Below are 113,489 nucleotides of genomic sequence, written 5' to 3'. Positions count from 1 at the left end.
GTGTCGAGCGTCTCGGTGCGGGCGATGTCCTCCTTGTCGCGCTCCAGCAGGTCCGCGACGCGGTGCAGCACGGCGGCGCGGTGCTCGGGACCGGCGTGCGGCCAGTCACCGTGGTCGAAGGCGTTCCTGGCCTTCTCGATCGCGGCGATCGCCTGGTCGCGGGTTTGGTCCTCGACCTCGGTGAGAACACTCTGGTCATAGGGGTTGATGATCTGCCGCACCGGCGACACTGGGCCTCCCTGTTCGTCTGTCCACGAAGGACATCGGGGTGTAGCCGGTCGCCGGTGGCGGTAAACCGTGACGACCGTCTCCTACTTCAGGTTCCTGCGGAGCCTGGTGAAAAGTCGTGCGTTGCTCATGGCGATGATGCCGACGACGTCCTCCGGGTTCTCGTCGTCTCGATAGGTCGCCACGAACTTCCTGTCCTCGATGGACCCATCTTCGACGCGAACGTCACGCGTCGCTCGCCCGATGAACTGGATTCGCACGCCGTACTGGTCCGACCAGACGTAACCGCCGTTGGTGTGGGTGGCGACCGTCTCGCCCGCGAGCAGGTTGCGGGTGGCGACCTGTGCCTGTTCGGTCGCGCTCGTCCAGTGCTCGGCGCGGTGTCCCGCGCAGTTCGCGACGTCGCCGACCGCGACGATGTTCTTCACGTTCGTGACGCCGCCCGCGTCGCACAGCACGCCGTTGTCGAGGCGGACCGGTCCGCCGGCGAGCCAGTCCGTCGCCGGACGCGTGCCGATGCCCGCGACGACGACGTCAGCGTTGACTTGACGACCGTCCGCGAGGTTGATTCCGCCGTCAACGTTGACTGAATCAACGTTGATTCCGGTAATCAACGTTGATCCGTGGTCGCCGTGCAGATGTCCACATGCAGCACCCATCTCGGCGCCGAGAACACGCGTGAGAGGCGTGCGGAGCGCCTCGACGACGGTGACGTCCTTGCCGAGAGCGCGCGCACTGGAGGCGATCTCGGCGCCGATGAACCCGGCGCCGATGACACCGACGTGCTGCGCGGAGCCGAACGCCTCGCGCAACTTGACCGCGTCGTCCAGCGTGCGCAGGACGTGCGTGCCGGGGATCGTGCGCGGCAGGCCACCCGTCGCGATGACGATGCCGTCGGCCTCGATCGTCGAGTCGTCGCCGAGCGAGACCTCGCCGGTGGAGAGCAGACCCGTGGCCCGCACCCCGAGACGCCACTCGGCGTCGAGCGCGTCGAGGTCCTCCTGGTCGGCGAGCGGCACCGCCTCGACCTTGCCGAGCAGGAAGTCCTTCGAGAGAGGAGGCCTGTCATAGGGGAGATGAACCTCGTCGCCGACCACGACGAGCCGTCCGTCGAACCCCTGCTGGCGCAGAGCCTGCGCCGACCTCAGACCGGCCAGTGATGCGCCGATGATCGCGATCGTCCTCACGCCACGTCCTCGTTCACTTCGACTTCGACATAGACCTCTCCATCTTCAACGAAAACCGGATAGGTCCTCACCGATCGTTTGGCGGGCAGACAGGTCGGCTCGCCGGTGCGAAGGTCGAAGCTCGCGGCGTGCAGCGGGCATTCGACGAAGCAGCCCTCCAGCCAGCCCTCGCTGAGCGAGGCGTCCTGGTGGGTGCAGGTGTCGTCGATGGCGTAGAGGGCGCCGTCGGCGTTGAAGACCGCTATCGGCGCGTGAGGACCGACGATGCGAACCGCCTCCCCTGGGGGCAGGTCCACGAGAGCGCAGGCGCGGATCATCGTCGGCCTCCGTTGCGTAACACGGCACACGTTCCGAATGACGCAACACAATGTGAGGCCCGGACGACCCGCCGTCAAGAGTCCGACAGCCTGTTTTGCCTGTCGATTACTGTTGCGCGATGAGCAACTCCGACTCGGCAGCTCAGGTGCAGTCCGTCGACAGGGCCATCAGCGTGCTCGAACTCCTCGCCCAGGGCGAGGCGGGCATCACCGAGATCGCCGGTGAGCTGGGCGTGCACAAGTCCACGGTGTCCAGACTCGTCTCCGTCCTGGAGTCGCGCGGCCTGGTCGAGCAGCTCGGCGAGAGGGGCAAGTACGCCATCGGCTTCGGGGTCGTCCGCCTCGCCGGCGCCGCCACCGGCCGCATGGACCTCACGAAACTCGGCCAGCCCGTCTGCCAGACCCTCGCGGACTCGTTCGGCGAGACCGTGAACATCGCCGTGCACGACGCTGGAGTCGCCATCAACATCACGCAGGCCCGCGGCTCGGCGGCCGTCTCCGCCGTGAACTGGATCGGCCAGCGCACACCCCTGCACGCCACCTCGTCCGGCAAAGTCCTGCTCGCGTACCTGCCGCAGGACGAGCGCGCGCGACTCGTGTCGATGCCGCTCGACGCCTACACCGAGAACACGGTCGTGGAGTCCGCACGGCTGCTGTCGGAGCTGGAGGAGGTCGCGTCGAAGGGGTACGCGGCGTGCTTCGAGGAGCTCGAACTCGGGCTGCACGCGGTGGCCGTGCCGGTGCGCGGGCACCGCGGCGAGGTCGTGGCGGCGATGAGCGCGTCCGGGCCGTCGTACCGGCTGTCCCGGGAGCGGGTGCGGGAGATCGTGCCGACGATGTCGTCGGCGGCCGCGGACCTGTCGGCGCAGCTCGGCTACTTCGCGGGGTAGCGGCTCAGCGCTCGTCGGCGACCGGTTCGGGGTGGTCGCCGCCGAGCGCTTCCAGCACCGCGTCGCCGTTGGCCCTCGCCCAGTCCGACAGCGCTCTGATCGGGTCGATGAGCGACGCCCCCAGCGGCGTGAGCTCGTACTCGACGCGGGGCGGTGCCTCGGCGTAGGCGTGGCGGCGGATGAGGCCGTGCGTCACCAGCCTGCGCAACGTCTGGGTGAGCACCTTGCGGGAGATGCCGCCGATCAGCTCGACCAGCTCGCCGTGGCGCACCGGGCCCCGGCTGAGACCGGAGAGCACGACGACCGCCCACTTGTCGGCGATCAACTCGACCGTCAGGCGTGCCGGGCAGTCGGCGAGGAAGGGCACGTCAGGGCCGAACCCGCTCATGACCTCGAAGGGTACTCGCGGGTTCCTGTCGGATTCCTAGCTTGGGGTTCGTTCTCGCTCCACAGCCAAGGAGAGTCATGCGAGTCATCACCCAGCACGCGCTCGGCGGTCCCGAGGTGCTCACCGTCGTGGACGCGCCCGAGCCCCGCCCACTGCCGACCGAGGTCCTCGTCCGCGTCCGGGCCATCGGCCTGAACCCGCTGGAGGCACGGCTGCGGGCCGGGGAGTTCCCGCTGATCGGCCGGCCGCCGTTCGTCCTCGGCTGGGACGTCAGCGGCGTGGTCGAGGACGCGCCGCAGACGTGGCGGTTCAGGCCCGGCGACGAGGTCTTCGGGATGCCGCTGTTCCCGCGCGCGGCGAACGCGTACGCCGAGTTCGTCGCGGCGCCGGCGTTGCACCTCGTGCGCAAGCCCGCGTCGCTCTCGCACGTCGAGGCGGCGGCTTTGCCGGTCGTCGGTTTGACGGCGTGGCAGGGGCTCGTCGACCTCGCCGGTGTCGGTGAGGGTGATCGGGTGCTGGTCCACGGCGGGGGTGGCGGGGTCGGCCACGTCGCGATCCAGATCGCGAAGGCCCTGGGCGCATACGTGATCACGACCGCGAGCAGGGGCAAACGGGAGTTCGTCGAGGGGTTCGGGCCCGACGAGGTGGTCGACCACACGGCGGTCGACTTCGCCGAGGTGGTTCGCGACGTCGACGTCGTCCTCGACACGATCGGCGGTGAGACCGTCGAACGCTCGCTCGCGGTGCTCCGTCCCGGCGGCCACCTGGTGACGGCGACCGCCGAGGACGACCCGGACCTCATCACCCGGTACGAGGCGGCCGGGATGCGCTTCAGCGGTGTCGCGGTCGACCCCGATCCGGTGGCGCTGCGCGGTCTCGTCGACCTCGTCGAGAAGGGCGAGCTCCGCGTTCACGTGCAGCAGACGTTCCCGTTCGACCGCGTCGCCGACGCACATCGGGTGCTCGACGGTGGCCATCTCCGGGGCAAGCTCGTCCTCACCGTCTGAGCGCGCGGTGAACCTGCCCTTTTGCCCGGTTTCGCGGACCGGCAAGCCACGATCGCGCGAACGGCGGTATTGACAGCCGGACCCTCTAGCCGGATTTTGTTGCTGATAGCGGAACGAGTTCTGTTACTCGCAACTGCGGCGAAGGGTGTCCTGATGCCTGGTGCAGTGCCTCGCGTGGTGCTCGTGGGGGCGGGGATCGTCGGGTGCGCGCTGGCCGACGAGCTCACCGAACGGGGCTTCACCGACGTCACGGTCCTCGACCAGGCAGCCGGTCTCGCGGTCGGGGGATCCAGCTCGCACGCCCCCGGCCTGGTCTTCCAGACCAACCCGTGCCGCAGCATGACGCAGTTCGCCCGCTACACCGTCGAGAAGTACACGGCGCTCGGCTGCTTCGACCAGGTCGGCGGCCTCGAGATCGCGACCACCCCCGAAAGGCTCGCGGACCTCTCCCGCCGGCACGGCTGGGCCACGTCGTGGGGCGTCGAGAGCCGGTTGGTCGACGCGGACGAGGTCGCGCGCCTGCACCCGTTGCTGGACCGGGAGCAGCTGCTCGGCGGGTTCCTCATCCCGAGCGACGGGCTTGCGAAGCCGGTGCTGGCGGCCGAGGTCCAGGCGCGGCGGGCGGCCGAACGCGGTGCGCGGTTCGTGTTCGGGCAGAAGGTCGTCGCGGTCGAGACCAGTGATGACCGCGTGACCGGGGTGCGGACCGAGACGGACGTGTTCGCGGCCGACGTCGTCGTCTCGTGCGCCGGGATGTGGGGGCCGGTGCTGGGCGAGATGGTCGGGCTGACCGTGCCGCTCGTGCCCATGGCGCACCAGTACGCGTTCAGCGGCGACCTGGACGTCGACGCGGACGCGTTGGCACGCCGGCCGATCCTGCGGCACCAGGAAGCCGACCTGTACTTCCGCTCGCACGGCCAGGCGCTCGGCATCGGCGCGTACGGGCACAAGCCCATGCCGATCGCGGCGAAGGACATCACCGGCTCGGAGTTGCCGTTCACCGAGGAGGACTTCAAGTCGTCCTGGGAGTCGGCGGTCGAACTGGTCCCGGCGCTCGCGGAGGCCGGGGTCGCGAGCGGGTTCAACGGGCTGTTCTCGTTCACCAGTGACGGGATGCCGTTGCTGGGCGAGCACCCGGGGCTGCGCGGGTTCTGGGTCGCGGAGGCCGTGTGGATCACGCACTCCGCGGGCGTGGCGCGCTCGGTGGCCGAGTGGATCGTCGACGGGCAGCCGGAGCTGGACCTGCACTCGAGCGACCTCAACCGGTTCGAGCAGGTGCAGCTCGCGCCGGACTACGTGCTGGAACGCAGCTGCCAGAACTTCGTCGAGGTCTACGACCTGCTGCACCCGTTGCAGCCCATGGAAAGCCCGCGTCCGCTCCGCACGAGCCCGTTCTACACCAGGCAGCAGGAGCTCGGCGCGTTCTTCCTGGAGGCGTCCGGCTGGGAGCGGCCGCACTGGTACGAGGCCAACGCCGGGTTGCCCGAGGTCGCCGAGGTCCCGCACCGCGACGAGTGGGCGAGCCGGTACTGGTCGCCCATCTGCGGGGCCGAGGCGCTCGTGACGCGCAAGCGGGTCGCGTTGTTCGACATGACCCCGTTGAAGCGGCTCGAGGTCAGCGGGCCGGGCGCGCTGGAGTTCCTGCAGCACATGACGACCAACAACCTCCAGCGCAAGCCGGGCGCGGTCGTCTACACGCTGCTGCTCGACGAGCAGGGCGGGGTGCGCAGCGACCTCACGGTCGCGCGCCTCGACGCCACGACGTTCCAGGTCGGCGCGAACGGCAACCTCGACCTCGACTGGCTCACCCGGCACGCTCCCGCCGACGTGTTCATCAAGGACATCACGGCCGGCACGTGCTGCATCGGCCTGTGGGGTCCTCTCGCCCGCGACCTGATCAACGACCTCCCGCACACCATGGACACGCAGAAGGGGTACTTCACCGCGCAACGGGCGTTCATCAAGAACGTCCCGGTGACCGCGCTGCGACTGTCCTATGTGGGCGAACTCGGCTGGGAGCTCTACACCACCGCGGACCTGGGCGCGAAGCTGTGGGACACGCTGTGGGAGGCCGGGCGGCGGCACGGTGTCATCGCGGCCGGGCGCGGCGCGTTCACCAGCCTGCGCCTGGAGAAGGGCTACCGGTCGTGGGGCACGGACATGACCGCGGAGCACGACCCGTTCGAGGCGGGCCTGGGGTTCGCGGTGCGGCAGGACAAGGAGTTCCTCGGCAAGGGGTCGCTGCACAACCTCACCTCGACCAAGAAGCTCACCTGCCTGACGATCGACGACCCGCACAGCGTCGTGCTGGGCAGTGAACCCGTGTTTCACCAAGGCGAACCGGTCGGGTACGTGACGAGCGCCGCCTACGGGTACACCACGGGCCTCAACATCGCGTACGCCTGGCTGCCCAGCGAGATCGACGACGAGGTGGAGATCGAGTACTTCGGGCGGAAGGTCACCGCGCGCCCAGCGGCGGAGCCGCTCTTCGACCCCGAGATGAAGCGACTCCGCGGATGACCCACGACGTCATCGTGATCGGGCTCGGCGGCATGGGCAGCGCCGCCGCCTACCGCCTCGCCGAACGCGGTCTGCGCGTGCTCGGACTCGAGAAGTTCACGCCCGTGCACGCGCGGGGGTCGAGCCACGGCGGGTCGCGCATCACGCGGCAGGCCTACTTCGAGGACCCGGCGTACGTGCCGTTGCTGCTCCGGGCGCACGAGATGTGGGACCAGGTCGAGCGGGACAGCGGCGAACGGATCTTCCACCGCGTCGGCGGCGTCATCGTCGGCGCGCCGGACTCCGAGGCGATCAGGGGCAGCCGGGCCAGCGCCGAGCAGTGGGGGATCCGGCACGAACTGCTGGACGCGAACGAGATCCGCGCCCGCTTCCCGCGGCTGAACCCCGCGCCGGACGAGATCGCGCTCCACGAGGAGGGCGCGGGGTACGTGGTGCCGGAGAACGCCGTGCGGGCGCATCTCGCGCTCGCCGAGCGGGCAGGCGCCGAACTGCGCTTCGAAGAACCGGTGACGCACTGGGAGCCGGGCAGGGTCATGACGACCCGCGGAACCTACGAGGCCGGGCACGTCGTCGTGTGCCCGGGACCGTGGGCGCCGGAGTTGCTGGGACACCTGGGAATCCCGTTTGAGATCGAACGTGCCGTCCAGTTCTACTTCACCCCGCGCGAGGACCTCCGCGACCACCCGGTCTACATCTGGGACCGCGCGGACGGCACGCGGTTCTACGGCTTCCCCGAGATCGACGGCGCCGTGAAGGTCGCGTTCCACCACGGCGGTCAGCCCTGCACGGCCGACACCGTCGACCGCACCGTGCACGCCCACGAGGTCGAGGCGATGGCGAACGCCACCGGGCCACCGATGCCCGGTGTGGCGGGAACGTTCCAGCGCGCCGCGACCTGCCTCTACACCAACACCGCGGACCGGCACTTCGTCATCGCGCGCGAGGGCGGCGTGACCGTGGCGTGCGGCTTCTCGGGGCACGGCTTCAAGTTCGTGCCCGTCGTCGGCGAGATCCTCGCCGACCTCACGATCGACGGGGCCACGCGGCACCCGATCGCCCTGTTCGACCCTGCTCGTCTGAGAGGCGGAGCATGACCGGCAGCCTGATCTCCACCCTTGAGGGCCGCTACTACACCGATCCCGCGATCTTCGCGCAGGAACAGGCGAGCATCTTCGAGAAGATGTGGTTCTGCGCGGTCCGCTCGGGCGACCTCCCGAACGCCGGCGACTTCCGCACGGTGCAGGTCGGGAGGGAGAGCGTGCTCATCGCCCGGGACCGCAAGGGCGCCCTCAACGCGTTCCTGAACGTGTGCCGGCACCGCGGCGCGCGCATCTGCGTCGACGAGGCCGGCAGCGTCAAACGGGCGTTCCAGTGCCCTTACCACGCCTGGACGTACGCGTTGGACGGAAACCTGATCGCCGCACCCAACCTCACCTCGATGCCGGACGTTGATCGCGTTGCGTACGGACTGACGAAGGTGCACTTGCGCGAATGGCTCGGCTACGTGTGGGTGAACCTCGCCGACGAACCTCCGACCTTCGAGGACGACGTGCTGAGCGCCGTCACCGAACGTTTGGGAACGCTCGACGCCCTGGACGGCTACGAGATCGACCAGTTGTCCGTGGGCAAACGGATCGTCTACGACGTCAAGGCCAACTGGAAGCTCATCATCGAGAACTTCATGGAGTGCTACCACTGCGCGACCATCCACCCCGAGCTCACCGAGGTGCTGCCGGAGTTCGCGGACGGCTACGCGGCGCAGTACTACGTCGGGCACGGCGCGGAGTTCGGTGATGAGATCAGGGGCTTCACCGTCGACGGGAGCGAGGGATTCGAGAAGCTCTCCGCCCTGGAAGAGGAACGCGACAGGAAGTACTACGCGATCACCGTCAAACCGCAGGTGTTCATCAACCTCGTGCCGGACCACGTGATCATCCACCGCATGTACCCGCTGGCCGCGGACCGGACGGTCGTCGAGTGCGATTGGCTCTACGCCAAGGAAGTCGTGGACACCGGGCGTGACGTCTCTCGCTCGGTCGAGCTGTTCCACCGGGTGAACGAACAGGACTTCGAAGCCTGCGAGCGATGCCAGCCCGCCATGGCGTCCCGCGCCTACGCGCAGGGAGGGGTGCTGGTGCCCTCGGAGCACCACATCGGCGGATTCCACGCGTGGCTGGTCCGCAAACTGGAATCAGCCGACTAGGGGATCGACTCGTCACCCGTGCACGCGAAAGCTGGCACGGGTGATGGAGCAGACCGACTTCTTGCTCCCCCAAGGGGAGCCCGATCTCCTCCGCCGCATCAGGCTGCTGGCCGAGCGGGCGGAACGGACGGCGCACAACAGGTCCAACTTCGTGGGACCGCCGCCGTCGCAGGAGCACCTGGACATACTCGCGGAGATCAGGAAGCTGACCGACGAGATGACCGCGGCGGCGGTGACCGGGAACGCCAGACGGGCCGAGACGCTGCCCCGGCCCGCCAGACCGGCGGACGACCTCGTCGTCCCCGGGAAGATCTGACCGTCAGCGCCGCTGGCCGCGGACCATCTTCACGAGACCCTTCATCGTCTCCTCCAAGCCGGAGCCGAACGGGTTGTCGTGCACGAGGTACGTCCACGTCGAGCTGGGGCGCTTCACCCCGGCATCGGCGAGGTCGTAGCCCTCGTCGGTGATCTTGGCCGCCTCGTACTTCTCCCTGGTCAGCTCCCACGACTCCGGCACGATCTTGTTGAACGCCGGGATGGCCTCGCGGTGGAACTCGTCGAGCGGGTTCTGCCGGGCCAGCGCACGCAGGTGGATGCCCTCGCGCAGGTCCGACAGGAAAGTGAGGTGGTGCGTCCACAGGTCGTCGAGGAAGAACAGCGTGATCTTGCGGGCGGCGTCGGCGGCCACCTCGTCGGGAGCGCCCTCCTTCTCACCGACCTTCTCGAACGCGGCGTCCGTGCGCAGCACCACGTCGCGGTGCTTGAGCAGGATCTCGCGCTGGTGCTCGATCAGCTTGTTGTAACGCCACGTGTTGCGGTGGATCTCGAGGTTCACGCCCTCCGCCACGCGCTGGGCGTGCTCGAAGGTGTGCAGCAGGCCCTTGTCGTGCACCCGTCCGTCGTTGTCCACTTCGGACGGGTCTTCGGCGTCCGGCGCGTACTGGGTGATCAGGTCGTCCTGCATGGACGAGAAGAACACCGAGCCGCCGGGGTCGCCCTGACGGCCCGCGCGGCCGCGCAGCTGGTCGTCCAGGCGTGAGGACGAGTGGCGGCCGGAGCCGATCACGTACAGGCCGCCCAGCTCGGCGATCCGGTCGTGGTCCTCGCCCTCGTGACCACCGAGGCGGATGTCCGTACCGCGACCGGCCATCTGCGTGGAGACCGTGATGCGCCGGTACGAGCCGGCGTCGGCGATGATCGACGCCTCCTCGGCGTCGTTCTTCGCGTTGAGCACCACGCACTCGATGTCCGCGGCGCGCAGCTTCGAGGAGATCCGCTCGGACTCGGCGACGTCGAGCGTGCCGACGAGGATCGGACGGCCCGTCTCGTGGACCTTCTTGATCTCCTCGACGATCGCGTCTTCCTTCTGCTCCAGCGTCGCGTAGAGGCGGAAGTGCTCGTCCTCGCGGATGTTCTCCTTGTTCGGCGGGATCACGAGCACCTCGAGCTCGTAGAACTCCCGCAGCGTCTCCGCGACGGCGACGGCGGTACCGGTCATGCCGCAGCGCGTCGGGTAGCGCGACAGCAGCGCCTGCACCGTCATCGAGTCCAGGATCTCGCCCGACTCGGTCGTCTGGACGTTCTCCTTGGCTTCGACCGCGGCCTGCAGGCCGTCCGGCCACCGCTGGAGCTTCGCGACGCGGCCACGCGTGTCGTTGATCAGGTGCACCTTGCCGTCACGCACGATGTAGTCGACGTCGCGGTGCAGCAGCACCTGCGCGTGCAGCGCCACGTTGACCTTCGACAGCGTGGACGTCACGTGCTCCTGCGAGTACAGGTCGATCTCGCCGAGCGCCCGCTCGACGGCCTCCGACCCCGCACCCGTGAGGAAGACGTTGCGCTCCTCGTCGTCGATCTCGTAGTGCAGCTCCTGCCGCAGCCGCTTGACCAGGTCGGCGATGACGGGGTCGGCCGCCTCCGCGCTGGTCGAGCCGGCGAGCACGAGCGGCACGCGCGCCTCGTCGACGAGCACCGAGTCGGCCTCGTCGATCAGCGCCACCTCGGGCTCGGGCACGATGATGTCGTCGGGGCTCGTGACGATCCGGTCGCGCAGGATGTCGAACCCGATCTCGCTGACCGGCGCGTACGTGACCTCGCGCTGGTAGGCCTCGCGGCGCTCCTCGGCCTTCGACGAGCCGTTGATCCAGCCCACCTCGACCCCGAGCAGCCGGTAGAGCGGCCCCATCCACTCCGCGTCGCGCTGGGCCAGGTAGTCGTTGACGCTGACCACGTGGACGCGCTTGCCCTTGATCGCGAACCCGGCCGCGGCCATCGCGCCGGCGAGCGTCTTGCCCTCACCGGTCGCCATCTCGACCACGAGCCCGCTCAGCATGCCCAGGGCGCCCAGCACCTGCACGTCGAACGGCCGCTGCCCGATGGCGCGCTCGGCGGCCTCCCGCGTGAGCGCGACGAGCTCGGTGTCCGTGCTCTCCTCGCGCAGCTTCTTCGCGTGGGCGGTCAGCTCCTCGTCGCTGAACGCCTTGAACGCGTCAGCGTGTTTCTCCACGTCCTTGAGCATTGCCTGGAACGGGGCGAGGTCGACCGAGCCCGGTTTCTGCGCGAACCTGCGCATCCGCTGCTTGAAGCGCGCCATGAGAGTGGTCACGACGCGCCAACGTACGGCATCGGCTCCAGGTTCCGCAGAGGTCTTGACTGTGAAGGCCCGATTTGATCGTTATGTCGGGCCTTCACAGTCGCTGATCAGGCCCGTTCCGGCTGGTGCGTCTCCGGCAGCTTCAGCACCGACACCAGCGTGCACAAGCCCATGACCAGCAGGAACGCCGATACGGACATCGACGTGCCGGTCGCGCCCAGCAGTGCGGTCATCACGAACGGTGTGCCACCGCTGACCAGGATCGATGCCAGCTGGTAGGCGAGAGAGGCGCCCGAGTACCGGACGTGCGGCGCGAACAGTTCACCCAGGTACGCGGCGATCGGCCCGTACACGAGAGAGGACGCGACGCCTCCGACCGTGTTCGCGACGAACAGCAACAGCAGCGAGCCCGTGTCCACGAGCAGGAAGTACGGGAACGCCCACGCGATCAGGCCGACCGTGCCCGCGATGATCAGCGGACGCCGTCCCAGCCGGTCGCTCAGCGCACCGGCGTAGAGGATCACCGGGACGCTCACGAGAGAGGACAGCAGGCTCACGACCAGCACGGACTCGCGAGAGAGGCCGAGCGTGGTGGTCGCGTAGGAGAGCACACCGGCGATCGACACGTAGAAGATCGCGTTCGAGGCGAACATCAGGCCCGCGCCGAGCAGGATCGGCTTGCGGTGCGTGCGGAGAGCCTCCTTCAGCGGTGCGTGCTTCACAGCCGGAGCGTCCGCACGGCGCTGCTGCAGTTCCTTGAAGACCGGGCTGTCCTCGACCTTCAGCTGGATGAACAGCACCACGGGGAACAGGAGTGCCGAAGCGAGGAACGGCACGCGCCAGCCCCACGAGGCGAAGGCCTCCGGCGAGAGAGACGTCGTGGCACTGATGAAGGCGACGTTGCCCAGCAGCACGCCGATCGGGACGCCGGCCTGGCCGAACGTGCCCGCGAAACCGCGTTTGCGCGGGCCCGCCGACTCGGTCAGCAGCAGGACCACACCGCCCCACTGCCCGCCGACCGCGATGCCCTGCAGGAAGCGCAGCAGGACCAGCAGCAGCGGAGCGCCGACGCCGATGGACGCCGTCGTGGGCAGCAGGCCGATGAGGAACGTGGCCCCGGCCATCAGCGCGAGGCAGATGACGAGGGCCGGTTTGCGGCCGACCCTGTCACCGACGTGCCCGAACACCAGGCCGCCGAGCGGGCGCGCGATGAAGCCCGCCCAGAACGTGCTGAAGGACAGGAGCAGGGCCACGACCGGTGTGGCCTCGGGGAAGAACAGCTTGGGGAACACCAGTGCCGCGGCAGTCGCGTAGATGAAGAAGTCGTACCACTCAAGACTCGAACCGACGAGTCCGGCTGCCATCAGCCGGCGTGAGGTCTTCTGTTCCGCAGGGGCGACGCTGACCACGGATTCTCCTTCACCACGTGTCGATGAACGGGCGTTTCTTCCCTTGGGGACGGGAAGTCGAGGGGGCCAGCGCCGTGGCGATCCAGCGGCGCGTGTCGGCCGGGTCGATCACGTCGTCGATCTCGAAGACCGAGGCGACGTTGAGGGCTTTGCCGTGCTCGTAGGCCATCGCGACCATCTGGTCGTACCGCGTCTTCCGCTCGTCCGGGTCCTCGATGGCGTCGAGTTCTTTCCTGAAGCCGAGTTTGATGGCGCCTTCGAGTCCCATCGGGCCGAACTCCCCGGTGGGCCAGGAGATCGCGAACCTCGGCACCTTGAGGCTGCCGCCCGCCATGGCCTGGGCGCCGAGGCCGTAGGCCTTGCGCAGCACGACGAGTCCGAAGGGGACGGTCAGGTTGGCGCCCGTCACGACCATGCGGGTGAGGTGCCGGACGGTGGCGGTGCGTTCGGCGTCCGGGCCGACCATGAACCCCGGGGTGTCGGTCAGGGAGACGACCGGCAGGTCGAACGCGTCGGCGAGCTGGAGGAAGCGGGCGCACTTGTCGGCGGCGTCGGCGTCGATGGCGCCGCCGTTCACCATCGGGTCGTTGGCGATGATCGCGATGGGACGGCCCTCGACGCGGACGAGCGCGGTGACGACGGCCTTGCCGAAGCCCGCACGGAGTTCGAGCACGCTGCCGGTGTCGGCGAGGGTGTCGATGACGGCGCGGACGTCGTAGGCGCGGAGGCGGTTCTCGGGGACGGCGTGGCGGAGCAGGCGCTGGTCGTCACAAGCCCATTCAGCCGTAGTGCCTTGGAAGTACGAGAGGTACTTCTTCGCGACGGCCACCGCTTCTTCTTCGGACTCGACCACGACGTCCACGACGCCGTTGGGCACCTGCACGTCCAGCGGCCCGATCTCCTCCGGCCGGAACACGCCGAGCCCGCCGCCCTCGATCATCGCCGGGCCGCCCATGCCGATGTTCGCGCCCTCCACCGCGATGATCACGTCGCACGTGCCGAGCAGCACCGCGTTGCCCGCGAAGCACCGGCCGGCGACCACGCCGATCAACGGCACCTGACCGCTGAGCTGGGCGAACGCGTGGAACGAGCCGCAGTCGAGGCCGCTGACCATGCTGTGGTCGGTGTCGCCCGGACGTCCACCGCCACCCTCGGCGAACAGCACCACCGGCAGGTTCTCCTGCTGCGCCAACGCGAAGAGCCGGTCCTTCTTCTGGTGGTTGCGCATGCCCTGGGTGCCCGCGAGCACGGCGTAGTCGTAGGACATCGCCACGACCCGTGAACCGTTGACCACGCCGACGCCCGCCACCAGCCCGTCCGCGGGCGTGCGCTCGATCAGGTCCGGAAGCGACCTGCGCTGCCGTTGCGCGGCGATCGCGAGGCCGCCGTACTCGACGAACTCCGAACACAGGTCGGCGATGTTCTCCCGCGCGGTCCGCCCACCCCGGGCGTGCCGTTTCGCTTCGGCTTCCGGGCGGGAGAAGTCGTGCCGCGCCAGCACCTCGTCGAGGTCCGGGCGCACGAAAGAGGGGTCGATCTCGGCAACGTCCTCAGTGGACTCACCGACGCCGGAGGCCAGCACCTGGCCTTCGGACACGGTGTCACCCACCGACACCAGCACCTCGCCGGACACCCGGACGACGTGCTGCATCTTCATCGCTTCCAGCACCACGGCGTCCGCGGACACCTCGACCACCGTGCCGGCCAGTGGCGCCCGCATGCCCGTGACGGGCTCCTCGACCACGAAGTCGGTCGTCGCGCCGACGACGTCCCGCGCCAGAAGTCCCCGCAGGAACTCCAGGTTCGTCGGAACGCCCTCGATCCGGAACTCGCCCAAGGCCCGCCGCGCCCGGTTCAGGGCGACGTCCAGGTCCTCGCCGTGCACCACGAGCTTCGCGAGCAGCCCGTCGTACCGCGTCCCGACGCGATAGCCGACGTATCCGTGCGTGTCGACCCGCACGCCAGGGCCGGACGGCAGCGCGAACGCCCCCAGAACGCCCCCGGAGGTCTGGTTGACCCGCACCTGCACGGCCGCACCGCGGTCGTGGGGCGTGAAGTCCACGTCACCGCCCCAGGCGAGCAGCAGCTGGGTGCGCACGAGGTCCACTCCGGACACCATCTCGGTCACCGTGTGCTCGACCTGCAGCCGCGGGTTCACCTCGAGGAACGCGAACGAGTCCCCGGACACCAGGAACTCGACCGTGCCGACCCCGGTGAACCCGACGGCCGAGGCGATCGACACCGCCGCCGAGTGCAACGCCTTGCGCAGCACCGGGTCCAGCAGGGGAGCGGGCGCGATCTCCACGAGCTTCTGGTGCCGCAGCTGCACCGAGCAGTCGCGGTCACCGATCACCGAGGTGTCGACGAGCTGCACCTCGACGTGCCGGGCGGAGGGCATCAGCCGTTCGAAGTAGACGTCGTCGTTCCCGAAGGCCGCCAGCGCCTCCGCCCGGCACGCGGCGACGGCGCCGTCGAGTTCGGCAGGCTCGAACACCGCCCGCATGCCCTTGCCGCCACCGCCGGAGACCGCCTTCACCATCACCGGGAACGTGCCGGGCGGGGCGTCCAGCACCGGAATCCCCAGTGACGCCGCCAGTTCCCGTGCTCGCCGCTTGTCACCGAGCAGTTCCAGAACGTCAGCGGACGGCCCCACGAACGTCAGCCCGCGGTCGGAACACGCCCGGGCGAAAGCCGCGTTCTCCGACAGGAACCCCCACCCCGGATGCACCGCGACGCACCCCTCGGCGGCATCCAGCAGCTGGTCCACGTCGAGGTACGGAGTGGGCCCGCGCAGCGCCACGGCCCGGTCCGCCAGGGTCACGTGCAGCGACGAGGCGTCGTCCTCCGCGTACACCGCCACGGTGCGAATTCCCAGGTCAGCGGCCGCGCGCAGCACGCGGACGGCGACCTCACCCCGGTTGGCGACGAGCAGCACGGGTTACCTCCTGAGCGACCGCTTAGTATGTGACGGCGGTCGCATGTTGCCATCTGAAGTGAACGGAAGTCCATACGGAACCGATCGTGGTGCTGAGGCGTCAACGGAACACTTCGCCGCGAATGGGCGATCCAGTTGGCAGACTCCCCGCAAACATGCGAAGGGCTTTCAGGAGGCCGCAGTGGTGTTCAAGAGGATGATGCGCGCGTTCGGTGTCGGCGGGCCGACGGTCGACACGGTGCTGACGAACCCGAACGTCCGGCCCGGCGAGGTGCTGTCCGGCGAGGTGCGCATCGCGGGCGGCGACCACCCGGCCGAGATCGACCACGTCACGCTCGCGCTGCTCACCCGCGTCGAGGTCGAGAGCGGCGACAACGAGTACAACACCAACATGGAGTTCCACAAGTTCTCCGTGGGCCAGCGGATCCTCGCCCAGCCGCACCAGAACATCTCGCTGCCGTTCCAGGTCCCGGTGCCGTTCGAGTGCCCGATCAACGTCGTGGGCGGCGGGCAGCTGCACGGCATGCAGCTCGGCCTGCGCACCGAGCTCGAGGTCCGCGGCGCCGTCGACCCCGGCGACCTCGACCCGATCTGGGTGCACCCGCTGCCGTCGCAGGACGCCGTGCTCCAGGCGTTCGGGCAGATGGGTTTCCGCTTCACCAAGGCGGACAACGAGAAGGGCCGCATCTACGGCGTCCCGCAGCAGCTGCCGTTCTACCAGGAGATCGAGTTCTACCCGCCGCCGCAGTTCTCCGGCCGCCTCAAGCAGGTCGAGCTGACGTTCGTCACGACGCCGCACGAACTGCACGTGATCCTCGAGGCCGACAAGCGCGCCGGCCTGCTCCGCGCCGGTGGTGACGCCTACGGCCGCTTCGCCGTCTCGCACCAGCAGGCCGTCGGCACGGACTGGACCGCGACGATCAACCAGTGGATGGCGCAGGTCTCCGGCAGCCGCTGGTAACCCGAACGGTCGATGGCGTTACGCCTCGCGCTGCGTGTTCTGTCCGCTGAAGGGATGATCTCGGCCAAGATCCGAAATCATCGCGGAGGAGGCGGCATGGGCATCGGCAGCATCATCGGTGCGCTCGTCATCGGCCTGATCCTGGGCGTGCTCGGCCGGCTGTTCGCGCCGGGCAAGCAGAGCATCCCGATCTGGCTGACGATCATCGTCGGCATCGTGGCCGCGTTCATCGGCACGTGGATCGCGCGGCTGCTCGGCGTGGAGGACACGCCCGGCATCGACTGGATCGAGCTGATCGTCCAGATCGTGGTCGCCGCGGTCGGCGTGTCGGTCGTGGCCGGTGTGTACGGCCGCAAGTCGGTCAGCTAGCCGGGCGGACCATCCTCAGGACGAGGTCGGCGTACATGGCGCCGATCTCGTCCGGGGTGCGCTTGCCCTCGGGCTGGTACCAGCGCGCGACGTCTATGCACAGCGACAGCACGGCCAGGGTCGCGCCCTTGAGGTCGGGGACGTCGAACACGCCTTCGCGCACGCCGTCCGCGATGTAGGACCGCATCCGCTGCTCGATCTGCCGGCGCAGCCCCGCCACCTGCTCGTGGTGTTCGGGCGAGAGGGCGCCGAGCTCGTACTGCACCACCCGCGCCGTCGTGTGGAACTCCGCGTGCCATCCCGCGAACGCCGCCACGGCGTTCTTCAGTCGCTCCACCGCGTCCTGCCCCTCGATGCTCGACAGCAGCGCGAGCGACGTCTCGTGGCCGACGAGCGAGATGTTGAACAGAAGCTCCTCTTTGGACCTGTAGTGGATGTACACGGCCGCGGGCGACATCCCGGCCCGTGAGGCGATGTCCCGCGTGGTCGTGGCGTGGTACCCCTTGTCCGCGAACGCCTGGACGGCCGCGATGAGCATCCGGCGGGCGGCCTCGGGGGTGACCGTGCGCCACGTCTCGTCGAGCAGCGCGAACCCGTCCAGTCCGGTCGTCGTCATCGGGCGGCTCCTAGCGTGTTGACAGGTGATGGATCGTACTGCACGCTAAGCGTGCGCTTAGCTCTAAGCAACCGCTTAGTATGGAGGTCAGTGGTGCAGCGGACGCTGTTCAACGAGGATCACGCCGCGTTCCGGGAGTCGGCGAAGGCGTTCGTCGAGCGCACGATCACCCCGAACGTCGAGAAGTTCATCGAGCAGCGGGTGATCGACCGGGACGTGTGGCTGGAGGCCGGACGCCAGGGCCTGCTCGGTCTCGAGATCCCGGAGGAGTACGGCGGCAGCGGCGCGAACGACTACCGCTTCAACACCGTCTTCGCCGAGGAGCTGTGCCGGGTCAACGCCGCGGTGGCGTCCTCGATCGGCATCCACGGCGACGTCGTGGCGCCCTACCTCGTCGACCTGTGCACCGAGGAGCAGAAGCAGCGCTGGCTGCCCGGCATGTGCACCGGCGAGATCAAGACCGGCATCGCGATGACCGAGCCGTCCGGCGGCTCCGACCTCGCGGCGCTGAAGACCAACGCCGTGCGCGACGGTGACGACTGGATCCTCAACGGCTCCAAGACGTTCATCACCAACGGCTTCACCGCCGACATGATCGTCGTCGCGGCCCGCACCGACCCGTCGAAGGGCTCCCGCGGCATCTCGCTGTTCGCCGTCGAGACCGGCATGGCGGGCTTCGAGCGCGGCCGCAAGCTCGACAAGGTCGGCCAGCACCCGTCCGACACCGCGGAGCTGTTCTTCTCCGACGTGCGCCTGCCCGCCGCGAACCTGATCGGCGAGGAGGGCCAGGGCTTCATCTACATGATGGAGCGCCTGCCGCAGGAACGGATCGGCGCCGCCATCTCGAACCTCGCGCACGCGCAGGGCATCTTCGACGAGACGCTCGAGTACGTGAAGGAGCGCAAGGCGTTCGGGCAGTCGATCGGCAAGTTCCAGCACAACAAGTTCCTGCTGTCGGAGCTGCGCACCAAGCTCGACGTCACGCAGGCGTTCGTCGACACGCTGACGATGCAGCACGTCCGCGGCGAGCTGAGCCCGGTCGAGGCGGCGCAGGCGAAGTACTGGAGCGCCGACATCGAGAACGAGGTCATCGACGCCTGCGTGCAGCTGCACGGCGGCTACGGCTACATGACCGAGTACCGCGTCGCCCGCGCGTGGATGGACGCCCGCGTCACGAAGATCTGGGCGGGCTCCAACGAGATCATGAAGGAACTCATCGGCCGCGACCTGGGCCTGTAGGAGGAGAACGACATGCCGGAAGCAGTCATCGTCTCCACCGCCCGGTCGCCGATCGGCCGTGCCCGCAAGGGTTCTCTCGCGTCGATGCGGCCGGACGACCTGGCCGGGCAGGTGATCTCGGCCGCGCTGGGCGACATCCCGGCGTCCGAGATCACCGACCTGCACCTCGGGTGCGCCGAGCCGCAGGACGAGCACGGCCAGAACATCGCGCGCCGCGTCGCCGTGCAGCTCGGCCACGACGGCCTGCCCGGCACGACCGTCAACCGGTTCTGCGCCTCCTCGGTGCAGACCGCGCGGATGGCCTTCCACGCCATCAAGGCGGGGGAGGGCACCGCGTTCGTCTCGGCCGGTGTCGAGTGCGTGTCGCGGTACATGCACTCCGGCACGCCGTCGTTCAACCCGTTGTTCGACGAGGCCCAGCAGCGGACCCTGGACACGGCCGCGTCCAACGCGCCGTGGACCGACCCGCGCCTGGACGGCAAGCTGCCCGACTACTACATCGCGATGGGCCAGACGGCCGAGAACGTCGCGACGCAGCTCGGAATCTCGCGGCACGACCAGGACGAGTTCGGCGTGCGGTCGCAGAACCTCGCGGAGAAGGCGATCGCGGACGGGTTCTTCGCCCGCGAGATCACGCCGATCACCCTGGCCGACGGCACCGTGGTCTCCACGGACGACGGCCCGCGCGCCGGCGTGACCTACGAGGCGGTCTCCCAGCTGAAGACCGTCTTCCGCCCCGAGGGCACGGTCACCGCGGGCAACTGCTGCCCGTTGAACGACGGCGCGGCCGCGGTCGTGGTCATGAGCGACGTGCGGGCCCGCGAGCTCGGCCTGACCCCGTTGGCGCGCATCGTGTCCACGGGCGTCTCCGGCCTCTCGCCGGAGATCATGGGCCTCGGCCCGGTCGACGCGACGAAGCAGGCGCTGGGCCACGCGGGTCTGTCCATTTCGGACATCGACCTGGTCGAGATCAACGAGGCGTTCGCCGTGCAGGTGCTCGGCTCCCAGCGCGCGCTGGGCATCGACATCGACAGGCTGAACGTGCACGGCGGCGCGATCGCCCTCGGGCACCCGTTCGGCTCGACCGGCGCCCGGATCATGACGACGCTGATCAACGGCATGCAGGCCCGCGACGCCCAGTTCGGCCTCGAGACCATGTGCGTCGGTGGCGGCCAGGGCATGGCGATCATCCTGGAAAGGCTTTCGTAGTGGGAATCCTGGACAAGTTCCGCCTGGACGGGAAGGTCGCGATCGTCACCGGCGCGTCCTCGGGCCTCGGCGTCGCGTTCGCTCGCGGTCTCGCCGAAGCCGGTGCGGACGTCGTGCTCGCGGCCCGTCGCGCGGACAAGCTGAAGGACACGGCCGCACTGGTCGAGTCCACCGGGCAGCGCGCCCTGGTCGTGCAGGCCGACGTCTCGAAGCCGGAGGACTGCCGCGAGGTCGCCCGTGCGGCGGCCGAGTTCGGCACCGTCGCCGTGCTGGTGAACAACGCGGGTGTGGCCTCGGCCGTGCCTGCGTCCCGCGAGACGCCGGAGGAGTTCCGCGGCGTCGTGGACGTCAACCTCAACGGCGCCTACTGGATGGCGCAGGCCGCGGCCTCGGTCATGACGTCCGGCGGCTCGATCATCAACATCTCCAGCGTGCTCGGCCTCGTCACCGGCGGCATCCCCCAGGCCGCGTACTCGGCGTCGAAGGCCGGTCTGCTCGGCCTGACGCGGGACCTGGCGCAGCAGTGGACGGGCCGCAAGGGCATCCGCGTCAACGCGATCTGCCCCGGTTTCTTCGCCTCGGAGATGACCGACCAGTACCCGCCCGGGTACCTCGAGAAGATGCAGGCCTCTCTGCCATCCGGGCGAATCGGCGACCCGGAAGAACTAGCCGCGGCCGTTCTGTTCCTCGCCTCGCCCGCGGGCGGTTACGTTACCGGCGAGACGCTCGTCGTCGACGGTGGTGCCGTGATCGTCTGACTCCAGGGGGAGCCGTGCGGGAGCCCGAGTTCAAGGTGGTCGACCCGCGAAGACGGTTCCTGCTGTGGTTCGTGCCGCCGCTGGCGGTGTTCGTGTCCGGGCTGGTGGTGTTGCTCGTGTCGGGGCACGTCACCGGCCCGTTCCGGTCTGTGACGGTCGTGCGGGCGCTGTTCGCCTCCAAGCGCGACTTCTTCCAGGACGAGCAGGTCAAGCGGATCCTGATGGCCCGCGGCTACCAGGTGCACGTGACGCCGGTCGGGTCCCGCGACCTGGCGAACAAGCCCGACCTCGACTCGTACCACTTCGTGTTCCCGTCCGGGCACGTGGCGAACGAGCAGGTGAAGTCGCGCCGGGCGGGCAAGCACGTGGTGCCGTACCGGCCGTTCTTCACGCCGGTCGTGCTCGCCACGTTCCGCGAGTACGCCGAGGCGCTGGTGAAGGCCGGCGCAGCCACCCGCAACGGCGACCTCTACTACGACCTCAAGATGGACGAGTTCAAGAAACTCTCCGACGACCGCAAGCGGTGGCGGGACTACGGTCTGGCCAACGAGAACCGGATCACCGTGCAGTCGCCGGACCCCTGCAAGGCCTATTCGGGCGCGACGCTGGTCGGGTTCTTCGCCACCGCTTTCGGTGACGAGCCGCCGCAGACCGTCGAGGCGGCGGAGAAGCTGGCGCGGGAGGTCAAGCCGTACGTCGACGCCCAGGGCCAGGCCGGTGACGACATGGCCCCGAAGTACTTCGTGCCGGAGGGGCGCACCCACGCCGTCATCGCGGTGATCTACGAACACCAGTACATCGCCTACCAGTTGCGGCAGAAGAGCGTCGACACCGAACGGGTGCTGCTCTACCCGGAGAAGCAGCACCAGAGCACGCCCGAGCTGATCTCGTTCACGCCGGAGGGCGACCGGATCGGCGAGCTGATGATGAACGACCCGGACCTGCGCCGCCGCGCGGTCGAGTTGGGCTTCCACTCGCTGGGCTGGAACGGGGAGACCGGCGCCGACTTCGGGACCTACATCGCGTCCCGCGGGTTGCCGGAACCGCCGGCCGGGGCGAAGGGCAGGGTGGAGCTGCCCAGGGCGGAGCTCTTCGAGCGCATGCTCGACGTCGTCGGCGAGTGCAAGTGAGGGTGCTGGCGGCGGTCCTGCTGCTCCTGCTGACCGCGTGCACGTCCAGCACTCCGCCGATCCGGTTGACGGTGCTGGCGAGCACGGAGCTGGCCGACCTCGGACCGGTGCTCGCGGAGCTGAAGAAGGCCACCGGGATCGAGCTGGCCGTGGAGCACCGCGGCACGGTCGAGGCGAGCAGGTCGCTCGACGGCTTCGACCTGGCCTGGTTGTCCACCACCAGGTTCCTGCGGCTGCGCGGCGCCGAACCCGAGCTGGCGACGAGCGTCATGACCTCCCCGGTGGTGCTCGGGGTGAAGCGGTCGAAGCGAGCCGTGCTCGGAGAGCGGCCGACGTGGGCGGACGTCGCGGATCGTGCCGCGCTGGGCCAGTTCCGCTACGGGATGGCCGATCCGCGCGTGTCCGGTGGCGGGATGGCGGCGTTGATCGGGGTCGCCACGGCGGCCGCGGGGACCGGCGCGCCGCTGAGACCCGAGGACGTGAGCTGCGACCGGTTGCAGGGTTTCCTCGCGGGGCGGGCGTTCGACGTGCCGGACCCGGTGGGCGAGTTCACCCGGCGGTCCGATGTGGACGGACTGGTCGCGCACGAGTCGGAGTTGTTGTCCCTCAACGCTTCCCTGCCGGAACCGCTGGAGATCGTCTACCCGCGTGACGGCATCGTCCTGTCGGACTACCCGCTCATGCTGCTCAAGCCCGAGCACCGGGCGGTGTACGACCGCGCGGTGGAGTGGCTTCGAGCGCCTGCCGCCCAGCAGATGATCGCCGACCGCACCTGGCGCCGCCCGGTCGAGCCGTCCGTGCGGCGCAACGAGAAGCTGCGCGCCGACCTAGGCACCGCGCTCTACTTCCCGGACAGCTCCGAGGTGATCGACCGGCTGCTGCTGTTCCACGACCGCGCGGGCGACGGCCGCCAGGTGGTCTTCGTGCTGGACTACTCGACGTCCATGCGCGGCCCGCGCCTCGCCGGACTGCGCGAGGCCTTCGCGTCGCTCAACGGGTTCGACCGCTTCTACGTCGGGGAGACCGTGACGATCATCCGGTTCGCGGGCACGGTGCTGGAAGAGCGTTCGATCACCGTGCGCGGTCGTGAGGACCTCGACGCGCTGCTCGCCGTCGTCGCGTCCGAGGACCTGCGCGACAACACCGCGATCTGGGCCGCCCTGGAACGCGGGTTGCAGCTGGCGCGAGGCGAGACGGCGGTCGTGCTGATGACCGACGGCGAGAACAACGCGGGTCCGTCGGTCGACGAGTTCCTGCGGGTGGGCCGCGGCGAAGTGCCCGTGTACCCGATCAGGTTCGGCGAGGCCTCCACGGCCGAGCTGGACCGGGTGGCCCAGGCGAGCGGCGGCCGTCTCGTGGAGGCCGGCGCGAAGCCGTTGCTGGAGGCGGTGAGGGAGATCCGTGGCTGTCGATAGAGCGCTCTGGTGGTCGGTCTCGTGGGGCTGGATCCTCCTCTGGACGGCGACCCTGCTCGCGCTGATAGCGGTGATCGCCCTGGTCTGGCACCGGATCCGCCGCCGCGAGGTGGAACCCGAGGTCCCCGGCATCCTGTTCTACGTCCACGCCCAGCGCATGATCAACCTCTGCAAGGTGGGCCGCTACGACGACGCCGTGACCCGCCAGTTCGTCAAGCAGATCACCGTCACCAAGAACGGCAAGCTCCAAGTGGGCCCCAGCGAGTTCGGCATAGGCGTGGACGGCTCGGTCGTGGAGCAGAACACCGACACCTACGAGAAACCCGCCACCGAGATCGACGTCATCGGCGTCGTCCTGGCGGGCCTCCGCGCCGCCCACGGCGTGGTGGACGTCGACCTGACCGCGCAGACCGTCCGAGCCGACTCCCGGCACGGAGGCAGGACCATGCGCCTCAACGACATCCGCGACTACGTCTCCCTGCACGGCCGCTTCGAGGTGGGCGACGGCGACGACCCGGCCGTCCTGCACTCCCCGGTCGGCGGCGGCACGGTCCGCGTCGAATGCGACCGGGCGAGCCTCCGCGACACCCTCCCGCCCGGCCAGTTCAACGCCCGCTGCCTCGGCAAGGTGCAGTCCTGGAACGCCGCCACCGGCGAGATCGTCGTGCTCCCGGTCGTCGTATTCCAGTAGACGCGTGGGGGACGATCAACGGCGTGATCGCATTGGACGAGGTGTTGGTGATCGACGTGGAGTCGACGTGCTGGGAGGGCTCGCCGCCTCCCGGTGAGGTGTCGGAGATCATCGAGATCGGGATCTGCCCGTTGGAGGTCGCTTCGGGGAAGCGCGGCGAGCGCCGTTCGGTGCTGGTGCGGCCTTCCCGGTCGTCCGTCAGTCCTTTTTGCACTTCGCTGACGACCCTGACCGCCGAGCAGGTCTCCTCCGGCGTGTCGTTCGCCGAGGCGTGTTCCCTGCTGCGCAAGGAGTTCCGCTCGGACCGCCGCGTCTGGGCGTCGTACGGCGATTACGACCGCAAGATGTTCGAACGGCAGTGCGCCGACTTCGGCGTCCGCTACCCGTTCGGGCCGCGGCACGTCAACGTGAAGACGTTGTTCGCGCTCGCGCACGCGTTGCCGCGCGAGGTCGGCATGGCCGAGGCGGTGCGGCTCACCGGGCGGAGGATCGACGGCACGCACCACCGCGGCCACGACGACGCGTTCAACATCGCCGGGTTGCTGGCCGGCCTGATCCGCCGGTGAGATCACCTGTTCGGAGGATTCCAGTCGATGCCGACCGTGCAGACCCGTTCGGTCTCCCGCCAGACCGTGATGGCGAAGGTGCCCGCCTCGGCTGAGACCCTGGCGAGGTACTCGGTGGCGCAGGCGATCGTGTAGCGCGACTTCCAGTCGGCTTCTTTCTTTATGTACCAACCATGATCCGTCACGGACTCGACGTAGGAGAGGGTCAGGCGACCGTTCCGGCTGCGGCGGTGGTACTGGATGCTGTGGACGTACTCCATGCAGTGGACGGTCCTCATCAGACCCCGCCAGCGTGATTCACGAATGTCAGATCTCGTCCGTAACGTTTGGGGCATGTCCGACCCCACGTTCCGGCAGGTCCGCCTCGGCGAGGCGTTGAAGAGGCTGCGTGAACGCGCCGGGCTGAGCCAGCGTGAGGCGGCGTACCGGCTGCGGTACAACTACCAGAAGCTGAGCCGCATCGAGAACGGCCAGTTGCCGGAGTACCACGGCATGCGCGCGATGCTGGATCTGTACGGCGTGCTCGTGTCGGAGGAGGCGCCGTACATCGACATGTGGGAGCGAGCCAGTGAGAAGGGCTGGTGGCACCCCTACGGCCTGGACGACCAGGGTTACATCAGCTTGGAACACGACGCGATCAGAGTCTGCGAGTTCAGCCTCGGATACGTTCCAGGTTTGCTGCAGATCGAGGCCTACATGCGTGCGGTGTTCCGCGGATGGCACACGCAGCACTCGCGGAAGTGGACCGAGAACCAGATCGCCATCCGAACCAGGCGGCAAGAGCGCCTGGACGGTCAGCTCCAGTACCACGGCGTCATCGCCGAGGCAGCCCTCAAACAAGCGGAACGCGAGCAGTTGCTCCACATCATCGAGCGGGGATCGCTCTCCAACGTGACCGTGCAGGTGCTGCCTGACGCGGCCGGTCTGCATGACGGGCAGAACGGGGCGTTCACGGTGCTGGACTTCGCCTATCCGGGCGAGATGTCGGTGCTTTACGTCGAGCATCCTGCAGGCTCGACGCACGTCGAGGACATCGAGCGGGTGAAGGCCACTAAACTGGTCTTCAAGCACCTCTCGAAGCTGGCGTTGACCCCCGATGAGTCAGCCGAGTGGATCGGGAGGTTGGCTGCCGAGAGGTAGGGATCGACGTGTCTGCTGTGTGGCGCAAGAGCAGCCGCAGCAACGGCGGTGGAAACGGCAACTGCGTGGAGATCGCCCTGGACGGCCCCGCCGCCCGCATCCGCGACTCGAAGGGCCGGGCGGACGCCACGGTCGCGGCGCCCGCCTGGGCTGCGTTCCTCGCGATGGTCAAGGACCAGGTCAGAAGCTGATCACGTCGGCCGTGTCCGGGTTCGCCCTGCCCGCCAGCACGGCCTGCCACACCTCGACCAGCTCCTCCGGGCCGTGGTGCTGAACGACGGCGACCCAGTCGCCGGCCTGAGCGGTGAACGATCGCCACGCCTCGCCGAACCGCTGAGCCAACCCGTCCGAGCCCCAGTCGGCCGTGCGCTTGCGCAGCTGATCCGGCGCGAAGAAGAACTCCGACCGCGAGTCCTGCGACGGCGCCTTGTGGGTCAGCCCGATCGACACGTCCTTCTTCAGTTCGGCGCCCAGCCGTGAGTGCAGTGCCGACCGCACGTCGGCCGACCCGCTGAAGTCCAGGTACACCGAAGGCTCGACGTCCACGGCGGCGTCGTAGGGGAGCACGGTGTCGTAGAGACCGAGACCCTTGGTGAATTCCACGTTGCGCGGCGATGTCAGGCCGACGAGCCGGACTCCCTGACCGCGCAGGCACTGGGCCGTGCCGAACGCCGTCTTGCTGGAGGCGGACGAGATCACGACGGTGCGGGCGCCGTGGAAGTCGTTGTCCACCAGCTGGTCGGCGAGCAGGAAGGACGTGAGGAACAGCGGCCGGTACAGCACCTGGAGGTCTTCCAACGTCGCGTCGTAGGCCGGGTCGGACGACGTCACCAGGTAGCTGTTGTAGACGGCGGGCAGTTCGGCGCGGTGGTCGGCGGTGTCGGCGAACCCGGACGAGGTCAGACGGGCCCGCGCGACGAAGTGGCTCGCCATCGGCAGGTAGCCGTAGACGCGGGTGCCGGTGGGCAGGGCGTCCACTGTGGAGTCGACGACGTCGGCGAAGCCCCACACCGGCACCACGCCCTGACCAGGGCCGCCCGCCGGGAAGAAGTTCCAGTAGCCGAGGACGTCACCGATCACGCCGTACGTGACGTTGTTGGCGGTGAGGCCTACCCGGCTGACGCGCAGCAGGACCTCGCAGTCGGACAGATCGGACCCGGAGGGCAGTTCGTCGTGCAGCACTGCGGTTTCGGCGAGGTCACCGCGGTCGACGACGACGGTCCAGCGATTGATCATTGCCTTCGCTTCTCCTTGGTCGGAGGTATTCTCCGGTCGTGACCGTGCCTGAAAGACTGATCGACGCCGCCACCCGCCTCTTCGCGGACAAGGGCTACGAGCGGGTCGCCGTGCAGGAGATCGTGGAGAGCGCCGGCGTCACCAAGGGCGCCATGTACCACTACTTCGGGTCGAAGGACGACCTGCTGCACGAGATCTACGGGCGGCTGCTGCGGTTGCAGACCGAACACCTCGAGAAGATCGCGTCGAGCACCGGGCCCGTCACCGAACGGCTGCGCGAGGCCGCGATCGACGTCATCGTCACCAGCGTCGACGACTTCGACGCCGCCAAGGTGTTCTTCCGGTCGATGAACCACCTCTCCGAGGAGAAGCAGCGAGAGGTGCGGGCCGAGCGGCGGCGCTACCACGAGAAGTTCCGCGGGCTGGTCGAGGAGGGACAGCGGGACGGGACGTTCCGCGCCGACGTGCCCGCGGACGTGGCCACGTACTACTTCTTCGGATCGCTGCACCAGCTCGGCACCTGGTACCGCCCGGACGGGGACATCCCGCCCGGGCAGTTGGCGCAGCACTACGCGGACCTGCTGATCCACAGTCTCAAGGCCTGATCAGGGCACGATCACGCTGACGATCTCGGCGACGCACGCGGGCTTCTCGCTGCCCTCGATCTCGATGACGACCTTGGTCACGAGCTGCTTGCCCAGCGCGATGTCGGTGACGTCCAGCAGCTCGACGCCGCCGCGCACCCTGGCGCCGACGAGCACCGGCTGCGGGAAGCGCACCTTGTTGCTGCCGTAGTTGACGCCCATCTTGATGTTCTTGACCGTGTAGACGTCCCGCACCAGGTACGGCACCAGCGACAACGTCAGGTAGCCGTGCGCGACCGGTCCGCCGAACGGGCCCTTGGCGGCCTTCTCGACGTCGATGTGGATCCACTGGTGGTCGAGGGTCGCGTCGGCGAACAGGTTGACCTGCTCCTGCGTGATCTCGTGCCACTCGCCGAAACCGAGGTGCTGGCCCTTCGCGGCGACCAGCTCGTCGATGTTCTCGAACGCGCGCATCCGTCTCAGTCCTTCGGTCCGCCGGCGACGTAGATGACCTGGCCGGACACGAACCCGGCACCCTCGCTGACGAGGAACGACGCGGTGTGCGCGATGTCTTCCGGCTGGCCGACGCGCGCGACCGGGATGGCAGCCGCGGAGCCGTTGACCAGGTCCTCGAACGAGATCTTCATGCGCTCGGCCGTCGCCTTGGTCATCTCGGTGACGATGAAACCGGGCGCGATCGCGTTGACCGTGACACCGAACTTGCCGAGCTCGATCGCGAGGGTCTTCGTGAAGCCCTGCAGACCGGCCTTGGCGGCGGCGTAGTTGGCCTGGCCGCGGTTGCCGAGCGCGCTGGTGCTCGACAGGTTGACGATGCGGCCGAAGCCTTCCTTCGTCTGGAACGCCTGCACGGCCTTGCTCATCAGGAACGCGCCGCGCAGGTGCACGTTCATGACCGTGTCCCAGTCGCTCGCGGACATCTTGAACAGCAGGTTGTCGCGCAGCACGCCCGCGTTGTTGATGAGCACGGTCGGCGCGCCGAGCTCCTCGGCGACCTTCGCGACCGCGGCGTTGACCTGCTCCTCGTCGGCGACGTCGACCTTGAGGCCGATGGCGCGCCCACCGCCCGCGACGATCTTGTCGGCGCCGTCGCGCACACCCTGCTCGTCGAGGTCGAGCAACGCGACGGCCAGGCCGTCCGCGGCGAGGCGCTGCGCGACCGCGGCACCGATGCCACGAGCCGCGCCGGTGACGATCGCAACCCTGTCGGCCACGGGTCCTCCTTCGGTTTCGGTGGTGAGCTAAGCAAGCGCTTAGTAACGTACCTATCAGTCAGCTTGACGTCCAGGCCTGTGCGGACGACCATACCGACTGGTCGGAATGTTGCACTACGAGGAGGCAGGTGTCCGTGGAACTCACCGGCAAGGTCGCGCTCATCACCGGCGGAGCCAACGGCATCGGCGCCGCGTCCGCCCGGCGCCTGGCCTCGCACGGCGCTCGCGTCGTCGTGGCGGACGTGGACGCCGACCAGGGCAAAGCCGTTGCCGACGAGGTCGGCGGCGTGTTCGTGCGCTGCGACGTCACGGTTCCTTCGGACTCGGCGGAGGCCGTCGCGCTCGCCGTTCGCGAGTTCGGCGGGCTCGACATCGCGTTCCTGAACGCCGGCATCGGCACCGGCTGCTCGCTGGGCGACGACTTCGACGTCGAGACGTACCGCCGCGCGATGGCGATCAACCTCGACGGCGTCGTCTACGGCGCGCACTACGCGTTGCCCGAGGTGCGCAAGCGCGGCGGCCAGATCATCGCCACGGCGTCGATGGCCGGCCTCATGCCGATGCCCGGCGACCCCGTCTACGGCGCCAACAAGGCCGCCGTCGTCGGTCTCGTGCGCTCTCTCGGCGGCGCACACCCGGACGTGCGCGTGAACGCCCTGTGTCCCGGCTTTGCCGACACCAACATCATCGTGCCGCTGCGCTCGACGCTGGAGGAGATCGGCATGCCGATCATCCCGGTGTCCGCCGTGGTGGACGCCTTCATGTCCATTGTGGAGGGTTCGGGCACCGGTGAGGCCTGGTTCGTCCAGGCAGGCCGTGCCCCGGAGCCGTTCGGCTTCCGCAACCCGCCCGGCCCCCGTGCCGCCGACGGCTCGCGGATCCAGGCCGCCCAGAAGGACCCCGTCACCATCGCGCTCAAGGAGAACTGACCGTGCGTGCCATCCAGATCACCGAGTTCGGTGGGCCCGAGGTGTTGCAGCAGGTGGAGCTGCCCGACCCCGTCGCGGGTGAGGGCGAGGTGCTGATCAACGTTTCGCGGGCCGGTCTGAACTACGCGGACACGCACCAGGCGGAGAACTCCTACCTGGCCAAGATGGAACTGCCCCTGGTGCCCGGCGGCGAGGTCGTCGGGACCACTTCTGACGGGCGTCGGGTCGTCGCTCTGACGAAGAACTCCGGTGGGTATGCGGAGAAGGCCGTCGCGCCCGCTTTGACGACCTTCGACGTTCCCGACGGTGTGGACGACCTGACGGCGTTGTCGTTGATCGTGCAGGGTGCGACGGCCTGGTTGCTGCTGCGGAAGTCGACTCACATGGAGCCTGGCGAGTCGGTCGTCGTGCACGCTGCCGCCGGTGGTGTGGGGACGATCGCCGTGCAGCTGGCCAAGTTGTGGGGCGCCGGCCGCGTGATCGCCACGGCGTCTTCCGAGGAGAAGCGCAAGCTCGCACTGGACCTGGGTGCCGACGTTGCCGTTGACTCACGTGCGTCGGACATGACGGCCGCGCTGAAGGAGGCCAACGGCGGCCGGCGTGTCGACGTCGTGCTGGACATGACCGGAGGAGCAACCACTGACCAGTCGCTCGTGGCGCTGGCTCCGTTCGGGCGCCTTGCGTTTTATGGCATGGCCTCGCGCGAAAGGCCGAAGCCGGTCGACCTCGGGGCACTGCTGGTGCACTCCACGGCCGTTGCGGGTATGTGGCTGCCCCACGCGTTGAAGGTTCGCGACGCCGAGCACGGGACTCTCGCGCATCGGGCCATGGCCGAGCTGTTCCAGCTCGTGGTGGACGGCAAGTTGAAGGCCGTTCCCGGTGGCGAGTACGGGATGGGCGAGATCCGGCAGGCCCACGAGGACCTGCGGTCGCGCAAGACGGCGGGCAAGCTGCTGCTCGACCCGGCTCGCTGACACGAACCAGTGATGTTGCGATCAACAGTCGCCTGAAGCGCCGAGAGGGCGGCCCGCGAATGAAGCGGGCCGCCCTCTCGTGCTGACTCCGGACCTACTCGGAGAGCTCCGCCAGCTGGGCCTTCACCTTGGCCAGCTCGGCCTCCAGCTCCTCCATGCGGGTGCGGTGCTGGTCGCGCGCCGCCTCGAGCACCGACTCGATGCCCTCGGCGATGTCCTCGTGCAGCTCCTTGGCCGCCTTGGCGACCGCGATGGCCGGGATGACCAGGCCCGACACGACGCGCTGCGTGCCGTGGACCAGGTCGGCCTGCCACTCGCCCTCGGCGGTGCCGGTGACCGTGAGCGTGAGCTCGACGGTGCGAGTCTTCTTCGCCGTGCTCTTCGGGCGGCCGGCCTTCGGCTTCTCAGCCTTCGGGGGCGCCGGTGCCTCGGCGGGCTTGGGAGCCTCGACGGGCTTCGGGGCCTCGGCCTCGGGGGCGGCCTTCGCCGGAGTCTCCTCCACGACGGTCTCCTCGACTGCCTGAACCTCGGTGAGCGTGTCCGACACGATCAGGTTTCCTCTCTCCACAACGACGTGACCCCGCGCACAGCATAGAACACCTGTTCGATCAGCCGTGAATGGGGTCAGCGGAGAGCCTAGTCAGTACGGCGGGAGCTGCACGCGCCACTGCCGTTCGACGTCGAGGACGCCGGGTACCGCCTGCAACGCAGGGATGGCCTTCACCTCGGCCGTGCCGGTGACCACGCCCAGCGCTTCCAGGACGGTGTCGACCACCAGGCCCGCCTCCCGCAGGTCGTCGAGGACCTGCGGGAGGCTGCCGTCGGTCACGGAGACCATCACCTGGTCGACCGGAGCGGTCATGGCGCCTGGACGAGCCCGGTGCCGATGTCGGTGGACGGCAGCGGCACGCGCAGAGCCGTGCCGGCCAGGCGAGCCCACAGTTCGTACGCGCGTGCGCCCGTCTTCTCCGCGATCAGGACGGCCACGCCCGCCACGTGCGGGGTCGCCATCGACGTGCCGCGCAGGCGGCGGTACTTCTCCGGCAGCTTGAAGGAGGAGTACACGTCGACGCCGGGGGCGCAGACGTCGATCTGGCCGATCTTGTCCGCCGAGCCCGACGAGAACGACGCGATCGCGCGGTTCACGTCGATCGCCGCCACCGCGATGATGCTCGGGCAGCGGGCCGGGTGGCCGACCGGCGCGATGCGGCCGGGACGCGAGGAGGCGTTGCCCGCCGCGGCGATGATCAGCGTGCCCTTGGCCAGCGCGCGCTGCGCCACGGTCTCGTAGATCTGCGAGTACGGCGTGCCCGCCGGGACGTCGGCGCCCAGTGACATCGAGATCACGGCGACGCCGTTCGAGATCGCCCAGTCGATGCCCGCGAGGATGCCGCCGTCGGAGCCGGAGCCCGCGTTGGACAGCACCTTGCCCGCGAAGATCTCCGCCTCGTAGGCGACGCCGTAACCAGGTGCCGTGGCGGGCTTGCGCGGGCCCGCGGACGTGCCGATGCAGTGCGTGCCGTGGCCGTGGCCGTCCTGCACGTCCTCGCCGGCGATGAACGACTTCGTGGTGATCGCACGGCCCGCGAAGTCCGGGTGGTTCTGCTCCCAGCCCGTGTCGAGCACGGCGATCTTGACGCCCTTGCCGGTGGCCGTGCTGACGTCCGCGCCGACCGCCTGCAGCCCCCAGGTCAGCACGGACTCGTCGACGGCCTGCGCCTGCGCCTCCTCGACGGGCGCGGCGTCGTCCTGGAACGCGTGCACGACGCGCTCCGGTTCGACGATCTGGACCGGCCCGGGACGCTCGGCGGCGCCGTTCAGCTCGGCCAGCAGGTTCGGGTCCGCGGACACGACCGCGACCCCGAGCTCGGGGAAGACCTGCACGGCCTCCGGGTCCAGATCGCCGCTGTTGGGGTCGAACCCGACGACAGCACCGAGCTCGGCCACCCCCTCTTCGATCGCGTCTTCCTGCAGCAACACCAGGAAACGCCCGGTGGTCTCCACTTCAGCGGGTTCGGTCATGACGTTTCGCCCCTACTCTCCGACTTGCCCTCACTAGAGAGTCGTCACATCAGGGCTCCCGTTTCAGGCCATCTGCCTTCTGCGCTGAAAGAATTCACCGATCGGCTCAACGTACTTGGCCGCGATCGGCCCCAGGATCGCCATCAGCAGCACGTACGCGGTCGCGAGCGCCGCGAGGTCGGCGGCCACCTGCCCGGACGCCACGGCCAGCCCGGCGATGACGATGGAGAACTCACCCCGCGCCACCAGCGCCGCGCCCGCACGCATGCGGCCCATCTTGCCGATGCCCTGCCGGCGCGCCGCCCACCAGCCGGTGAACACCTTCGTCGCCGTCGTGACCACGGCCAGAGCCACCGCGATTCCCAGAACGGGTGGAATCGAACGCGGGTCGGTGTTGAGCCCGAACACCACGAAGAACATCGCCGCGAACAGGTCCCGCAGCGGCTCCAGCAACCGCGTCGCGTTCTCGGCCGTCGACCCGGAGATCGCGATGCCGAGCAGGAACGCGCCGACCGCGGCGGACACCTGCAGCTGCGAGGCGACGCCCGCGACCAGCAACGCCGAACCGAGCAGCTTGAGCAGGAACACCTCGTGGTCGGGACTGTCCACAATGGCCGAGATGAACCGGCCGTACTTCAACGCCACCACCAGGACCACGGTGATCGCGAGCAGCGAGATGCCCACCGACGTCAGTCCGCCGAGGAAGCTCACGCCCGCCAGCACCGCCGTGAGCACCGGCAGGTAGACGGCCATCGCCAGGTCCTCGAACACGAGCACGGACAGCACGACGGGCGTCTCGCGGTTACCTAACCTGCCAAGGTCTCCGAGCACCTTCGCGACGATGCCCGACGACGAGATGTACGTGACGCCCGCCATCGCGAGCGCGCCGACGGTGCCCCAGCCGAGCAGGTAGGCCGCGATCGCACCTGGCGCCGAGTTCAGCACCAGGTCGAGCACACCGGCCATCCACGACTTCTTCAGCCCGGTGGTGAGCTCGGACGCCGAGTACTCGAGTCCGAGCAGCAGGAGCAGCAGCACCACGCCGATCTCGCTGGCCAGGTGCGTGAACTCCTCGATGCCGTGCAACGGGACGAACCCGCCCTGGCCGAACGCGAGCCCGCCGATCAGGTACAGCGGGATCGGGGAGATACCGGCACGCCGGGCCACACGACCCAGCAGGCCGAGGCCGAAGAAGACCGCGCCGAGCTGGATCATGGCGATTGTTGTCTCGTGCACTGTGCTTAACCGCCGTGGAGGATCTCAGCGGCGGCGTCGAGGCCCTCCGCGGTGCCGACGACGACCGCGAGGTCACCGTTTTCGAAGAGGAAGTCGGGCCCGGGCGACGGATGCGCGTTGCCCGCGCGCACGACGGCCACGATGGACACACCTGTCCTCGTGCGCAGGGCGGTCTCGCCGAGGGTGCGGTTCGCGAAGGCGGTGACCGGCAGCTGACGCGTGGTGATGCCCGCGATGTCGCGGGTCTCCTCGCGCAGGTGGGCGACGAGCTGCGGCGCGCCGAGCAGGCCCGCGAGCGTGTTCGCCTCTTCCGGTGAGAGGGGTATGGAGGCCGAGCAGGAGTCCGGGTCGTTCGCCTTGGAGACGATGAGCTCGAACTTGCCGTCCCGATAGGTGATCACGCCGACACGCCGCCCGGCGCGGATGGTGAAGTCCTGACGCGTCCCGATGCCCGGCAGGGGCGTGATCTCTACGTTCACACAGATCATGATACGTGGATGTCACTTCGAGTACGCCCCGTGCGTCGCGGTTGGGTGGTACGCGATCGCGTGCCCGGACCCGACGTCGACGAGTTCGCCGAACCCGGTCAGGTGATCGGGGCGCTGGCCAGGGCCCCGCACGGCACGCTGCTGGCCGTCCAGCACCCCCACCGCACCCCCGCGGCGCTGGCGGAGGGGGTCGGCCTGCTCGACGCGCTGCCGGCCGCCCGCGCCGAGCTCGCGGTGCTGATCAGGCGCGCGTACGTCGAGGTCACCGACGTCGTCGCGCCCTACCGGGTGGACGGGCCGGACGGCACGGCGTGCGGTGTGCTGTGCCTGGTCGACCCGGACGGCATCGCGCACACCGAGGACGTCTACCCGGACGTCGTCGCCGAACGCGGACGGGTGCTGGCCTCGCTGGGCATCGCGACGAGCGCCGCCATGCTCGTCCCGGTCACCCCGCACGACGCCCTCACGGAGCTCGTGCTCGGCATGACGGGGGAGCCGGCCGTGTCGCTCGTGGACTCGGGCGGGCGGCGGCACTGGGTGTGGCTGGTCGGGCCGGGGGAGGAGCAGGACGCGTTCCTCGACGCCGCCGGCGCGCACCCGTTGCTCGTCGCGGACGGCAACCACCGGGTCGCGGCGGCGCGCGAGGCCGGGCTGGCGGGGCTGCTGGCGCTCGTCACGTCCGGGCCGGGGCTGCGGGTCGGGCCGATCCACCGCGCGATCTCGGGCAGCGGGCTCACCGCGTCCGACCTGGTGGCGGCGTGGGAACGGGCCGGGCTGGCGGTGTCGTCCCTGCCCTACGTCGTCGATCCCGAACCGGGAGTGGTCGTGGTGCGGTGCCCGGACGAGGTGCTGCGGGTCGAACTGCCCGCGGGACGGGGGATCGACCACGCGGTCGTGGAGTCGTTGCTGCTGCACGAGGCTCTCGGCCTCGACCCCGAGAGCCCGTGCGTGAGGGCGGTCGTGGACCCGTCGGTCGAGGCCGAGGCGGTGCTGCTGATCGCACCCGTGCCGCTGCGGGAAGTGCTGGCGGGCACCAAGATGCCGCGCAAGAGCACCTACTTCACGCCCAAGCCGCGCAGCGGACTTCTGCTGGCCGACCTGTCACCGTAGGGCCCTGCCCGGCGGGATCGTTCGGCCCTGTTCGGTCGTCGGACGCGCGTTGAAAATCGAGCGATGCACTACGACGCCTCACCTTCGCTGCCGCCACCCCATTCCCGGATCGGACTGCTGCACGTCAGGCACCTGAGGGTCATGACGTCGGCGTTGCGCGCGGTCGACTACCGCTACGGCGGCGGATCGTGCCGCACGCAGGTGCAGGCGCTGTTGTCGTGGTGCGACAAGGCTTACGCGCACTCGGCCAGCGCCGCCGTGCGCCGCGACTTCCGGGGCGCCATCGCGGAGCTGCACGCCCTCGCGGGGTGGACGGCCTTCGACGCCGGCCTCGGAGGATCCGCGCACCGCCACTTCCTGCTCGCCCTGGACTTCGCCCAGGACGAGGACCTGGTGGCGAACATCCGGTACCGGATGGGGCGGGTCCACCTGCACCACGGTGGGCCCGCCGAGGCGCTCGGCATGTTCCGGCTCGCGGAGATCGTCGCGAAGAGCCACCACACGAACGCGATCCTGGCCGCGAACCAGGCGTGGTGCCACGCCGAGATGGGACAGCGGGTGCCCGCGCTGGCGTTGCTGGGACGTGCGCACGACGAGTTCGCACGGGCGGACGTGGACGGCGCGCCGCCGTGGGCCGCGTTCTTCGACGTGCACGACCTCGCCGGCATGACCGGGGCCATCTACACCTCTCTCGCGCGCACGGTCGACGCGAGTTACGCCAAGCCGGCCATCACGGCGTTGCTCCAGGCGGTGTCCGGCTACCGCGACGAGATGGCGCGCAGCCGGACGTTCGCGCTGATCTCGTTGTCGCTCAACCACCTCCTGCTGGGGGACGCGGACGAGGCGGCGGCCGCGGGGGTCCTGGCCGTCGCGCAGGCGGGGGACGTGATGTCGGCCCGCGCGCGCAAGAAGCTCGAACCGCTGCACGCCGAGGCGGACCGGCGTCGCGCAACCACGTTGCGGGAGCTCATCACGCCGTTGCTGGTGGCCCCGTCGCACGCCGCGTGATGGACGCGCGGAGCCGGTGGTTTCCGGCCTCGCCGGGGTCGTTGCCGGAGATCAGGGCCTTCGTGCGGGAGCTCGCCGGGCAGTCCGGGTTGCGCGGTGACGACGCGCGGGACGTGGTGCTGGCGGTGTCCGAGGCGGCGGACAACGCGGTGCGGCGCGCCGGGGCGTCCGTCGTCGGGGTGGCGTGGGAGCCGCGCGACCACGCCGTGCTGCTCACCATCGAGGACGACGGCGTGTTCGACCACGACGCCGGTGACGTCAGGCCGTTGGGGCTGCGGCTGCTGTTCGGCGTCGCCGACGAGGTGCGGGTGCGGCCGGGCAAGCCGACGTGGCCCGGCACGGTCGTGCGGGCGCTCGTGCGGGTCTGGTCGCGGCCGGGCGCCCTGGACCTGCCCGCGCAGCGCTCGAAGGTGCTGCTGGTGGACGGCGACCGGCTCTCGGGCCAGGCCCTGGCCGTCTTCCTGCACGCCGAGGGCTACGACGTGTCGCTCGTGACGACGGTGGCGGCCGCACAGGAGGCCATTCAGAGTCCACCGGCTCTGGCGGTGGTGGACCTGCTGACGTCTCATGGGGAGGGAACGAGGTTCGCTGCGGCGGCGCGAACCTCCGGCGTGCCGGTGGTGGCCGTCTCGGCGATCGAGCCGGCCGCGCACGTCGCCGACGCGTACCTGGCGAAACCGGCGCACCCGTTCCGCGTGCTCGCCGCGGTGCGCGACCTGTTGTCTCCCGACCCGTGAGGCACTGACGATGAGACCTCATCCAGGCCAGCTGGAGGTGCGCCGCGACGGCGCGGTGGTGACGTTGACCGGTGAGGTCGACATGAACACCAGCGACCTGCTGCGCGCCGAGCTCGCGCTCGCCTGTTCGGCCGGGGACGGCCTGGGCGACGTCGTGGTCGACTTCACCGGGCTGACGTTCATCGGTTCCAGCGGCCTGCACGTGCTGATCGAGACCGCCGGCGTGCTGGGGGACCGGCGGCTCGTGCTGCTCGGCGGCGGGTGGGCCGCCTACGTCGTGAACCTGCTCGGGCTCACCGTGAAGTTCCCGAACATCGTTGTGGAACAAGACGTCGGGTGATGTCCACTGAGGACGCTGTAGGGTCGGTCGCATGGCGGTGCGAGCGATCAGGGGTGCCACGCAGATCGACGCGGATTCGCGGGACCTGCTGCTGGAGGCGACGGCCGAGCTGGTGCGGGAGGTGTTGTCGTGCAACGCGTTGACGTCGGAAGACCTGATCAGCGTGGTGCTCACCGCCACCCCCGACCTCGTGTCGGAGTTCCCGGCCTACGCCGCGCGCCTCGCGGGCCTGCAGGACGTGCCGTTGCTGTCCGCCACCGAGATCGCGGTGCCGGGCTCGATGCCGCGGGTGGTCCGGTTGCTGGCCCACGTCGAGACGGACCTGCCGCGGTCGTCGATCAAGCACGTCTACCTGCGCGGAGCGGCGGCGTTGCGGACCGACCTCAACCACTGAACGCGCGGCTGATCGCGTCAACGCGTTGGCCCGGATGCCCCGCAGGCGCCCCACCCACTCCGCGCCGGGGTCGAGCGCCGGCGCGATGTGCGTGGGGTGCGCGCAGTTGACCATGTAGTAGGCCGGGTAGCCGTTCGTGTCCCGGTCGACCGCGCGGACGGCGTCCCCCAGCGCGTCCCCGCTCGGCAGCCTGCCGTCGGTCTCGACGGTGAACGAGATGACCACCTGCGCGCCGGCCTCGCGGGCGGCGTCGGCGATGCCGGTGGCCTCGGGCACGTTCGTCAGCGTCATCGCGGTGACCAGGTCGGCCTCGGTGTCGGGGAGCGTGCGGATCTGGGTGGAGTGGTACTCGCGCGCCTCGTCCCGGCTCATGATCGTCTCAGGTCTGTACGCGTCCCCGCGCGGCCCGACGCACCCGCTGATGACGACGGTGGCCGCGAACTTCGCGCGCACGTCCAGCAGCAGGTCGACGGCGGCCCTGTTGGCCCGGTCGAGGCGGTTCCCGTCGTAACCCCGCCGCGCCGCCCTGCCGTCGGGGTCGTCGAGCAGCGGGAACGCGGCGAAGTCGGGCAGGTCGATGCCGTCGTCGAAGATCAGGGTGGTCTCGGCGCCGCCGTCGGCGAGGAAGAGGTCGGCGTGGAGCTGGGGCAGCTGCCTCATCGGGGTGCCTCCAGGTCGGAGGGCTCAGTGTGCGTCCCGTGCACCGGTCGTGCCCGCTAGGATCAGGTGATCACTGGGGGGTGATCGCGTGTTCCAGCCCTATCTGGCGGAGTACCGCTACTACGCGTTGTTCCGCGACGGCCACGGCATGTCCGACGTCGGCAACTCCGAAGGCCTCTACCGCAGCCTTGGTCCCTACGACGAGCAGAAGTACGTCGGCCGCGGTGTGTGGCAGAGCAGCAACGGCCTGTCCAAATCCCGCGACAGGGACTCGTACGACGACTACCGCGAGGTGAGTGCCGTCGAGCTCGAGAGGCTCGAGCGGCTGGCCGACGACATGGGCTCCGCCCGGGTCGAGTCGCGGGACGGGGCCCAGGGCGGTGGCTACGCGGTCTTCCGGCACGAGGCCGACGTGATCGACTTGCGCTCCGCGTACGCCGTGGTCGACGAGCTGCTGCCAGAGCATGGTTTCGCGGTGCCTTTGTGGCCGTTCGAACGGGACGAGCTGGCCGCGGTCGTCGCCCTCCTCACGGCCCGGCGGCGAGCAGAACCGGTGGACGGCCACCACCACTTCGCCGTGTTCGACGCTTTCAACGACTTCGTGACGCTCGACCGGGCGCACTCGCTGATCCGCTGCCCTGCCGACGGCGACGGCAAGTGGGAGACGTTCCTGCACGGCGACCGATGGGTGCCGGGAACCGACCCGCGGAGCGGACACGTCCTGCCGGTCGCCCACGACGAGATCCTGCGCGTCAAGCAGCTGAGGGAGAACGCCGAGACCAGGTACTTCGAGGTCCAGCTCGGCACCAACACCCGGCGAGAGGTCGTCCGCCGCACCGCGTCGGGCGACGAGGCGGTGGACGACCTCGGCTGGCGGCCCACCGACGTGTTCGAGCGACTGCGGCCGGACTGGCAGGTCGAGGAGTTGGGCGAGCGCGGCTTCCGCGGCGTGCGTTACGCCCGTGTGCTCCTGGCGAGGTCGGCCAGGTTCCGCGGCGAGCCGCACAGCTACCAGGCCTTCTTCAGCGGGCAGGACGACGTCTACGACTTCGCCCTGGTCCGCTTCCTGGCCAGGAGGCTGCCGAACCCGTACGAGCTCGAGTACGAGCTGTGGACACCGGACGGCTGGGAGTACCGGGCCGACAGGCTCCACGGAACCCCGCTGCCGATCTCCGAGGAGGAGTTCCACCGGCTGGCGGAACTCCTCCGGGACACGGGTCGCCTCAGGCGCTGAAGGCCTTGCCGGGCAGCCACCCGTTGGGGATGTCCGTGACGCGCCAGGACGGAACGGACACCTTCACCGTGCGGATCGGCGTGGCGAGGAACGGCGCCACCTCGGGCACCTTGGCGACGAGGTGCTGCCGCACGGCCTCGTCCTCGGCACCCTCGACCACCACGGCCGTGCCCCGCGCCTGCAGGAACGGCTCCATCGGCGACCCGGTCGACACGACCAGCGCCACCTCGGGGTTCTCCTTGATCGCCTTGAGCGTGCGGCCGCGCTCCTCGAGCACGAGCACCAGCGTGTGCGGCCCGTCCTCGGCGAAGTAGACGCCGCTCACCCACGAGCCGTCCGATCCCGCCGTGGCGAGGAACATCGACTTGTGCGCGGCCAGCGTGCGGTGCAGCAGCTCCTCGACGGCGCCGCGCTGTTCTGTGGTGGTCACTGGGTCCTCCATCGATCTCGGTGGTGCGCCCACCAGATCGGCGCGGACCGCGCGCGCCTTGTGCGGATTCCACCGATCGATACCGCCTACCGGCTGAAGTGCTGCTGCAGGCGCTGGTGGCGGAACTCGTAGGCGGCACCCACCTGCCGGAGGACGCCGCGTTCGTGCGCCTCCTCCAGGAAGCCCAGGAGACGCCAGGGAAGCCTGCCGCACAGGGCGAACCAGGTCCGCGCGATGGTGAAGCCGACCCAGGCGCCGGACAGGGGCCAGACGCAGGAGGCGGTCAGCCCCAGCCCGGCCATGGCCACGAGGGCGGGCACGTCCAGTCCGCCCTCCACCCACGTCCACATCGACAGCCCGACGGTGATCGTGGTCGTGGCCAGCGCGGTCACGAAGATCGTGGCCTTGCGGTCGCCCGCCAGGCCGCCGCGGGGGTCGACGGGCGCGTTGACCGAGATCGGCTTCGCCAGCGCCTGGCTGCTCCAGCCGATGCCGATGATCGAGCCGGTGGTCACCACGATGCCCAGCGGGGTCCTGGCGGAGGCGAGCTGGTCGGCGAGCGCGGACGCCCCGATGCCCGCCAGCCCGCCGGCCAGCAGGCCGCCGGCGGCCCGGCCCCAGGATGCCACCAGGTACGACGGCAACCGGGCGGCGTCTGGGGCGCGCACCGCACCCGCCACCGTTCCCGCGAGAGCTCCGGCCACGGCGCCCGCGGCGGCTCCCACGACCAGGACGACGAGCCACCACGCCGCGAAGACCGGCTGGTCGCTGAGCCGGCCGTGGAGCAGGATCGTCGTCGCGAACACGGCGCCGGTGAGCAGACCCCGGCTCGCGCCGACGACCGTGCGAGGTCCGGGCAGCATCAAGAACAGGCGCCACCACCCCAGGTTCCGCGCCTGTGGCCTCGCCGCGAGCCGTCGAGCGAGGAACGCGAGCCACCTCCTCGGGTTCTCCGGAGAGGGGTAGAGCGCCGGGAGGTAGGCCTCCAGTAGGTGCTTCTCGACGGCGGACGACGTCGGCAGTTCCAGCAGGTCCGCGGGATCGCTCGTGAGCGGGGTGAACGCCGTCCTCGCGAGGTAGACGGCCAGCGGGGTCGAGAGCGCCCGTGCGAGCACCCCGTCCGGTTCCCGCAGGAGCGCCTCGGTGACCGGCCGCCACCTCCGGTCGCCCTCCAGCACACCCGCCTCCAGGTACCGGGCCGCCTCCCGCGCCCCGACCGGTGTCAGCTCGACGACCGCCGCCCGGCCGACCGGGACACCGGTCTCGCGGATGATCTCCTCGTAGTCGTCCGCGCGGCAGGTCAGCACGAAGGGCGAGTTCCTGCCGACCACACGGGCGATGCCCCGCACCGCGTCGACCTTCGAACCGACCTCGTCCAGCGCGTCCAGCACCGGCAGGACCAGCCGCTTCTCGACCAGTGCGCGCGCCAGGGCCTGCCCGTGGACGCCGCGTGCGCGGAAGTCCGGGTGGTCCGCGGAGATCCGCTGCGCCATCCACGAGTCCAGGTCCTGCTCGGCCGGGTCCCAGGAGGCGAGCGGCAGCAGGACCGGGACCAGGTCGCCCGGCTCGCGCCGGGCGAGCAGGTCCAGCACCAGCAGCATCGCGGCACTCGTCTTGCCGGAGCCGGGTTCGCCCAGCAGCACGAGCTGGTGGCCGGGCAGTTCGAACAGCGCGTCCGCGAGCCGGCCCACACCGCCGTGCAGCTTCAGCCGGAGGGGCTCGCCGGGCACGACGCCGGGACCGATGACGTCCTTCGCGCTCGGTGCGACCGGCCGTCGGGTCGACGCCCAGCGGACGTCCAGCGGGTCCTGGTGGGTGAGGCCGCGAGCACCGGCCTCCCGTTCCCACTGCCGGAGGACGAGATCGGCGAGGTCCTCGAGCGCGTGGGCGGGATCTCCCGAGGTGTCCGCCGCGACGCCGGCGCGCAGCGTCAGCAAGCCGACCACCAGGCCCGCGAGCGCGAGCACCGCGCCCGTCACGCTGGCGAGCTTGTCCCCCACGTCCAGCGCGTCTTCCGACGTGGCCAGCCAGATCAGGACACCGATGACCGACACGGCGAACGCCACGACGGCGAGCCGCCACCTGCCCGAGTTCACCGCGACATGATTCCCGATGATCGGCACCGCCTCCGCCCTGGACCGTCCCGGTGCCGGTGTGAGCGTCCGCACCAGGCACAATGTGGACCGTGGGTGTCTCGGAGGGAGCTGCTGTGGGCCAGGGTCAGTTGCGCGGTGTGGTCGCTCTCGACGGACCGGCCGGCACCGGCAAGTCCACCGTGGCCAAGCGCCTCGCGATGGCGCTGGACGCGCGCTACCTCGACACCGGCTCGATGTACCGGGCGATCGCGCTCGCCGTGCTGCGCGCGGGCGTCGACCCGGCCGACGAGGCCAAGGTCGTCGCGGTCGCCGAGAACGCGGTGCTCGTCGTCGGCACGGACCCCCGGCAGCCGGGCATCACGCTCGACGGCGACGAAGTGTCGTCCGCCGTCCGGGCGCCCGAGGTCTCGCTCGCCGTGTCACCGGTGTCCGCGACCGGGAACGTGCGGGAGCTCCTCGTCGCCCAGCAGCGCGCGATCATCGCGGACGCCGTCGACCACGTGGGCGGGATCGTCGTCGAGGGGCGCGACATCGGCACCGTCGTGACGCCCGACGCCCCGCTGAAGGTGTACCTGACGGCCTCGGCCGAGGCGCGGGCCGCGCGCAGGACCAAGCAGGACAGCGCCGCCGGCCGCGAGTCCACTGTGGACGCCGCGCTGGCCGACGTGCAGCGTCGTGACAAGTACGACTCCACGCGCGCCGTGTCGCCGATGAAGCCGGCCGACGACGCGGTGGAGCTCGACAACACCGACCTCGACCTCGCGGGCACGATCACCGCTTTGCTGGAGCTCGTCGAACGGCGTGGGCTGCGGGTGACCGGGTGAGCGTTCCCGGGGGCACGCAGCCCTGGCTGTTCGACCTCGGCCGCTGGATCGCGCGGGTTCCCTACGCCTGGCAGTTCCGGATTCGGACGCACGGCCGCGACCGCGTACCCTTGAGCGGCGGCGTGGTCGTCGTCGCCAACCACAGCTCGGCGGCGGACGGGCCGATCCTCTTCGGTGTGCTTCCCCGGCGCGTGACGTTCCTGATCAAGCAGGAGATGTTCAAAGGTGTCGTGGGCGACCTCCTGCGCAAGATCGGGCAGATCCCCGTCAAACGGGGAGAAGCCGACCGCACGGCGCTGACCAGCGCGTTGTCCGTGCTCAAAGCCGGTGGTGTGATCGGGGTCTTCCCCGAGGGCACGCGTGGCGAGGGCGACGTGGCGAGCGCGCAGAACGGCGCCGCGTGGCTCGCCAAGACCTCCGGCGCGGTGGTGCTCCCGGTCGCCTGCCGCGGGACCTACCAGGCCAAGGGCTGGCGCCCCGAGGTCGACGTGCTGATCGGTGAGCCGTTCCACCTCCCGGAAGGGAAGGGGCGGGCGGCCCTGGGCGTTGCCACCGAGCAGGTGCGTGACCGCCTGGCGACACTGGTCGCCGAACTCGATGGACATCGCAAGAGTGAGGGAAGACGATGACGGACCTGGACGGCACCTGGGAGGACGAGGCCGACTGGTCAGCCTTCGACGACCTCGACGGCGGTGACGGCGAGGAAGCGGCGCCGCCCCAGCCGGTGCTCGCGGTGGTCGGACGGCCGAACGTCGGCAAGTCCACGCTGGTCAACCGCATCATCGGCCGCCGTGAGGCCGTGGTGCAGGACGTGCCCGGCGTGACGCGTGACCGGGTTGCCTACGACGCGCTGTGGAACGGCCGCAAGTTCACCGTGGTCGACACGGGCGGCTGGGAGCCGGACGCGGTCGGCCTGCAGGCCTCCGTGGCCGCGCAGGCCGAGCTCGCGATGGCGACCGCGGACGTGATCCTGCTGGTCGTGGACGGGTCGGTGGGCGCGACGGCCACCGAGGAGGCCGTCGCGAAGGTCCTGCGCCGCTCCAAGAAGCCCGTGATCCTCTGCGCGTCCAAGGTCGACGACGACAGGCTGATGGCCGACATCGCGTCGCTGTGGTCGCTCGGCCTGGGCGAGCCCTACCCGGTCTCCGGCCTGCACGGCCGCGGCTCCGGCGACCTGCTCGACGTCATCCTCGACCGGCTGCCCGAGACCCCGCGTGACGACTTCGGCGGCCGCGGTGGCGGTCCCCGCCGCGTGGCGCTCGTCGGCAAGCCGAACGTCGGCAAGTCGTCGCTGCTCAACCGCCTGACCGGCGAGAACCGCTCGGTCGTCGACTCGGTCGCGGGCACCACCGTCGACCCGGTCGACTCGCTGGTGGAGCTCGACGGCGAGATCTGGCGTTTCGTGGACACCGCCGGCCTGCGCAAGCGGGTCAAGTTCTCCGGTGGCGCCGAGTACTACGCGTCGCTGCGCACCAAGTCCGCGATCGAGACCGCCGAGGTCGCCGTCGTGCTCCTGGACGCGCACGAGCCGTTGGCGGAGCAGGACCTCCGAGTGCTGACGATGGTCGTCGAGTCGGGCCGCGCGTGCGTGCTGGCGTTCAACAAGTGGGACCTGGTCGACGAGGACCGCCGCACCGAGATGGTCCGCGAACTCGAACGCGGCCTCGTGCGCGTCCCGTGGGCGGACAAGGTCAACATCTCCGCCCTCACCGGCCGCGCCGTGCACAAGCTCGCGCCGGCGTTGAGGACCGCCCTGAACTCCTGGGACACCCGAGTCCCGACCGGCCGCCTGAACCAGTGGCTGACCGAACTGATCGCCGCGACCCCGCCGCCCGTGCGCGGCGGCAAGCAGCCGAAGGTCCTGTTCGCGACCCAGGCCTCGACCCGCCCGCCGACGTTCGTGCTGTTCACGACGGGCTTCCTCGAGGCCTCGTACCGCCGCTTCATCGAGCGCAGGCTGCGCGAGGAGTTCGGCTTCGAGGGCAGCCCGGTCCGCATCTCCGTGCGCGTGCGCGAGAAGAAGAAGGCCGGCGCCGGCAAGAAGTAGCTCTCGGCGGTTCTCCGTAGTTTCTACGGGTGACGACCCAACCGGCTGGTTGCCCTTTGCCATGGGGTGCGGTTGGTTGGGTTCGTGGCCGTACGAGTGGTGCTAGCCGACGACGAGGCCCTGCTGCGGCGGGGCCTGAAAGTCCTCCTCGAAGCCGACGGCAGAGTCGAGGTAGTCGGCGAGGCGGCTGACGGCGCCGAACTGATCGAGGCAGTCCTGGCCCACCTGCCCGACGTGGTGCTGGTGGACGTCCAGATGCCCGGCGTAGACGGCCTGGAAGCCGTCCGCCGACTCAGGACGTGGGCCACCCCACCGGCGATCGCCGTGCTGACCACGTTCGACCTGGACGACTACGTGGCGACAGCCCTGGACCTCGGCGCTCAGGGCTTCCTCCTCAAGGACGCGGAACCAGAAGCCCTGGTCCGCGCCGTGGTGGACCTGGCAGCAGGCGGGGCCGTCCTGGACCCGCGCATCACCGCCCGCCTACTCCCACGCCTGCGAGGCTTCCGGGCCAACCGGCAGCTGGACTCGTTGTCGGCCCGCGAACGCCAGGTCCTCGAACTGGTCGCGGCCGGCCGCTCGAACCACTCGATAGCCGAAGAACTCTGCCTGTCCGAGGCCACGGTGAAGAGCTACGTCTCCACCGTCCTCACCAAACTGGGCGTGGAGAACCGGGTGCAGGCAGCCCTGGTGGCCCACCAGGTTGGTGTCTGGTGAAGACGGTCCTGCGCGAAATCCTGACCGCAGGCCTCACCACAGGAGTAGTCCTCCTGACCCAGGACCGCCCTTTCCCGTGGTCCCTCTGGACCGCGGTAGCCGCGTCACTGCTGCTCCCGACCCGCCTCCGCTGGCCCTGGCTGGCCACCCTCCTGTGCGTACCGGCAGTGGCAGGAGGCCTGGGCTGGGCACCCGCCCTGGTAGCCCAGTTCCGCCTGGGCCGCAAGGAAAAGTCGCTCCCGCTCCAACTCTTCTGGGTCCTCCTCCTCACCACCGCGGCGATAGCCCCGGTCCTCCTCCTGGAAACCATCCCCCTGGGCACGCTCCTGCTGGCCTTCGCCTTCGCGTTCGGCCTCGCAGCAGCCCCCACAGCCCTGGGTGCCCTGGTCACCACCCGCAAGGAACTGACCCAGTCCCTCTACGAAACCCGCAGAGCGAGAGCAGCCGAACTCGAGGCCCAGGAAACCTCAGCGCGAGCAGCGGAACGAGCCCGAATAGCCCGCGAGATCCACGACGCAGTAGGCCACCACGCCACCCTCATCGCAGTCGAGTCAGCAGCCCTGGCAGCCACCGCCCCGGACGACACAGTGCGGGACACAGCACTACGTCTACGAGCCCTGGCAAAGGAATCGCTCGCCGAGATGCGAGCAGCCCTAGGCCTGCTGAACTCCGACACCACCTACCCGTCCCTCCAGGAACTGGTGGACCGGGCCCGAGTGGCCGGCGTCTCCGTCACCCTGTCCGAATCCGGCGACGCACCCCTGTCCCCAGCAGTCTCCAGAGCCCTCTTCAGGGTGGTCCAGGAAGCCCTCACCAACGTGACGAAACACGCCCCAGGCGCCTCCGTGACGGTGACGGTGGACAGATCATCACCAGTACGGGTGAGCGTGGTGAACGGCCCGGGAGACCTGCCGTCGTTGGGCGACGGGGGAGGCGCGGGCCTGCACGGCCTGTCCGAGCGAGTCCGCCTGGCCGGCGGCACCCTGACCACCTCTTATCGGGCAGACGGCGGCTTCAGCGTCAGCGCCGTCCTACCGCCCGGTAAGTCGAAGGTTGGCGGCCAAGACTCGACTTTCGGAGGTGGCGCCTCCACCGCCGCGACCGCATAGTTTCTGGGTGTCGGTCGAGGATCGGGGGATCGGTCGGACCGAGGGACGCGGGGACCCGAACTTCGGGTCCCCGCCGTATTTCCGCAGCTAGCAGCCTGTGGAGGGGGTCGTTTTTGATCTCTGTCCGCGGTGTTGTAGGATTTCTCATGCACGCCGGGGAACCGGGAGTGTGGCCGGGACGTGGCGCAGTTTGGTAGCGCACTTGACTGGGGGTCAAGGGGTCGCAGGTTCAAATCCTGTCGTCCCGACGGTCTGAATCAGCCCGCTGATTCTGGGTGAAAGCCCAGTTCAGCGGGCTTTTTCGTGCGTCCGAAACGATCTTCGCTTGATCATCAAATTCATGATCAACAGGTGGATGAAGGAGTGAAACTGGAGCCGCTGGCTCCTTCGTTTTGACTAAGCGCAAATGGGGTCACCACGAACGGGTGAACTTGCTGAACGGCGCTGAACAGGCGTCAACCAGCGGGAAACGACATTATCGGCGGCCAGCCAAACTCAACTGGTGAGGTGTGCAGCCTACTGACGGGCAGCGGCCTCCGGGTGCCGTGAAGTTGTGACTATGCCCAAGCTGTGGCGCGATGACCTGAACTACGCCAGCCATCCCGCAAGACGGCCCCATCGGGGCTGAGGTGGTGACTGCGGCAAGTACGTCGCCGGCGAGAGGCGCGCGCCGTCGTCTACTTTGGCCTACTCGCCAGCGGAGAGGCTTACTGCGTCGAGCGATCAAGTGGCCATTCGGCTTGCCGAAGTGCGCAGGTTCGAGTCCTCGGCAAGGCACCACGCAGACCTGCTCACCACTTCGATCAAGCGTACAACCGGCAAGTTGGTGCTTGAGAGCACGTTCGTCGTGGATGAACCGCGTGGTGGGCGATGAACGACCGAGTAGAGCGCGATGCGGCTGACCTGGTCGTTCGGGCAGTCACGGTGATCATGGCCTCGGTCGTCGGGCTGACCTTCTTGTTCGGGTTCGGCAACGTGCTGAGTCTCGGCCTTCGGCTGGGCGTGCCGGTGTGGGCGGCGCCGCTCGTGGCTCCCGCGGTGGACCTCTTGATTCTCGGTCTTCTGCTCGGCATCAGGCACCTCGCGCTCGCCGGGGCCTCGCTCGAAGTACTACGACCAGCGCGGCGGTTGTTGATGTTCGCGAGTGCGGTGACGCTGACCCTGAACGTGGCCGACCCGGTCGTCGCTGGCGATTACGGCAAGGCTGCGTTCGACGCGGTTGGTCCGCTGTTGTTGATCGGTTGGGCAGAGTTCGGCCCCGGTTTCCTGTATGCGATTGCAGCAGTCAAGTCACCGAATGCAGTTCTGGACGAGCGGGACATCAGGGTGGAGCGGGAGGTTAAGCAGGTGGAAGAACGGCGCGAGGATGGTCCGCTGGGGGACCTGCCGACGGAGGCCCGTGCTGGTTCTCGGGGACGTTCGCAGGAGCAGTTGTTGGAGGTGGCGCGGCAGGAGGACGCAGCGCACCGGGCAGCGCTTCAGAAGCCGATCTCCGCCGCCGTGCTCCGGGCGAGGCTGGCAGTCGGTTCCTCCACCGACCGCAGGCTCGTCAAGATCGTTAGGGCAGAGGTTCAGGCGCACCAAGCACATGGATCGGGCATCGACGCGCTCAGCAAGCCGGAGACCGTTGATCCGATGCTCGTGGCTTGATGGCACCGCGTCCCCGGACGAGCAATGGTCAACAGGCGCGAAACGCGTTCTGTCCGCTAGGGCCGAAGGCATCCGTGCCTGCGGCTGAGGTGACGAACTCGATGTGGCGGATGAGAGGGTTACGGCCAGGGAGCCGCAGGAGCGTCAGTTGTGACCCGATCGGGTGGAATTGGCGATCGGGTCCGCGTGTGGAGTAACGAGATGGCTCCGGTCAGCGCTGTTCAAACACAGGCAGCGCGGCGCGAGGGAGGCGTGGATGCCTCGACCGAAGAAGTTCTGGCCCATGATCGAGGCCTCACGATCCGAGGCGTGTCTGGCCGCCAGGCTCTACAACGATCCTGCTGAAGCACGCGCCTTCGAGGGTTTCGTCGTGCACATGCACCTTGCCTACCTGTATCTGCTGCACGCGGTCTTCACCCGGGACGAGATCGACTTCCGTTACTGGAGGCGCGATCTGCCGAAACGTCTGGAGAAAGTGGACGGTGAACCGAAACGCTGGGAACTGGCCCGGTGCATTACGGAGCGCTGGCCGCAGCCTGATCCGGTGCGCAGCAACATCGAGTTCTTCGTCGCGCTGCGCAACAAGATCGAGCACCGGTACGCCTCGCGGTCGCAACTGAGCTTGCAGGCTGCTCTTGGAGGGCTCGCTCAAGCGCACCTGCTCAACTACGAGGAAGAGCTCGTGGCGCAGTTCGGGCCGCAGGTGACCTTGGCGACCAGCTTGCGATTCCCGGTGTTCATCGGCAGCTTCACCGATCCCGGTGAGTCGACACTTCTCCGGTTGAGAGCCGCGCTGCCGGCGCCGCTGAGGACCTTCATGGCCGAGTACCACTCGGGCTTGTCGGAAGAGATCGTCAACGACCGCCGCTACGAGCTTCGGCTCCGGCTCGTGAACGAGCTGGTGCCTCGCGACCCGGACGCATTGCCGGTCCAGTTCACCAGGTTCGACGACCTGACGGAAGATCAAAAGAGCGCGGTGGAGACGCTCGGCAGGAAGGGAATGGTCGTTGTTCGTGAGCAGCGCCGCGGGGTGATCAACCTGGAACTCATGAAGCCCAATGGTGTGGTTCAAGAGGTTGCTGACGAACTGCCGTTCGTCTTCCACCGCGGCCACTTCATCAAGGCTTGGCAGAAGCTCGGAGTGAGACCGCCGGTTGGTTCCGAGCATCCCGAGCGCACCGATGAGCGCTACTGCTTGTACGACGAGATGCACAAGGACTACGGCTACACGAGTGCGTTCGTGAAGAAGCTGGTCCGGCTGTTGAAGACGGCGAGGGGCTGGCGAGACTTCTTCGGGGAGGAGCCGCGCCTCAAGGGATCCGAGGACGGGTCAGAGGGCCTTGCCGCCGTCTAGCTGAGGATCAACGTGGCAGTGGAGTTCGATGTGCCGCGCCTGAAGGGCCGGTCGGTGACGGCCTCAAGTGTCGAGTTCGGTGCGATGGTCGACGAGGTTGCGGGCGATCTCGACGAGTTTGACGTTGAGGTGCTGGGACGTGGTGCGCAGCACGGAGAAGGCCTCGTCTGCGGTGATGCCCTGGCGTTGCATGAGAATCCCTTTGGCCTGGCCGATCACGTCGCGACTGTCGATCGCTTTGCGCAGTTGGGTCTTGTGCAAACGAGCGAGTTCGGCGTTGCGCGCGTGGGCCAGAGCGAGGGAGGCGTGCATGGCCAGCAGCAGAGCGGTGTGGCGCTGGGGGTCGTCGAGCCGGTGGTTGCCACGGAGGTAGATGTTCAGCGCTCCGGTCGGCTGATCGGCGACTTGGCTGAGGAGCAGTGCGGTGGAATGCACGGATCGATAACCCGCTTGTACCGCGGCGGCGGCGAACTGGGGCCAGCGTTCCTCGGTGGTGAGGTCGTCGCTTGCCGCGTGGGCGGGTCCGGTCAGGTCGGCTGCGTCCACGCAAGGCACTTCGCCGGTGCGGTACTGCACTTCGTCGAGTTCGGCGGCCACGACGGCGGTGTGCACAGGTGTGAAGACGGCGCCGTCCGGTGAGCGCAACGTCAAGCTCACCACGTCGGCGAAAGGGATCGACGCCGCAGCGGTGTCGATGATCTGTTGCAACGCTGCGCCGACCGTTTCTCACCGAGCAGGGCCTTGGTCAGCGACTCGAACTGCGGACTGTCCGTTTCGGAGGGTGCCTCTGCCGAAGCGTGTTCGACATCGGCGAACTGCGGCAGAGCCGTCCTGGTACCGGCAGCGTCGAGGACCGACGCGATCGCGCCTCCCGGATGCACAACGACACGGCAGCGAATGCCCTTGGCCGCGTGCCTCTCGGCCAAGCGGATCAACATGCGAACTCCTGACGCTGTGAGCAGGTCGAGCTCGCGCAAGTCGAAGATGAGCACAGAAGATTCCGGAAGGCCGGCGACGGCCACTTCGACCTCTTCTGCGACAGCGGATGCGATCTTCGGGCCTAGATCTCCCGTGATCAGCACGGTCATCGAGCAGCGGAAAACTGCCCGATCCGCCCGGACTTTCCCGTTCATCAGCTCACCCTTCCCCGCCGGAGGTTCCAGTTCAGTGATGGCACGACCGGGTGCCTGTTCTGGAAGCTCGTCCAAGACCAGGAGCGCTCCACTCGGTTCGCATGATCTGCACGTCGCTCGGACGACGATCTCGCGGCCACGTTGGTTCACCGTTCGCAGCGTGATTTTCTCCATAACCGAGGAAGAGGTAAGGGCGGACCGCAGGAGCGGGTGCAGCTCGGAGCGGGCAGTGCGATGTCGAGGTCGAGGAAGTGCTTGTAGTGAGCCACATCGGCGGACAGTCGCACAGCGCCTCGGCACCGCGGTTCCACGACAGGACTCGCATCTGCGAGTCCACGACGATCACACCGGTGTGGAGCGAGGCCAGTACCGGGTCCAGGAGCTCGTTGATCCGGTGCAGTTCGGCGTTGCGTGCGCACAACGCTTCGTTGGCCGTGTGCAACTCGGCGTTGGCCCGCCGCAGCTCGGCGTTTGTGGTTTGCAGTTCTTCGTGGGTCGATTGGAGGAGCAGCTGGAAGCCATCGAGGTCCAGGTTCGTGAGGCTGTGAAGCCCGAGCTGCTCGACTTCCTGCCCATCGCCGGGGTCGACCTCGACCTCCTGCCCGACGAGGTGTCGCGACCGTTGTTCGAGGCGCTTCGGCTAAAGGTTGTCCCGTAACGCCGTCTCGGCGCGATCGATGATCTTGGTGTGGAGCGGGTGATCAGTGCGGACCGGCCGGAGTGGGTGCCGGTGTTCACGGGCTTGTCGGTGCCGGTGTTTCGCAAGCTCGTGCGGGTCGTGGCCCGTCGGGGTGGTGAGCAGACCGGCACCGGGCGGCGGTGGGGCCTGTCGCTGGCGGATCGGGTATTGCTGGTGGCGGTGTACTACCGGACGAACCTGACGTTCCGGCAGGTCGCGCTGCTGTTCGGGATCTCGAAGTCCGCCGCGAACCGGGTGGTGGACCACCTGGCGCCGCTGCTGGCGCTCGCGCCGGTTGCACGCCGGCACAGCCCGGACACCGTGCTGATCGTGGACGGCACCCTCGTCCCGACCCACGACCGATCGGTCTCCGCGTCGTCGAAGAACTACCGCTACTCGGTGAACATGCAGGTCGTCATCGACGCCAACACCCGCCTGGTCGTCGCGATCGGCGATCCCACCCCCGGCAACCGCAATGACTGCCGCGCCTACACCGACTCGGGCGTCGATGAACAGTGCCGGGGCGCGAAGGTCATGGCCGATGGCGGATACCAGGGCAACCCAGGGGCGATCATGCCCTACCGCAAACCCCGCAAAGGGCAACCGCCACTGCCGCAATGGAAAGAAGCCCTCAACACCGTCCACAAGAGTGTTCGCGCACGGGTCGAGCACGCTCTGGCGCACATGAAGTCCTGGAACATCCTGCGCAACTGCCGCCGCAAACGCGACGGCGTCTGGCACGCCACCCGAGGCGTCGCCCAGATGCGCAACCTGGCCATGACCGGCTGAACGATCACCAACGGCCGCCGTCACCCCTGCCCACCAATAACCTTGATCATTACGGGACAACCTTTAGAGATCCACTACGACTACGAAACGAGGACTGCCGTGTGTCGCATCACCCTGGCCAGGGACACGGTCCTAGCAGCAGAAAGGACCGCAACCGAGGCGGTTGCGGCCCTTCCGAAGCAACGCTCTGCTCGTGGTGAGCAAGTCTGCGTGGTGCTCCCGGCAGGGCACCAACCTGCGCGAGATCGTTGTGCGCAGGGCCGGACTTTGGGCAGGGCACCACGCAGACCTGCTCACGTCTTCGGCTAGGGGCTTGACCGGCAAGTCGATGCTGGAGAACAGCTTCGTCGTGGACGAACCGCGGGGTGGGCGATGAACGACCGGACGGAGCGCAATGCGGCTGACCTGGTCGTTAGGGCTGTCACGGTGATCATGGCCTCAGTCGTCGGTTTGACCTTCTTGTTTGGCTTCGGCAACGTGCTGAGCCTCGGCCTCCGACTGGGCGTGCCGGTGTGGGTGGCGCCGCTCGTGGCTCCCGCCGTAGACCTCTCGATTCTCGGTCTCCTGCTCGGCATCAGGCACCTTGCGCTCACCGGGGCCTCGCTCGAAGCGCTACGACCAGCACGTCGGTTGTTGATGTTCGCGAGCGCGGTGACGTTGGCCCTGAACGTGGCCGACCCGGTCGTCGCCGGCGAATACGGCAAGGCCGCGTTCGACGCGGTCGGCCCGCTGCTGTTGATCGGTTGGGCCGAGGTCGGCCCCGGTTTGCTGCATGCGATCGCGGCAGTCAAGTCACCGAATGCAGTTCTGGACGAGCGGGTCGTCGGAGTGGAGCGGGAGGTTGAGCACGTAGAAGAACGGCGCGAGGATGGTCCGCCGGAGGATCTGCCGATGGAGGCCCGTGCCGGTTCTCGGGGACGTTCGCCGGAGCAGTTGTTGGAGCAAGCGCGGCAGGAGGACGCAGCGCACCGGGCGGCGCTTCAGAAGCCGATCTCCGCCGACGTGCTCCGCGCGAGGCTGGCAATCGGTTCCTCCACCGCCCGCAGGCTCGTCAAGATCGTTCGTTCGGAGGTTGAAGTGCGCCAAGCGTCAGGGCTGCGCGCGGACACTCCCATCGAACCAGCGACAGTCGATTCGATCTTGGTGGCTTGACGAGCTGCGCCTCGGACGAGCAGCGGTCGACAGGAGCGAAACGCGCTTTGTCCGCTAGGCGACAATCGCTAGGTGAAATCGCGTTTCGCCGAACCGGACTACCAGCTGCTCTGGCCACGAGCCTTGTTCGTGAGCGAGGCGGCGAGCCTGCTCAACAAGCGCGAGCTCATCGACTGGGACGATCGCTGTGAGCTGCTGTTGGAGGATGCGTTCATCGGGGACTTCAGCGGTGGCCCGCTGAGCGAGTTCCGTGAGATTCCGGGCCAACCGGATCCGTTTGGGATGCGTCCGCGCGGACCGGTGCCGAGACTGAGTCCGAGGCAAAACTTCCTCCTCCTGCTGATGCGTGCGGCCGATGAGCTCGCGGAGGACGACTTGCGCCGAAGGCCCTACTGGTCGCAGCGCAAGAACGGCACGGAACCTGAGCTCGCCAGCCTGGAGGTGACCGCAGGTCGCTTCGTGGAGCTGATCACCGATCTGGACGAGAAGGGCTACTTCGAGAAGCGCTTCGAGAAGGACTGCATCGACTACCCCCGCGACGATCTGCCGGCCAGGACGATCGAGCGAGCCATCGGGGTCAGCGGCGTGTGGCCCCTAGACCCTGACTGGTTGGGGAAAAACCTCGACCTGTTCTGCGACGTCGTTGAGGTGCTCCACGATCTCGTAGCGCGACCGACCACCCGATCGATTCATCCCTTCAACGAGTGCGGGTGGCATCACGGTGACTTCGTGATCGAGACGGGCAGGGCCGTGTACCGGTGGCGGGTCAACATGCTGTTGCGGCAGAGCGATCTCGGTCTGCGCCTAGCTGAAGAGGGCGAAGACATAGGGCGCATGGTGGTCACGACCTCGGACTCGCGAGCTGAGCTGGTTGAAGCGCTGGTGGCAACCGAAGGAGACACCGGCGACCAGGTTCGCCATGCGGTCGCGCTGTTCCGCAGGCGTGGCGCTGACCGGAACGAGAAGCGGTCTGCGATCGTGTCGCTTGGCCGCGTCCTGGAGAACAAGCGGAAACTTCTCCGGGCCGAGCTGCTCAGCAAGGACGAGGACGCCCTGTTCCTGATCGCGAACAGGTTCGACATCCGGCACCAGAACGAGGTGCAGAAGTCGGACTACGACGAGATCTTCCTCGACTGGATCTACTGGTGGTACCTCGCGACCATTGAGCTTGCAGACAAGCTCGCTGCCCGTGGGAGCTCCACGGACAGCGCCTCGAAATCAGAGGAACCAGCCACAGGGGCGGTCTGATCGTCGACTTCGGTGCTGGTCAGGCCGCACGTCGGCGTCCCAGGGTCTTGCGGCGGTTCTCGGCCACCACGTTGATCGCCCTGAGATGGCTCGTGTCGATCTTTAGTGCGGAATCTGACTTCGCGGCCACCCTGTTGATCTGCTCCGCGATCTCCAGGGCGGTGGCGCTGCGTCGGGCCAGGACGTTCCACTGCCAGGCCGGTTGTGCCGGCTCGGCGAGTTCGTGCAGCAGCTGGGCGCGGCTGGTGATCGCGTGCTGCCGAGCGTCGCGTAGGAGATCGTCGCGGCCGTTGGAGCAGCAGTTCGCTTCGACGCACACGAGGTTCGGGGCGATCCGGGGCTGTGACATAAGCTCCGCAACCGTCCTCTTGGGAATGCTGGTTCCGAGCGCGCGGATGTAGACCGGGCGAGGACTGAACCCTCCGTCCGGATTCTTCGGCTTGCGATGTTGGGACATCGCAGTCTGAAGATCGCAGTGCTCTCGCCAGCCGACCCCGGTTTCGTATCCCGCCGCACCTGCTGCGACCGCGGCCTCGCCGAGCGTTCCCTGCTGCCACGCGATCACCGGGAAGGTCTTCTTCATCTGCCCGATCGCCGAGAGCAGGGAGACAAGCCGGTGGTCGGGGTGCGCGCCGCGGTCCACCTTCGACGCCGCCAGCGCCACCTCGGTTGGAGCGAGTTGAGTCAAAGCTCCGCTCAGCGGGTGGAAGGCGGAGGGCCAGAGGTTGCGGTCAAGCAGCCTCCAGCCAAGTGCGAGGACAGCGAGCACAGGTAGTTGCAAGTCCTGTTGGTCCAGGTACCGGCGGGTTCGGTGCCACAGCGCGGCCTGTACCTCGCCCCAGCCGTCAGCTCCGCGCTCCACGTGTACGTACGGCGGCACCAGGACGCTGGCACCGCGCTCCAGCTGGAACTCCAGGCACTTCGCGACCAACCGGTCCATGCGGTCCTCGCTGGACAGATCGGCAGGGGTGAGTTTTGCGGCGTCAGCGAAGGAAAGCTGGCTCCACGGGTCCTCCGGATGTTGCTCGCCCTGCAGGTAGAACGTCTGGGGGTCGACCACGAACGGGATGCCCGCGCGCCGAGCGACCGAGGCGAGGTCGGGATTGGTCAACGCTGCATGTGCGTCGGTGACGATCCTGTTCGGCAGCAGGCGACGCGGAGTGGCCGTCCGCGTGTCGAAGATGCGTCGGACCAGGGCGGCGTCGCCTGAGCCGACGCGTACGAGCAACTCAGCCATCACATGCCTCCGGAACTAGGAGCTGCTGTGGCGACCGTACACGAAATTTGAGACGCAATCTACGGCGAAACTTGACGCGCACTCTGAGATGAAGAACGATCAGCACGTGACCCCACCGGGAGAGAGCCCATGACCAAGCCGCCTTCTGAAGGACGCCGCCACTCAGGTGGAGACTCGCCCACTTACCTGAGGATCGTTGAGGAGGTGACCCAGTCTGGGATCACCCAGCGTGAACTCGGCGCAGTCGTCGGCGCCAGCGTGCGCACGGTTCAGAACTGGGCGAAGGGTGAGTCGACGCCCAGTGGTGCCAAGGTGCGGCGGCTGCTGGACCTCAGCTTCGTGGTGCGTGAACTAAAAGAGGTCTACACCGACGAAGGCGTGGAGATCTGGTTGCACTCACGCAATCGGCATCTCGACGGGGAACGCCCGATCGACCTGCTCACCGAAGGGTCGATGGATGAGGTCCTCCGGGAGGTCCGACGAGTGGCAGGAGCGATGTAGGGATGGAATCACTTCAGGCTCTCGTCGCGGCGAGCCCCCGCGCGACCGTTGACGGACAGTGGCAGCGTCACGCTGCAGCCCGCTACGCGAGCGAGGTGCTCAACGGTCGAAAGGGCGATGGGCGCTGGGGAACAGAGCACGGGTTCCCCGTGCTCTACCTAGGGCAGCCGCTCGATTCTGTTGTGGTGGAGGCGTATCGCCACCTGGTTGATCCGGTGGACGACCCGGCCTTGGCTCGCACGTTGCGGCCGCGCGTCTTGGTCACCTGCTCCGTTGCTGTCACCGAGATCTTGGATCTGCGGTTGTCCAGCACTCGTCTTCAGGTCGGGCTTTCTCTCGACGTTCTGCAGTCGCCTACGGATGATCGCGATGCGTACAGCCAATGCCAGCACATCGCGCAGGTTGCCCATCAACTCGGGTTCCACGGGATCATCGCGCCAGCAGCGACCAGGATTGGTGCGACGCTCGCGTTGTTCACCGACCGTCTGCCGCCGCCTGAAGTGCCCGTACGGGTGTGCGCGGACCAGTGGTGGACCGAGCTTCCGGCAGACCCTCGGATCCCCACCGTGTCGTCGCTGCGGCTTGTTCGTGATGGAGACCAGAGCTGACGAGGCTCGCACCTCGCGAGCTCTCCGCCGGGTGTTCAGGTACGAGTCGGCGGTTGTCGCTCAGCTGATCGATGTCACCTGAGTAGCCTGCGTACCACGTGTGCGGCGTCGCGGCCGACGCCTCGCAGCGTGGCGGAGGAGAGGCTGCGTTGCCATTCGAGGCCGACGAAGCCGAGCCCGCGGTGGTGGCGGGAGAGGCCGCGGTTGTGCTCGCCGCTGAGCTTGCCCAGATACGGGAAATCAGGGCGATATCCGGTGGCCAGGATGATCGCGTCTACGTGCTCGCGCTGCTCGTCGGGCCAGATGACCTTCGAACTCTCCACGGCGGTGAACATCGGCCGGCGGTCTGGTCGGTGCTGGGCGGTGGCCGCGCGGTAGACGCCGGTGTCCAGGGCCGGGGTGGTGAAGCCGTCCGGCAGCCAGGGCCCGATCGGGAGGTAGTCCAGGCGGGTGCGGTAGAGCCAGAAGTGCAAGTCACGGTCGAACGGGCGTTGGGCGGAGAACTTCACGGGCTTGCGGGTGGCTAGGGTGACATGAGCATGGTCGGTTAGCTCGGCGGCGATCTGGACAGCGGAGTTGCCAGCGCCCACCACGATGACGCGTTGACCTTGGAACGGTTCGTAAGTCCGGTATTGCGCGGCGTGCAAGAGCGTGCCGGGGAAGTCACCGAGGCCTGAGAGGGCGGGGCGGTGCGGGTTGCCGAAGCCTCCTGTGGCGGCGATGACCAACGGCGCGGTGAACATTTCGCTCTGAGTGGTCACGCGCGCGTGACGGGTCCCCGCCGAAGCGGTCGCGGCCTTGCTCGGTGCGGCAACGCCACTGCGGTCGCCGAACTCCACGAAGGCGGGCGGGTGCTGGACCTCGGTTCCGGCGGCGGCATCGACGTCCTGCTTTCCGCGCGCCGCGTCGGTCCGACGGGCAAGGCTTACGGCCTCGACATGACCGACGAGATGCTCTCGCTGGCCATGGCCAACACCGAGAAGGCCAGCGCCACCGACGTTGAGGTCCTCAAGGGCAACATCGAGGCGATCCCGATGCCCGGCAGCACCATCGACGTCGTCCTCTCCAACTGCGTCATTAACCTCTCGGTCGACAAGCCCGCCGTCTTAGCCGAGACGTTCCGCGTGCTGCGGCCTGACGGACGCATCGGCCTCTCCGACGTCGTCGCAGACGACCACCTCACCACAGCCGAACGCGACTCCTATGTCAGCTGCACCGCCGGAACCCGCACCTTCAGGGAGTACCGCGAGGGCTGTCCGGTCCGCTTGATCTTCGCCGATAGGCGTGGGGTTGACCTGCGGTTCGCAAAGTAGGTCCGGACACCGGAGGCGGCGGTTGTCCGGACTACTTTGCGGATTCGGTGGGGATGGTCAGCAGCAGTGTTCGCCGCGCCAGGCTTCGCGGCCTTCCTTGACGGCGACGGCGGCGATGACCAGGGCAACGATCGGGTCGGCCCACGACCAGCCGAACAGGGAGTTCAGCACCAGGCCGAGCAGCAGCACGCCGGACAGGTAGGTGCACAGCAGCGTCTGCTTGGAGTCGGCGACCGCGCTGGCCGAGCCGAGTTCGCGTCCGGCCCGGCGTTGTGCGTAGGACAGGAACGGCATGATCAGCAGCGAGAGCGCGGCAAGCACGATGCCCATGGTGGAGTGCTCGGCTTCGGCCGCGCCGAACAAGGCGCGCACGGATTCGACGGTGACGTAGAGCGCGAGCGCGAAGAACGAGACCGCGATGACCTTCAGCGTCGCGCGTTCGCGCTTTTCGGGGTCGGAACCAGAGAACTGCCAGGCGACCGCGGCGGCGGAGGCGACCTCGATGATCGAGTCCAGGCCGAAGCCGATGAGCGCGGTGGAGGAGGCGATCTTTCCGGCGGTAATCGCCACGATCGCCTCGATGATGTTGTAGGTGATGGTCGCGGCGACCAGCAGCCGGACCCGGCAGGTCAGCACTAAGCGCCGCTGCGGCTCCAGCTTCGCGGCCGCGCTTGGAGCGTCCGCCGTGCAGCATCCGTCCGCGCAGCCGTCCGCTTCCCCTGGTTCGGCGGCCGTGACAGCGGTGGGAGCCAGCGGCAGGTCGACGCGGCTTGGATCGGTGCTCATCTGCTTGCCTCCACGGTTGTGGTCACCGGCTGGTCGTCGTGATCGTCGTCGTTGAGGCACGGCTCGGCGGTGTCGACGGCGAGCACGACCTTCACCAGTTCGGTCAGCGCGCGTTGCAGGTGCGCGTCGGCCAGGGCGTAGCGGACCTGACGCCCTTCGTAGGTCGCGACGACCAGGCCGCATCCGCGCAGGCAGGACAGGTGGTTGGACACGTTCGACCGGGTCAGTCCCAGGTGTTCGGCGAGCTGGGCGGGGTAGCTGATCCCGTCGAGCAAGCCGACGAGGATGCGGCACCGGGTCGGGTCGGCGAGCGCTTTGCCCAGGCGGGCCAGCGCGTCCTCACGCGTTTCACACTTCAGCACGCGCGAAACAATACAGTGAATGCTGTACTACAGCCACGACTGAACCATCGCGGATGGTGCGGTGAGCTGTTAGGAGCCGGGGAACCAGGGCTGGCCGGCTCGGGAGGGGCGTGGCTTGTCCTGGTCGGCCCAGAGAGCGGGTTCGGTGGCGGTGTCGAGGTAGGTCATGTCGCTGGCGGGACGCGGTCGGAGGTATTCGGTCTGCATCAAGGCGCTGATCTCGCGAACGGTGAGGTGAGTGACGTCCTGGAGCTGGCCCGCGAGATCACTGGTGATGATCCTGCGTGGTAGGACCGGGGTCAGCACTCGGTGGGGAAAGAGCATGCCGCCGCGTCGGGTTGTCGCGAACCATGACGCGCTCTGCAGGCGAGCCTTGTCCGCGCCGGAGAGCGGTCTGCGGAAGGTGGGGGCCGGCGAAGGTCCGCTTGGCGCGGAACGTGCTGTGCGGAAGCGCGGGCGGTTTCCAGCAGCGCTGGTCGATCCAGTGCACGATCGGGTCGGCGACGTGGACTGCTTCGGGGTAGATCGCGGCGAAGAGCCGGGACTTGCTCAAGGTCTCGTCCTCGGTGCCGGGCGGGACGAGCACGTGGGCGCGGTGGTCTCAGCGGTGCTGGATGTCGTTGTCACTGACGGGGTTGCCGTCCCAGCGGTGGCCGCAGATGAACAGAGCGGTCAGGGCTGCGTCGAAGGTGGTGGCCGCGCCGAAGCGGCGCAGTAGCCGCCGGTGGGCGTGCTGGGCGGCGACGATCTCAGGCACCTCGGTGAGGTCGGCCTGAGGATGGTCGGCCTGGTCGGGCAGGCCGATTCAGAGCCGGTGGCGGGTGCAGACGTAGTAGTGGTGGCCGAGCAGCTGGATCACCGGGCCGCCGGGGTGGCCGGCGTTGCAGCGGCGGCAGCCGCGCTGGGGTTCGTGCCGCAGGGCTTTCGAGTCCGGGCGCGGGACGCGCAGTTCGATGATCGCGCGTTCGAGCCGGTCGGCCTTGAGCGACTTGCCCTTGCCGTAGCCGCGTCGCAGTCCGCTGACCTGTTCCCAGAGTTCGACGAACGGCATGTCGTGCAGGGCCGCGAGCCGGGCCAGGTAGGAGACGGCGAGCTCGTTGCGGGCGGGCCTGGCGGTGATCGGCAGGCGCGAGGTCATCGGGCGCGGCACCGGCAGGGGCGGCGGCACAGTTCGATACTCGGTCAATGAACGTTGCGGAGCTCATCATCGGGGCGATCTTGGGAGTCGTGATCGGCGCACCGCTCGGGGCTGTGGTGCGCCCTCACATCACCTGGCTTGAGAAGCGTTCGCGACGGATGTGGAACTTAGATCCGCTGATCCAGCATTCCGAGCGGCGGCGGGCGCGGGCGTCGCATTCGGCCATGAGCAGCTCGGCCAGGAATCCCTGTAGGACATCTGATCACAGGCCGCGGCCTCGGCCAGATCGGGAAACTCGGCGCGGGCCGTGGGCAGGCGCAGCATCCGGCAGGCCTGGTCGAAGGCGGCGTCCGCGCCTCACTCGCTCACGCCTCGATGACGTTTCGAGGTCACGTCCTGTCCTTACTGCATGTCGAGCGCGACGGCGGCTGGGCAGAAGATCGTCGTAGGCGGTGACGCTGGGCAACGGCCTGGTGTCCGCAGGAAGCTACTGCAGCCTTCGCACGGTCAGCGAGGTCACCTTCGCCTGCGCCCGCGGGCCGAAGAGCGGGGCGGACTCGGTGTCGTCGGGGACCGGCGGCCTTGCGTGCTTTCAGCGCGACCGCGTCTGCGGTGAGCGCGGCGGCTAGGCCCGCAACCACGTAAACGTTTGGCAGCAATGCCGGCGCAGCAACAACACCTCGATCCACGCGCGGTGCCGGCGCGTTTGCCGTGGGCCTTGCGGGCCGGCGACCACCAGGCGTCGTGGGCCGGCGTGAGCTTGCCCGCCGACCGTGCCTGTTGCAACGCGGTCGCGCCCAGTAAGGCGCCCGGCTTGCGCAGCAGGCCCTCGAGGTAGTGGTCAGATCCAGCCGGATCCTTCGCCTCTGTACGCCCCATCGGCGATGATAGTAGAGCGGTAAGCGCGTCCTGCTGGAATGACAGCGACGTTGCGATATTCGTATGGTGATTGTGCCGACCGGATCAACGTGAGCTAGCTAGCCCGAACCGCCCGCTACCGATGAGGTCGCGGACATCCCTGTGACGACTGGTCAGGCTCGCTAGTAATCGCTTCAACCACTGGAAGCCTTCGACCTGATGCGTGCCCTGCTCGGGGTCCTGAGTCAGATCGCGGCCGCTTCGGCGATGAGCTCAAGCGACGCGCTTTCGTCGAGTGCCAACGCCCACAACGCTGAAAATCGTGACGCAACCTCCTTGAGCTGGTCCGAACTCTCGAAGTAGTCCGAACGCAGGAATGTCTCCATGTACACGACATCGTCGTGCTGATGATGCGAGAAGCTCAGCCACGTGAAGGGACAGCCCATCGCGGGATAAGCCCCTGCCGAGTGCCGCACGACTCGGAGGCTCACGTCCGGAAGTGCGCTCACTTCCATGAGGTGGAGCAGCTGAGCCTTCAGCAACCGCTGCCCACCCACAACCTGATGGAGCACTGCCTCTGGAAATACCGCCTCCACCTTGATCGGATCTTCAACGGCTGCGCGAGATGCCCACGTCTCCTGCAGTCGAGCAACCGCTGCGGCGTTCAGGGGATTGTCACGGTGTGCTTTCGCCGCTGTGTAGTCAGTGAGCTGGAAGATGCTTGGAACTCCGTCCGTGGTGAACGTCCTCAGCAAGGCTGCTTCAGCAAGGAGAAGCGGGAAGTCTTCGGCAGGGTCGAAGATCTGGTTCTCACGCGATCTGGTGTGTCTGAGTGTCTCGGCATGGTGGGCTTGATGCACCACGTGTTGCCACGCAGGTGTCGGAATCTTGTAGACATAGCCCAGGGCCATGATGTCGAGCGGTGCGGAGGGCTGCATCGCGTTCTCCATCAGCGACAGCTTGGCGGCGCTGAAGCCCACGCGCACGCCTGCTTCAGCAAGACTGAGATCGCACCCGTCTCGCCACGCCTTCAGCTTGCGCCCGACTGCGCGCTCGAGCACCGTGGCTTTGAAGTTCTTCGACATGACCAGTCGTCCGGCTCAGGAGGTGGTGGCGCTCTGCGCGCCCTCGGCTGTCGCAGGGACCTTCTCGTTGGGAGCTGCAACGTATGAGCCGGTCTTCGAGGAGTCTTTCTGCCGCCGCACGGCCGCCGAGAAGATCTGCTTCGGGCCGAAGTCAGCGCGTTCGTCGACCTCCAACCGAAGTGCTCGGCGGGGGCTCGGCTCCTGATGGGCACTCTTGTTCATCTCGTCGCGCAGCAGTGTTGTCACGGAGTCGAAGGCGGCGGTGTGCGGCGGGCCTGGTTCGGGCTTGATCTTCACTCTGCTGCTTTCAAGGTCGGTGCTCGGGAAGTGCGTGAGTGTGCTAACGGGGTGGAAGGCGTTTCGTCGGTGGGAAGGGTCCGTCCCGATCGGACAGCTCAGTCAACTGTCCGTCGTCGGCCTCGAGAAGGCGGGTGACCAGGGTGACGGACTTGTCCTCGTTCAAGCTGATCGCGTCGAGAGCCAGGACGACCGACTCGTAGCCCTTGACGGCAAGTGTCGACTCGACGAAGAGGCTGGAGTTCTCGGTTTCCGTCCACACCATCGGTTGGTATGCGGGCTCGTGGAACTTGAGCAGCGTGAACGGTCCAGCCATGCCTGGGTGTGCGCGCGCCGACTTCGGCACCACCCTGATCCTGATCTTCGACCAGCTCGCCAGGTGTTTGACGCGGTGCAACTGGGCGAGATGTTCGTCGAGCTCGCCTACTTGGAGGTCCAGGGCGCGCTCATGGATGTAGAAGGTGCAGCTGAGATCGTTGCTGAGCAATAGTTGCATCTCGTGCACCGCGCGCAGTCGCTCGTCCACCTCGTCTTCGGGAATGGTGGCCGACCCGCGCAACAGTGCTCGCGTGTACTCAGGGGTCTGGAGAAGAAGCGGTATTGCGTGCGTGTGCCAACCCACCAGGGTCTTGGCCGCAGACACGTGGAGGTGAGCTGTGCGCGATCGAACCGGTGCGCGTTCACCGTACTGCTGCCACCATCCTTCCAGTTCTGTGCCGGGAAACAGCTGAAGCAGGTGATCGCGCTCGGCGGCCGCCACCCGACAGGCGCCCAGCGCCATTGCGACCTCGATCAGGGTGACCCCGCCCTTACCCGCCGACATGTCTGAGACTTTGGCTTCCTGCCAGCCCATCAGCCCGGCGAACTGGTGACCGTTCATTCCAGTTTGCGCGATGGCCGCGCGCATGCCCGCGCCGAACTCGCGGCCGCGCGCAGTGGAGTACCTCTTGGGCATGGTCGTCTTCCTCGTGGGTTGAAGAGAACAGAGAAGAGGTCGGGCGTTCAGGCGGCCGTGGGCTCCTGCAACCTGTGTCGCCGGGGAGCCCAGCTTGTGCGGGCTCGCGTCGTCGCGGTCGCCGATCCGACAGCGAGGTGGACGTTGAGCAACAATCGGCAGGGAGCCGGCACCCTGCGCCAGAACGGGCCGCTGCGGCATTTGCCGCAATGGCCGTTCCCATCCGGCAGATGTTCGTCGGCGAGCTCGCGCAGCGCGGCCACCAGACATGGAACCTCGCGGCGCATGATCGGCAGAGCCGACTCGGCATCGCCATCCGCAGCGACTCGCTCCAGCAGGTCGAGGTGGTCCTCGAATCGCTGACGCAGTTCGGTGAACAAGACGTGGTTGCCCATCACTGACTCCCTTCCGGCTAGCTCGCGCGACGGGACTGCTGCCCAGCCACTTCGATGCGATCGACCACGGCCTGGCTCAAGGGCCGCGAGAGGGCCAGGCCGACCGCACTCCGGAACGCGCGAAGCCCCGAATCCGCGGCGTTTGCTTCCCGGCAGTCCAATGCGGACGTGACGACCACCGCTGCTCGTGCGAGCACCGATGCCTCCGCGAAGGCCAGTTCGACCACGACCCGGATCGTTCTGTTCGGCTGCGTCATGTGTATGCCTCTTCTGGCTGGCAAGTCGGCGGATTCAGGGCGTCGGCTTGGCTGGGCGATCGTGTTCTGGAGGTGAAGCACCCGCTTCGTCGGGTTCGCTGCTCGTGTGCCCGGCAGCTGATGGGGAACCGGCAGGGAGACGTCACTGCTGGTGCGACGCGCCGCCACGGGTTGTCGGGGGCCATGGTCCGTGGCGGCGCGCCTTCCCGGCGTGCGGACGTCCCTGCTGGAGCGGACGGTCCGCGAAAGACGGCGCCGGGTTCATGGGGCGCAGCATCGGCGCGGCGATGCTGGCCAGGTCGTGTTCGTCGACGAGCGCAGCTGTGATGCGCGTTCTGTCGATCGCGTGAGCGCCGTCGGCGTTCCAAGGGGCAGCAGTGTTCATGGGATTGGTCCGCAGTTCGGCGTGGTCGTGGTCAGACCCGTCCCGCACCGGCAACTGTGACGTGGTGCGGGACGGGCTCCGCCGAGCCCATGCCCAGCGGATAACTATGACGTTAAACCTTGGCGCCAAGGTTTGGCGAGCCCCCTGATTGGGTGACATGGTGGTGCATCAGGCCTCGTGCACACTTGGGGATCGTGATCACTGCAGGGGAGCGAGGAGCATGAGCCAACCCGACAGCCCGGCCTGGTTCAGAGGAGAACTGGGTGACAGCCTCCGCAAACTGCGTGAGGCCCAGGGCAAGTCGCGGTCACTCGCGGCACAACGTCTGAGCAACTGCTCCGTCCAGAAGATCGGGACGATCGAGCGTGGCGAGACCCGGATGAAGGACGAGGAGTTTCAGGCGCTGCTCGACCTGTACCAGCCGGATGCTGAGACGCGAGCACACCTTGAAGACCTGTTCAGAGGCGGACAACAGCGCAAGTCGCGCACGCCGTGGGGCGGCATGGTCGCTCCGGTGTCCAAGAGGTATGGCGACGCGGAGAGGGCCGCTGTGAAGATTCGGATCTACCGGCCTGACATATGGCCAGGGTTGATCCAGGAAGAGGCTTACGCGCGAGCGATCTTCCGGACGAACAGGTTTCTTCCTCCGAGCGAGGTCGAACTGCTGCTCCAAGCGCGAGTGGCGCGGCAATCGGTGTTGGATCGAGAAGATCCACCGCAGGTGACGCTGATTCTTCACGAGAACGCGGTCTTCACCATCGCTGGCGACCGTGAGATCAGGGCGTCCCAAGCTCGGCACGCCTTGAGCTTGGCTGAACGAGGAGTGATCGAACTGCGGCTGGTCGAGAAGGAAACTCCTTTGACCATGGCACTTCTCATGCCGTTCACACTCTTTGTCGAGGCCGGAACTGCCGAAGTCACGGTCTGGGACGACAGCCTCACCGGTACGACCCGAGTCGACAAGCCTGCCAGCGTGGATCATCATGTTGCAGCGTTCGACGACGCTCTGGACAAGTCCCTTCCGTCTGAGAAGTCACTGGCTCGGCTGGCTAACCTCGTCACGCAACTGTGACGCCCCAGCAGAGGAGGGGATGGATTGGTCCCGGACATGAAGGGAACGGAGAACGGGTGGTGCTGGCGGAAGGCCACAGCCAGTGGAAACACGAACAGCTCCGACTGCGTCGAGATCGCCGACCGGCGTGACTTCCTCGCGGTCCGCGACTCGAAGAATGCCAGCGGGCCGATGCTGACGTTCGAGCCAGGCGCGTGGACCGCGTTCCGCACGTGGATCGCACGCTGAGGATTGTGATCGCGAGCAGAGCCGCGTCAGCGTTGGGCCGACGCGGCTCTGTTGCTCCAGCTGAGGTTGTCTCGCTCTTGTTGAGGATCCGGCGTTCCCGTCCGCGGCCGGCACTTCTGCCGATCAGCTCGAAGGTGCCGTGCCGCGAATCAGCAGGGTTCCGGGGAGGTCGAGGTTTGGGGGAGGAACGATCTCAAAGGTGGCGGTGGCAAAACCTGCTGCGAGCAGCAGTTCTGCCCAGCGCCGACCTGGGAGGTTCCATTTCCTGATCGCGCGATCTTGCTCTCCAGGGCCGTCTGGTTGGTCGTTGTGCGAGAACGCCAGCAACCCGCCTGGAGTGAGCCGTTCGCGGATCAGGGGGAGCAGCACTTCAGGATCGGTGAACCAGGTGGCGCCGAAGATCGAGATGACGATGTCGAAGTCGTCCCGCGACTTCTCGAGGTAGGTCACCGCGTCCTGCGTGACGAACTCCAACTCGGGGCCGCGTCCCCAGCGCTGCTCGGCGGCCGCTGCGCGTGAAGGGGCGATGTCCACCCCAGTGCAGTGGGCGCCGAGCGTTGCGAGGTGGGCGAGGTTGGAACCGGAGCCTGATCCCAGCTCGAGAACTCGCTTGCTGCGGACGTCGCCGAGGATCGTCTCGTCAGGTCCGTGGTCCGGGTACTGGGTCCAGTTCAGCCACGTTGTCGCACCAGCTGCGTTGGTGGCTCGGCGGGGTGTCGCCCTTGTGGCGAACTGCTCCCAGGCCAGGGCGGGCGTGATCTCTCGCAATGGTCCTCGTCCTACGTGATCAGTTACTTCTTGGGGCTGTCGTGGCAGCCGGCGTAGCACTGGTTGCAGTCCACGTCCGCGGCGTTCCACAACTCGCGGTCCGGATCGAAGCCCGCCTTCCGGATGGCCTCGATCGTCGTGCGGAGCACCTGTTGCGGGGAGCCGTGGTCATCTTCCAGCACGGGGACGTGGTGGATGTACCGGCCAGCGTACGTCTGGCAGAAGTCGATGTAGCGCGGCGTGTCCAACACGAACGTGTGGACGCCGAGATCGACGGCCGGCGTCGGGCCCATCGGGGTTCCGGGGTTCTCAGCGGCCGCGACGAGGTAGGCGAGGGTCTGCCCGAAGGTGCGCTCAGCCAGGTCGAAGTCGATGTCGTGGTCCCGCATGATCAGCTTGACCAGGCGCTCCCACACTTCGGGTGAGACCAGGGTTCGGGGGTCACGAAGGACGACTGTGGTCGCGGTCATGCGAGGTCCCTTCTTCGAGCTTCACCAGTTCCTGCTCGCAGTGCGTAGTCGAGGATGTGCCCACGCCCGGTGATCCACCAGGCCTCTCGTTGCCCGTGTTCCTGGTCAACGAGCTGACCACCTGGACATATCCTGGACAGGTGGTGCACGCGCAATCACTGTCCGCAGCCTCTCTGCGAGAGAGCCTGCTCCGCCTTCGCAAGGGACCGGCTCTCGCGCGTCCGACTTCAGTGCTGACTGCTTTGACGCCGGAGGTCCGAGCTCACCTGGGTGGCTCGGGCGATGCGGCTCCGGGCTCAACCGAAGAGGTGAGCCGACTCGTAGCGGTCATCGAGGGCGGAGTGGCTCAACTGTCCGCCGACCAGCGCGCACACGCCCAGGTCGACTTCAACCTCGTTGGTGAGCACGAACATCCGACCCTCACCGAGCGGCAGGAGTCCCTGGCTCGGAAGCTGGGGTGCGCCGCGAAGACGGTGCGTCGGCACGCGGATCAGGCTCTGGAGACGCTGATCTACGTGTTGCTGGCTGATCAGCGAGCGAGGCCTGATCAGGCTCTCGAGACCCGGCACAGCACGACTGGGACAGGACTGGCCGGCTTCTGGCGTTTGACGGTCGGCGCACGCGTCGACATCGTGTGCTCCGAGATTCCAGACGACGAACGGCCCGAGTACGCGGCGCCGTCCGATCGCAACTACCTTCGCTACGCGAAGTTCGCGGACCTCGACACCCTGATCTACCTCCGCACGCGGTTCGCCCAGTTGAGCGCGGACGTGAACGTTCGCGACTTCGCTCCGTCCGAGTACTACGACACCCAGACGGACGTCCTGTGCGTGGTCGGCGGGCCGCCATGGAACGCGACCTTCCGGGAGTTCCTCCCGATGCTGCCGTTCCACTTCGAGCCGCATCCGCTCGGTGAGGACGACCCCCTTGTGGTGCCGTCGCTCGGCTTGACGATCGGCCCGCACTGGACAGCGAAGCAGGAGCTCCTGCAGGACCTCGCGGTTCTCACCCGGCTCACCCTTGGCAACGGCACGACGGTGTTCCTGTTCGGCGGCTGTCTCACTCTCGGAGTCCTCGGTGCCGCGCGTTGCCTGCTGGAACCGGACCGCGGGCTGCGCAGCGCCGACTGCGTCACCGACCTCGTGGGCTTGGATGACTTCGTCCTCGTGACAGAAGCACGTCGAGTAGGCGGATTGATCGACGTTCCAGACCTCAGCGCGGTTGAGCCGTTGTTGCTCCTGGCCCGCGCGGCGAACGAGCCGTTCACCGCCGTTGTCGACAACACCGCCCGCTATCCGGCAACCGTCCGGGTCTCACCATGATCACTCCAGCGGACGTGCGGTGCTACGTGGTCAACCTGATCCGTCGGTCGGATCGTCGGGCCTGGATCGAGCGAACGTTGCCTGCCGACCTGTGCGTCACCTTCACCTCCGACTGGACCGGCCCGTTCGACGGCAGCAGTCTTACGCGTGAGGGTCTGGACGTCGCTGGCTACAAGCTCTTCCCATGGCAGATCGAATGCGACAACCCGTGGTGGAGCAGGCCGTTGAAGTACGGAGAGGTCGGCTGCACGCTGGCACACCTGGCTTGCTGGCGTGACGCAGCTGGGCACGGCGAAGAGCCCTACGTCGTGGTTCTGGAGGACGACGCCATCCTGTCGACCGATTTCCTGGCCAGGCTCCTCGACGGGCTCGACCGCCTCGAACAGGCCAAGATCGAGTTCGATCTCCTCTACCTCGGACGTTTCCCGCTCGAACCTGACCGCGAGGCCGTGGCGGGATTCGTGGTGCCCGGCTACAGCCATTGCACGTTCGGCTACCTGGTGACGCGGAAAGCGCTGAGCGCACTGCTTGCGGCCGAGCTCGAGCACGCGATCGTGCCGGTCGACGAGTTCCTGCCGGCGTTGTACATCGACCACCCGCGTGGCGATCTGCGTGCTCGCTTTCCGAAGCAGCTCAACGCGTTGGCCTTCGATCCGCCGCTCGTGCGTCAGCGCTCGAAGGACGAGGCGGGCAGCGACACCGAGGACTCGGATTTCGTTGCCTCCTAGGCGTTTCCGGGTGCACTGTCACGCCAATGGGCGATGAGACCTTGTAGGCGTTTCCCGGTCCACCTGTCGGCCGGTGTGTGCTCGTTCACGCCGGTCACGATGTGCTCAGGCGGCACGTCCTTCGTCACGATGGCACCAGCGGCGACGTAGCTTCGCGGGCCGATCTGGACTCCTCCCACTACGCGAGCCCCGAATCCGATTACCGTATCGGCCTCGATCACCGGTGGCTCTTCATCGACATCCCACCAGTCCTGGTGCGGTCGTGTGTACTCGTGGACCAGTTCGCCCATCACGGTGGATCGGGTCCCGATTCGCGTGCCGTCGCAGATGAAGCCCGCGACGACCGCGTTCGCGCCGATGGTCACGCGGTCGCAGACGAAGGCGCCGTAGACAATCCGAGTTCCGTTGCCGACGATACTGTCGTAACCGACTCGAACGCGGTCTTCGAGCACGCAGTCGTCGCCGATCTGCACACCTTCGTAGAGCACGACCTGATTCGCCAACTGGCACCGTTCGCCGACGACCACACGCGAGCCGACCAGCGGGGAACCGGGCCGCTTCTGCTCCGCGCTGATCCGAGCTTCTTTGGGGTAGCCCAGCGTGCAGTGGGCTCCTACCACCGAGGTCGCGCCGATGCTAACCGGTGCGTAGAGGGACTCGATGTTCACGCGGCATCAAGCTTTCCACTCAGCAGCCAGTCGACCGTCACCTTGATCGCCTCGTCCTCGCGCTCCGTCGAGTCGAACCCGTGATCGGAGCCGACCACTGTGTGGAAGTCGCAGTTCGGTCGTGCGTTCGCTGAGTCGCGGGCGATGTCGTAGGAGACGTAGCTGTCGCGGTCGCCGTGGACGACCAAGGCAGGACGGGTGTCATGAACGAAGTCCTGTCCCGGCTGATAGCGGCTGAATTCGTCGAACATGACGCGGCCAAGGCGGAACTCGCCGTCGATGAAGAGGAAGCCTCGGGCGTGCAGGTTCTTCTGCTGGCAGCTGTTGAAGTTCTCGTTGCCCCAAGGCAGCTCTGGTTCCACAAAAGTACGGTGGAGGTCGAGCACCGGGTTCCAGAAAACGATTCGCTCGACCTCCTGCCGCATCCACGCCAGTGACAGAGAGGTGGAGACCGCGCCGAAGCTCGCCGCAATGATCGACAGCGGGCCCGGGAGTCTCGCGCGGGCGTACTCGACCACAGCCTGCAGATCGAGCACTTCCCCCGCGATCGTGGTGCCCTCCTGCATGCCACCGCTGTTGCCGTGGCCGCGATAGCTGAACCTGAGGGCGTCGAAACCGTTACTCGTCAACTGCTCGGCCAACCGCACGAACATCCCGCCCTCGTCCATGTCGACCGTGATGCCGTGCGCCAGCACCACTGTCCCGCGGCAGTTGTCCGGTGCTCGGTGAAGTGCTGCTTCGAGGTGCACACCATCAAGAGCGGCGAGATGTAACCGCTGAATCTCCATGAGGCGACCGTAGCGAACGCCCGATCTTCGCCCCAGAGCAGCATTATTCACTCGACTGTGTGAATTCAACTGCGCTTCTGCGTGACCTTGGAGGTGGTCCAAGCGGAACCCCGATCACGGAGTTAGCCTGCTGGAAGAGGCCGATCTTCGACCGGGGGAACGGAGCGATGGCGGCTGAGTGGTTGTTGGTCGAGACGTTCGGCGGTGCTCGGCGCGAACCGACGGTGCTGGCTGCCGGGAGCAGTCCGAAGAACATGGTGCCGCTTCGGTCGGTTCTCGGGCGTGGTCCGTTCCTGCCTGATGTCCTGGGTGCGATCGCCCGCGTGGTCGCGAGTCGCGCGACGGTTGAGAGTCGGACTTCCACAGGTAAGCGTCGTGTCATCGCCCACCCGTTTCTCTCTTATGCGGGTGTGGTCCACGGCGTGCACGTGTGGGTCGGGCCGATCGAGGAAGAACCGCCGGCGCGCAACCCCGCGGGGGCTTGGCAGATCAATCTCACCAGGCATATCAGCAGCAGGTCGGATGACCTGCTGACGCTGTACGGCACGCGCGCGGACAAGTGGCGGAACGAGCACGACTTGGCCGAACTCTTCGCGTACCAGCGCCTGCAGACCAACTCGGACGAGGCGAAAGCCCTGGCGTTGATCGTCAACGCGAAGGCGGGTGCCGAGCACTTGGCCACGTGGACGGTCATCCGTGACGACGGCGTCCGGCGCGCGGTTCACTTCGCGTGCAGGTGTGTCGAGACACGGACACCCAACGGGCGGATCGAGCTCGTCGTCCGCGGGATCACTCACGACATCGGACCGGCCGAGAGTGTGCCGGCCGCGCCACCGCCGGTGCCCGTTCTTCTGGCGCAGCAGGTTCTCGCCGCCGAAGCGACGCCGGGCCGTTGGCGGGCGATCGTCGACCTGCGCACGATGCGGTTGCTGAGGTGGCTCGACAAGCCCATGCCTGGCGTTGCGTGGACCCTTGACGCACCGCATCGCCCGGCCGTACACCGACGGGACCTGCGCAGCGCGATTGGAATGTCCAACGATCTCGCTTCATACGGTCGAGCGGAAGGCGTCCTGCGGCTGCGCGCGGAGAACGGCGGCTGGATGGACGTGGGTGTCTCCGCGGCTCTCATGGCATTGGACCAGCACACGACCGCGGCGCTCGTCACCCTGACAGCGCCAGGGCGTGAGAAGGTCGACTGAGTCGCCGACTGCGGGGAAGGTGCTGGTTCTTGAGCTGTTTCGAGGGCAAGGTCGCGGTGATCACCGGGGCAGGTGCGGGAATAGGGCGGGCGCTGGCGATCGAACTCGCGCGACGTGGGGCGCGGCTCTCACTGCTCGATCGCGACGCTGCGGCTTTGGAGGGCTCAGTCGCGCGCTGTGAGGCGTATGGAGCGAGAGTGCTGTCGCATGCCGTCGATGTGACCAACTGGGACGAGGTGCAGGCCGCTGCGGGGGTGGTCAACTCGGCGTTCGGCGGGGTCGACTCGGTGTTCGCCGCCGCCGGCACCATCCACCGCGGGAGCCTCCTCGACTCCGACGTGGCGGACATCGAGCAGGTGATGGCGGTGAACTGGCGGGGATCGGTCTACACCGTCAAGGCGCATCTGCCGTTCGTGCTCGGTTCGGCCGAAGGCCGCATAGTCACGTTCTCGAGCGCGTTCGGCCTGGTGGCGACCTCGAAGTACACCGCCTACAACGCCTCGAAGTTCGCCGTTCGCGGCTTCAGCGAGGCGCTTCGCCAGGAGCTCGCCGCAGCGGGCAGCAGCACGTCGGTGACGTGCGTCTTTCCAGGAGGCGTCCGCACCTCGATCGTGCGCAACGGCCTCTTCGCTGCTGGGGAGAACCGCGAGGCGGTGATCCGCGGGTTCGAGAAGCGCGTCGCACGAACCGAGCCGGACAGAGCGGCCGTCACGATCCTCAGCGGAGCCGAACGGCGCCGAGCGCGAGTCTTCGTCGGGGCAGACGCACGTCTCGTGGCTTCGCTCGCACGCCTTCTCGGCGGCCACTACCAGGACGTGCTTCCCGCCTTGGAGGGATTTCTGAGGCGGAAGCGGCCCAGACGAGGACCTGGGCGTGCCGGTTCCGGTTGACGTGATCGACCCCTCTACTTACGCTACTCCAATCGGACTATTCCGATTGGGTCGGCTTTGTCCCTATCGAGCTGATCCCTGAAACGCACCAGTGCGGCAGCTGTGGGCTGCCCTCGAACGCGATCGGGGATCTACATGGCTCGGCGGACATCCTCCCGGTGGGCTCCTTCGCTGCCTGGGCGACGGCACCAGGCGTCGTCGGCCTCCACTCGTAGTGACTCCCTTCGTGGTCTCGCCTGGGGAGGAGCGTCGCGATGAGCGGAAGCCGGCACACGAGTGCACCGACGTTCGGGCAACAGCTGCGTCTGCTTCGCACGGACCAGCGAAAGTCCTTGGCCGAGCTCAGCGCTGATTCGAACGTCAGCAGGAGCTATCTCGGCAACCTCGAGCACGACCGAAGCGTGCCGGGGCCTGAGATCGCCGCCGCGATCGATGCCGCCTTGAGCGCAGGCGGTCGCCTCGCCGAACTGGCTGTGCCCAGGCCGCGCACTCGAGCGGCTCGAGACCGAGTACGTCCAGACCAGCTGCCTGTGGCCATTCGAGGATTCGTCCCTCGAAACGAGCTGATCAAGGAGGCCGAGGAGGCACTGGCGACGCACGCGGGGGTGATCGCCTTCGATGGCCCCGCGGGAGTCGGAAAAACCGCCTTCGCGGTGACCTGGGCGCACTCGATCGCCGACGCCTTCCCCGATGGCGTTCTGTTCGCCGACCTGCGTGGCTATGCGGCTGATCCGCCTGAAGACCCGGCATTCGTCCTAGGTGGATTCCTGCGATCGCTGGGGGTCGCATCGGCGGAGATACCGAGCGATCTGCCGGAACGCGCCGCGCTGTACCGAACCCTTCTCGCAGGTACACGCACGCTGGTGGTGTTGGACAACGCCGTCGACGACGAACAGGTCAGGCAACTCCTGCCGGGGTCGTCGTCATCGTTGGCGGTGATCACGAGCCGCAACCGGTTGTCCGGTGTGGTGGTGCGAGAAGGCGCCGTGCGCATCACCTTGCAACCTATGACCTCCGGCGAGGCGCACGAGCTACTGCGTTCGGTGGTAGGTCCTCACATCGACACCGATCTCGAGTCAGCACAGGTGATCGCTGATCGATCTGGACGCCTTCCTCTGGCGCTCCGGATCGCGGCGGAGAGAGCCAGTCGCTGGCTGAACACGCCGCTTCGGACGCTCGCCGAAGAACTTGCTCGGCGCCAGCCCCTGGATGTGTTCGCCATCAACGAAGCCCTTGCGGTGCGGACTGTCCTGTCGTACTCGCACGACGCATTGCCTCGGAAGATGTCCGACACCTTCCGGCTGCTGGGGCTGCATCCGGGCGGCCCGGTCCGGATCGAAGCGGCAGCGGCCCTCATGGACCAGCCGCCCTCCCAAGCGCAAGGTCACCTGTCCGCGCTGTCCAGTGTTCACCTGCTCGACCAGACTGCAGACGACAGGTTCGTGATGCACGACCTCGTCCACTCCTATGCGCTGGAACTCGCGCGGGAACACAACTCACACCAGGACAACGTCGCCGCACTCGAGCGACTGGTCTGTTCGTATGTGACCACCGGCGCAGCCGCTACCCGCATTCTCTGGCCTTCGCGTTCGCGTAGCGGAATTGGTCTGCCCAAGAACGACCTGACGACGTTGGTGTTCCGCAGCCCAGCGCAGGCGCTTCACTGGTTCGAGGACGAGCTGCGCCTTCTGGTCCAACTGGTGCGCTGCGGAGCGCGGTGGAACGTCACCTCGGTCGCCTACCTACCGGTGGTGATCAACGAGATGCTGTCCCATCGGCGTGCGTGGTCCTGGTGGATGCCCGCGCTCCGAGATGCGCTCGCCATGGCCCGCCAGGGACAACACCGCGACGCTGAATCCTGGATCTTGGTGTTGCTGGGAGATTCGAGCATCGATGCTGGCGACGCCGAGACTGCGGCCGCGTTCTACCGGGAAGCAATGACCCTTCACAACGAGTTGAGCGACCGCGGGGTGCTCGCTGTCGGGCATGTGGGACTCGGCAAGGCGTCCTTCAAGACTGGTGACTACCACGCCGCCATCGCTCACTGTGAGAACGCGCGGAAGATCAGCGCCGAGGTCGGGGACATGTGGCAGCACTCGGTGGCGACCGCGCACCTCGCCATGGCCCGTTCTGCACTCGGCATGAGTGAAGATGCCTGTGCTTTGCTGGGTGCCACCCGAGTAGCGCTGAGCGATACCGGCGATCTCCTGTCGTCAGGCCGCGTGGCGGTGTTGCAGGCGAGACTTGCCGAGTCGGCCGGCGCACACGAGCTGGCTGTTGATCTCCTGGACGAAGCTCTGAGGACCTTCGGCCGCGCCGGCGACGTGTGGAGTCAAGCGAACATCTTCAGCCGCCTCGGTGATCTGCACGCGGACCGAGGGGACCATCGAGGCGCACGGCGCGCGCGGGCTGCGGCCGCTGAGTTGCTCACCGGCAACATCGAGCCAGCCGCCGCGCGGCTGCGCGAGGGGATGATGAGCAGCATTGAAGAGCAGGAACGCTAAGTACTTCCGCCCTATGAGCTCTCAGATCATCGTGTGGGCGAGATGAGTGTCGTTCTCTTCCAGACCTTCTGGTGGAAAACAGGTGCGCCGCGCACTCATTGCGCGGCGCACCTGTTCTCAAGATCGTGGCTGACTGGTCGAACACATCTGGTTGCCGGGCGGGCCGGAGAGGTTCGGTCGCGTCGGGATGTAGTAGGCGTTGACGACCTTGTGCGCTCCGTCCTTGTAGAAGGGACGGCTGCCCCAGGGCGGGATGCAGGAGGTGAAGGTGGTTCCTGTGTCCCAGTGGGCCCTGATGAGGATGAAGCTGTCGCCGCAGTGGACGTAGCCGCCGGTCTGCTCACCCTGCGGCAGGTTGAGCGAGTAGAAGCCGCAGGGGCGTGGAGAGAGCGCCGACGCGGTGTTGTGGGAAGTGTCGATCATGCCGACAGCTGTCGCGGCAAGAAGCATGCCCGTGGCGGTCAAGGCGCGGGCGGTATTCAGGTTCACGACGATTCTCCTTGCTCTGAAGTCGTTGCTGCACATCAGTTTTAGGAGTCCACAGTGAACAGACAAGGTGTCTTCTGTATTGCGGCGAATGGGAGACAGGAGACGAGCGTCTCCTGCGCCGTCTGCTGTCTCTTGTTCAACGGAATACAGAAGCCCTCTGGTGTGGGGTTACGGGCCTGTAGAAGCTGAAAGTGTGTTGAAGCGGGAGCTTGTAGCAGTCACGTCAGGTTCGAGGAGGTGAGGACATGCACAAGGCGAATCGCCGCCTCGCATGGCCCGGATCACCGAGCGCAGCGCGCCGTGCTCTCGATGGGAGGAGCGATGCCGGAGTGGGCCATCTACGGTCTGCTAGGTGCAGTGGCGGGACCAGCCGTGATCTTTCACGGCAAGGCGGTGGCATGCCGGCAGCCGACGTCCTGGAATCACGCGGTCAGAGCCGAGTGGTTTGCGATGCTGGTGACCGGTCTGATGTTGAGCTGCATGCTCGCGTACGTGGCATGGCAGCAGGCCGAGGTCGCCGGTGTCGTGGCGTGGCTGGTGATCATGGGATCTCTTCTCAGCTACGTCGACTGGGCCTGTCATCGGCTTCCGCACGCTCTGGTCGCCGTGCTGCTTGCTGGAGGGGTGGCTCAGTGTGGGCTTCTGGCCGCTGGTCAGGTCGACGGCGTGGGGCGCTTGTCGCGAGCGGGTGTTGCTGCTCTGCTGGTGTTCTTGTCGGCTTTGGCGACGTGGCTGGCGTCACCTGGCGGATGGGGTGGAGGCGACGTCACGTTGACAGCCACACTCGCGTACTTCCTCGGCTGGTTCGGCTGGGCGCACGTCCTGATTGGACTTTTGATCGCCTTCTGCTTGGGCATGCTCGCGTTCGTGCTTATGCATGCGAGAGACAGGACCACGCGTGGAGCTGTGATCCCTTTCGGTCCTGCGCTGGTCTTCTCGTCCGCCGGTGTGGTCGTACTTCTCTAGCGCGGATTCCCGGGTTTCTGATCCTCGGAGAGCATCGAAAGTTCGGAGCCACGCCCACTTGCTCACACCCGGATACCGCGCTCGTATCGGGTGTTTCGCGCCGAGGTGGACCCATGACCGCCTGGGTCCACCTCGGCAACACAGCTCAAGTTCCACGTTTGGAGGCTGCGGTGAAGTTTCTGGGAAAGACCGCACTCGCGACAGCTTCGCTGATCTTGCTCGGTGCATGTAGCGGTGCTCCGGTCGCCACGACGACGAACGTCACCACCACTGCAGTTCAGACGCCCAGTTCTGCGATGTCCCCTCTCGACGCCGCGCGGGACAACGCGACCAACGCATATCGTCAGATGTGGTCTGACTTCGCTGCCGCGGGAACGACCTCGGACTGGCAGTCTCCCCGTCTAGGGCAGCACGCCACGGGGATCGCGTTGAACAAGCTCTCCCAAAGTCTCTACGGGGACAACTACAGGGGACTCATCACCAAAGGTCAACCGGTCCTCAGGCCCTCGGTCACCGCCCTGGAACCTGCCGGTGATCCCACGAAGATCGTGATAACCGATTGCGGTGACTCGACGAACTGGTTGAAGTACCGCAAGGACAACGGAGTCCTCGCCGACGACAAACCCGGCGGGCGCCACCTGATCAGCTCCACTGTCGAGAAGCAGGCCGACGGATCCTGGAAGGTGTCCGATTACGGTGTCCACGACGTGGGGTCGTGTTGAGCCATGCGACGCCTTCTCACCGCCACGGCAACTGGAATCCAAGCCGTCCTGTTGTCCCTTCCCGGGCCGGCGCACGCTGACAACGGTTGGGGTAACACGACCTGCGCTCAAGCACCGTCGCCTGTCTGCAACGTCGTAGCTGGAAATCACGCCAGCCGACCGGCCGGCGATCCGCAACACAGCCAGCCTGGCGCGAATGAGAGCAACGCTGGCAACGAAAGTGGCTTCGGTTGCCGGTATGTGCCGGTGGACTATCCCGCGCCGAGCGGATCTCCGCCAGAACCGGGCGGCTGGTTCATGGTGCTGTGCAGCCCTGACGGCAAGGATCCCGACTCGCACGGCCCGGTGTGGGTCGCGGCGGCGGAGCAGGCCGCGACGGTGAGCCCGGAGCAGGTCGCGCAGATGGCACGTAGGCAGCTGCGGTTGCCGGCCCCGGTCATCTCCGCGAGCCCGTCCGGTACTCAGCTGGTGCGGCTACCGACGTGGTTGTGGTTGTCGGGCGGGTGGGCGCCATCCTCCGCTACCGCGTCCGTTCCGGGCGTGTCGATGACCGCGTCCGCGACGCCGTTGTCGGTCACGTGGTCGATGGGAGATGGCATCAGCGTCACCTGTCCCGGACCCGGCACCCCGTACCAGGACGTCGCCGATCCCGAGTCGGCATCGCCGGACTGTGGACACACCTACGTGCGGTCCTCGGCAGGCGAACCCCGTCAGGCGTTCGTCGTCTCCGTGACCGTCCTGTGGACCGTCACATGGAATGGCGCCGGTCAGACCGGCACGTTCCCGGACCTGACGACGACAGGTTCCACCGCATTTCGGGTCGCTGAGTCCCATGCGCTGAACAACGGCACACGCTGACCTTCGACTGAACCACATCCACGGCAGGCCAACCGCTCGCTGACTCGACGTCGCGACGCGGCGCACTACACCCATGCCTTTTGGAGGGCGCCATGCAGACCACCGTCACCGGTGACGACACCACCAGTTCGTCCACAACGAACAGTTCGGCGTGGATGAGCGGCAAGACACGGAGCCTCTCGCGCTTGCGCGGCAGGCGACGAAGCCGCCCCTATCTGGTGCTGGGCCTGTTGCTGCCCGCGTTGTGCTCAGGAGTGTTCCTGTGGATATCGCTGAAGAACGACGACACGCGACCGGTGTTGGCCACCGCCCGCGAGGTAGCGGTCGGACACGTTCTCACCTCCGCTGACCTTCGGCCCGTACACCTCGCCGTCGATGCGGACGTCCTGGTGGTCGATGCGTCGCGAGCGGACGGTGTGGTGGGCAAGACCCTGTCGGTGAGCCTGCCTGCGGGGGCCTTGCTCACGCCGGACGCGGTGAACGCTCCCGCGATTCCTGCCGCAGGACAGGCGATCGTGTCGCTTGCGTTGAAGGCCGGTCAACTCCCTGTGGAGGTCAGGTCCGGAGCGCGGGTGAACGTGGTGGCGGGCGCGGCGAGCGCACCCTTGGCGCAGGCCTCCGCTTCCGACCGCGGCGCGACATGGCCGGGAGTGGTGACGAGCGTGACGACATCCGCTGGCGAGCAGGTCAGTGTGGTCTCAGTCCAACTCAGCGAGTCCGCGGCTCGCGAGGTGGCGGCGGCACCGGTCGGCCAGGTTTCGCTGGTGCTCGTGGCGGGAGGTGGTCGGTGATGCTGATCGCGGTCGCCAGTCTCAAGGGCTCGCCTGGTGTGACGACTTTTTCTCTGGCGCTGGCCTCGCGCTGGCCGGCCCCGGCACGCACAGCGCTGATGGAGATCGATCCCTCCGGGGGCGATGTCGCCACGCGATTCTGCCTGCCGCCCTCGCCCGGTCTGCTCAGCCTTGCCGTCGCCGCAAGAACGAGCACGGACCACGCTGTGCTGTGGCAGCACGCTCACGCCCTGCCAGGCGGCCTGTCTGCGGTCATCGCGCCACCGGACGCTGATCTGACCCAGGCTGCCTTGTGCACCCTCACCTCCAACTCCTCCACGGAAAACATCTTCCGCAGCGCCGCACGCGACTCCGGCACCGTCATGATCGCCGACTGTGGTCGGATCGACCACTCATCGGCCGCGATGCACGTCGTCCGCCAAGCTGACGCGCTGGTGTTGCTGACCCGTGCTCACGCCGACAACCTCGCGCACCTCACCCGCCGGTTGCCCGCCGCCGCGGCATGGACACCACACCCCGTGTTGCTGCTGGTCGGAAACGGCTACGCCACCGCCGACGTCGCACACGAACTCGGTGTGATGCCTTTGGGGCGCATCCCGCACGATCCGAGAGGTGCCGATGTCCTATGTGGACTTCCACCGGGGTCGCGGTGGCGTAGCAGTGAACCGTCACGTTCCCCGCTGGGCCGCTACGCGTACAACATCGCCGTTGAGTTGCAGTCCCGGATCGCGCGGCGTCCCTCCCTCAGCCTGATCACCGGCACCAGTCCGGAGCCGACACTCTCCCCCGCGTCCCGCCGTCCCGCGGACGACGCATTCAGCGGGCACTTCTCCTGGACAGGAGTTCTGTGATGTCCCAGCCACCCAACGGACATCTCCGTCCGGTCCCTCCACTGCTCCCGCAACAGCCTTGGGCACCATCACGACAGCCAGGTGCTGATCGCGAAGGGCTCAAACAGTACGTGCGCGGGATTCTGGCGGAGCAGCTTCCCAAGCGGGTCGACGCGCGGCAGGCCACCAACGGCACCGAGATGGGAACGGAAGCCCGTCGCGAGCTCGCCGAGGAGATCCTGGCGGACGCGGTGCGCACCCACAGCGAGCGGGAGCTGTCCGCCAACCGCCTGCTCGTCGAGCCTGCCGTCGAGCGCCAGGTGGTCGTCGAGGTGCTCAATGAGATGTTCGGCATGGCTGGACTGCAGCCGTTGCTGGACGACCCGACGATCGAGACGATCAACGCCAACCGCTTCGATCAGGTGATCGTGCAGCACACCGACGGCCGTAGGGAACGGGTCGCGCCTATCGCGTCCTCCAACGAAGAGCTCACTGAGCTGGTCCGGCTGCTGGCGGCCCGCGCGAGCAGCCAGGAACGCCGGTTCGACCACGGCTCGCCCGCGGTCAACCTCCAGCTGCCCGGCGGCGAGCGGTTGTTCGCGGTGATGGCACTGACCGCCGACGGGGTGACCTCGCTGTCGATCCGCCGGCACGGCTATCTCACCGCCACCCTGCCCCAGCTCCGCGAGCGCGGAACGATCGACGCCGGCCTGCGGGAGTTCCTGGCCGCACTCGTGCGCGCCCGCAAGAACATCCTGATCACCGGCGGTGCGGCCGCAGGCAAGACCACCATGCTGCGGGCCCTGGCATCGGAGATGGACCCGATGGAGCGGATCGTCACCGTCGAGGACGCCTTCGAACTCGGCCTGCAGCGCGACCCGCGCGTGCACGCGGACGTGACCGCTCTGCAGTCCCGGGAGCCGAACGTGGAAGGCGAGGGCGCGGTCTCTCAAGCCGAACTCGTGCGGATGGGGCTGCGGATGTCGCCGGACCGGGTCATCGTCGGTGAGATCCGCGGGCCCGAGGTCATCCCGATGTGCAACGCGATGTCCCAGGGCAACGACGGATCCATGGCGACCCTGCACGCATCCAGCTCCCGCATCGCCTTCACCCGCCTGGCCTCCTACGCTGCCCAAGGCGCCGAACGGCTGTCGCTGGAGGCCACCGCGCTGCTGGTCGCCAGCTCCGTGCACTTCGTCGTACACCTTGGCCGCGGCAAGGACCGCCGGACCAGGGTGGTCGAGTCCATCCGCGAGATCGTCGACGCCGACGGAGCCCAGATCGTTTCCAACGAGGCCTACCGCCCCGGACCCGACGGCCGCGCCCGCCCGGTACCCGGTGCGCTGCGCACCAGCACGCTCGACGACCTCGTCACCGCAGGGTTCGACCCCGCACTGCTCGGCCGGACTGAGGGCTGGTGGACGCGATGAACACCGCGCTGTCAACGACTCAAGTGTTCGCGCTGGTGCTCGGCCTCGGCACCGGACTGGGTCTGTGGCTGTTCATCGCCGGATGGCGCGGTACCAAGCGACCCATCCGTCGACCGTGCAAACAGCCTCGTAGCGCCCAGCGCCGCCGCCGTGACCTCATCCGCACCGCCATCGCCATCACCGCCGCGATGGTCGTCGGCGCGGCAACGGGGTGGGTGGTCGGAGCTGTTCTCGCCGCGTTGGCGGCCTGGGCCCTGCCGCCTGTCCTCGGCCGCGATCCCGAGCACGTGCGCCGGACCGCTCGCGTGGAGGCGATCGCAACCTGGACGGAGATGCTGCGCGACACCCTTTCGGCCGCGTCCGGCCTGGAACAGGCGATCCTGGCGACCGCGCCGCTGGCCCCGGCGCCGATCCGCGGCGAGGTCGTCGCGCTGGCCGCTCGTCTCGAGAACGGCGAACGGTTCGTGCCCTCACTGCGCCTGCTAGCGGACGAGTTCGCCGACCCGACCGGAGATCTGGTGATCGCCGCGCTGGTCAACGCTGCCGAACAGCAGTCCCGCCAGCTCGCCGAGCTACTGGGCGCACTCGCGCACACTGCCCGCGAGCAGGTGTCGATGCGTATGCGCGTCGAGGCCGGACGTGCCCGCACACGAACCTCGGTGCGGGTGATCGTGGGAACGACGCTCGTGTTCGCGATCGCCGTGGTGGTGCTCAACCGCTCCTATGTGTCCGCCTACGACTCGGCGACAGGCCAGACCGTGCTGCTGGGAGTCGGGCTGCTGTTCACCGCGGGGTTCGCCTGGCTGAACCGGGTCTCCCGCGTCGCGGAACTGCCACGGTTGCTGGCCTCGCCGCCGACCACGAGTGAGCACGCCCGCGTCAGCTTTGAAGGGCGTGAGTGACGTGGCCGCGCTTGTGACCCCGCTGATCCTGGGTGCGGGATTCGGGTTCGGCTTGTGGGTCTTGACGATCGCCGTTTTTCCACCGCGGCCGGCGCTCGGTGCGTCTTTGGCTCACGCGACTGCGACACCCGTACCCTCAGCGGCCGCGGACATCACGGATGCGGGATGGATTACCAGGATCGGCCGCCCTGCGGTCGCGCCACTGCGGTCGATGGGGCTGCCCGGCGAACAGCTCACCCGCGATCTTGCGGTTGTCGGCAGGCCGATCGGCACCCACCTGGCGCAGAAGGCCACCTTCGCGCTGATGGGACTTGTCCTGCCCACATTGCTCCTCGGACCGCTGGTAGTACTCGGACTCCCGATGGACTGGCAGCTTCCCGCCGTTGCCGGCCCGATCCTCGCGGCACTCGGATTCGCGCTTCCCGATCTGCGGGCGCGTGCTGAAGCGACACGACGCCGAGCCGAGCTTCGCCACGCACTGTCCGCTCTGCTTGACCTCGTCTGGATCACGCTCGCAGGCGGTGCGGGCGTCGACAGCGCCCTGAGCCGCTCCGCGAGCGTCGGACACGGATGGGCCTTCACGCATCTTCAGCGAGCGTTGACCGCCGCGCACCTGACCCGCACAACCCCCTGGGCCGCTCTGCGGGAGCTGGGGGACAAGCTCGGCGTTCCCGAACTGGTCGAGCTGGCCGCCTCGGTCAGCCTGGCCGGCACCGAAGGCGCGAAGGTACGCGCGAGCCTCGCGTCCAAGGCCGCCGCCGTGCGGACCCGCCTGCTCACCGATGCCGAAGCCCACGCCCACTCGGCCACCGAACGCATGTCGCTGCCGGTCATCTGCTTGTTCCTCGGATTCCTCGTCTACGCGTCCTATCCAGCTCTCACCCAGGTGATCACAGGGCTGTGAAAGATCAGAACCACCACCAACTCCTCTATACGGCAGGGAGAAACGATGAACATGACCGAGTTGGCCTTCGTGTGGACGATCCTGCGAGCCCGGATCGAGCTCGCGCGACGCGACTCTGACGCGGGCTACGTGAGCGAGACAACGCTGATCACCGCGCTGCTCGTCTCCGCCGGTGTCGCCGTGCTCGCGATCATCGTGGCCAAGGTGATCGCCAAAGCCACGAGCATCGAGTTGTGAGGCACCCGTGGCGCACACACTCGACCCGAACAACACCTACATGAGGTGCTGGGGACGGCCCTCGCATCAACCAGGCGCATCGCAGGGCGGCTGGACGCACAAGCTGCTGCACAACGACCACGGAGCGGTCAGTGCGGAACTCGTGCTCATCACACCGCTCGTGCTGCTCCTGCTGCTGGTGATCGTGCAATTCGCGCTGTGGTCACATGCCACGCACACCGCGCAAGCCGCTGCCACACAAGGACTCGCTGCAGCCCGAGCACAGCAGGGCACCGCCGAGGCGGGAACCGCGAGCGCCCGTCGGCTCCTGGACCAACTCACGCGAGGACCGCTGACCCAGGCCGACGTCAGCACCCACCGTGGCACGGAATCGGCTTCGGTGCGCATCACCGGAACGGCAAGGTCGGTCGTGCCGTTCGTGCAGCTGCCGGTGCGCGCCGAGGCCTCCGGTCCCGTCGAACGGTTCGTGCCGGCCGATGGAACCGCGAACCCATGAGGAGTAAGTGATGATCACTTCCCCTGTGGAGTACGGGAGCTTCGAGTCCGGTGCGGAACCGGTGTTGTGGCGCCCCGGCCTGACTCGGGATCGACTTCGTCGGCGCGCTTTGAGGCGGTGTCTGGTGTCGGACGCGGGGCTCTACCTGCTGGGTGGCACACTGACGATGATCATTGGCGCCGCGAACAGGCCCCTGGTCGCATTCGTGGTGGCAGCGGGCGCCGTGTTGGTAGCGATGGGCGTACTGATCGCCCGCTGTGACTACCTCCGATTCGGTCACGACCTCTCCGCCCGTTCACAGCGATCACGATCCGACCGCGGGGCAGGTCTGTGGTTCTTTCGCGCCAGCGACTTCACTGGCCGGGAGCGTGGGAGCGCTGCGACCGCGGCTCAGATCATCGAGGCGGTGAACCTGAGCCACTCGGGACCTGCAGCGTCGTTGACAGGACACGCAAAACTCGCGGCGCTGCACGGGCTCGCGTGGGAGGCACTGGTCGTGCTGCACAAGGCCCCCGCCGCACACGACGACCTGCGGCCCATCCTCGGCCGCCTGAACGCCGCGGCCGCACGCACCCGCGAGGCCAACCGACGCCTCTACGCCACCGCGGCCAGGGACCGAACCGGGGATCTCCTCGCATACCTGGACGCCCTGCACGAGGTACTCCCCGTTGAGGGCACGTCGTGAAGACGCGCCCCCGACGCCCGTGGTGGCGCGACGACCGAGGCTCGGCGACCAGCGAAGTCGTCCTGCTCACCCCGCTCCTGATCATGCTGCTCGTGTTCGTCGCGGTGAGCGTTCACCGCGGCGTCGACGCGCGCTTGCGGCTCAACGACGCCGCGCACCAGGCCGCACGTGCGGCAAGCCTGGAACGCACCCTGGCCGGCGCGAGCACGCGAGCACACGCGACCGCCGCCGCCACGCTCACCGCGGCTGGAGTCGTCTGCCGTTCCATGTCCGCGGACATCGCCACCGAAGGCCTGCGACCGGGTAGCTCCGTGACGGCCACGGTCAGCTGCGAAGTGGACCTCGGTGATGCGCTGCTGCCCGGAATCGGAACAACTCGGCTGTCCGCGACCGCGATCGAGACAGTGGACGTCTACCGATCCGCCGATAGTCCGAGCAGGTGAGGAGGGGACGTATGAACCGACACAACCGACTTGCGCACCGATGCGGACTGCGGTCCGACGACGGGCAGGTGAGCGCGTTCGTCGTCACGATCACTCTTGGAATCCTGGTACTCGCCGGACTCAGCCTCGACGGTGGCCTGGCCCTCGCGGCCAAGGTCAGAGCCAACGGCCACGCCGAATCCGCCGCCCGCGCAGGCGCGCAAGCCCTCGACCTCGCGCTCTACCGGGCCACCGGTCAACTCCACATCGACCCCGCGCAAGCAGCAGCCGAGGCCCGACGCCACCTCGGCCGCGTCGGAGCGTCGGGCACCGTCACCGTCAACGGGAACTCCGTGATCGTCACTGTCGACGCCGTCCAGCCCACACAGCTACTCGGACTCATCGGGGTGCCTCGCCTCGAGGTGCACGGTGAAGGCAGCGCACACCCCCAGCGCGGAGTGCAGACCCTCGAGCCCTAGAAGCCCGCAACGAAGTGAGATCCAGATGGCCACCAATGCGATCCCTACCGCACAGGAGATCCAGCGCCGCGTCGAGGAAGCAGACACCACTCGACAGCAACTCCGCGCGGCCGCGGCTCAGCAGGTCGGCGAGCTCGCGGCCGAGCGCGCCATCCACGCCGGCAAACTCCAGGAGCTCGAGCGCCGCCTCGGCGACGTCATCGCAGGATCAGGCGAGGTGATGGAGATCGACGAACTGTCCCGCTTCACCAACATCCCGCCGCTCGAGCTGCGGGCATGGCTCGCCACCTCGAAGCCGGCCCGCACGCGCAGGAGGACGACCACCACAGGCACGCAGCGGGACACCAGCCGTGAAGGACCTTCGACGGGGACCACAGCCGCCCAAGCGAATGCATCCCTGGACACCGGCGATGCACGTCGCCCGACTCATGGAGGTCCTTGAACCGGTACCGCGAAGAAGGCGAGCCTGTTGTGAAACGGGAAACCCACTCCAGCTGCTGCGAGCACGACCCTTCCGCGAAGGAATACCGCAGCCTCCTTCGAGGACTGCTGAAGGCGGTCATCGTGCTGAGTCGCCTGGTGCGGGGTGGAATCGCCACAGCCGCACTGTGCGCCTTGACCGTGGGCGTTCCGTGGGCGCTGTGGCACTACATCGGCTGGCCACTGCCCGACCATGTCCCTACATGGGAAGAAATCCAGGCACTTCTGCTGATTCCGATCACTGCCGAACTCGTACTCGACATCATCGCCTGTGCGTGCTGGTTCTGGTGGGTCATGTTCACCCTCGACGTTCTGCGGCACACGGTGGAACTGGCACGCTGCGGGATCGACAAGGCCCGGTTCGGCGATCCCACCCCCACCGATCCCACGAACGCGCTCGCGCGAGCGCTAGTAGGCGCCATCATGCTCGCGGTCCTGGGAAATCGCCTCGCGTTCGCGTCCGACACGGCGTCACACTCCACCTATGGCCCCGCTACCCGGACCGTAGCGACCGCACCGGCACAGCTGCACCCCGCCGGTGAAGCAAGTCGACAGCAAATCATCGACCTGCCCTCGCAGGCCGACGTTCTTCCGCACACCACGACGGTCACCGTGCGCGCACCGCACAAGGGGATCCACGACTCACTATGGAACATCGCCGAGCGTGTACTCGGTGATGGAACACGATGGCCGGAGATCTTCGAACTCAACCAGGGAAAACCTCAGCCGCACGGGCTCACCTTCACCCAGCCCAGCCTGATCTTCCCCGGCGAACAACTCGCCGTCCCGAACGACGCATCCAACGCCGCCACTAAGCAATCATCTGATCCAGGCCCACCGTCCACCTCTCCCACCACCGCATCACCGCCACCCGAAGACGAGCGGCTGTCCCCGGCCCCAGAACCACCGCCTCCCGCATCTTCGGCTCCGACGCACACTTCTGGTGACTCCACAGCGACGAACGAGCCTGAACAACCTGGATTCCGTTGGGGAACAGAGCTGTTCGTCAGCTTGGGATTGGCCGCTGCCGTCAACGCGACCCTGATCCTGGCCCGTCGCCGCTATCGCGGCCGATACCGCCCCGGTAGCGGTGACCGCGACGACCTACCCATCGCGCCGGTGGTCTATCAGCTGCGGCTGGCGCATCTGCGCACCGACGATGGGGATCACGTCGAACCCGATCGGCCGCGCCCACCAACACCACTCGTCGTGCTAAGCGGCCGGGCGCACCCAGACGGCACCTCCCGCGACAACTCGCTCGTCGTGCCGGTCGGTGTGCGACAGGGCCAGGAAATCGCTGTCACCCTTGCCGCCACCTGTGGTCTGGGCTTGCTCGGAGCGGGCGCACCCGCCGCGATCCGAGCACTTCTGGTCACCACCATGACCGCGGCCACTCCTCATCCACAGGTCACGGTGATCGTGCCCGCAGGCGACCTGACGGCGCTGTTCGGACAGCGCGTCCAGCCGGCGTGGCTACCCGCTGAAGTCCGGGTGACGCCCGATCTCGACGCCGCGCTCGACGCGATGGAAACCGAGACCGCGGTTCGACATGGTTCGCGACAGGATGCCGGCCGACCGTGGAGGCCCATCGTGCTCGCGGCACGCAGTCCCGGACGCCAGGCACGCAGGCTCGAGGCGATCGTGGACACCGGTGCACGGGTTGGGGTGGCTGCATTGCTGCTGGGCCAGTGGCGCCACGGCGTTACCGGCTACGTGCGCGAGGACGGCATCATCTCAGCGACCAGTCCCGGTCTCGGCGAGCCGTTGCGCGGTGCCCAGGTGTTTCACCTCGGCGAGGACTACACCGCCGACCTGTTGGACCTCCTACGACACGCCCAGTCGGACACAGCACCAGCACCGGTCGCCCACACTGACAACGTCTTGAAGCCGACCTGCGAGCCACGCCCACGACCCAGGCCGAACGTTCCACTCATTCTCGCGAGCACACCCGTCGGCTCGGTCCATGGCGGAGCCCCCGCGGACCAGGCCGACAGCAGGCTGGAAATCCTGGGAGCAAACTCCGAACCCACTACGTCATTGCAAGGCGGCGTGGCCTCACACCGCGCTCGTGAGTCGCAGGATCGCGCCCCGATGCGCGAATCCAGCGACGTTGCTTCGCGAGGCCGGCTTCAGCTGAGCACGCCGACGGTTGCGGACTCATACCGGCACGCTGTGCTGCCACTGCGTATAGCCGTCCTGGGGCCACCGCGAGTGTGGTGGGCAGGACCAACCGAGCAACCCCGCGATGAGGGCACCAAGCACGCCGAAGCGGAGCGTGAGATCACCTCAGCGTTTCAGCCACGCCTACGTGAGTTGCTGGTGTTCCTGGCCCTGCATCCAGACGGCGCCAGCCGCGAGGCGCTCATCGCCGCCTTGTGGTCCGTGAGCCCCGCGGAGCGAACCACCAACGCGATGAACACCAGCATGAGCCGCCTGCGACGGGCAGTGGCCACGGCGACCGCAAGCGCCGTAACAGACCTCATCGTGGTCGGAGAAGGCCGTTACCGCCTGAACCCCGACGTGGTGAGCGTGGACTACCACCACTTCGCTGCCGCTGTGGCCGCCCGCCGGCGGGCGGCCACGGACAACGACCGTGTCGCGGCCTACCGACAGATCATCGACACCTATACGGGCCCACTCGCCGACGGGCTCAGCACCGAGTGGGTCGAGACCGTGCGCGAGGCCATCCGCCGAGACGCCATTGATGCCGTCGCCGCACTGGCCCGCGCCCTTGTCCACGACGATCCACAGCGGACACTGGACCTGCTTGAGACAGCCCGTGGATTCGATCCGCACAACGAACTCATCTACCGCGACATCATGCGCCTGCAGGAACGTCTCGGCCAACTCGACGCGATCCCGCGCACGCTGACGCTCCTGGCCGCGCGCCTCACCGAACTCGACGACCGACCGACCCCGCAGACCATCGAGCTGGCCGATCGGCTGCACAGCCGCCGCGACGGTCCTGTTGAGGCCGGCTCCTCCGCACGCGAACAGCGCGGAGCTCGACAGGTCCGATGACACTTCTAAGCAACGCTGCCGAGGAGAAAGAATCTCTTTCGCTCCAGCGGCCTTCGATGACGGACCTGGAACCATCAAAAGAATCGACTGACCGAATGCTATCGTGCTAGATGCGAACGACGTGATTTCGCTGACTGTGCTCGATGGCAAGTGAGAGCTTAGTGGTGAGAGTGATCCTCAAGTCGAACAAGATTCCTGGAGTGTCGAACTTGGAGTGTGTGGATATACGACTGAGGCTCATCTGGGTAAGGCGACCCCATCGCCGCATTCTTCTTCGTCTCTGCCCGCGGCACGAACCGCATGTCCTCGACGCGCTGCCATCTGCCCGCGCGTCCCCCGCCACTCCGGACTCGACCGAAGCATCACCGTAGAGAGATCAACAGGGTGCACTGAGGCTTCCGCCGGGGGTTCCGACAGGGGATCCCATTGGGGATCGGCTTGGGGATCCTGTTAGAACGCTACCCCGAGCAGGTGGTGAAGACGGCGGTCGAAGGCCTGTGCGGGGATCCGCTGGTATCCCAGACTCGCTAGGCCACAAGCCGGTAGACACATCGGCGCGGCCTGCATGCTCCCGCACTCCTGTCCTCTGATGTCGTACCTCGCGTTCCTCCCTTCACTCGCCTAAGTCTCATCTGATTGCTAAATGTAAAACCTATTGTGCATCTACTTGTGGCTGGCGTTTGATTTAGTCCGCTCCTGATATCCCTTTTGGGTTGTTGACCTGCGTAAACGTCGCGCGGTTCATTGTAATCGTTCACCCAAAAGAGTCGTGGGCAACGGCGTGAAATCTATTGCGCGGCGTGCCGCGTGGAGTCATAATTGATTTGTCGCCAGGAAACGGCTACCAAACTCAAATACCACGCCCGGCGTGAGCCATGTCAAAATCGGGAGTCAATCATGTGTTATGCCGACATCATCATCAACACCGACGGAACCGCCACCGCTTTTTGTTACTGCGGATGGTCGGCAGAACACGACACCCCGGACGCGGCGGACGCCGACGCCGAACGCCACCAGAATGCCGACGCCGAACCCGAACCGCAGTTCGCCACCGCCTGACCCGCCGCCCGCGCCCTGAAAGGAACCGCCGCGATGACCACGCCCGCGCCGACCACGTCAACCGCCCCGGTGGGCACGCCCAACCGATTGGGCAACGGTGAACTTCGCGCGATGGTCGCCAAAGTACTGGCGGACAACGGCGGCACCCCGGTGACGCCGCGCGCGATAGCTCACACTCTCAAACGGTCATCCGGTGCCGTGGGGAACGCGTGCAAAGCGCTTGCGGCGAAAGGAGAGGCCGAAGTCGCCGGGACGTCCCCGCTGTCCTACAAGTCAACCCCCACAACGGCATCCGCCGCCGCGTCCACGATCATCCCCGCGCCGCCGCGCGTCCCCCGCGCCAAAACCTCGGCCCCTGCCGCTGCGTCGTCCGGTCCCAGCCCATCGGCGCCGACGCGCGTCCGGTCGGCGGGCGCGGTCACTGGCCCGGTGAAACGTCCCAATGGGATGGACTACCACCCCCGGCAACTGGCTGGAATGCCTGATGTGACCGCGTTGCAACGGTTCCGGGACGCCGGAGTCGCCGCACTGCTGTACGGGCCGCCCGGTACGGGCAAGACATCGCTGGTCGAGGCAGCTTTCCCCGATCTGCTCACGGTTCAGGGTGACGGCGACACCACGGTCGCGGACTTCGTGGGCGAGTACACCCAAACCGACGACGGCCGCTACGTGTTCGTGCACGGTCCGCTGGTCCGCGCGATGCGTGACGGCGTGCCGCTGTTCATCGATGACGCCACGCTGATCGCCCCGACCGTGCTCGCGGTGGTCTACCCCGCGATGGACGGACGCCGTCAGATCGTGATCAAGGCCAACGGTGGCGAAGTCGTCGACGCTGCGCCGGGTTTCTACGTCATCGCGGGACACAACCCCGGTGTGCACGGCGCGATCCTCACCGACGCCCTGTCGTCCCGTTTCTCCGCACAGATTCACGTCGTCACCGACTACGACCTCGCCACCCAACTCCAGATCGACAAGCGTGCCGTCAAGGTCGCACGCAATCTCGCGACCCGGCAGGCCAAGGGTGACATCGGGTGGGCGCCACAACTGCGGGAGCTGATCGCTTTCCAGAAGATCGCGGATGTGGTCGGTGTGCAAGCCGCCGCCGGGAACCTCGTGGGCATCGCGCCGGAAGAGGACCGTCCGATCGTCGCCGCCACCGTGCAGGCCGTGTTCGCCGTCGCCGTGACGCCGCTGGCACTCGGCGCGCGCATCTAACGCTACAACGCCGCGCCAGCAACACATCAACCGCAAACCGTCCTGAAAGGACTTGTGGCCGTGACCGTTCACCTGGTAGCCAACCCCAACGCCACCGGTACCGCCGTGTTCCCCACCCGCCCCGAGTGGTTGACCCTGTCGGCCGCACTCGTGGACGAGGCCGAGATCATCGCCGACCGCGAGGACCTGCTGGTGACCATCGCCCCCGGCGCTGGTGGCGGCGCCCCGGCGTGTTTCTACCCCGCCCGAGCACTGATCGAAGTCGACGGCGATCACCTCGGGGTGGATCCTGCCACCGTGGACCCCGCGAATCTCGCCGACCGTGCGCGTTACGCGACCGCGTGGGGACTGCTCACCCACGAGTGCGGTCACGCCAAACACAGCCTGTGGGAACCACCCGACGACGCGCCTCCCGCCGTGGTGGATGCCGCCATGCTGCTGGAAGAGCCCCGCATGGAAGCCGCACACATCCGCCGCCGCCCCGACGACCGGCACTGGCTGCGCGCATCCGCCACCCACCTGATCCTCGCCGACACCGCCGCCACCGACCCGGCCCGCGCACCTCGCATGACGAAAGCCCACGCCGCGCACACCGCTGCCCTGCTGCTGGCACGCACGGACGGTGGCATCCTCACCGTCGCCGAAACCGCTCCCGTCGCCGCCGTGGTCGAGAGCATCCTCGGTACCGAGCTGCTGGACGAGCTGCACGCCCTGTGGTGCGAGGCGCTGGACACCGCCGACGACGACGCCGACACGATGATGGACCTCGGACGGCGATGGTGTGAGGCCCTCGGCACCGACCCCGACGACCCCGGCCCCAACGGGGACGCGCACGGCGCCCCGGACCCGTCGGGCGTTCCCTCACCGCTGACCCAAGCCATCGGACAAGCTCTGGCGAACGTCGCGAACGCCGTCACCACACAGGGTCCGCCGCAGGACCCCGCCACCGTGGCGGAGGCACAGCAGACCGCCGAGGACGCTGCCCACAAGACCAACGAGGCGACCGCCCGGACCGTGTTCTCCGGTGCTCACCACAACCCCGTGGGCATAGGTGACACGGCCACGGCGGGCACCCGCCCGCCGAAGTCCGACGAACGCACCGCCGCCCGCGTCCTCGCCCGTGCACTGTCCACCGCCGGGGTCAGGGAACGGGTCGCGGTCAAGTCCACATCATCGGTTCCACCGGGACGTCTGCGCATGCGCGGCGCACTCGCCGCCGACGCACAACGCGCCGCCGGGGCCACCGTGACCGCCGAACCATTCACCCGCACGAACCGAATCCTCACCCCGGCCCCGCCGCTACGGCTCGGCATCGCATGCGACGTGTCCGGCTCGATGGGCTACCTACGCCGTCCCGTTGCGTCCGCCGCATGGATCCTCGCCAACGCCGGACACCACGCGACCATCCCCGTCACCACCGCGACCGTGATCTACGGCGCACACGTCCGCCCGATCACTCTCCCCGGAGCCGTTCCCGGCCTCGTGACTGAATTCGAGACCAACGACGGAAGCCACGACATCGCCACGGCCGCCGCCGCACTCGACGGCGCGCTCGGACTGTCCCGCCCCGGCGCGGCGCGACTGCTGATCGTCGTGTCCGACGGGCACTACGACGACGACGAACGCGCCGCCGGGCTCGCACAGGTCGACCGGATGCGGGCCTCGGGGTGCGCGGTGCTCTGGCTGACCACCGACGACGAAGACGACCCCTTCACCGGCGTGACCGTGCACAAGCTGGCCGACCCGGCCACCACCGCCCGTGCCATCGGGCGCGCCGCCACCGCCGCCCTCCGCGCGACCGCCCGCTAGCCCCACGGTTCGGGGTGGGCACACCCACCCCGAACCCCCGAACCGCCACCGTTTCGACTGTTATGAGGTGACCACAGATGAACGAGCACGAACTCGGCACGGTAGGTGACTTGATCGCCGCCCTGTCCGGCTACGACCCGCACACGCCCCTGCGAATCGCGGTCCAACCGAACTACCCCATGGCACATCACCTCGCACAGGTGGTGAGCACCCCTACCGCCGCCCACGGCATCCTTCCCCAGGACGCCATGTCGGGAGTCGTGTGGCTCGGGACGGGTGAGCAGGTCGGTTACCTGCCCGGCCTCGCGGCACGCGCGCTGGGGTGGTCCGAATGACGACCACACGCCGCAGCCTGATCGACCGCGCGATCTTCCACGTGCGGACTCGTCGGGACTTCGCTGTCACAGGAGCTATCTACAGGCCCCAGGAATTGCCGCTATGGCAGCGCCGCGTCAGATCTCTCGACAAGGTCGCAGAGGCGCTCTCAGCCCGTGTCTGCGACATCGCGATGATCGATGACCCCGCCCGTAGCTAGGGCTTCCGCAGTCCGCAACCCCGTGCTCATCCGGTCCCCACAGGTAAGACCACATCCAGCAGGTCACGGAACAGGAGTTCTCCATGCTCATCGACTACGACTGGGAACCCGGCGTGTGGATCGACGGACAGCGGTCCAGCGTCGACGACACCACCGACGAATTCGGAAGCTTCGCCCACTGTGTCCACAACGACCTGCTCGCAGCCCGAGATGCCGGGCTGATACCGGTGCACAGCGAGATCACGATCGACGCCACGACCATCCGCCCATCGCGAGACTGGCCACCCCAGATGCTGCTGACCATTCAGTTCACCGGACTGACCGAGTCAACGGAGGGGAAGGTAGCCGATGCAGCTTTCGCGATTCTCGACCGTCGGTGCCCCGAATACCTCCGCCCCGACCAGTTCGCCAACTACGTGGGCGGACTGTGCCCGCTCGATGAAGACGGGGTGACGCTGGGGACGCGAGGGCACAAGTACCCACCAAAGGCGCCGGCGAGTCCTTCGCTCTCGCGTCCTCGCTGAGCCCACGAACCGACACGAACTCACACCGTGAGGACTGCCCTCACCGCATGAGCACAGGCACACGAGTGCGACAGCGACTGCGACTCCCCCGTACCCTCAACGCTGATCGGAGAAACCACATGAAGACCGACATGCCAGCCGGAGTCATCGGACTCGCTGGACGCGCGGTGCGCCTCGCCCGCGCCCATCTCGAGGCCGACCGTGACGGGTTCCTGCGCCGCAACAACTCCGCCGAGCAATGGAACACCTGGTCGCGCCGTGCCCGCGTGGGCCGAACCATCGCGAGCGCACTGCAGGTCCACATCGACACCGTCATCGTCACCGACGATCCCCAACGCGAATACCACGCGCGCGACCGCACGGTTCCCGGTGACCTCATCACGGTCACCGAGCATCTCACCGGTCGCCTGTGGCGATTCATCCCCGACAACACCGCACCCGGCACAACGTGGCTACTGCTCGACCTCTGTCCGGTCTGCGGAGCCGAGATCCCCGCCGCCCGTGTCGCCGGCCTCGCCGACCTCGGGGACTACCTCGACCGCGGCACCGAGCCTTTTGCACTCATCGCTGAAGCCCGCAACGAATTCCTGCATGCGCCGGACTGCACTTTCACAGCCTCTGCCTTCGAGGAACTGATCGAGGAAGCTCGGGCCGACCAATCCCCACGGGCCGGGGGAGCAGCCTGAGCCGTCCAGCCTGACGTATGAAAGGTCAACGGCCAGTAGCTGCCTGGAGGAGAGGATTCATGAACAGCGGCAACACGTCCGAAGCTGACGTCGTCACGCGCAGCTTCATAGAGCACGATTGCCGGGTGACGACGGTCATCTATGAGCCCACCGACGCGCAACAGATCATCTACGGCACCGTCACCCGCAATGGCGCGCTCGTCGGCAGCTTCTACTGCGCCGACCGGGCCCGGCAACAGGACTGGCGGATCGTCACTGCCGAAGGACATGACCTCACCCTCGACGGGAACCCGGTGCGTCCCTTCGACCACGGCTCCGCCGTCATCGTGCTCACGACCATCCTCACCGCGCCCGCACACGAAATCGACCAACTTCTGCGCGACGCACTCGGTTCCTAGGGAAGCTTCAGACCGAAGGCAGGACAGCACATGCTCGAGTTCGACCTCACCGCGCCGATACCGAATTGCCCTGACTGCCAAGTCCCTATCGGCCATCGGCACATAGAGGGCTGCGACACCGCCATTTGCCTGCAGACCGGGCTTCAGCGCTTGAGTTGCGCGCTGGAGCACAACTGCGGCAAGAACACATGGTCCGCCGGCCTCCCGGTGAGGTCGACTGCGAACGTCTCGGCTGGATGATCGGTCCTGGCCTGCCCGAGCTTCACCGGCTAGTCGTTGAAGCGGCCTGGAATCCCTTCACCCAGCAATGGGACGCGCCTGCCTAGTTCAACAAGTCGGACTCGTGCCTCATGCGAAGCGGTACGTCCACCTGGTCCCGACTGGGCGCGCGATCCCAGGCTCGAAGATGTGGGCGAACCCGAACCTCCTACCGTGCGATAGAGGTGCTGGGTCGGTTCGCCACAGCGTTGTCACGGCTCTGGTGGCATGACGAACGTGCCCGCCCCGGAAGGACACCGGAACGGGCACGTCGAAGGTGAGATTTCGCCTATCGCTTGCGGATCTTCTCCATAACGCCGACCATGACGGAAGACCATTCGCCGCAGCGCACCTGGATCTCCTGCTGGAACCGCGCCCTACCGGGTCGGTCGAGATCGACGCTGTTGTAGACGCTTGCCAGTTGGAACACCGCCTGGGCGATGCCCGGAGCGGACAGCGGGACCTTGTCGCCGACGTTGATGAAGTCGTCTGCGTGAGAATCGCACTGGGCGATCACCCGCAGCACCGGCGTCTCTCCGGAGTCGTCAGCGGTGATACTGAAGGCGGCCTCAGGGGGTAGCAGACCATCCTCTTGGGCGTTGAGAAGGCTGTTCCCAAGGCGTTCAGCGATGTCTTCGAGCGACAGAACGGCCGTGTCGTTGAAGTGTTCTCCGACAAGCGAGCCGCGAACATCGCTGGTCGCGAGGGGTTCCACATTCATGGCTAAGCCTTTCGCAGAGGTTGGCTCGCCTGCGAGGCAAGAGTGCGCTCGCTGGAGAATCAAGGCGAATCAGACGGTACCGACGACTTCACGCCGAGAACCATTGCGCCAGCAGCGGAAAGCGGGCGGGAAACGACATCAGGGTCACAGCCCACGCGTGGAAGCCGCGCCCTGATCGCAGTGGGGGATCGCTGCATCCGCTTGGCCAGGACTTTGATGCGCTCCGAAGCGACGTCATGACCTGGAAGCATCCACGCTTCTCGCAGCTCCTCGTCGAGGGCTTGAGTCCATGGATTGTTGGCGTTCGCGTGACGAGTCGGTGTGCGGTGCAGCCTCGTGTGCGCGGAGAGCACGCGGCCGAGGATCTTGCCGATCGTCGCACCGCCCTCGATCGGCAGCTGCAAGCGGCCATCGGCGGCGACCTTGCCCTCCTCATCTGTCCCTAGCAGGTCGAGCACCAGCGAATCGTCGGACTCCGTGGTGGCGGAGAGCCGGTAGTGAACACCACCGATCGTGATCTCATTTGAGAACGTAGATGGCACGTCGCACCTCCAGTGTGGTGTTTCAGTTCGTGCTGTTGTCGACCTGTATGGACGCTTCCCTCGTGCGCAGCTGTCAACGCATGTGGGCACGTGACGGTGAAGATAACCCTTGTGGGGGAAGACACTGGACGGAACGCGCGTGACGTCCGCGGTGCGATCCGATGTTCCGTCCACATAAGACACAATTCTTCGATTACCGCTTGACTTCGTGACACGTAGGAAGCGTCCATAGTCGTGTGGCCCGATACACCGGAAGCGCGCCGGGGACCACACCAGCTCCGGCCGGAGCGTGATCACTCAATCCGATCACCGTCACTGTGAGGTAGTCATGTCCAAGAAACGTACCGCGCAGCCTCAAACCGCTTCAGCGATCACCGTGGCCAAGCCGCGCACGGATGCTGAAGAGAAGCTGTGGCAGGCACTTCGTCTCCACCCCGGTAGCACTGCCACGGCGCTGTCCGCCGCTGCGGGAATCGGCAAGTCAACCGCACCGAAGATCCTGACTTGCTGGGAGAAGGAGGGTGTCGTCGTACGGAACTCCGGCATCGCTGACGGCGGCGCACGCACCGCCGACCGCTGGTCCATCACGGTGGACGAGGTGCCGGGCGATGATGTGCCGGGTGACGACACGTCGAAGGAATCCGATTCGGAAGAGGGAAGCGGGAAGGCGACGCGTCTGGCGCCGGGCGCGTTGCGTGGGTTGGTGGAGGACTATCTGCGTGACAACCCGGGCGATCTCAGCCCGAGCGCAGTCGGCAAGGCGCTCAAGCGGTCCGCTGGCGCCGTGCACAACGCGCTGGAGAAGCTGGTAGAGGCTGGCGTTGTCAAGCGCACCAGCGACAAGCCGAAAAGGTACGCTCCGGCACCTGAGTGACAGCGGTCTGCCGCTGAACTCGCTGACCGCCGCGTGTCTCCAGCTCCGTTGGAGACACGCGGCATTGTCGCTTCTCGAGGTTCCTTCACCACTGCGTTGTTCGCTAGCTCGCTGGACGTGTCGCACCGGCGTAGTCGTCGCCGTTGTAGCGGACATTGCCGACCTGCACTGGGATGCCGAAGGTCGGGGCGTTGATCATCTTGCCTTGGCCGAGGTATAGGCCGACGTGGTGGATGTTGCGCGGCGTGCCGTAGAACACCAGATCACCCGGCAGCAGAGGTTGGCCTTCGGCTACGCGCGGTCCCATGTCGAACTGTTGGTGCGCGGTGCGCAGCAATGTAACTCCAGCTGCGCCATAGGCGGCCTTGGTCAGTCCCGAGCAGTCGAAGCCCTCATGGCCTGCGTCGGGTCCGTCGCCGCCCCACACATAGGGCAGTCCCAGTTGCCTGCAGGCGTAGGTGATTGCGGCCAGTGTGGCGGCGTTGGGTGCCTGGGTGGTGTTGCAATCGCCGGTGCCGAGGCTTGACGCTGCGGCTTCGGCATACGCTGCGGCCTGGTCGAGGACCATGTCCACATACCAATCGGCATGGTTGTAGGAGTAGATCGCCGCATATAGATCGCCTCCGCGTACGCCGTTGTCGCATAGCAGGAAAGCAGCGGCATGGATCGCGTCATGCGGGTTGTACCGCGAGGGTGGAGATGCCCCGCCGGGCGGGAGTTGGTGTGCCGAGATGACACCGTTGAAGGTTGCCGCGAGGAACTGCATCGGCCCGCCGGCTCCGGCTTGGTTCTCTCCGCTGTGGACTCCGGGAAGTGGGGAGCGACCGTGGTCGGTCTCGACCTTGCCGATGGCGGCCAGCACGGTCCAGTCCAGGCCGGGGCAGTGCGAGGCGGCGGTGCGGTAGAGCAGGCAGTAGTCGGGCGGGATGTCGGCGATCGGCGAGGTGCAAGCGACTTCGGTGTTTGACGAGCTGCCGAACAAGGAGGCTACGACCGCGTTGGTGGTCACGCCGAACATGATCGGAACGATCAGCACGACCGCAGCCGCCGCACCGGTGATCTTGGCCAGCACGTCTCGTTCACCGCCTTTCCGGGCGGCTTGTCGTCGGCGGAGGCCGGGTGGCCAGTGTGGTCGGAGGCATCGGTGAGGGCGGACGAGCAAGGGGATGTGGGGAGTCCGCGCCTGTCGCTCCGTTGTCACCTGGCGTGACAGGAGCCGGTAGGTGCGGCCACACCTCGGGCAGTGTCGCGAGTGCGCACCGGGATGTGCTGGAGCCGGCGGTCAGCGGAAGCCAGACCTCGTCGGCCGGGCTCGGATGCGCGGCCTCTGGATTGAGCAGCTCAGCTGCCGCGGTGGCGATCGGCACCGTGTGTCGATCGTCGAGGTCACGCCAGGCCTGTGCGAGCACGCGGCGGGCGGCGGCTTCGCGCCTCGATGTCGGCAGCCAAACCAGCAGCGGTGTGGTGATGCCGGTGGCTTGGGCGAGGTGTGCGTAACCAGTGAGCTTTCCGGCGAGCTTGCCGAGGGGCTCAGTGCCGAAGTCGTACTCGAGGAACCACTCGATCTGGCTGTCGTGCTGGTGCCAGCGCCCGTATCCGTCGGGCTTGATGAGGTCGCCGAAGTGGCGGGCGCAGCGGGTTTCAGACCACCACGCCGTTAGCTCGATCTGTTCGTCTGGGCGTGGGTGACGGGCGCGGGCGACGAGGGCGGTGAACCATTCGTTGACGCCGACGGTGTGCGCCAGGCGCAGGCTGTGGGCGACGCCGAAGGCCCGGTCGTGGCGGTAGCCGAGTTCTTTGATGTCCAGGCCGTCCTCCGCGGCGAGTACGGCCGCGCCGGCCGGTGCGAGCACGTAGTGCATGGGGGCGGTGCCGACGGTGACGAACGGCTGGAAGCGGTCGAGGACTCCGGCCTGGTATAGCTCGCGCAGCCGCATGCGCCCGGAGCGGACGCTCGGGAACGCGAGTGCGGTGATCTGGTGGGCGGTGAGGACTCTGTGCTCCCAGAGCATCCGGGCGATCCACTTGTCGCGTGGGGTCAGCCGCCAGGCCAGCACGGCCTGGTGCTCGGCGGTGTTGGCCAGACGTGGTGTGGGCCTGGTCGGCTTGTGGCCACGCAGCGAGCGTTGCCGGGTGGGATTGGTGATCACGATGGGCACCTCCGGATGGGCTGGGCCGAAGCCGTCCTGACGCGTCGGGACGTGGCAGGTTCAGCCTGTGCGGCGGGGATCGGCACTTCGAGGACGGGCCACGGGATGACTGCGGCTCGCGGGACCGGGTTGTGGCGAAGCGCCTCGTGGTGACTGGTCGGTGGAGGCTTCGGTCGCGCGTTGACGGGCTGTGTGGCGTGCGGCGGCGCGAAGTTCCCTTGCTCTGCCTGGAATCGCTGGCGGCAGGGGGCGGGTGAGCATCGTGAACGGCTGGGCCTCCTCGCCGTTGAGGACGAGCCGGACGGCGGTGTGGTAGACGCCGAGGTGAGCGAGGTCGTGGTCGGACAGCCGCGGTGCGGTGTGGCGGGACAGCTCGCGGGAGTCCTCTGGGCTGGCGTTGAAGAAGATCTTGCTACGGGCGTTGGTGGACATTCCTTCCCGCAGTTCACGAGGAAGCTGGCCGAGGTGTTGGTGGGCGAGGGTCATCGCGACCCGGAAGCCGCGGGCTTCGGCGAGCATGTCCTCGATGGGGTAGGGCAGGTTGAGGAAGTTGTGGCACTCGTCGATCACCATCGAGGCGTCGCGGCGCTGGCGCTGCGGTGTGCGTGCTCGGCCGGTGGTGGCCTGCCAGGTGCGGGCGACCACGAGCGAGCCGACCAACCGTGTTGTCTCCTCGCCCAGGGAACCCTTGGGGATGCGTACAAGGCAGATTCCACCGTCGAGCACCTCACTCATGTCCACTGTGGATTGCCCGCCCGCGATGGCGTCGCGGACGAAGGGCCGCAACAAGAACGCGCGGAGCTTGTTCATGAGCGGGCTGATGACCTGGCTGCGGCTGGAGTCGGTGAGCTCGTCGTACCAGGACCAGAATCCACGCAGCACGGGATCGGTGACCCCGGCGGCGACCCGGTTGCGGAACGCCTCGTCGGCCAGCAGCTTGGGCAGGTCGGCGAGGGTGGCGACGCCTTCCTGGCTGCGCAGGGTGAGGCAGGCGGCGCGCATGACGTCGTCGGTGCGCGGGCCCCAGAACGCCGAGTAGACCCGGCGGAACACCGACACGAGGTTGTCCACGGTCAGGTCGGTCTCCCCGCCGTCGAGGGGGTTGAGGCAGGGTGGCCGGGATTTGCTGTCGGCGTCGAAGATCACGACTCGGTCGGCGGCCGAGCTGGGCAGGCGGGACAGGACGTCGGTGACGAGGTCGCCCTTGGGGTCGATCAGCACGATTCCGCGTCCGGCCTCGGCGTCGGCCAGGATCATGTTGCCGAGCAACGTCGACTTACCTGATCCGGTCGCGCCGATGACGTGCAGGTGGTGGCGTGCGTCGGGGACCCGCAGCGCGACAGGCCGTTCGTGGCCGGTGTCGGTGACGCCGAGCGGTTTGGCGTCCGGGCCGGGGGTGGCGATCCCGGGCGGGGGAGCGACGGCGCGTGCCCCGGCGCGCTGGATACCCGGGATGGCCTCGTCGGTGGGCAGGTGCGCGATCGCAGCCAGTTCAGGCACCGACAGCAGATCACCGCGCCCGAGCCGCCGAGAGTCGATCACCCGGCCAGGGCGGTGGATTCGGTGCCGGGTGTAGTAGTTGTGCTCGGTGTAGGAGGCGAACGAGGCCGCCAGAGCATGTGCTCGGCCGCGGGCGACGTCGCGTGCCCGGCGAAGGCCGCTGTCATCGGTGTCGGCGGGCAGCAGGGTCGCCACGGCGTAGCGGATGACGGTCTCGAACTGGCTGCCGCGTTGTTTGCCGACGATCGCCCGGTTCTGCGCGGAGTACTCCAGTGAGGTCTGCGGATCGCTGTGCGACGACCCGGTTGTGGTCTTCCCCGTGGTCGTGTGCCGGGAGCGGCTGGACATGCCGGGGGTGATGGCGTCGAGCAGACGGCCGATCAGATGGGATGCGCGCCCGGTGTGAACCTGGCGCGCGGCACGGCGCACTTGCTGGACGCGGCGGCCGGTGACCGGGCGAGCCAGCACCTGCACACACGCGAACTCCTCGCGTCCGAGCCCGACGGGAGCCCCGATCAGCGCGCGAAGCGGGTCGGCGGCGAAGTCGGAGCGGATCGGCAACGCCTCGGATCGGGCCAGCCGCAACTCTCCGCCCACCACCAGCCGCCTCTGTCCTCCGCCCGGCGCGGGCAAAGGTGGCTCGGCCGGGTCGACGCGGGTGTGCGAGCCGGTCCAGGCGGCTTCCACCGCCCGTTCGACCAGGCCGGGTGGGATGACGCCAGGCACCCACAGCCGGATCGCGACTCCCGCTTCGGAGAACGCGTACTCGCACGCGACGTGCGGCTGGCCGGCGAACGCACGCCGCCAGCCCGGTCGAAGCAGGCCTACGAGGTTGGACCACAACGCCGCGCCGCCCGCGGGATCGACGGTGGGCGGGGCGAGCACGGTGATCTGCCGGGCATCAGCGAGCAGCGCGTCGTGGCGACACCGGGCCCACCACCGTCGGCCGATCAGGATCGCAGTGAACACGACTGCCCCGGCCGGGACCGCGACCGGGCCCCACTCCAGGGCGAGATCGCCAAGCCGTTTCAGCAATGCGAGAAGCACGCCACCGGGGTCGCGCAGGTAGTCCTCGACCCATCCGGCGGCGGCAGCGGCCGAGGAGAACTTGGCCGGTGTGGTGAAAGCGAGAAACGGTGGCAGCGCATGAGCAGCCGTCACCGCAGGGAGGTCGGGCGGCATGATCAAGCCCCCTTCGCGGGCGATGAGTCAGAAGGTCTGTGGTGGGCGGATACGTCACGACGCGTCGAGGTGCACGTCGTCGTCGACACCCGAGCCGAACTCGTCGCCTTCGATACCCAGGTCGACGAACGAGGTGGCGGCCTCCTCTGCCGATCCGGTGTCGGCGTGGGCGGCGATCTCGGCCGGATTGCTGGTGACGAGGTAGTGCTCGGCCGGTGAGGCGATGCTCTGGAACGCCACGCGTTGAGTGCCGGCTGACAGGAGTCCCTGACCACGGTCAGCGGAGAGCAGGAACGCGCGTTCCCCGGCGGACAGGTCGAAAGTCTGGGCGATCTCGTCGATGGCCTGGGTTGCCTGGCGGAGCAGGATCTGCGTCGCCGCGTTCGCCACGACCGCTTTGCCAACATCGCTGCCGAGGACATCTGCGGTGTCCTGGGTGGCGACGGTCAAGCCGGCCCAGTGTTTCCGCCCGGCTTTGGCCATGCGGAACAGGAACTCGGCTCCGGCGCGCTCCTTCATCAGCAGCCAGGCTTCGTCCACGACCACCAGACGCGGCCGCCGGATGGCCGGGTTGGACACCCGCCGCCACACCGCGTCCAACGTCAGCAGGGTGCCGATGGCTTTCAGCTCGTCGGGCAGGTCACGGAGGCTGAACACGACGAGGTGGCCCTCGGGGTTGACGGTGCTGGGCCCGTCGAACAGTTGCTTGAACGCGCCCTCGACGAACGGGTGCAGTCGGGCCTCGAGCTCACCTGCGGCCTGGTCGTCCGTATCGGCCAGGCGGTCCCGCAAGTTCTTCAGCGTGGGGGAGGGGCGAGTCCAGGTGCGCGCGTCAGAGGTGATCCCCACGCTCTGATAGGTCGCGGCGATGGCTCGGTCCAGTGCCGCCCGTTGCCCCGCGTCCAGTTCGGCACCGATGAGCACGGCGATGACGGTGTGCAGGAACAGGGTGCGCCGCACGAGCGCGTCTTTCGGCGCGGTGCGACGGCCGTCGGCGCGGGTGTGGATCGGCAGGTCGAACGGATTGAGGCGGACGCCGTGCGCGCCGAGGTGGACGTAGGTTCCGCCGACCGCGGCGGCCAGGCGGGCGTACTCGTCCTCGGGGTCGATGACCGCGATCTCGATGCCCCGGTAAAGGTTCCGAAGCAGTTCCAGCTTGACCAGATAGGACTTGCCCGCTCCGGAGCGGCCGAGGATCACCGAGTTGTGGTTGTGCATCCCGTCGCCGAACCGGTCCCAGTGCACCAGTCCTTGTGAGCCGATGTTGTAGCCGTAGAGCACCCCGGACGGTGCGGCCACACTGGTCGGGTTCGGCGCGGGCAGGTCGGGGCTGGTGAACGGGAACGCCGCCGCGAGTGCGGAGGTGTCGAACGTGCGCCGCATCCCGATCAGGTCCAAGCCCATCGGCAGCGTCGACACCCAGCCCTGCAGCGACCGGTACGTGGTGGGCTTGGCGTCGAGCAACAGGCTCGCGCACAACGACCGCAACGCGGCCACCTCATCGCCGAGACTTTTCTCCGTGGCGGCGTGGACGGTCAGGTAGAGGCCGACCCGGAACAGCTTTCCCTCGCCCCGCGCGACGCGGCTCGACAGGTCGTAGGCGTCCTCGGTGGCGACCTCGACAGCCGGGTCGAACAGCCGTCCGTGCTCGGCGGTATGCCGTCGCCCGGCCTCGAGCTTCGCGAGTTGCTTCTTCAACCGCGAGGCCGCGTTGGCCGGCGCGATCGGCTCGACGTGCACGGAGACGTCGAGACGGCCGGGGTAAGTCAGCAACGGCGCGAGCCAGCCGGGGTGTACCTCGCGCGGGAAGCCGACGATCGCGAAGCTGGCTACCCATTCGCCGCCTACCTCCAGGTGCCGTGCGGACACCGACAGCGCGTCGGGGGTGAAAGCAGCCGCAGCCGATGAGCTCGCACCCTGAGTCGCCTGGCGGTGGCCGCCGCGGATCTTGCGCGCGCGGAAGGTCATCGCGACCACCGCCCTTCGCTGTCGTGGTGGTCGTCGTCTTCGTAGTCCCAGTCGTCCTCGGTGCTACTGGGCGTGGCGCGGTGAAAGGACGGGTCTTGTGCGTAGTGCGACTCGCTGTCGAAGTCTCCGGAGAAGTCCGTCGCAGTTGTGGTGATGACGTCGTCGGCGCCGGCGAGTTCCGCCGAAACGGGTAGCAGGTTGTCGGGGCTGCACGCGGAGGCGAGCACAGCGGTGGCCTGTCCCGCGTCGAGTGGGGTGACAACGATCCCGGCGGGGGAGAGCAGATCGATCGCCTCACCAAGGCGACGCACCAGACGTGACTCCGCTGCTCGCCGCTCACCGGCGTTGACCTGACTGCCAGCGCGCCGGCGACGGGTGCCCACCGCCGTGAGTGCCGCCAGCGGCCCGTCGGCGCCGACAGAGGGTGCCACCAAGCCAAGAGGCTCGCGTAGCACCAGCAACACCTGGCGGCGCAGCAGCTGGGACTGGTTCCCGAGTTGGGCCAGGTAGTCGGCGTGCTCGAGCGCGGCCGCCTCGAGCGCGGGGTGGGGAAGGCCGCCCGCGAGCTCGCGCAGCTCGGCGATCTGCGCCGAGAGATCGAGCCGCTCGGTGCGCACGAGCACCTGCACTGGAGCCGTCAAAGAATGGAGGTAGCGACCGAACGAGCTGACCAGCGCCTGCTGTTCATTCGCGATACGCAACGCGAAGTTCACGGTCGAGGCCACCGCGACCACCGCCAGTCCGTCCTCGCCCAGATCGATCACACCGGTTTCGGTGACCGCTTCCGCTGGCAATCGCAGCGCGGACGGCGAGACCTCGTCTGAACGGTCTCCACGTCGCTTCCAGTCGCGGCTTTGCGTGGATTCACGCGAGGCGCGGTCAATGTCCGCGGTGAGCCAGACGGGCGCAGGACGGACACCTTCAGGTGCGGCGACCCTGTGGCGAGCAGTGAGCCGTTGCCGGATCGCGGCGACGAGCAGCTTGTCCATCGGCATGCCGTCGCGCTTGCCCAGCGCGACCATCGCTGACACAGCCGCGACCGGAACGGCGAAAGCCAAGAACACTGGGATGGGCACAACGGTGCGAATGGCCATCCACAGCAGATAGAGCACCGCACCGGCGGTGGCGAGGATGGCTAGTTGACGTGCGGTCAGAGGGCCGAGGACACGGTCGTCCATGTCGACATCGGCCGGAATCCTGACGGGCTGGCTCATTTCCCTTCACCTCCGGGTGCGGGCTTCGGCGCACGGAACTGCGGGGGCGCGACGGTGTGCACTCGCCGCCGGGCATCACCGATCTTCGGTTCTGGTTGCGCCTGCTGGAACAACGGCGGCGTCGGGGTGGCAGTGGGTCTACGCGACGCCTGCGTGGCCTCGGGCGTGGCCGGTTGGAACCGCAGCTGCGGTGGCACCGGGGCCACCCGGATGGGCTGTGCCGGCGGGGTGGTGACGCGACGGCGAGGCAGATCAGGCGGTTGGAACTGTGGTTGCGTCGATGCCCGAGGCCGTGGCCCGGCGGTGGCCACGCTGGGCTTCGGCGAGGAACTGAACTCGGGTACGGCAGGACCTGGAGTCGCGGGCATCACGGCCGGATCGTGGATCGGTTGCTGGGGCTGCGGCTGCAAGAACTGCGGCTGCTGGGATGGCACACGCGGATGACGCGCCACCCGCAGCCGCTCCGCCTCGAACGCTTCCCGCAGACGCCTACCGACCATCTCCGGCGTCGGGGTCATGCGAGGCTGAGCCGGCCACGGCGGATCCGGCGGCGCCATCGAGGCACGCGCGCTACTCCCGACACTTGAGGCCTTGGCGGCGTGTGCACCGACTCCACCGAACCCCTTACCGCCGACGACCGCCATCGCCTTGCCGAAGACGAACGCGCGTGCCAGGCCCCCGATGAACGAACGTCCGCCGCCACCGACGCGGACCTGCTGCATCACCCAGGTCGGGATCTTCACGAGGATCCACACCAGTGCGATGAGAACGATGAGGTTGACGACACCGTTACCGGTGGGCATACCGGTGAACGAGAACCCACCCGGCTGCAGGAAGACCTTGAGTGCGCAGACGAGCGTGAGGCTCTGTCCTACTTGGATTCCGAGCACGCCCGCGCCAGCTCGCCAGAACCAGTGCGCGACGCCTTCGGTCTGCGGCAGTCCGTGACACATCAACGCGAGAGGCGCTCCGGCCAGCAGGAGCACGGTGAGTGCGACGCGCACGATGTAGCCGACCAGCAACCCGATCAACAGAATCGCCAGCGCGAGTGAGAGCAGCGCGGCGAACACGCCGCCGTCGACCAGCGACGTGGTCACCAGCGCGACGAGCAGTTCGGACACGGCCTTGCCCGCGGTCTGCGGATCGAGCCCGTCACCGAGCACGGCCAGCGAGGCGGCGTTGGCGAACCGGATGGCCTGATCACCCAGCAGCAGACTCAGGTTCGCGGCGAGAAAGCCGACCACGAGCCGCGGGGCGATTTCCTGGATCGAGTACCGCGTCTGCACGCTTTGATGACCCATAACCAGGATTCCGGCCACCAGCACCAGCAGCGAGTAGGCAGCGACGACGAACAGGCGCGACTGCTCCCAGATCTCCCCGATGCGCGGGATCTGGTCGAGCGTCGGTGTCACCAGAAGCGTGGAGCCGACCAGTCGCAGCAACCAGTTCAGCGACTCGCCGACGAGCATGTCGATGAACGAACTGAAGCCGTCGCGCATGCACGCCGTCAGGTCGGTGAGACCGCACTCGGGGTCCTGTGTGGCCGGTGGCGGTGCCGTGATGCTGGGTAGCGGTGCGGAAGGAGAAGTCGGCGTCGTGGGCGGAGTCGAAATCGGCTGCGACGGTGAGGGGAAAGACGGTGTGGTGGTGGGTTGGGCAAAAGCGGTGTTCGCTGTGAGACCGAGCAGAACGGCGACGATAGCGAACAGCAGGAGCAGCTTCCACGACCGCTGCCGGAGAGACGTGACGGTGGCCATGGCTCAGGCCCCCACGATCCCTTTGAGGATCTCCACGACAAGCGGTGCGAGGGCAGCGAGGGCGTAGCCCCAGCCCGCCGACTTGAAGCACTCCTTGGCCTTCTCCTGCTCGCTCGGATCGCCGCCGCCGAACACCCGGCGCACCCCACCGATGGTCAGGAACACCGTCGCCAGCCCGGCGAGGATGCCCATCAGCCAGTTGCGGATGTTGGTCAGGACCTGGTCGACGCTGCCCGCGATCGCGAGCACCACCGGCTCCGCGTGCGCCGTCCCGGCCGAGACGACAAACGCCATCCCGACCAGTCCGACAACCAGAAAGGCACGGCGCCGGACGCTGCGGCGACGAATGCCTCGCGCCGCAGGGATCGGAGGTGTGCAGTCGGTGTTGGTCGGGGGCTGCGGCCTTGCGGCGGCGCTGCGGGCCACCCGATGGTCACGAGGCTGAAGGGGCTTGTGCGGACGGACGGAGGTAGGCGTCAGGCGCATCGCGAGTCTCCCGGATTCGGGCCCGGCCGGTGCTGCGACAAGTCCTGTGTGGACTGGTGCGACGGCGCGGGCGGAGGGGTTGTATGGGCGGGAGTGACTGCTCTCCCGCCACACCCCTGAACTCCGGAAAACCGGCCCTGCGGGGACAGCGGAACGCGGACTTTCTTCGCCGCTGCGGCTGATGGGCCGACTACATTGCGTGATGTCCGAGAGGTGTGTCCGAGACTCGCGGCGGTGGTGATGGACACCGCGTCAACGGCGCGGCTCACGACGTCACCGTCGTGCGTCGCATCCACGGCCTCGTCACGCAGGTACGCGACGAGGCGATGCTCGGCGCGCTGCCGAGCCTTCTTCGCGGCTTCGTAGGAGAGGTGACGTTCCGCCGCGACATCGGCCAGTTGCAGACCTTCCAACCGGGTGCGGCCGATGAGCTCGGCCTCCACCGCGGTGATCGCGCCCTCCGCGACCGCGCGGGCAAGGACGAAGTCCGGATGCCCCTCTGACGGTGCGGGCGTGGTCGCACGGAATCCGTGTCCCGAGGGCGCTGGTGCGTCCAATGCCTCGCGGACCGCGGCGTGGCCAGCACGGTACGCAGCCCACCTCAGCCGCACCATCACGCGCGGCCGGCACAGATCCACTGCAGGGAGCTCGGCGAGGAATCCGGCCAGTACCGAGGAGTGGATGTCGCTCGGGTCGCCCGCGAAACGTGCCGACAACGTCGCCGCGATCGAAGTCAGCGCGGGCAATGCAACCCCGACCGCGCCGACGGTCCACGCACCGCCTTCGGTGCGGGAGAGCACGACCAGATGCGCCCACGCGGCGTCACGCAGAGCCTGCGGGCAACGGCGGTGCAGCAGCAGGTCCCGCAACTCGTTCAACGGCACCCGCCGTCCTGGCAGACCGGGGAACAACCGGCCGTCCACCGACACCGGCCGCGGCCCGGTGACCAGCCACTCGAACGCCGACCGTGCGGCGTCCAACGCATTGCACTCGCGCTCGAAACCCGAACGCGGAACACCCTCGGAAGCATGCATGGAACAACTCCCCGAATCGAGTCGGAATCAACGACCCACTCAGGAAGCCATGACAGGTAGTACTAACCGATGACCGAACTGGTACCGATCTACTACCGCAAAGGTACCGACGGCCAAGAAAGCGCTGAATTCGCCTCGCTGCTGCCTGGGTGATGATCTCTGCCGAGCTCGGTCGATGTTCGGTCAAGATCATGAGTCGGCTGGTAGTACGTCTTTAGCAGCTGATATTCGCTCGAACCGCTGGTGGTGCCGACCTGTGCGGCAGTCTGAGGCGAGCGTGCGTCAGCCGCTCGCGAAAACTTTCCTGGCGATCCAACGCGGATTCTGATTCGCGGGTGTGGAATTCCTCTGCGAAGAAGCGATGGGCTTCCTGTCGCGCGGCTTCGCAAGCCGACGCCATGTGTCTGTCATCGCGAGAGGTCGCTAAGAAAATTGTCTTTCACGTGTCCCGTGAAGGCTCAAATTTCGGAGTTCAGGGGTGTCATCAGCGCCTCACACGACAGGCGCACCAGCCTGGCGAAAGGGACACCCGTGACCCAGCCCGACGACTCCGCCCCTCGCTCATCCCGACGGCACACCGACTCCACCCGCCCGGCACCGGCTCGCCCCGGCGGCCGCCGAGGAGGAGACCGCCGCCCCTGGCCGACTGCTCTGTCCACCACCCGCGTGAGCCCCGCCAAACCGGCGAAGACCGCTTCCGCCGCCGGCCACCCGCAACGCGAGGGATCAACGGCGAGCCCGACCCCGGCGACTGTGTGGGCAGCCGGCGCGGCACCGATCGATCTCGACGCCACCTGGCCCGCAAGCCTGATCGAACGAGTCGTCACCTCGTTCAGCAAGCCCGCCGAACAGGTCGTGCTACTGGACTGGCCGACCTCCGGCCAGCCGCGCCCCACGCTCGGCGTCGTAGGCCCCGCCGGAGTCATCCACCGCGCCTCCCACACAGAGCCGAACTCCGACCTGGCCGACAGCCTCGCTGCCATCGAACGCCTCGACCGCACCGCCCGCGTCGAGCGCATCCCGGCAGACCCGGCATCGACCGGTCCGGCGTCCCGCCCGTTCTGGGCAGATCTCATCGGCGGCGCTGAACCCGCTGTCGCGACCGCTAAGACGGCGCCGCGCACCACTGTCGACGGGGCCTGTGCGGACACCGCAACCGACGCCGGTGAGGGCGTGGATCTGGTGATCGCGAGCGTGCCGCCTCGTCTGATCGGCGACCGCAGCGCGGACCTCGTCGCGCTGTACGCGGCAAGGCGCCTCCGCGTCGGAGGAATCCTCGTCGTGCTCACGCACTGTGACTGGACGTCCGGTGAATTGACCGATCCGACTGGCGCGGTGGTGACCGCAGGACAGAACGCCGATCTGCTCTACCTGCAGCACATCGTCGCCCTGCACACCCCCGTGCGCGACGGCCGGTTCGACCTCTCCGGCACCGCCGCGAACAGCGCACGCGATGCCCGCGCACGCCACCGCGCCACCGTGCGAGGGCTGCCCGTGCCTCATCACCGCGTCCACTCCGACGTCCTCGTCTTCGCGCAGCCACACGATCACCGGCAGTTCTAGCGAGCGGCCGTCGCCGCGCCGGTGGACACGGATCCACCAAGCGAAGACCTCCGATGAACATCGCTCCGGCCTTGCTCCCCACTGCGGCTGCACCCACCAAGACCACACCGCCAGAAAGGCACGCCCGTGACCGACCATGCCCACCGCGCGCCCCGCGCCACCTCCGGCGAGTTGACCCGAACAGAGGCCACCGACGAGCCGACTCAGCCCATCCCGCGCGCACTCATCGCCGCACTCGACACTCGACCCACCGCTGTGGACAACCCTGTGGACAGCCACAAGGAAACCGACGCCGAGGAACCGGCCGCGCCGTCGGTGTGGACGACCGCACAGGCGGCGCCGGCCACCCAGCGCAAGAACAAGTACACGCCCGAGTCGACGGCGCACCCGGCCAAGATGCTGCCCGACGTCGTTCGTCACGCCGTCGCGCACTACACCCAGCCCGGCGACCTGGTGCTCGATCCGATGTGCGGCATCGGCACCACGCTCGTCGAAGCCGTCCGCCTCGGCCGTCGCGCTGTCGGTGTGGAGTACGAACCCCACTGGGTCGACGTTGCGAACGCGAATCTCGACCTCGCGCGGGAGCAAGGCGTCGGAGGTGACAAGGGGATCGACGCGCGGGTGTTCCATGGCGACGCTCGCCAGCTCATGACGCTGCTACCACCGGAGTACGTCGGGCAGGTGGCGCTGGTGGTGACTTCGCCGCCCTACGGTCCCTCGACCCACGGGCAGGTGTCGGTCGCGCCCGGTGCCGGGGTGCAGAAATACCACCACCGCTACGGCAACACCCTCGACCGCGGCAACCTCGCCAACATCGGCCACCACCGGCTGCTGGCCGGGTTCACCCGCATCCTCGTCGCGCTGCGCACCTTCCTCAAACCGGGCGGACACATCGCCATCACGCTGCGGCCCTGGCGCGAACACGCCGAGCTGATCGACCTGCCCTCGCAGATCCTCGCTTGCGGCCGCGCAGCCGGCCTGATTCCCGTCGAACGCAACGTCGCGCTGCTCGCTCGCGCCGCCGAGACCGACCTCGTCGCCCGCGGCAGCTTCTTCCAGCGCGACTTCATCCGCAAACAGCGCGAAGCCGGACTGCCACTGCACCTGATCGCCCACGAAGACGTCCTCGTCTTCCGCACAGCACTGAACTCCTTGAGTTCACGAAAACTGAAGCAACTTCAGCGGGAACCCAAGTGGTCATCGGCCTCATTGTCGGGGTTGGACACTGGGGTTCGCAACGAACCTGAGGGCGTGGCGGCGTGAACGTCCTCGAGCAGTTGGCGTGCGTTGGTCGCGTAGCGGATCGCGGTCTGCTCGGCCATGCCGAACACGGCCGACAGGTGCAGCGGGTCGGCGCCGCATGCCAGGGCTTCCTCAAGTTGTCGGTCGATCCGCAGACGTTCCAGGTTCGCGGGCAGACCTCGCAGGTTCAGGATGAACGCGGCGCTGACCGGGCCGAGTCGAAGCGCGCTTTCCTTGCTGATCAACAGATGTGCATTGGCGGTGTGCGGCCATCGGCGGCGCCGGTGGCCGAGCCACTCGATCAGCATGCGGTAGGTCAGCTCGTCGAGCGGGCGCACTCGGCTGGCGACGGTGAGCCTGCGGTTGGCGAGGTCGACGTCGTCGAGTTGCAGTGCACGGATCTGACCGGGGCGGGCGGCGTGCACGAGCGCCAGTGTCACGCACAACCTGGCCTGCGGTGTGCTCGCGGCCTGGGCTGCGGCGGCGATGTCCTCTTCGGACAGCCGTTGCCAGACGGGCGGCGTGTGCTTCCCGACCCGGATTCGGCTGGCCGGGTTGCGGAAGATCACTGCTTCCCGTTTGGCCCAGGTGAACAGCGAGCGCAACGCCACCAAGGCGTGCATCCGCGACTCACCGCGCAGCAGGTCGAGGTGGGCGACGACGTCATCGCGAGTGACCTCCCGCAAGTGGTCATAGGTGCCCGACCACGTCTGCAGTGCGGGCCGAGCCGCGTTGAGGTAGGTCATGGCGGTCTCGGGCCGACGCGGCCGATGGCGAGGTCCACCATCGCGCAGAACATGTGCCCAGCGCTGCACGTGGTGGGCGATCGCGGGTGCGAGATTGTCGAGTTTGGACTCGAGCCAGGTGTCGAAGACCGATGGCCTGTCGTCGTGCAGGATGCCCATCGTGGCCAGCACGTCGAGGATGTGGATCAGGCCGCCGCCTCGGTTGCGGATCACGTGTTGGAAGTCCGATACCCGCACTGTGTCGCCGTCGGCGTGGGCGGCCAGCAGCATCACGAGGTTGCGGTTGAGCGTGCGCCGCACGATCGGATCGAATCCAC

Annotated in this window: 121 protein-coding genes, 1 tRNA gene and 1 pseudogene (2 of these 123 cut by a window edge); 74 read left to right on the top strand and 49 right to left on the bottom strand. The window is 67.8% G+C overall.

Annotated features, from left to right (window positions below; all coding sequences use genetic code 11):
* The 3 genes from ND450_RS21185 to ND450_RS21175 form a co-directional block, all read right to left on the bottom strand.
* Positions 1-230, bottom strand: partial view of an aldehyde dehydrogenase family protein gene (locus tag ND450_RS21185; protein WP_253327801.1) — the 5' end (the start) only. 1,210 nt of this gene lie to the left of the window's left edge; only the first 230 of its 1,440 coding nucleotides appear in the window; its start codon is at positions 228-230; the stop codon falls past the left edge of the window.
* Between the two features lie 81 nt (positions 231-311).
* Positions 312-1,415: an NAD(P)/FAD-dependent oxidoreductase gene (locus ND450_RS21180; RefSeq protein WP_253327800.1), complete on the bottom strand. Its 1,104-nt coding sequence runs from the start codon at positions 1,413-1,415 to the stop codon at positions 312-314.
* Positions 1,412-1,732, bottom strand: a complete 321-nt coding sequence (locus ND450_RS21175) for a bifunctional 3-phenylpropionate/cinnamic acid dioxygenase ferredoxin subunit (RefSeq protein ID WP_253327799.1) — start codon at positions 1,730-1,732, stop codon at positions 1,412-1,414. The genes ND450_RS21180 and ND450_RS21175 overlap by 4 nt, the downstream gene beginning before the upstream one ends.
* A 119-nt stretch (positions 1,733-1,851) precedes the next feature.
* Here ND450_RS21175 and ND450_RS21170 point away from each other — a divergent pair, with 119 nt between their 5' ends.
* Positions 1,852-2,622 (top strand): IclR family transcriptional regulator, encoded by a 771-nt coding sequence (locus tag ND450_RS21170; RefSeq protein ID WP_253327798.1) that lies wholly within the window; start codon positions 1,852-1,854, stop codon positions 2,620-2,622.
* 4 nt (positions 2,623-2,626) lie between these two features.
* On the opposite strand, the gene ND450_RS21165 is transcribed toward ND450_RS21170, so the two are convergent.
* Complete coding sequence (locus ND450_RS21165) at positions 2,627-3,010, bottom strand: helix-turn-helix domain-containing protein (RefSeq protein ID WP_253327797.1); 384 nt, start codon at positions 3,008-3,010, stop codon at positions 2,627-2,629.
* Between the two features lie 77 nt (positions 3,011-3,087).
* Here ND450_RS21165 and ND450_RS21160 point away from each other — a divergent pair, with 77 nt between their 5' ends.
* The 5 genes from ND450_RS21160 to ND450_RS21140 all read left to right on the top strand — a co-directional run bounded on the left by ND450_RS21160 (position 3,088) and on the right by ND450_RS21140 (position 9,056).
* Positions 3,088-4,017 carry an NADP-dependent oxidoreductase gene (locus tag ND450_RS21160; protein WP_253327796.1) on the top strand — a complete coding sequence of 310 codons (930 nt, stop codon included), beginning with the start codon at positions 3,088-3,090 and terminating at the stop codon, positions 4,015-4,017.
* A 153-nt stretch (positions 4,018-4,170) separates the two neighbouring features.
* The gene (locus ND450_RS21155; protein WP_253327795.1) at positions 4,171-6,537 is read left to right on the top strand and encodes an FAD-dependent oxidoreductase; all 2,367 of its coding nucleotides are present in this window, start codon (positions 4,171-4,173) and stop codon (positions 6,535-6,537) included.
* A complete protein-coding gene (gene solA / locus ND450_RS21150) occupies positions 6,534-7,631 on the top strand; it encodes an N-methyl-L-tryptophan oxidase (protein ID WP_253327794.1) in 1,098 nt (365 codons plus the stop codon). Before ND450_RS21155 ends, solA begins: the two co-directional genes overlap by 4 nt.
* On the top strand, positions 7,628-8,740 hold the full coding sequence (locus ND450_RS21145) for an aromatic ring-hydroxylating dioxygenase subunit alpha (RefSeq protein WP_253327793.1): 1,113 nt from the start codon (positions 7,628-7,630) through the stop codon (positions 8,738-8,740). The genes solA and ND450_RS21145 overlap by 4 nt, the downstream gene beginning before the upstream one ends.
* Before the next feature lie 43 nt (positions 8,741-8,783).
* Positions 8,784-9,056: a hypothetical protein gene (locus ND450_RS21140; protein ID WP_253327965.1), complete on the top strand. Its 273-nt coding sequence runs from the start codon at positions 8,784-8,786 to the stop codon at positions 9,054-9,056.
* 3 nt (positions 9,057-9,059) lie between these two features.
* On the opposite strand, the gene secA2 is transcribed toward ND450_RS21140, so the two are convergent.
* From secA2 to ND450_RS21125, 3 genes are all read right to left on the bottom strand, one after another.
* Positions 9,060-11,345 (bottom strand): accessory Sec system translocase SecA2, encoded by a 2,286-nt coding sequence (gene secA2 / locus ND450_RS21135; RefSeq protein ID WP_253327792.1) that lies wholly within the window; start codon positions 11,343-11,345, stop codon positions 9,060-9,062.
* 95 nt (positions 11,346-11,440) lie between these two features.
* Positions 11,441-12,742 (bottom strand): MFS transporter, encoded by a 1,302-nt coding sequence (locus ND450_RS21130; protein WP_253327791.1) that lies wholly within the window; start codon positions 12,740-12,742, stop codon positions 11,441-11,443.
* Positions 12,743-12,752: 10 nt separating this feature from the next.
* Complete coding sequence (locus ND450_RS21125) at positions 12,753-15,677, bottom strand: carboxyl transferase domain-containing protein (protein ID WP_253327790.1); 2,925 nt, start codon at positions 15,675-15,677, stop codon at positions 12,753-12,755.
* Between the two features lie 181 nt (positions 15,678-15,858).
* On the opposite strand from ND450_RS21125, the gene ND450_RS21120 reads away from it, so the two are divergent.
* Together ND450_RS21120 and ND450_RS21115 are read left to right on the top strand one after the other, a co-directional pair.
* The gene (locus ND450_RS21120; protein WP_253327789.1) at positions 15,859-16,638 is read left to right on the top strand and encodes a sporulation protein; all 780 of its coding nucleotides are present in this window, start codon (positions 15,859-15,861) and stop codon (positions 16,636-16,638) included.
* A gap of 96 nt (positions 16,639-16,734) precedes the next feature.
* On the top strand, positions 16,735-17,007 hold the full coding sequence (locus ND450_RS21115) for a GlsB/YeaQ/YmgE family stress response membrane protein (RefSeq protein WP_253327788.1): 273 nt from the start codon (positions 16,735-16,737) through the stop codon (positions 17,005-17,007).
* Here the strand turns inward: ND450_RS21115 and ND450_RS21110 are convergent.
* The gene (locus ND450_RS21110; RefSeq protein ID WP_089922986.1) at positions 17,000-17,623 is read right to left on the bottom strand and encodes a TetR/AcrR family transcriptional regulator; all 624 of its coding nucleotides are present in this window, start codon (positions 17,621-17,623) and stop codon (positions 17,000-17,002) included. The genes ND450_RS21115 and ND450_RS21110 overlap by 8 nt on opposite strands.
* A 93-nt stretch (positions 17,624-17,716) precedes the next feature.
* Between ND450_RS21110 and ND450_RS21105 the strand changes: the two genes are divergently transcribed.
* From ND450_RS21105 to ND450_RS21075, 7 genes are read left to right on the top strand one after another with little or no spacing between them, the layout of a single operon-like run.
* On the top strand, positions 17,717-18,862 hold the full coding sequence (locus tag ND450_RS21105; RefSeq protein ID WP_253327787.1) for an acyl-CoA dehydrogenase family protein: 1,146 nt from the start codon (positions 17,717-17,719) through the stop codon (positions 18,860-18,862).
* Positions 18,863-18,874: 12 nt separating this feature from the next.
* Entirely contained in the window at positions 18,875-20,071 is a 1,197-nt protein-coding gene (locus tag ND450_RS21100; RefSeq protein ID WP_253327786.1) for an acetyl-CoA C-acetyltransferase, read from the top strand.
* Entirely contained in the window at positions 20,071-20,829 is a 759-nt protein-coding gene (locus ND450_RS21095) for an SDR family NAD(P)-dependent oxidoreductase (protein WP_253327785.1), read from the top strand. Before ND450_RS21100 ends, ND450_RS21095 begins: the two co-directional genes overlap by 1 nt.
* A 14-nt stretch (positions 20,830-20,843) precedes the next feature.
* Positions 20,844-21,959 carry a hypothetical protein gene (locus tag ND450_RS21090; protein ID WP_089922978.1) on the top strand — a complete coding sequence of 372 codons (1,116 nt, stop codon included), beginning with the start codon at positions 20,844-20,846 and terminating at the stop codon, positions 21,957-21,959.
* On the top strand, positions 21,956-23,374 hold the full coding sequence (locus tag ND450_RS21085) for a VWA domain-containing protein (RefSeq protein WP_253327784.1): 1,419 nt from the start codon (positions 21,956-21,958) through the stop codon (positions 23,372-23,374). The genes ND450_RS21090 and ND450_RS21085 overlap by 4 nt, the downstream gene beginning before the upstream one ends.
* The gene (locus ND450_RS21080; protein WP_253327783.1) at positions 23,361-24,065 is read left to right on the top strand and encodes a hypothetical protein; all 705 of its coding nucleotides are present in this window, start codon (positions 23,361-23,363) and stop codon (positions 24,063-24,065) included. Before ND450_RS21085 ends, ND450_RS21080 begins: the two co-directional genes overlap by 14 nt.
* Before the next feature lie 23 nt (positions 24,066-24,088).
* Entirely contained in the window at positions 24,089-24,631 is a 543-nt protein-coding gene (locus ND450_RS21075) for a 3'-5' exonuclease (protein ID WP_253327782.1), read from the top strand.
* 2 nt (positions 24,632-24,633) lie between these two features.
* On the opposite strand, the gene ND450_RS21070 is transcribed toward ND450_RS21075, so the two are convergent.
* Positions 24,634-24,891, bottom strand: coding sequence for a hypothetical protein (locus ND450_RS21070; protein ID WP_253327781.1), 258 nt, complete (start codon positions 24,889-24,891; stop codon positions 24,634-24,636).
* Positions 24,892-24,964: 73 nt separating this feature from the next.
* On the opposite strand from ND450_RS21070, the gene ND450_RS21065 reads away from it, so the two are divergent.
* Positions 24,965-25,771, top strand: coding sequence for a helix-turn-helix transcriptional regulator (locus ND450_RS21065; protein WP_253327780.1), 807 nt, complete (start codon positions 24,965-24,967; stop codon positions 25,769-25,771).
* Between the two features lie 8 nt (positions 25,772-25,779).
* Positions 25,780-25,962, top strand: coding sequence for a DUF397 domain-containing protein (locus ND450_RS21060; protein WP_253327779.1), 183 nt, complete (start codon positions 25,780-25,782; stop codon positions 25,960-25,962).
* On the opposite strand, the gene ND450_RS21055 is transcribed toward ND450_RS21060, so the two are convergent.
* Positions 25,952-27,007, bottom strand: coding sequence for a DUF2855 family protein (locus ND450_RS21055; protein WP_253327778.1), 1,056 nt, complete (start codon positions 27,005-27,007; stop codon positions 25,952-25,954). The two genes, ND450_RS21060 and ND450_RS21055, sit on opposite strands and share 11 nt — an antisense overlap.
* 38 nt (positions 27,008-27,045) lie before the next feature.
* On the opposite strand from ND450_RS21055, the gene ND450_RS21050 reads away from it, so the two are divergent.
* Positions 27,046-27,612 (top strand): TetR/AcrR family transcriptional regulator, encoded by a 567-nt coding sequence (locus ND450_RS21050; protein ID WP_245786513.1) that lies wholly within the window; start codon positions 27,046-27,048, stop codon positions 27,610-27,612.
* Here ND450_RS21050 and ND450_RS21045 read toward each other — a convergent pair whose 3' ends face one another.
* Positions 27,613-28,065: a MaoC family dehydratase gene (locus tag ND450_RS21045; protein WP_177230067.1), complete on the bottom strand. Its 453-nt coding sequence runs from the start codon at positions 28,063-28,065 to the stop codon at positions 27,613-27,615. It lies immediately after the preceding gene.
* Between the two features lie 5 nt (positions 28,066-28,070).
* On the bottom strand, positions 28,071-28,823 hold the full coding sequence (locus ND450_RS21040; RefSeq protein WP_253327777.1) for an SDR family oxidoreductase: 753 nt from the start codon (positions 28,821-28,823) through the stop codon (positions 28,071-28,073).
* 128 nt (positions 28,824-28,951) lie between these two features.
* On the opposite strand from ND450_RS21040, the gene ND450_RS21035 reads away from it, so the two are divergent.
* A complete protein-coding gene (locus tag ND450_RS21035) occupies positions 28,952-29,752 on the top strand; it encodes an SDR family NAD(P)-dependent oxidoreductase (protein WP_253327776.1) in 801 nt (266 codons plus the stop codon).
* Between the two features lie 2 nt (positions 29,753-29,754).
* Positions 29,755-30,726, top strand: coding sequence for an NADPH:quinone oxidoreductase family protein (locus tag ND450_RS21030; protein ID WP_253327775.1), 972 nt, complete (start codon positions 29,755-29,757; stop codon positions 30,724-30,726).
* Positions 30,727-30,820: 94 nt separating this feature from the next.
* Here ND450_RS21030 and ND450_RS21025 read toward each other — a convergent pair whose 3' ends face one another.
* From ND450_RS21025 to ND450_RS21005, 5 genes are all read right to left on the bottom strand, one after another.
* Positions 30,821-31,273, bottom strand: a complete 453-nt coding sequence (locus tag ND450_RS21025) for a DUF6319 family protein (protein ID WP_253327774.1) — start codon at positions 31,271-31,273, stop codon at positions 30,821-30,823.
* A 93-nt stretch (positions 31,274-31,366) separates the two neighbouring features.
* The gene (locus ND450_RS21020) at positions 31,367-31,588 is read right to left on the bottom strand and encodes a hypothetical protein (RefSeq protein WP_089922949.1); all 222 of its coding nucleotides are present in this window, start codon (positions 31,586-31,588) and stop codon (positions 31,367-31,369) included.
* Positions 31,585-32,748 carry a S8 family serine peptidase gene (locus tag ND450_RS21015; RefSeq protein ID WP_253327773.1) on the bottom strand — a complete coding sequence of 388 codons (1,164 nt, stop codon included), beginning with the start codon at positions 32,746-32,748 and terminating at the stop codon, positions 31,585-31,587. Before ND450_RS21015 ends, ND450_RS21020 begins: the two co-directional genes overlap by 4 nt.
* A gap of 63 nt (positions 32,749-32,811) precedes the next feature.
* On the bottom strand, positions 32,812-33,963 hold the full coding sequence (locus ND450_RS21010; RefSeq protein WP_371927778.1) for a cation:proton antiporter: 1,152 nt from the start codon (positions 33,961-33,963) through the stop codon (positions 32,812-32,814).
* Between the two features lie 26 nt (positions 33,964-33,989).
* A complete protein-coding gene (locus tag ND450_RS21005; protein WP_253327771.1) occupies positions 33,990-34,463 on the bottom strand; it encodes a cation:proton antiporter regulatory subunit in 474 nt (157 codons plus the stop codon).
* 18 nt (positions 34,464-34,481) lie between these two features.
* Here ND450_RS21005 and ND450_RS21000 point away from each other — a divergent pair, with 18 nt between their 5' ends.
* The 5 genes from ND450_RS21000 to aroH all read left to right on the top strand — a co-directional run bounded on the left by ND450_RS21000 (position 34,482) and on the right by aroH (position 38,061).
* Positions 34,482-35,582 carry a DUF1015 family protein gene (locus tag ND450_RS21000; protein WP_253327770.1) on the top strand — a complete coding sequence of 367 codons (1,101 nt, stop codon included), beginning with the start codon at positions 34,482-34,484 and terminating at the stop codon, positions 35,580-35,582.
* Positions 35,583-35,645: 63 nt separating this feature from the next.
* Entirely contained in the window at positions 35,646-36,590 is a 945-nt protein-coding gene (locus ND450_RS20995; protein ID WP_253327769.1) for a hypothetical protein, read from the top strand.
* The gene (locus ND450_RS20990; protein WP_253327768.1) at positions 36,590-37,327 is read left to right on the top strand and encodes an ATP-binding protein; all 738 of its coding nucleotides are present in this window, start codon (positions 36,590-36,592) and stop codon (positions 37,325-37,327) included. The genes ND450_RS20995 and ND450_RS20990 overlap by 1 nt, the downstream gene beginning before the upstream one ends.
* Positions 37,328-37,337: 10 nt before the next feature.
* The gene (locus ND450_RS20985) at positions 37,338-37,667 is read left to right on the top strand and encodes an STAS domain-containing protein (protein WP_253327767.1); all 330 of its coding nucleotides are present in this window, start codon (positions 37,338-37,340) and stop codon (positions 37,665-37,667) included.
* A gap of 31 nt (positions 37,668-37,698) precedes the next feature.
* Positions 37,699-38,061, top strand: coding sequence for a chorismate mutase (gene aroH, locus ND450_RS20980; protein ID WP_253327766.1), 363 nt, complete (start codon positions 37,699-37,701; stop codon positions 38,059-38,061).
* Positions 38,062-38,184: 123 nt separating this feature from the next.
* Here the strand turns inward: aroH and ND450_RS46085 are convergent.
* Positions 38,185-38,721: pseudogene (locus tag ND450_RS46085) on the bottom strand (homocysteine S-methyltransferase family protein); the annotation flags it as partial.
* A gap of 88 nt (positions 38,722-38,809) precedes the next feature.
* Between ND450_RS46085 and ND450_RS20970 the strand changes: the two are divergent.
* On the top strand, positions 38,810-39,955 hold the full coding sequence (locus tag ND450_RS20970) for a hypothetical protein (protein WP_253327764.1): 1,146 nt from the start codon (positions 38,810-38,812) through the stop codon (positions 39,953-39,955).
* On the opposite strand, the gene ND450_RS20965 is transcribed toward ND450_RS20970, so the two are convergent.
* Entirely contained in the window at positions 39,945-40,385 is a 441-nt protein-coding gene (locus ND450_RS20965) for a pyridoxamine 5'-phosphate oxidase family protein (RefSeq protein ID WP_253327763.1), read from the bottom strand. The genes ND450_RS20970 and ND450_RS20965 overlap by 11 nt on opposite strands.
* 86 nt (positions 40,386-40,471) lie before the next feature.
* Positions 40,472-42,553, bottom strand: coding sequence for a hypothetical protein (locus tag ND450_RS20960; RefSeq protein WP_253327762.1), 2,082 nt, complete (start codon positions 42,551-42,553; stop codon positions 40,472-40,474).
* Between the two features lie 65 nt (positions 42,554-42,618).
* On the opposite strand from ND450_RS20960, the gene cmk reads away from it, so the two are divergent.
* From cmk to ND450_RS20920, 8 genes are all read left to right on the top strand, one after another.
* A complete protein-coding gene (cmk, locus tag ND450_RS20955) occupies positions 42,619-43,305 on the top strand; it encodes a (d)CMP kinase (RefSeq protein WP_253327964.1) in 687 nt (228 codons plus the stop codon).
* Positions 43,302-43,934 carry a 1-acyl-sn-glycerol-3-phosphate acyltransferase gene (locus tag ND450_RS20950; RefSeq protein WP_089922924.1) on the top strand — a complete coding sequence of 211 codons (633 nt, stop codon included), beginning with the start codon at positions 43,302-43,304 and terminating at the stop codon, positions 43,932-43,934. The genes cmk and ND450_RS20950 overlap by 4 nt, the downstream gene beginning before the upstream one ends.
* Positions 43,931-45,352, top strand: a complete 1,422-nt coding sequence (der, locus tag ND450_RS20945) for a ribosome biogenesis GTPase Der (protein ID WP_089922922.1) — start codon at positions 43,931-43,933, stop codon at positions 45,350-45,352. Before ND450_RS20950 ends, der begins: the two co-directional genes overlap by 4 nt.
* An 84-nt stretch (positions 45,353-45,436) precedes the next feature.
* The gene (locus ND450_RS20940; protein WP_253327761.1) at positions 45,437-46,069 is read left to right on the top strand and encodes a response regulator transcription factor; all 633 of its coding nucleotides are present in this window, start codon (positions 45,437-45,439) and stop codon (positions 46,067-46,069) included.
* Positions 46,066-47,178 carry a sensor histidine kinase gene (locus ND450_RS20935; RefSeq protein ID WP_253327760.1) on the top strand — a complete coding sequence of 371 codons (1,113 nt, stop codon included), beginning with the start codon at positions 46,066-46,068 and terminating at the stop codon, positions 47,176-47,178. The genes ND450_RS20940 and ND450_RS20935 overlap by 4 nt, the downstream gene beginning before the upstream one ends.
* Before the next feature lie 174 nt (positions 47,179-47,352).
* Positions 47,353-47,426: transfer RNA gene (locus ND450_RS20930), tRNA-Pro, on the top strand.
* Positions 47,427-48,048: 622 nt separating this feature from the next.
* Positions 48,049-48,828, top strand: coding sequence for a hypothetical protein (locus tag ND450_RS20925; RefSeq protein WP_253327759.1), 780 nt, complete (start codon positions 48,049-48,051; stop codon positions 48,826-48,828).
* A gap of 256 nt (positions 48,829-49,084) precedes the next feature.
* Positions 49,085-50,182, top strand: coding sequence for a DUF3644 domain-containing protein (locus tag ND450_RS20920; protein ID WP_253327758.1), 1,098 nt, complete (start codon positions 49,085-49,087; stop codon positions 50,180-50,182).
* Positions 50,183-50,245: 63 nt separating this feature from the next.
* Here the strand turns inward: ND450_RS20920 and ND450_RS20915 are convergent, their stop codons facing one another.
* The gene (locus ND450_RS20915) at positions 50,246-50,890 is read right to left on the bottom strand and encodes an ANTAR domain-containing response regulator (protein WP_253327757.1); all 645 of its coding nucleotides are present in this window, start codon (positions 50,888-50,890) and stop codon (positions 50,246-50,248) included.
* Positions 50,836-51,390 carry a hypothetical protein gene (locus tag ND450_RS20910; protein ID WP_253327756.1) on the bottom strand — a complete coding sequence of 185 codons (555 nt, stop codon included), beginning with the start codon at positions 51,388-51,390 and terminating at the stop codon, positions 50,836-50,838. The genes ND450_RS20915 and ND450_RS20910 overlap by 55 nt, the downstream gene beginning before the upstream one ends.
* A 319-nt stretch (positions 51,391-51,709) precedes the next feature.
* On the opposite strand from ND450_RS20910, the gene ND450_RS20905 reads away from it, so the two are divergent.
* The 4 genes from ND450_RS20905 to ND450_RS20890 all read left to right on the top strand — a co-directional run bounded on the left by ND450_RS20905 (position 51,710) and on the right by ND450_RS20890 (position 55,183).
* Positions 51,710-51,973, top strand: coding sequence for a hypothetical protein (locus ND450_RS20905; protein ID WP_253327755.1), 264 nt, complete (start codon positions 51,710-51,712; stop codon positions 51,971-51,973).
* Between the two features lie 30 nt (positions 51,974-52,003).
* Positions 52,004-52,783 (top strand): transposase, encoded by a 780-nt coding sequence (locus ND450_RS20900; RefSeq protein ID WP_253327754.1) that lies wholly within the window; start codon positions 52,004-52,006, stop codon positions 52,781-52,783.
* 372 nt (positions 52,784-53,155) lie between these two features.
* On the top strand, positions 53,156-53,935 hold the full coding sequence (locus ND450_RS20895) for a hypothetical protein (protein WP_253327753.1): 780 nt from the start codon (positions 53,156-53,158) through the stop codon (positions 53,933-53,935).
* A gap of 72 nt (positions 53,936-54,007) precedes the next feature.
* Positions 54,008-55,183, top strand: a complete 1,176-nt coding sequence (locus ND450_RS20890; RefSeq protein WP_253327752.1) for a hypothetical protein — start codon at positions 54,008-54,010, stop codon at positions 55,181-55,183.
* A gap of 19 nt (positions 55,184-55,202) precedes the next feature.
* Here ND450_RS20890 and ND450_RS20885 read toward each other — a convergent pair whose 3' ends face one another.
* Entirely contained in the window at positions 55,203-56,420 is a 1,218-nt protein-coding gene (locus tag ND450_RS20885) for a hypothetical protein (RefSeq protein ID WP_253327751.1), read from the bottom strand.
* Between the two features lie 129 nt (positions 56,421-56,549).
* Here ND450_RS20885 and ND450_RS20880 point away from each other — a divergent pair, with 129 nt between their 5' ends.
* Positions 56,550-56,921, top strand: a complete 372-nt coding sequence (locus tag ND450_RS20880) for an antitoxin Xre/MbcA/ParS toxin-binding domain-containing protein (protein ID WP_253327750.1) — start codon at positions 56,550-56,552, stop codon at positions 56,919-56,921.
* A gap of 2 nt (positions 56,922-56,923) precedes the next feature.
* On the top strand, positions 56,924-57,529 hold the full coding sequence (locus tag ND450_RS20875) for an RES family NAD+ phosphorylase (protein ID WP_253327749.1): 606 nt from the start codon (positions 56,924-56,926) through the stop codon (positions 57,527-57,529).
* Positions 57,530-57,603: 74 nt separating this feature from the next.
* On the opposite strand, the gene ND450_RS20870 is transcribed toward ND450_RS20875, so the two are convergent.
* Positions 57,604-58,368 (bottom strand): NAD(P)-binding domain-containing protein, encoded by a 765-nt coding sequence (locus ND450_RS20870; protein ID WP_256557541.1) that lies wholly within the window; start codon positions 58,366-58,368, stop codon positions 57,604-57,606.
* A 12-nt stretch (positions 58,369-58,380) separates the two neighbouring features.
* Here ND450_RS20870 and ND450_RS20865 point away from each other — a divergent pair, with 12 nt between their 5' ends.
* Positions 58,381-58,842, top strand: a complete 462-nt coding sequence (locus ND450_RS20865) for a methyltransferase domain-containing protein (protein WP_371927743.1) — start codon at positions 58,381-58,383, stop codon at positions 58,840-58,842.
* A gap of 57 nt (positions 58,843-58,899) precedes the next feature.
* Here the strand turns inward: ND450_RS20865 and ND450_RS20860 are convergent, their stop codons facing one another.
* From ND450_RS20860 to ND450_RS20825, 8 genes are all read right to left on the bottom strand, one after another.
* On the bottom strand, positions 58,900-59,628 hold the full coding sequence (locus tag ND450_RS20860; protein WP_253327748.1) for a cation transporter: 729 nt from the start codon (positions 59,626-59,628) through the stop codon (positions 58,900-58,902).
* On the bottom strand, positions 59,625-59,990 hold the full coding sequence (locus ND450_RS20855) for a helix-turn-helix transcriptional regulator (RefSeq protein WP_253327747.1): 366 nt from the start codon (positions 59,988-59,990) through the stop codon (positions 59,625-59,627). The genes ND450_RS20860 and ND450_RS20855 overlap by 4 nt, the downstream gene beginning before the upstream one ends.
* A gap of 265 nt (positions 59,991-60,255) precedes the next feature.
* A complete protein-coding gene (locus tag ND450_RS20850; RefSeq protein WP_253327746.1) occupies positions 60,256-60,576 on the bottom strand; it encodes a hypothetical protein in 321 nt (106 codons plus the stop codon).
* 15 nt (positions 60,577-60,591) lie between these two features.
* Positions 60,592-60,747: a hypothetical protein gene (locus ND450_RS20845; RefSeq protein WP_253327745.1), complete on the bottom strand. Its 156-nt coding sequence runs from the start codon at positions 60,745-60,747 to the stop codon at positions 60,592-60,594.
* A 48-nt stretch (positions 60,748-60,795) separates the two neighbouring features.
* Complete coding sequence (locus tag ND450_RS20840) at positions 60,796-61,158, bottom strand: hypothetical protein (protein ID WP_253327744.1); 363 nt, start codon at positions 61,156-61,158, stop codon at positions 60,796-60,798.
* A gap of 1,073 nt (positions 61,159-62,231) precedes the next feature.
* Positions 62,232-63,071, bottom strand: coding sequence for a helix-turn-helix transcriptional regulator (locus ND450_RS20835; protein WP_253327743.1), 840 nt, complete (start codon positions 63,069-63,071; stop codon positions 62,232-62,234).
* 15 nt (positions 63,072-63,086) lie between these two features.
* Positions 63,087-63,368 carry a hypothetical protein gene (locus tag ND450_RS20830; RefSeq protein ID WP_253327742.1) on the bottom strand — a complete coding sequence of 94 codons (282 nt, stop codon included), beginning with the start codon at positions 63,366-63,368 and terminating at the stop codon, positions 63,087-63,089.
* Between the two features lie 43 nt (positions 63,369-63,411).
* On the bottom strand, positions 63,412-64,323 hold the full coding sequence (locus ND450_RS20825; protein ID WP_253327741.1) for a DUF5753 domain-containing protein: 912 nt from the start codon (positions 64,321-64,323) through the stop codon (positions 63,412-63,414).
* Positions 64,324-64,553: 230 nt separating this feature from the next.
* Between ND450_RS20825 and ND450_RS20820 the strand changes: the two genes are divergently transcribed.
* The gene (locus ND450_RS20820; RefSeq protein WP_253327740.1) at positions 64,554-64,724 is read left to right on the top strand and encodes a hypothetical protein; all 171 of its coding nucleotides are present in this window, start codon (positions 64,554-64,556) and stop codon (positions 64,722-64,724) included.
* An 11-nt stretch (positions 64,725-64,735) separates the two neighbouring features.
* Here the strand turns inward: ND450_RS20820 and ND450_RS20815 are convergent, their stop codons facing one another.
* Positions 64,736-64,975 carry a hypothetical protein gene (locus ND450_RS20815; protein ID WP_253327739.1) on the bottom strand — a complete coding sequence of 80 codons (240 nt, stop codon included), beginning with the start codon at positions 64,973-64,975 and terminating at the stop codon, positions 64,736-64,738.
* 605 nt (positions 64,976-65,580) lie between these two features.
* Here ND450_RS20815 and ND450_RS20810 point away from each other — a divergent pair.
* Both ND450_RS20810 and ND450_RS20805 read left to right on the top strand, forming a co-directional pair.
* A complete protein-coding gene (locus tag ND450_RS20810) occupies positions 65,581-66,432 on the top strand; it encodes a helix-turn-helix transcriptional regulator (protein ID WP_253327738.1) in 852 nt (283 codons plus the stop codon).
* A 36-nt stretch (positions 66,433-66,468) separates the two neighbouring features.
* On the top strand, positions 66,469-66,660 hold the full coding sequence (locus ND450_RS20805) for a DUF397 domain-containing protein (RefSeq protein WP_253327737.1): 192 nt from the start codon (positions 66,469-66,471) through the stop codon (positions 66,658-66,660).
* Positions 66,661-66,783: 123 nt separating this feature from the next.
* On the opposite strand, the gene ND450_RS20800 is transcribed toward ND450_RS20805, so the two are convergent.
* Both ND450_RS20800 and ND450_RS20795 read right to left on the bottom strand, forming a co-directional pair.
* Positions 66,784-67,428 carry a class I SAM-dependent methyltransferase gene (locus ND450_RS20800; protein ID WP_253327736.1) on the bottom strand — a complete coding sequence of 215 codons (645 nt, stop codon included), beginning with the start codon at positions 67,426-67,428 and terminating at the stop codon, positions 66,784-66,786.
* A gap of 23 nt (positions 67,429-67,451) precedes the next feature.
* Positions 67,452-67,898 (bottom strand): hypothetical protein, encoded by a 447-nt coding sequence (locus tag ND450_RS20795; RefSeq protein ID WP_253327735.1) that lies wholly within the window; start codon positions 67,896-67,898, stop codon positions 67,452-67,454.
* Positions 67,899-68,206: 308 nt separating this feature from the next.
* On the opposite strand from ND450_RS20795, the gene ND450_RS20790 reads away from it, so the two are divergent.
* Both ND450_RS20790 and ND450_RS20785 read left to right on the top strand, forming a co-directional pair.
* Positions 68,207-69,220: a hypothetical protein gene (locus ND450_RS20790; RefSeq protein WP_253327734.1), complete on the top strand. Its 1,014-nt coding sequence runs from the start codon at positions 68,207-68,209 to the stop codon at positions 69,218-69,220.
* Between the two features lie 26 nt (positions 69,221-69,246).
* Positions 69,247-69,948: a glycosyltransferase family 25 protein gene (locus tag ND450_RS20785; RefSeq protein ID WP_253327733.1), complete on the top strand. Its 702-nt coding sequence runs from the start codon at positions 69,247-69,249 to the stop codon at positions 69,946-69,948.
* On the opposite strand, the gene ND450_RS20780 is transcribed toward ND450_RS20785, so the two are convergent.
* The gene (locus ND450_RS20780; protein ID WP_253327732.1) at positions 69,945-70,616 is read right to left on the bottom strand and encodes a DapH/DapD/GlmU-related protein; all 672 of its coding nucleotides are present in this window, start codon (positions 70,614-70,616) and stop codon (positions 69,945-69,947) included. The two genes, ND450_RS20785 and ND450_RS20780, sit on opposite strands and share 4 nt — an antisense overlap.
* Positions 70,613-71,404, bottom strand: coding sequence for an alpha/beta hydrolase (locus tag ND450_RS20775; RefSeq protein ID WP_253327731.1), 792 nt, complete (start codon positions 71,402-71,404; stop codon positions 70,613-70,615). Before ND450_RS20775 ends, ND450_RS20780 begins: the two co-directional genes overlap by 4 nt.
* 167 nt (positions 71,405-71,571) lie before the next feature.
* On the opposite strand from ND450_RS20775, the gene ND450_RS20770 reads away from it, so the two are divergent.
* The 3 genes from ND450_RS20770 (at position 71,572) to ND450_RS20760 (ending at position 75,997) form a co-directional block, all read left to right on the top strand.
* The gene (locus ND450_RS20770; RefSeq protein WP_253327730.1) at positions 71,572-72,603 is read left to right on the top strand and encodes a GAF domain-containing protein; all 1,032 of its coding nucleotides are present in this window, start codon (positions 71,572-71,574) and stop codon (positions 72,601-72,603) included.
* Between the two features lie 56 nt (positions 72,604-72,659).
* Complete coding sequence (locus ND450_RS20765) at positions 72,660-73,493, top strand: SDR family oxidoreductase (protein ID WP_253327962.1); 834 nt, start codon at positions 72,660-72,662, stop codon at positions 73,491-73,493.
* A gap of 254 nt (positions 73,494-73,747) precedes the next feature.
* Positions 73,748-75,997, top strand: a complete 2,250-nt coding sequence (locus tag ND450_RS20760; RefSeq protein ID WP_253327729.1) for a helix-turn-helix domain-containing protein — start codon at positions 73,748-73,750, stop codon at positions 75,995-75,997.
* 117 nt (positions 75,998-76,114) lie between these two features.
* Here ND450_RS20760 and ND450_RS20755 read toward each other — a convergent pair whose 3' ends face one another.
* The gene (locus tag ND450_RS20755; protein WP_253327728.1) at positions 76,115-76,486 is read right to left on the bottom strand and encodes a DUF6355 family natural product biosynthesis protein; all 372 of its coding nucleotides are present in this window, start codon (positions 76,484-76,486) and stop codon (positions 76,115-76,117) included.
* A gap of 321 nt (positions 76,487-76,807) precedes the next feature.
* Here ND450_RS20755 and ND450_RS20750 point away from each other — a divergent pair, with 321 nt between their 5' ends.
* The 22 genes from ND450_RS20750 (at position 76,808) to ND450_RS20645 (ending at position 95,935) form a co-directional block, all read left to right on the top strand.
* Positions 76,808-77,452, top strand: a complete 645-nt coding sequence (locus tag ND450_RS20750) for a prepilin peptidase (RefSeq protein ID WP_253327727.1) — start codon at positions 76,808-76,810, stop codon at positions 77,450-77,452.
* A 113-nt stretch (positions 77,453-77,565) separates the two neighbouring features.
* Positions 77,566-78,174, top strand: a complete 609-nt coding sequence (locus ND450_RS20745) for a hypothetical protein (RefSeq protein WP_253327726.1) — start codon at positions 77,566-77,568, stop codon at positions 78,172-78,174.
* Positions 78,175-78,420: 246 nt separating this feature from the next.
* Complete coding sequence (locus ND450_RS20740; protein WP_253327725.1) at positions 78,421-79,032, top strand: hypothetical protein; 612 nt, start codon at positions 78,421-78,423, stop codon at positions 79,030-79,032.
* A gap of 92 nt (positions 79,033-79,124) precedes the next feature.
* A complete protein-coding gene (locus tag ND450_RS20735) occupies positions 79,125-79,823 on the top strand; it encodes an SAF domain-containing protein (RefSeq protein WP_253327724.1) in 699 nt (232 codons plus the stop codon).
* Entirely contained in the window at positions 79,823-80,674 is an 852-nt protein-coding gene (locus tag ND450_RS20730; RefSeq protein WP_253327723.1) for a chromosome partitioning protein, read from the top strand. Before ND450_RS20735 ends, ND450_RS20730 begins: the two co-directional genes overlap by 1 nt.
* On the top strand, positions 80,674-82,083 hold the full coding sequence (locus ND450_RS20725) for a CpaF family protein (protein WP_371927742.1): 1,410 nt from the start codon (positions 80,674-80,676) through the stop codon (positions 82,081-82,083). Before ND450_RS20730 ends, ND450_RS20725 begins: the two co-directional genes overlap by 1 nt.
* Entirely contained in the window at positions 82,080-82,985 is a 906-nt protein-coding gene (locus ND450_RS20720) for a type II secretion system F family protein (protein ID WP_253327721.1), read from the top strand. Before ND450_RS20725 ends, ND450_RS20720 begins: the two co-directional genes overlap by 4 nt.
* On the top strand, positions 82,978-83,889 hold the full coding sequence (locus tag ND450_RS20715) for a type II secretion system F family protein (RefSeq protein WP_371927741.1): 912 nt from the start codon (positions 82,978-82,980) through the stop codon (positions 83,887-83,889). The genes ND450_RS20720 and ND450_RS20715 overlap by 8 nt, the downstream gene beginning before the upstream one ends.
* A gap of 51 nt (positions 83,890-83,940) precedes the next feature.
* On the top strand, positions 83,941-84,126 hold the full coding sequence (locus tag ND450_RS20710; protein ID WP_253327720.1) for a hypothetical protein: 186 nt from the start codon (positions 83,941-83,943) through the stop codon (positions 84,124-84,126).
* A gap of 160 nt (positions 84,127-84,286) precedes the next feature.
* Positions 84,287-84,622 carry a pilus assembly protein TadE gene (locus ND450_RS20705; RefSeq protein WP_253327719.1) on the top strand — a complete coding sequence of 112 codons (336 nt, stop codon included), beginning with the start codon at positions 84,287-84,289 and terminating at the stop codon, positions 84,620-84,622.
* 124 nt (positions 84,623-84,746) lie between these two features.
* On the top strand, positions 84,747-85,307 hold the full coding sequence (locus ND450_RS20700; protein WP_253327718.1) for a hypothetical protein: 561 nt from the start codon (positions 84,747-84,749) through the stop codon (positions 85,305-85,307).
* A complete protein-coding gene (locus ND450_RS20695) occupies positions 85,304-85,750 on the top strand; it encodes a TadE/TadG family type IV pilus assembly protein (RefSeq protein WP_253327717.1) in 447 nt (148 codons plus the stop codon). Before ND450_RS20700 ends, ND450_RS20695 begins: the two co-directional genes overlap by 4 nt.
* Positions 85,751-85,761: 11 nt before the next feature.
* Positions 85,762-86,208, top strand: a complete 447-nt coding sequence (locus ND450_RS20690) for a pilus assembly protein TadG-related protein (protein ID WP_253327716.1) — start codon at positions 85,762-85,764, stop codon at positions 86,206-86,208.
* A 25-nt stretch (positions 86,209-86,233) separates the two neighbouring features.
* Entirely contained in the window at positions 86,234-86,650 is a 417-nt protein-coding gene (locus tag ND450_RS20685; protein WP_253327715.1) for a hypothetical protein, read from the top strand.
* Entirely contained in the window at positions 86,647-89,709 is a 3,063-nt protein-coding gene (locus ND450_RS20680) for a BTAD domain-containing putative transcriptional regulator (RefSeq protein ID WP_253327714.1), read from the top strand. Before ND450_RS20685 ends, ND450_RS20680 begins: the two co-directional genes overlap by 4 nt.
* Positions 89,710-90,606: 897 nt before the next feature.
* Positions 90,607-90,768, top strand: coding sequence for a hypothetical protein (locus ND450_RS20675; RefSeq protein WP_253327713.1), 162 nt, complete (start codon positions 90,607-90,609; stop codon positions 90,766-90,768).
* Positions 90,769-90,801: 33 nt separating this feature from the next.
* Positions 90,802-91,983: an AAA family ATPase gene (locus ND450_RS20670; protein WP_253327712.1), complete on the top strand. Its 1,182-nt coding sequence runs from the start codon at positions 90,802-90,804 to the stop codon at positions 91,981-91,983.
* Between the two features lie 60 nt (positions 91,984-92,043).
* Positions 92,044-93,792: a hypothetical protein gene (locus ND450_RS20665; protein WP_253327711.1), complete on the top strand. Its 1,749-nt coding sequence runs from the start codon at positions 92,044-92,046 to the stop codon at positions 93,790-93,792.
* 77 nt (positions 93,793-93,869) lie between these two features.
* Positions 93,870-94,127: a hypothetical protein gene (locus ND450_RS20660; RefSeq protein ID WP_253327710.1), complete on the top strand. Its 258-nt coding sequence runs from the start codon at positions 93,870-93,872 to the stop codon at positions 94,125-94,127.
* A 283-nt stretch (positions 94,128-94,410) separates the two neighbouring features.
* Positions 94,411-94,851, top strand: a complete 441-nt coding sequence (locus ND450_RS20655) for a hypothetical protein (protein WP_253327709.1) — start codon at positions 94,411-94,413, stop codon at positions 94,849-94,851.
* A 119-nt stretch (positions 94,852-94,970) separates the two neighbouring features.
* Complete coding sequence (locus ND450_RS20650; RefSeq protein ID WP_253327708.1) at positions 94,971-95,537, top strand: hypothetical protein; 567 nt, start codon at positions 94,971-94,973, stop codon at positions 95,535-95,537.
* A 59-nt stretch (positions 95,538-95,596) separates the two neighbouring features.
* Positions 95,597-95,935 (top strand): hypothetical protein, encoded by a 339-nt coding sequence (locus ND450_RS20645; RefSeq protein WP_253327707.1) that lies wholly within the window; start codon positions 95,597-95,599, stop codon positions 95,933-95,935.
* Positions 95,936-96,482: 547 nt separating this feature from the next.
* On the opposite strand, the gene ND450_RS20640 is transcribed toward ND450_RS20645, so the two are convergent.
* On the bottom strand, positions 96,483-96,914 hold the full coding sequence (locus ND450_RS20640; protein WP_253327706.1) for a hypothetical protein: 432 nt from the start codon (positions 96,912-96,914) through the stop codon (positions 96,483-96,485).
* 59 nt (positions 96,915-96,973) lie between these two features.
* Positions 96,974-97,456 (bottom strand): hypothetical protein, encoded by a 483-nt coding sequence (locus ND450_RS20635; protein ID WP_253327705.1) that lies wholly within the window; start codon positions 97,454-97,456, stop codon positions 96,974-96,976.
* Between the two features lie 328 nt (positions 97,457-97,784).
* Between ND450_RS20635 and ND450_RS20630 the strand changes: the two genes are divergently transcribed.
* Positions 97,785-98,330, top strand: a complete 546-nt coding sequence (locus ND450_RS20630; RefSeq protein WP_253327704.1) for a winged helix-turn-helix domain-containing protein — start codon at positions 97,785-97,787, stop codon at positions 98,328-98,330.
* A 103-nt stretch (positions 98,331-98,433) separates the two neighbouring features.
* Here the strand turns inward: ND450_RS20630 and ND450_RS20625 are convergent, their stop codons facing one another.
* From ND450_RS20625 to ND450_RS20590, 8 genes are all read right to left on the bottom strand, one after another.
* On the bottom strand, positions 98,434-99,399 hold the full coding sequence (locus ND450_RS20625; RefSeq protein ID WP_371927776.1) for an NlpC/P60 family protein: 966 nt from the start codon (positions 99,397-99,399) through the stop codon (positions 98,434-98,436).
* A 10-nt stretch (positions 99,400-99,409) separates the two neighbouring features.
* Entirely contained in the window at positions 99,410-100,480 is a 1,071-nt protein-coding gene (locus ND450_RS20620; protein ID WP_253327702.1) for a replication-relaxation family protein, read from the bottom strand.
* 60 nt (positions 100,481-100,540) lie between these two features.
* Positions 100,541-103,162 (bottom strand): type IV secretory system conjugative DNA transfer family protein, encoded by a 2,622-nt coding sequence (locus ND450_RS20615; RefSeq protein ID WP_253327701.1) that lies wholly within the window; start codon positions 103,160-103,162, stop codon positions 100,541-100,543.
* Between the two features lie 54 nt (positions 103,163-103,216).
* A complete protein-coding gene (locus ND450_RS20610) occupies positions 103,217-105,130 on the bottom strand; it encodes a VirB4 family type IV secretion system protein (protein ID WP_253327700.1) in 1,914 nt (637 codons plus the stop codon).
* Positions 105,127-106,344 (bottom strand): PrgI family protein, encoded by a 1,218-nt coding sequence (locus ND450_RS20605; protein ID WP_253327699.1) that lies wholly within the window; start codon positions 106,342-106,344, stop codon positions 105,127-105,129. Before ND450_RS20605 ends, ND450_RS20610 begins: the two co-directional genes overlap by 4 nt.
* Positions 106,341-108,101, bottom strand: a complete 1,761-nt coding sequence (locus tag ND450_RS20600; protein ID WP_253327698.1) for a hypothetical protein — start codon at positions 108,099-108,101, stop codon at positions 106,341-106,343. Before ND450_RS20600 ends, ND450_RS20605 begins: the two co-directional genes overlap by 4 nt.
* Before the next feature lie 3 nt (positions 108,102-108,104).
* Positions 108,105-108,395 (bottom strand): pilin, encoded by a 291-nt coding sequence (locus ND450_RS20595; protein WP_253327697.1) that lies wholly within the window; start codon positions 108,393-108,395, stop codon positions 108,105-108,107.
* Between the two features lie 182 nt (positions 108,396-108,577).
* Positions 108,578-109,621, bottom strand: a complete 1,044-nt coding sequence (locus ND450_RS20590) for a hypothetical protein (protein WP_253327696.1) — start codon at positions 109,619-109,621, stop codon at positions 108,578-108,580.
* A gap of 666 nt (positions 109,622-110,287) precedes the next feature.
* On the opposite strand from ND450_RS20590, the gene ND450_RS20585 reads away from it, so the two are divergent.
* Both ND450_RS20585 and ND450_RS20580 read left to right on the top strand, forming a co-directional pair.
* Entirely contained in the window at positions 110,288-111,184 is an 897-nt protein-coding gene (locus ND450_RS20585; protein ID WP_253327695.1) for a hypothetical protein, read from the top strand.
* Between the two features lie 126 nt (positions 111,185-111,310).
* On the top strand, positions 111,311-112,447 hold the full coding sequence (locus tag ND450_RS20580) for a TRM11 family methyltransferase (protein ID WP_253327694.1): 1,137 nt from the start codon (positions 111,311-111,313) through the stop codon (positions 112,445-112,447).
* On the opposite strand, the gene ND450_RS20575 is transcribed toward ND450_RS20580, so the two are convergent.
* Positions 112,363-113,489, bottom strand: the 3' portion of a protein-coding gene (locus ND450_RS20575) for an integrase (RefSeq protein WP_253327693.1). The gene runs 514 nt beyond the window's last position; the window shows 1,127 of its 1,641 coding nt (coding positions 515-1,641); its start codon lies off the right edge, out of view; the stop codon is at positions 112,363-112,365. The genes ND450_RS20580 and ND450_RS20575 overlap by 85 nt on opposite strands.

This window comes from Lentzea sp. HUAS12 (assembly GCF_024125735.1).
Lineage (GTDB): Bacteria > Actinomycetota > Actinomycetes > Mycobacteriales > Pseudonocardiaceae > Lentzea > Lentzea albida.
The sequence above is the reverse complement of the archived record's forward strand: the minus strand, read 5'-3'. Positions and strand labels throughout refer to the sequence as shown.

Coding starts and splice junctions, on each gene's coding strand:
- ND450_RS20895 (WP_253327753.1), top strand. CDS start 53,156: ATGAACGACCGGACGGAGCGCAATGCGGCTGACCTGGTCGTTAGGGCT.
- ND450_RS20660 (WP_253327710.1), top strand. CDS start 93,870: ATGAACGAGCACGAACTCGGCACGGTAGGTGACTTGATCGCCGCCCTG.
- ND450_RS20615 (WP_253327701.1), bottom strand. CDS start 103,162: ATGCCGCCCGACCTCCCTGCGGTGACGGCTGCTCATGCGCTGCCACCG.
- ND450_RS21020 (WP_089922949.1), bottom strand. CDS start 31,588: ATGACCGCTCCGGTCGACCAGGTGATGGTCTCCGTGACCGACGGCAGC.
- ND450_RS21010 (WP_371927778.1), bottom strand. CDS start 33,963: ATGATCCAGCTCGGCGCGGTCTTCTTCGGCCTCGGCCTGCTGGGTCGT.
- ND450_RS21045 (WP_177230067.1), bottom strand. CDS start 28,065: ATGCGCGCGTTCGAGAACATCGACGAGCTGGTCGCCGCGAAGGGCCAG.
- ND450_RS20685 (WP_253327715.1), top strand. CDS start 86,234: ATGGCCACCAATGCGATCCCTACCGCACAGGAGATCCAGCGCCGCGTC.
- ND450_RS20860 (WP_253327748.1), bottom strand. CDS start 59,628: ATGAGCACCGATCCAAGCCGCGTCGACCTGCCGCTGGCTCCCACCGCT.
- ND450_RS21145 (WP_253327793.1), top strand. CDS start 7,628: ATGACCGGCAGCCTGATCTCCACCCTTGAGGGCCGCTACTACACCGAT.
- ND450_RS20690 (WP_253327716.1), top strand. CDS start 85,762: ATGAACCGACACAACCGACTTGCGCACCGATGCGGACTGCGGTCCGAC.
- ND450_RS20605 (WP_253327699.1), bottom strand. CDS start 106,344: ATGAGCCAGCCCGTCAGGATTCCGGCCGATGTCGACATGGACGACCGT.
- ND450_RS20815 (WP_253327739.1), bottom strand. CDS start 64,975: ATGACGCAGCCGAACAGAACGATCCGGGTCGTGGTCGAACTGGCCTTC.
- ND450_RS20985 (WP_253327767.1), top strand. CDS start 37,338: ATGAGACCTCATCCAGGCCAGCTGGAGGTGCGCCGCGACGGCGCGGTG.
- ND450_RS20610 (WP_253327700.1), bottom strand. CDS start 105,130: ATGACCTTCCGCGCGCGCAAGATCCGCGGCGGCCACCGCCAGGCGACT.
- ND450_RS20925 (WP_253327759.1), top strand. CDS start 48,049: ATGAACGACCGAGTAGAGCGCGATGCGGCTGACCTGGTCGTTCGGGCA.
- ND450_RS20760 (WP_253327729.1), top strand. CDS start 73,748: ATGAGCGGAAGCCGGCACACGAGTGCACCGACGTTCGGGCAACAGCTG.
- ND450_RS21110 (WP_089922986.1), bottom strand. CDS start 17,623: ATGACGACGACCGGACTGGACGGGTTCGCGCTGCTCGACGAGACGTGG.
- ND450_RS20805 (WP_253327737.1), top strand. CDS start 66,469: ATGAAGGGAACGGAGAACGGGTGGTGCTGGCGGAAGGCCACAGCCAGT.
- ND450_RS21065 (WP_253327780.1), top strand. CDS start 24,965: ATGTCCGACCCCACGTTCCGGCAGGTCCGCCTCGGCGAGGCGTTGAAG.
- ND450_RS20995 (WP_253327769.1), top strand. CDS start 35,646: ATGCACTACGACGCCTCACCTTCGCTGCCGCCACCCCATTCCCGGATC.
- ND450_RS21070 (WP_253327781.1), bottom strand. CDS start 24,891: ATGGAGTACGTCCACAGCATCCAGTACCACCGCCGCAGCCGGAACGGT.
- ND450_RS21175 (WP_253327799.1), bottom strand. CDS start 1,732: ATGATCCGCGCCTGCGCTCTCGTGGACCTGCCCCCAGGGGAGGCGGTT.
- ND450_RS20675 (WP_253327713.1), top strand. CDS start 90,607: ATGTGTTATGCCGACATCATCATCAACACCGACGGAACCGCCACCGCT.
- ND450_RS21015 (WP_253327773.1), bottom strand. CDS start 32,748: ATGACCGAACCCGCTGAAGTGGAGACCACCGGGCGTTTCCTGGTGTTG.
- ND450_RS20885 (WP_253327751.1), bottom strand. CDS start 56,420: ATGGCTGAGTTGCTCGTACGCGTCGGCTCAGGCGACGCCGCCCTGGTC.
- ND450_RS20645 (WP_253327707.1), top strand. CDS start 95,597: ATGAACAGCGGCAACACGTCCGAAGCTGACGTCGTCACGCGCAGCTTC.
- ND450_RS20810 (WP_253327738.1), top strand. CDS start 65,581: ATGAGCCAACCCGACAGCCCGGCCTGGTTCAGAGGAGAACTGGGTGAC.
- aroH (WP_253327766.1), top strand. CDS start 37,699: ATGGCGGTGCGAGCGATCAGGGGTGCCACGCAGATCGACGCGGATTCG.
- ND450_RS20875 (WP_253327749.1), top strand. CDS start 56,924: ATGGAATCACTTCAGGCTCTCGTCGCGGCGAGCCCCCGCGCGACCGTT.
- ND450_RS21115 (WP_253327788.1), top strand. CDS start 16,735: ATGGGCATCGGCAGCATCATCGGTGCGCTCGTCATCGGCCTGATCCTG.
- ND450_RS20795 (WP_253327735.1), bottom strand. CDS start 67,898: ATGACCGCGACCACAGTCGTCCTTCGTGACCCCCGAACCCTGGTCTCA.
- ND450_RS20600 (WP_253327698.1), bottom strand. CDS start 108,101: ATGGCCACCGTCACGTCTCTCCGGCAGCGGTCGTGGAAGCTGCTCCTG.
- ND450_RS20640 (WP_253327706.1), bottom strand. CDS start 96,914: ATGAATGTGGAACCCCTCGCGACCAGCGATGTTCGCGGCTCGCTTGTC.
- ND450_RS20770 (WP_253327730.1), top strand. CDS start 71,572: ATGGCGGCTGAGTGGTTGTTGGTCGAGACGTTCGGCGGTGCTCGGCGC.
- der (WP_089922922.1), top strand. CDS start 43,931: ATGACGGACCTGGACGGCACCTGGGAGGACGAGGCCGACTGGTCAGCC.
- ND450_RS21170 (WP_253327798.1), top strand. CDS start 1,852: ATGAGCAACTCCGACTCGGCAGCTCAGGTGCAGTCCGTCGACAGGGCC.
- ND450_RS20710 (WP_253327720.1), top strand. CDS start 83,941: ATGACCGAGTTGGCCTTCGTGTGGACGATCCTGCGAGCCCGGATCGAG.
- ND450_RS20655 (WP_253327709.1), top strand. CDS start 94,411: ATGCTCATCGACTACGACTGGGAACCCGGCGTGTGGATCGACGGACAG.
- ND450_RS20595 (WP_253327697.1), bottom strand. CDS start 108,395: ATGGCGTTTGTCGTCTCGGCCGGGACGGCGCACGCGGAGCCGGTGGTG.
- ND450_RS20920 (WP_253327758.1), top strand. CDS start 49,085: ATGCCTCGACCGAAGAAGTTCTGGCCCATGATCGAGGCCTCACGATCC.
- ND450_RS21140 (WP_253327965.1), top strand. CDS start 8,784: ATGGAGCAGACCGACTTCTTGCTCCCCCAAGGGGAGCCCGATCTCCTC.
- ND450_RS21055 (WP_253327778.1), bottom strand. CDS start 27,007: ATGATCAATCGCTGGACCGTCGTCGTCGACCGCGGTGACCTCGCCGAA.
- ND450_RS20775 (WP_253327731.1), bottom strand. CDS start 71,404: ATGGAGATTCAGCGGTTACATCTCGCCGCTCTTGATGGTGTGCACCTC.
- ND450_RS20720 (WP_253327721.1), top strand. CDS start 82,080: ATGAACACCGCGCTGTCAACGACTCAAGTGTTCGCGCTGGTGCTCGGC.
- ND450_RS20590 (WP_253327696.1), bottom strand. CDS start 109,621: ATGCATGCTTCCGAGGGTGTTCCGCGTTCGGGTTTCGAGCGCGAGTGC.
- ND450_RS20750 (WP_253327727.1), top strand. CDS start 76,808: ATGCCGGAGTGGGCCATCTACGGTCTGCTAGGTGCAGTGGCGGGACCA.
- ND450_RS20880 (WP_253327750.1), top strand. CDS start 56,550: ATGACCAAGCCGCCTTCTGAAGGACGCCGCCACTCAGGTGGAGACTCG.
- ND450_RS20630 (WP_253327704.1), top strand. CDS start 97,785: ATGTCCAAGAAACGTACCGCGCAGCCTCAAACCGCTTCAGCGATCACC.
- ND450_RS20725 (WP_371927742.1), top strand. CDS start 80,674: ATGTCCCAGCCACCCAACGGACATCTCCGTCCGGTCCCTCCACTGCTC.
- ND450_RS21100 (WP_253327786.1), top strand. CDS start 18,875: ATGCCGGAAGCAGTCATCGTCTCCACCGCCCGGTCGCCGATCGGCCGT.
- ND450_RS21155 (WP_253327795.1), top strand. CDS start 4,171: ATGCCTGGTGCAGTGCCTCGCGTGGTGCTCGTGGGGGCGGGGATCGTC.
- ND450_RS20670 (WP_253327712.1), top strand. CDS start 90,802: ATGACCACGCCCGCGCCGACCACGTCAACCGCCCCGGTGGGCACGCCC.
- ND450_RS20825 (WP_253327741.1), bottom strand. CDS start 64,323: ATGCCCAAGAGGTACTCCACTGCGCGCGGCCGCGAGTTCGGCGCGGGC.
- ND450_RS21000 (WP_253327770.1), top strand. CDS start 34,482: ATGTCACTTCGAGTACGCCCCGTGCGTCGCGGTTGGGTGGTACGCGAT.
- ND450_RS20835 (WP_253327743.1), bottom strand. CDS start 63,071: ATGTCGAAGAACTTCAAAGCCACGGTGCTCGAGCGCGCAGTCGGGCGC.
- ND450_RS20650 (WP_253327708.1), top strand. CDS start 94,971: ATGAAGACCGACATGCCAGCCGGAGTCATCGGACTCGCTGGACGCGCG.
- solA (WP_253327794.1), top strand. CDS start 6,534: ATGACCCACGACGTCATCGTGATCGGGCTCGGCGGCATGGGCAGCGCC.
- ND450_RS20730 (WP_253327723.1), top strand. CDS start 79,823: ATGCTGATCGCGGTCGCCAGTCTCAAGGGCTCGCCTGGTGTGACGACT.
- ND450_RS20990 (WP_253327768.1), top strand. CDS start 36,590: ATGGACGCGCGGAGCCGGTGGTTTCCGGCCTCGCCGGGGTCGTTGCCG.
- ND450_RS21165 (WP_253327797.1), bottom strand. CDS start 3,010: ATGAGCGGGTTCGGCCCTGACGTGCCCTTCCTCGCCGACTGCCCGGCA.
- ND450_RS21160 (WP_253327796.1), top strand. CDS start 3,088: ATGCGAGTCATCACCCAGCACGCGCTCGGCGGTCCCGAGGTGCTCACC.
- ND450_RS20735 (WP_253327724.1), top strand. CDS start 79,125: ATGCAGACCACCGTCACCGGTGACGACACCACCAGTTCGTCCACAACG.
- ND450_RS20745 (WP_253327726.1), top strand. CDS start 77,566: ATGACCGCCTGGGTCCACCTCGGCAACACAGCTCAAGTTCCACGTTTG.
- ND450_RS20820 (WP_253327740.1), top strand. CDS start 64,554: ATGTTCGTCGGCGAGCTCGCGCAGCGCGGCCACCAGACATGGAACCTC.